This window comes from Trueperaceae bacterium (assembly GCA_023954415.1).
Lineage (GTDB): Bacteria > Deinococcota > Deinococci > Deinococcales > Trueperaceae > JAAYYF01.
Window position 1 is genome coordinate 288,358 of sequence record JAMLIB010000002.1, and the last position, 98,438, is coordinate 386,795.

Here is a 98,438-nt window from a genome sequence, read left to right on the forward strand (position 1 = left end):
TGTGGATTACGCGGCGCGCCTTCTGCCCCTCGACGTACAGCTCGACGTGCGCGCCGTCCTTGCCGAGCCGCACGTGTGCCTCGTTCACGCGCCCGAAGAGGTTGTGGGCGTTCGCGAGCACGTCCTGGTACGCGCCGGTCAGGAAGACGCCGAGGTAGTAGGGCTGGCCTTGCACGAAGTCGTGGACCGGCAGCGTGGAGCGCACGTCGCGCAGGTCGATGAAGCGCTCGATCTTGCCGTCCGAGTCGCAGCTGATGTCCACCAGCGTAGCGTTGCGCGTGGGCCGCTCGGCGAGGCGCTGCAGCGGCACGATCGGGAAGAGCGTCTTGATGGCCCAATGGTCCGGCAGGCTCTGGAACAAGGAGAAGTTGACGACGTACTTGTCGGCGAGCATCTGCGGGAGGAGCTCGAACTCCTCCGGTACGTAGTCGAGGCCGGCGACCACCTTGGCGACGCGCTCCAGGAGGCGGTTGTAGAGCTGCTCGAAGTGGGCCCGCTCCAGGAGGCTGAGGTAGCCGAGGTCGAAGAGGCTGTGCATGGTCTCCTTGTTGGAGACGGCCTCGTTGAAGACCTCGCGGTAGGTCTTGACGGTCACGGCCTTGTCGAGCTCCTGCATGTCGCGCAGGAGGGCGTGGACCTCGCCCGTGAGCGGCGGCAGGTCGACGCCCGTCCGGGTCGGCCCGATGGCGTCGACGACCGGCACGATCACGACGGAGTGGTGGGCCGTCAACGCCCTCCCGGACTCCGTGACGATGACCGGGTGCGCCACCTCCCACTCCTGGCACGACTCCATGATGGTGTAGACCACCGTGTCGGCGTACTCGCGCAGGCCGTAGTTCGCCGAGGTGTAGTAGGTCGTCTTCGACCCGTCGTAGTCCACCGCCAGGCCGCCGCCGACGTCGAGGTACTTGACCCCGACGCCCATCTCGGCGAGCTCCACGTAGGCCTGGGCGGCCTCGCGCACGGCCGCGCGGATGCGCCTGATATCGGTCAGCTGGCTGCCCACATGGCAGTGCAGGAGCACGAGGCGGTGGCCGAGGCCCTCCGCCTGCACGCGCTGCGCCACGGTGATGAGCTCGGAGGCGGTGAGGCCGAACTTGGCGTCGTCGCCGCCGGACGCCTCCCACTGACCGCTGCCGCGCGCGTGCAGCTTGAAGCGCACGCCGAGCAGCGGCTCGACGCCGACCTCCTTGCTGATGCGCAGGACGCGCTCCAGCTCACCCGCCTTCTCAAGCGTGATGATGACGTTGCGCCCGAGCTTGCGGCCCCAGAGGGCCAGGCGGATGAAGTCGTCGTCCTTGAAGCCGTTGCAGCAGATGAGCGCGTCGTCGTGCGTCTCGTGCGCGAGGCACAGGGCTAGCTCCGCCTTGCTCCCCGCTTCGAGGCCCGTGCGGTACTTGGCGCCGTACGACGCGATGGTCTCGACGACGACCCTGCGCTGGTTGACCTTGATCGGGAAGACGCCCTGGTAACGGTTCTGATACCCGGCCTCCGCTATGGCCGCGGCGAACGCTTCGTTGATGCGGTCCATGCGGTCCTCGAGGATGTCCGGGAAGCGCAGCACGATGGGCAGAGCGTGACCTTCCGCGAGGAGCCCATCCACGATCTTGGTGAGTGGGACCGCAGGCGAACCCTTCACCGACACCGTGAGCTCGCCCCGTTTCGAGACCCCGAAGAACCCGCTCGACCACGCCTTGATGCTGTAGAGCTCGTCGGCGTCCGTGATGCTGAAACCTGGGTCGAGGGTGGGTCTGCTCACTTCTGGTCCTCCACTTGGCGGGTGCTCAGCCGTGCTGCTTTGGGCTACTCGGTCGGGGCGCGGCGCGGCCTGGCGCGCGGTTCGTTCAGGGCGCCCATACCGCCGGCGGGGCGGGCGCCTTGTCGAACGGATTACGCTAGCACTTCCCTGGGAAAGGTTGGGGCACGCAGGGCGGACCACCTAGCGCTGCAGGAGCGCCCTTGCTCCGCACGCATGCTCACCACTATTGATAATTGCACCGGGAGGATTATCAGTAGTGATGATTACGAAGGTGATGGACGATCCCAGCAAGGCTCTCGCGGAGGCGGTGCTCACCCCGGGGTTGCCCGGGCTCCGCGGCGGAGACAACGATGTCGGACCTTAAGGTCCGCGACGATCGGATGGACCATGCCGATCGCCTCGAGGATGTCTTCTAGACGCAAGAGCCGGTTCGGCGGCAAGGCTCGCTGGCCGAGATCGAGCCGCATCGACTTACACATCTATGTGATAGCACACCAATGTGCAAGCACGCAGATGTGTAATATAAGGCGTGGAGCACGAACCGCCTCGCCTGATCGACCGCCGGCGCGAACTGGCTCTGCTCGCCGAACTCCTTCAGCGGCCCGGCCCGAGCTTGGTCCTGGTCACGGGCCGTAGGCGGGTCGGGAAGACGTTCCTACTGGCCAACGCCTGGCCCTCCGAAGCTACGTTCCTGTTCACAGCCACGGAGACCACTCCAGACCAGAACCGCCGCCAGCTGATCCTCGATCTCGCAGCCTGGACCGGTTCAGATCTCCGCCCGGAGGACTACCCGACGTGGCGGTCGGTATCGGACCTGCTGTGGAGGGTTCGCGAGCGTCGGCCTCTGGCCATCGTGCTCGACGAGTTCCAGTACCTTGCGGATGGCCCACGGGGCTTGGCCGAGGTGACCTCGGCCATCAACGCGACGTTGGAACGGCATGCCGTCGATCGACCCTTCGTCCTCGTCTTGAGCGGCTCCGCCGTGTCGACCATGGAAGGGCTCGCCAGTGGCGGGGCGCCCTTGTACGGCCGCCTCGCCATGCACCTGCGCCTAGAGCCCCTGTCTGCTTTCGATGCCGCCGAGTTCGTACCCGGCTGGACCCTACGAGACAAAGCGACCGGCTACGGCATCCTCGGAGGGACCCCCGCCTATTGGGCCGCGATGGACCCGAAGGAGGGTCCAGCCGAGAACGTGGCCCACCTACTTTTGGCACGCGAAGGCACCCTACGCCTCCAGCTCGACACGCTCCTGGCCCAAGAACGGGGTCTGCGTGACACATCGGCCTACAACGCCATAGTGAGGGCCGTAGCCGGCGGAGCTACCACCCGGCCTCGGATCGCGGATGCCAGCGGCCTGAGAGCCGATACTTCGCTTCTGCGGCGCCTGGGTCAGCTGGAGGAGATCGGGCTCCTCCGCACCGTCGAGGTCATCGAAACGCCCGCCAACGCCCCCACTCGTTACCGCTTGGCCGACCCCGCGCTGCGTTTCTTCCACGTGTTCGTCTCGCCGTACACCTCGCTGCTAGAGCGCTCCGACCCCCACCAGGTCTACGCCCAAGTAGTGGCACCCCGCCTCGACACGTTCATGGGCTTGGCCTTCGAGGACCTCGTCGCTCCAACGTACGAGCGGCTACGCGACCCGCGAGGGCTTCCCCTCGTCGAGCGCTGGTCCAGATGGGAAGGCCGCGACCGCAGCGGCCGGTCGCTTGAAGTCGACGTCGTCGCTCCCCTCGTCGACAAGCGCGTGATGACCGGGGCCGTCAAGTACTCTCGGACCCCGATAGGACCCTCCGTCTTCTACGATCACCTCGCTGCGCTCCAGCGCGCCGCAGACGCAGGCTTGAAGTGGGCGCACCAAGCCATGAACGACGGGCCGTTGATCTTCATGTCGGCCACCGGGTTCACCGAACGCTTCGCCGCCGCAGCCAACGCTTACAAGGCGCCCGTCTTGGCCTGGTCGCTGCAAGAGGTCTACTCGGCGGTGTAGCAGGAAAGCCCTCTATCGAGGACCGTACCGCCCGACAGCGACCAAGTCGACCTTACATACAAGGCTGCAAACAGTTAGAGATCAGCCGCTTCGTCCACGATCTGGCGTAGGCGTGGCACCGAGGCCGGCAGGTTGCGAATAGCGGTCTCCCAGACGGTTTGCGCTTCGATACCGTCGTCCGCCGCCAACCCCGTCGCACCACGCCACCTACTAGCCTTGAGCATGCTCGCCGAGCACCGACCGGTGGTGGCCAAGACCGCCATCGAGCAGGCGCCAGTGATCGAGTTGGAGGGCCTCTCCAAGAGGTACGGCAGCGTCTCGGTCCTCAACGCCTTGAGCATGCGCGTGCCGGCAGGAGGGTACTTCGCGCTCGGCGGCGCCTCTGGTGCGGGCAAGACCACGCTACTCGGCATCCTCGGCCTGCTCGAGACCCCGACCGCGGGCGAGTACCGGTTCCACGGTGAGCCCACAAGCACGTTGAGCGACCGCCAGCTTTCGGAGCTGCGTAACCGCGCCTTCGGCTTCGTCTTCCAGCAGTTCTCGCTCGTCCCCAGCCTGAGCGCGTGGCAGAACGTTGCCCGACCCCTGACCTTCGCCGGCGTGCCGCGTCGCGAACATAGACGGCGAGCGCTGGAGTTGCTCGACCGTCTGGGGCTTGCCGCGCGGGCCGAGCACAAGCCCTCGCAGCTATCCGGCGGCGAGCAACAGCGTGTCGCCATAGCCCGCGCACTCATCAACGACCCCGAGGTCATCCTCGCCGACGAGCCGACGGGCAACCTGCCAAAAGAGCTGTGGGGTCAGGTCCTCGACATGCTCGAGACCGGCTGGAGGAACGGCAAGACCGTGATCGTGGTAACCCACGAACCCGCGGTGGCGGCAAGAGCGCAGCGAATAGTGCGGCTACGTGACGGTCGGCTCGAACGCGAGCGCGGCGAGGCAGTCAGCCCGCCCGTACGCTAGCGGACGATCTGATCCGGCCGAGCGAGAGCTAGGTCTCAACATAGAACCTAACGTGTGTGTCAGCACATGCATGTGCAGGCTAGGTCCTGGCGCACACCGCACCCACAGCTCGTGGACCGGCGAACGTGGGTTGGCCGATATCGCCTCCGCGACCGGCGCTAGCTGGAGGTCGACGTGGTCGCGCCACTCGTCGACGAACGGGTCGTGACTGGCGCCGGTCTCGACGTGGTCGCGCGAGGACGTTCACTCGGCGGATCAGACTCCGCCTCGCAGGATCAAAGCATGACGCGCTCTCCTGGTAATGCAAATGCATTACGCTGGGCTCGAAAGGGAGGCCCCGATGCCCCGCCAGAACTCTGCCGAAGTCTTGGTCGACGAATCGACGCTCACGAGCCGCGGGCAGACGACCATCCCCGCCCCCATCCGCAAGGCGCTCCGGCTCGGTCCCGCCGACAAGCTCCGTTTCTCTCTCAGGGCCGACAACACGGTCGTCCTGAGCCGCAGCCCCGAGGCCACCAGCCTCGACCCGGTGATCGGAGCGTTCCTAGATTTCATCGAGCGAGACGCCAGCGCCCGACCGGAACGTATCGGCATGATTCCAGATGATCTCATGGCAAGGGCTCGCGACCTCACAGCGGGAGTCGACGTGGACTTGGGCGCTCCGCTCGACCCCGAAGATGAATGAGCCGGGCCGCGGTCGAGCCGCTAGTAGTGGCGGGCTGGCGACTCTACGCTCATGACCTATTCCTCCGTCAGCTCGAGGACCTAGTAGAGGCGGTGGAAGCGGAGCGGTCACGCGACCCCGAGGGGTACGTGAGGAAGGGCTCGACGAAGCGGCTCGCTGCCATCGTCAAGCTCGCGTTCGAGGTCATACCCCAGGACCCTACTCGACCTGAATACCGTCTAGGCAGCACGCTAGGGCTCAGGCCCAAGCACTGGTTCCGCGCCAAGTTCTTCCAGCAATACCGGCTCTTCTTCCGCTTCAGCGTGCAGGAGAGAGCGATAGTGTTCGTCTGGGTCAACGACGAGGGAACCAAACGCTCTTACGACTCGAGAGCCTACGCCTACCGTACGTTCCGGAAGAGGCTCAAGAGCGGCAACCCACCTGACGACTGGGACGAACTCGTTCGCAACGTAGAGCAGAACACCGAGCGCTTCCGCAGAGCAGCAGGAGGGCGCTGACCGGAGGCCGGCTCCTTGCCCGGTCATCCGCCCGAACCCGCACGTAGCCAACAAAGCGTCCCCCGACCAGCGCGCACCGTCGCTCCGGCCTAAACTGGCACAAGCATGTCCACGACCCCGTACCCCACCCCAGCCTCGCTGGGCTACCGCATGCCCCCGGAGTGGGCACCCCACGCCGCCACCTGGACGTCATGGCCGTTCGACGACGTCCTCTGGGTCGGCCAACTGGAAGGCGTGCGGCGCGAGTTCGCCGACCTCGTCGCCACCATCGCGCGCTTCGAACCCGTGAACCTCAACGTGCGCGACGACGAGGCGGAGAAGGACGCAAGGGCGCGCATCGAGCAGGCCGCGGCCGCGCTCCACGGCGAGCAGGCCGGATCCGTCCTCGCCAACGTCCGCTACCACCGCCTGCCCCTCAACGACGTGTGGTTCAGGGACAACGGGCCGCTCTTCGTGCGGCGCGCCCAGGCCGCCGCGAGCACCGGCTCGAGCACCGCGGGAACGACCGGAAGCGCCGCCGCGGGAGCCGGCCACGTCGCCATGACCGACTGGTCCTTCAACGCCTGGGGCAAGAAGTACGCCCCCTGGTCGGACGACGACCGCGCGCCCGCCACGCTCGCCGCGCGCCTCGGCATGCGCCGGTTCGTCGCGCCCGCCGTCATGGAGGGCGGCTCTCTCGAACTGAACGGCCACGGCGTGTGCCTCACGACGCGCTCGTGCCTCCTGGAGCCGAACCGGAACCCGGACCTCGGCCCCGCGGACCTGGAGCTGCTGCTCCGCGACTACCTCGGCATCACGCAGCTCGTGTGGTTGGAGGAGGGCCTCGAGGGGGACCATACGGACGGCCACATCGACACGATCGTGCGCTTCACGGACGACGGCACGATTGTGTGCGCCGTCGAGCCGCGCGCGGACGACCCCAACCACGCCACGATGGCGCGCAACCTGGAGCAGCTCCGGAGCCTGCGCACGCCGGCAGGCGCGCCGTACCGGGTCGTCGAGCTCCCCCTCCCGCTCAAGCGCATGGAGCTGGAGGGCGAGCGCCTTCCGCCCACCTACGCCAACTTCTACGTCGGCAACGGCTTCGTCGTCGTGCCGCAGTACGGCGACGCGAACGACGAGCAGGCCCTGGCGATCCTGCGGCCGCTCTTCCCCGGCCGCGAGGTCATCGGCCTCAGCGCCGTCAGCCTCATAACGGGCGGCGGCGCCTTCCACTGCGTCACGCAGCAACAGCCCCTAGGAGAGGTCGAACGTGCCTGAGCCCAAGAAGAGCCCCGAGCTGGTCCGCCTCGCCGTCGTCCAGATGAGCTGCTCGCACGTTCTGGAGGAGAACCTGGCCAAGGCGGAGGCGTTCGTGCGCGAGGCGGCGGCCCTGGGCGCCGACGTCATCCTCCTGCAAGAGCTCTTCGAGAACCTCTACTTCCCGCAGCTCGAGCGCGAGGAGCTGTTCGCGCTGGCGCACCCCATGAAGGGACACCCGTTCATCGAACGCTTCGCGAAGCTCGCCGGTGAGCTCGGCGTGGTGCTGCCCGTCTCCTTCTTCGAGCAGGCCGGGCAGGCCTACTTCAACAGCCTGGCGATGGTGGACGCGAACGGCGCGGTGCTGGGCCACTACCGCAAGAGCCACATCCCCGACGGCCCCGGCTACGAGGAGAAGTACTACTTCAACCCCGGCGACAGCGGCTTCAAGACGTGGCGCACGCGCTTCGGCAACATCGGCGTCGGTATCTGCTGGGACCAGTGGTTCCCGGAGGCCGCGCGCATCATGGCGCTCAAGGGCGCCGACCTGCTCCTCTACCCCACCGCCATCGGCAGCGAGCCCGACGAAGCGGGCGGGCTGGACACGCGCGACCTGTGGCGCCGCGCCATGCTCGGGCACGCCGTCAGCAACGTGGCTTACGTGGCCGCCGCGAACCGCGTGGGGCGCGAGGGCAGCGCGACGTTCTACGGCTCGTCGTTCATCTCGGACTACGCGGGCGAGCTGCTCGCGGACGCCGACCGGACCTCGGAGACGATCCTCACCGCCGACCTCGACCTGGCGGCGGCGCGCACGCGCCGCGCGGGCTGGGGCTTCTTCCGCGACCGGCGGCCGGAGCTCTACCGGGCGTTGCTCACGCTCGACGGGGAGGAGTAGCCGTAGGCGGCCCACCGCCGTTCCGGGTGCCAAGCCAGGCGCCCTACTGAGCTCCTCTACCGCCTGGGTGGAGAGTTCCTGGTTGAAAAAGGATCGCTCGCGCCTTGTTAGCGACCCTGGTTCTCGTCCTGCTGCCTACGCTCAACCAGGGGGAGCGGGCGGTACATCCGTCGCGAAAGGGTCGACCATGAGGACGCCATCCATCTCTGCGCCCGATGCCATGTCTTGTGTCAGGAGGGCCGGTATCTGATTGAGCCTCGCCACAGCCCACATCTGGGCATCGAAGAACGAGAGCTTGTGCCGACTCACGCCCCGTAGGGCCTCGGCGACGATGGCAGGCGTAACCGGGAAGACGTAGAAAGCGCGCGCCAGCGACTGAACGTGCTCCAGGGCATCATCAGGGTGCCAACGTGGCGTCAGGCGACCGAGGCAGACCCGAGCGACCTCGGTGAGTGCCTGGGTCGAGAGGGCGCCTGCACCCGTAGCGATCAGGTAGTCGAGCCAAGCCACGGCTCGCGCGCGCTCGTGAGGTCTCGACCCGTCCAAGGCGTACACGAGGACGTTGGTATCTATCAGGTAATCGGGTACACGCTTAGCGGTCACCATGTCCCGCCATTTGCTCCAAACGCTGGTCGTAAAGCTCGTCCCGAGAGAAGGGCGCGTCCAGTCTGGACGTACGGCTAGACCACGTGACTCGCAACCTGGCTATGGCTTCCTCGCGCCCAGGCATCGAAACCGCAGCGACCCGTCCCCCGAGCGCCGCGTCCAACGCGCGCCTGACCAACTCCGCCTCCGATACGCCCAAGGCATCCGCCCGGTTCTTCAGGGCGACGTCCTGCGCTTCCGTCAGGTAGAGCTGCTTCCTGACCATATACATCATTATACATCACAGCGACCGGGGGCAGCGATCGGGTCGCCATATGCCCCGGCGCCCTAGTCCAAATCCACGAACCTGACCCCCGCCGGCGCCGCGCCGCCCGCGTACATGGCGCGCACGACCTCGGCGTGATCGGCCACCACCTTGTCGCGCCGGATGCTCAGCTTCGGCGTCACGGAGCCGTCCGCCATCGTCAGCTCCTTCAGCACGGCCGCCGCGCGCTTCACGCTCGACCAGTCGGGCATGCCAGCGTTCGCGCGCCGGACAGCCTCGCGTAACGCGGCCGCCACGTCGGCCTGCTCGAGCACGCTCTGGGTAACGGGGCCGTAACGCTGCGCCAGCACCTCGCGATCGAGGAACAGGAGGGCCGCGCAGAACTTCTCGCCGGGACCGACGACGATGGCCGTGGCGACCAGGGGGTCGGCCTCCAGGCGCTCGGTGATGGGGTCGGGCATGACGTACTTGCCCGTGGAGAGCTTGAAGAGGTTCTTGAGGCGGCCCGTGATGGCGAGGTAACCGTCATCGTCAAGCTTTCCGAGGTCGCCCGTGTGGAACCAGCCGTCTGCGTCGATGACCTTGGCCGTCTCGTCCGGCCTGGCGAAGTAGCCGAGCATGACGTGCGGGCCGCGCGTGAGGATCTCGTCCTCGTCGCTGATGCCGATCTCGACGCCCGGTATGGCCTCGCCGACCGTGCCGGCGCGGTTGCGGCCCGACCGGTTGAAGCAGATGACGGGGCTCGTCTCCGTCAGGCCGTAGCCCTGCAGCACGTCTATGCCCGCGGCGCCGAGGCGGTTGACGAGCTCGCCGCGCAGCGCCGCCCCGCCGACGATGATCGTCTTGAGCCGCCCACCGAGGGCGGCGCGCCACTTCGAGTAGACGAGCCTGTCGAGCAGGGCCCGCTCGGCGGCGGCCAGCCCCCCGGAAGGCTTGCTCACGTCGAAGGCGTCTGCGAAGGCCAACGCCCGTGCGTAGAGCACCTTCTTGACGCCCGTGAGCGTGGTCCCGACGGCCTCGATGCGCTCCCACGACTTCTCGAGGACACGCGGCACGGCCGCCATGAACGTGGGGCGCACCTCTTGAAGGTCCTCGCGCACCGAGTCCGTCGTGCCGAAGTAGACGGTGGAACCGAACCACATGTTCGCGTACATGAGGGTGCGCGCGAAGATGTGCGTGAGCGGCAGGAAGGAGAGCACGGTCTCCTGGGCGCCCGAGAGGAACGTGGGCAGGTCCGTGAGGGAGGCGATGGCGTTGCTCGAGAGGTTCTCGTGGCTGAGCATCACGCCCTTCGGCGAGCCCGTCGTGCCGGACGTGTAGATGATCGTGGCCACGTCGCTCGCCTGCTGGCCGGCGGCGAACGTCCGGATCAGGTCTGGGCGCCGCTCCAGCTCGCGTTCGCCCCTGGCGATGATGGCCGCGTAATCCGTGACGAGCGGGCCGCCCTCCTCGGGCCAGCCGGCACCGCCCGCCACTGAGGGTGCGCCCTCCGTGGCGGGCGCACCCTCAGTTGGCGCGCGCCCGCCGACCGCCGAAGCGTCGCCACCCCCAGGCACCGGCGCGTTCCCGCGCGGCGAGCCGGCGGCCGGCGCCAGCAGCTTCACCCCTGCGAGGCCGCGCGTCGCCTCGAGCATCCGCGCGAGCAGCGCCTCGTCAGAGGCCAGCACGGCCGCGCAGCCGCTCTCGCTCAGGATGAAACGCATGGCGTCCGGCGTATGCGTCAGGTAGATGGGCACGTCGACGAGGCCGGCTATCAGGCAGGCCATGTCGGCGAGCACGAAGCTCATGTCCGAGTGCGTGAAGAGGGCGACGCGGTCGCCGCGCTCCAGCCCCATGGAACGCAGGCCGGCCGCCATGGCCTCCGCCTTGCGCTTGAGCTCGCCGTTCGAGAGCGTCGTCCAGGGAGCCCCGGGGCCGCCGGGCTTACCGGGCACCGCCGACGGCCGGTCGTTGAACGCGCGCCCGTTCGGCCTCTCGGAGACCGCCTCCGCGAGCAGCGCCGGCAGCGTGCGGCCAAGCTCCAGGCGCCCGGGTCCCGACGTCCATCGCGCCGTTCTCACGACCATCTCGACCCTCCTAACGGCTCACGAGCGACGTCGGCCCAGGTGGTCGCCTCCCACGCTCACGTGCGGAGGGCCGCGCTTCGGCGCTACCTACGCCTTCTGAGCGCCTCCCGCCTGCGCCGCGCGCGACGCCTTCTCGGCGAAGTCTCTCGCGAACAGCTTGATCTCGCTCGCCAAGCCGGCGTCGTTCGTTGCCTTGCGGTAAGTATCCGCCATGGAGAGGAAGGTCTGGAAGAAGAAATCGTTCATGTCGTCGACCGACATCTCCTTGACCCAGAGGTCGATGCGCAGCGCGTTGCGCTGAACGCCGTCCCACAACGACAAGATCATGGCCCCGGCGTCGTGCTGGCCCGGCTCCGGGGAGTCGTCGGCCTGCCAGCGGATGGCCTCGATGCCACTGTCATCCATGTCTACGGCCAGGCGGATGTGGGAAGACTTCGACATGCCCGCATGGTAACTGCAGCGCGGCGCGGCGCACGGTATCTTCGAGGGCGAGCCGGCACCGGCGCGACGGCATGAAGCGCAGGGTGGTTCGCACCGCAGGGTGGCGGTAGCCGCTTGCGGTGACTACCGCCCACGGTCGCCGCCCACCATGGAGGGAACCTCATGAAGGGACTCATACTCGCAGCCGGCCTCGGCACCCGCCTGCGCCCGATAACCAGCCTCAAACCGAAGCCGACGATTGCGGTGGCCAACAAGCCGCTCATCCACCACGCCGTCGACAACCTGGTCGAGGCCGGCGTGCGCGAGATCGGCGTCGTGGTCAGCTACCTCACGCTCAACTCCATCAAGGAGACGCTGGAGGGCTACCCCGGCGTGCGCTTCGAGTACATCATGCAGAACCCCCCGCAGGGCCTGGCGCACGCCGTCAAGGTCTCGCGCGAGTTCCTCGGCGACGAGTCGTTCGTCATGTACCTCTCCGACAACCTCTTCGAGCACGGCATCACGGAGTTCGTGAACCGCTTCAGGCCGGGCGAGAGCAACGCCGTCATGGCGCTCGTGCCCGTGACCCGCGAGGCGGCCAAGTCGCTCGGCGTCGCCGTGGTGGACGGGGAGCGCATCACGAAGCTCGTCGAGAAGCCGGCCGACCCGCCGAGCACCCTGGCCGTGGCCGGCGTCTACGTCTTCGACTCGCGCATCCACGCCATGATCGAGGGGCTGGCGCCGGGCGCCAAGGGCGAGTACCAGATCACCGACGCCATCCAGCGCCTCATCGAGGCGGGCGACGAGGTCGTGCCCGTCACCGTCCGCGGCTGGTGGAAGGACACGGGCCAGGCGGACGACATCCTCGACGCCAACCGGCTGCTGCTCACGCGCCTCAAGCGCGACGTGCAGGGCGAGACGGAGAACGCCACCCTCATCGGCGAGGTGGTCATCGGCGCCGGCGCGGTGGTGAAGGACACGACGGTGTTCGGCCCCGTCATCATCGGCGCCGGCGCGCACGTCGAGCGCGCCTACGTCGGGCCGTTCACGGCGATCGGCGACGGCTGCACCGTGCGCAACGCTGAGCTCGAGTACTCGGTGGTGGGCAACCGCACCGTGATAGACGGCGTGAAGCCACGCATCCAGGCCAGCCTCATCGGCGAGGACGTGACCATCACGGGCCACGACTCGCGGCCGGCCACGCACCGCATGGTCGTGGGCGACGAGAGCCGGATCGCGCTGCACGAGTAGCGGCGCCGACGGCCTGAAGCCGGGCGGCGGGTCACGCCAAGCATGAGGCGGGTCCCAGCTAACGAGTCGGCGTCAGCAGTAGCCCGCCCCTCCCGGGCACGACCCACGCCCCTTCCCCCTGCTCCACCACTGCGCCGGTGAGCGCGTCCCGGCACCGCCCCACGGGCAGCGCCCCGGACGGCACCGCCGTCGCCCCATCACCCACGTTGACGACCGCCCACACGGGCGGCTCGCCCTCCAGGCGGCGCTCGACCACCACGAGGCCATCCGCGGGCGCGCTGACCGCCGTGGCGCCCCGCCGCAGGGCGGCGAGCTCGCGACGCGCGCTCGTCAGGGCGCGGACGTAGCCGAGCAGCTCGGCGTCCCACCTACCGCCGTCGTCCCACGGCATACCCGCCCGGCAGCCCGGGTCGTGCCCGCCGCGCAAGCCGAGCTCGTCGCCGTAGTAGATGCACGGCGCGCCCGGCCAACTGAACTGGAGCAGCAGCGCGAGCCGCACGGCGCCGGCGTCGCCCCGCAACGACGTCGCCAACCGCGGCGTGTCGTGCGAGCCGAGCAGGTTGAGCTGCGAGCGCACGGCCGCCGCCGGGTAGGCGGCCAGCAGGCGCGCGGCCGTCTCCGCGAACGCGGCCGCCGACAGGCGCTGGACGCCGTTGAGGCCGCTCCGCGCCAGCTCGTCGTGAGCGAGGTCGCGCCCGACGAGCCCGAAGATCGCGCGCGTGAGTTGGTAGTTCATCACGCCGTCGAAGATGTCGCCCTTCAGCCAGCGCCCGGCCTCGTCCCAGATCTCCCCGACCAGGTAGGCCTCGGGGTTCACGGCCCGGCAGCGCGCGCGGAACGCGCGCCAGAAGTCGTCGTCGTCGATCTCGTTGGGCACGTCGAGGCGCCAGCCGTCCGCCCCGGCCGCCAGCCACTTCTCCGCGACCTGGTAGATGAACTCGCGCACGGCGGGCGTGGACGTGTTGAACTTCGGCAGCGCGGCCAGGCCCCACCAGGCGTCGTAGCCGAGCTGCCCGCCCCCGTAGGCGTTCAAGGGGAAGTGGCGCACGTGGAACCAGTCGAGGTACGCGCTGCTCGGGCCGTTCTCCATGATGTCGTGGAACTGCAGGAAGCCGCGGCTGGCGTGGTTGAACACGCCGTCGAGCACCACGCGCATGCCGCGCCGGTGGCAGGCGGCCACCAGCTCGTCCAAGGCGGCGTTGCCGCCCAGCATGGGGTCGACCTGATGGAAGTCCTGCGTGTGGTAGCGGTGGTTCGAGCCAGAGGCGAAGATCGGGTTGAGGTAGAGGGCCGTTACGCCGAGGTCGTGCAGGTAGTCGAGCTTCTCGACCACGCCGAGGAGGTCGCCGCCCTTGTAACCGTGCAGTGTGGGCGGGGCATCCCACTCCTCGAGGTTGCTCGGCTTGTGAACTCGTGGGCTACGTGCGAAGCGGTCGGGGAAGATCTGGTAGAAGACGGCGTCTTGCACCCACGCCGGCCAGGTGTCGCTTGCAGACATGGCGGGAATGCTAACCCGCTGGCCTTCCGGGGTTACGCTCCGCTAGTGATCCTGCCCCGGCGCCCCCTCTCCTGGCGCGTCTTCCTCCTCCGCCTGCTGCAACTCAACGTCGGCCTCGTGATCTACGGCCTGTCCGTCGCGCTCATGGTCAGCGCCGGCATCGGGCTGGGGCCGTGGGACGTCTTCCACCAGGGCATCTCGCGGCTGACGCCGCTGAGCATGGGTCAGGCGATGATCCTCGCGGGGCTGGCGGTCCTCGTCTACTCCGTCATCGGTCCGAAGGTGAGGATCGGCATCGCGACCGTGCTGAACATGGTCCTGATCGGCGTGTGGTGCGACGTCTTCCTGGCCGTCCCCGGCTTCCCCCACGGCACGAGCTACCTGCTCGGCGTGCTGCTGTTCTGCGTGGGCATGGTGCTCTGCGGCGTGGCCACGGGGCTCTACATCACCGCCGGCCTCGGCGCCGGCCCCCGGGACGGCTTCGTGCTCGGCGTCGCGAAAGTGACGGGCGCCAAGGTGCGGACCGTGCGTACCGTCACCGAGATAGCGGTGTTCGCGCTCGGCTGGCTGATGGGGGGCACCGTCGGGTTGGGCACGGCGCTCTTCGCGCTGACGGCCGGCCCGCTGATGCAGTTCTTCCTGCGCGTCTTCCGGTTCTCCGGGCGCGCCCACGCGGCTCTCGAGGCGCGCCTCAAACCAGGCACCCTAGCCGGTGCCGGCGCCGGCGCGCGGTTCGAGAAGGGTTAGCGGTCACACGTCAGCCACCAGCCGGGTCAGGCGCTAGACCCGAAGCCGACGCCGGCCGTGGGTGACGGAGTCGGCGTGGGCAGGGTGCTGTTCGCCCTGCCTCAAGCGAACGGGTCTTCCACCCACGGGTACTTGTGCAAGTCGGCGCGTTCGAGCGGGATGTCGGTCATGCGGGGCGCGATCGCGCCGGGGCCGCCCATGTAGATGATCTCGCTCGCGATGGGGGCGAAGGCGCCGTAGAAGTGCTGCGTCGACTTGACGACTATCAAGCGCTTGGCGAGCACGTCGATGCCCATGCCCGTGAACACGTCGGGGCTGAAGACCTGCCCGCGCCGGTCGCTCACCACGACGTCAACGCCGCCCATGCGCAAAGCGGCGGCGGCGCCGCACGGCACCCACAGGGGTCCCGCCTCCTGCGGCCAGTTCTGCACGAGGTCGGGGTTCACGTTCCGCACTTCGGCTTCGACCTCGAGCGTCGGTCCCGAGGTCGCCCCGAGCTTGCCGCCGAGCCTGACCCGTATGCGAGCGCCGACGCCGGCGGCGCCGGCCTGTGCAACGACCTCGGGGTCGTAGATCATGCCGAGGGCAGCGTCCGTGGTGCCGCGCTCGAGGAGCGCGGCGAGCGCGTAGGTGGAGTCGCCTGGGGCGCCCCCACCCGGGTTATCGGCCTGATCGGCCACGACGACGGGCCCCTGGTGCGCTGCCAACGCCTTGTCGAGGGCCGCGTCCAGCGTGAGCGGGTCGAGCGTGACCTCGCGGCGCAGGGCGTGGAACCGCAGACCCCACTCGCGCGCGGCGCGCTCCGCCGCCGCCATGTCGCCGTCGGTCACGGCGAGCATCTTGCAGCCCATGTCGGGCACGTCGCCCCACGGGAAGCCGTGGGCCAGCGATAACGAAAGCACCTCGCCACGCGCCTCCGCGGCCGTCATGGCGTCGACGAAGGCGCGCATGGGCTGAGTCGTGGTCGGGTAGATGCCGATCATGCGGCAATCGAAGAGGGCCATCGTCGGGGTCACCTCGCCGGCCGCCGCCTTGGAGATGAGCCTGAACAGGTCGGCGCCCCGTTCCGCCAGGTCCGTGTGCGGGTACTCCTTGTAGGCCACCAACACGTCGGCCAACTCGAGCATCGCGTCGCTGAAGTGGCAGTGCAGGTCGAACGAGACGCCGATGGGGACCGCGGGGCCGACGACCTCGCGCACGCGCGTTACGAGGTCGACCTCACAGTTGTCGCACCCTTCCGCCACCATCGCACCGTGCAGGGGGAGGAAGACCATGTCCACGGGCAGTTCCTCACGCAACCGCTCCAGGAGTTCGTCACGCAGGCCCTCGTAGGCCGCCCGCGTCACGACGCCCGACGGCTGGGCGAACGCCTGCAGGCCGAACACGAACTCCCAGCCGCGCTCCAGGGTCAGGCGCCTGATCTCCTCCAGGCCGGGCTCCTCCTGGAAGCCCGTTGCCTCGTACTCCGCGCGCCGCACGACCGTGAAGTCCTCCAGGCGCGTCGGCAGGGGCACGAACGTGTTCGTCTCTGTCGACACGGTGCCCGCGAAGACCCGCACGTTGCGCCCGCGCGGCGGCCAGCTCATGCCACGCGCTCCAGCACCCTGAACCCGAAGGTCACGGCGCCGTAGCCCGTGGGGCCGGCATCGATGAACTCCATGAGGCTATCCTGCCCGTTGGCATCGACCACGAGTGAGTCTTCCGCCACCGACCGCGTCGGCAGCATCTGTTTGCCGACCACGACCTCCGGGCCGCCGTCTGCGCCGCGCCTGACGGTGACGTCCACGTCCTCACCACTCACGTACCGACCGACGAGGCGAGCGAGTTGCTGCTCGCTCAGCGGTACCGTGGCGAACTCTTGACGCCGCGTCTCGGCGCTCAAGCCCGCGCCGAGGTTGGCGCCCGTCCAGGCCATCTCGCTCACGGGGCCACCCGTGATGTTGGAGAGAAGCGCGCTGACGACATCGCCCCCTTGGAAGACGGTCAACCAGGCCCCGACCCCCTTGATGTTGCCGCCGTGCTCCACGACCTTGTGACCGTGGTAGTCGGGTTGGACCATCATGCCGTAACCGTAGTGGCGCCCCGGCCAGGTGCGCGCGTGTGGCGCGGTCATGGCCTCTAGCGACGCCGGGGAGAGCACGTCCGGGCGCTTGCCGAGGTAGACCTCCGCGTAACGCGCCAGGTCGCGCGTCGTGGACTTGAGGAACCCCGCGCTCGTCATGGCCGGCGCCTCCCACCAGCCCGGCGTCGGCTCCACGCGCTCGAAGCCGCCGATGTACGAGTAGAGCTCGGTGCTGTCCCCGAGCGCCGCCAACTCGCTCGGATCGAAGACGCTGCGGGTCATGCCGAGTGGCTCGAGCACGTGGCGCCGCACGTACTCCTCGTAGTCCTCTCCCGAGGCGAGCTCCACGATGCGTCCGAGCATGGCGAAGCCGTCGTTGCTGTAACTGAACAGCGTGCCGGGCGCCCGCAGGAGGCGCGGCGCGTCTGCGGCGAGGGCGCTGATGAGCTCGTCATATGTGTCGAGCGGCACCGCGTACTTCTCCGGCTTCATCTCGAGCAGCTCAAGGGATGCGTCGGCGAGCACGCTCCGGGCGAGCGCGCCGTTGAGGTAAGGGAGGGGTGGCAGGCCGCTCGTGTTCGTGAGCAGGTGGTGCAACGTGATGCGCGTGAGGTCGTGGTTGCTCGAACTCGCCAGCGCGGGAAGGTAGTCGGCGGCGGGGTCGGTCACGCGCAGGTCGCCCCGATCGACGAGTTGCATGATGGCTAGCGCCGTGAACGACTTGGTGAGCGAGCCGATCCCGAAGATGGTGTCCGGCGTGACCGGACGTAACGCCTCGCGGTCGGCGTAGCCGACGCCCTCGTCGAACAGGGTCTCGCCACCGCGCTTGACCAGTGCCGCCACGCCAGGGATGCGGCGCTCGCGCGTCGTGCGCTCGAGATAAGCCTTGTATGCGTCTAACACGTTGCTTCTCCGTTCTCAGCCGATCCGCGGATCGAGGACTTCCCTGATGGTCTCGCCGAGCAGTCCGATGGCGAGCACCGCCAGCGTGATCGTGGCCCCAGGTACGGTGGCGAGCCACCAGGCGCGGCGCATGTAGTTGCGCGCGTCGTTGAGCATGGCGCCCCACTCGGCTATGCCGGGCGGCGCCCCGAGTCCGAGGAAGCTGAGGCCGGCAGCCGCCAGGATGGCGGTGGCGACCCCCAGCGACGCCACGACGATCACGGGCTGGACCACGTTCGGCAGCACGTGCCTGAAGAGCAGGCGCGCGGAGTTCGTGCCCAGCGCGCGGCTGGCCTCCACGAACTCGAGTTCCCGGACCGCCAGGGTGGCGCCGCGTGCCAACCTCGTGTAGACGGGCACGCTCGCGAAACCGAGCGCGATCATGACGTTGAAGATACCGGGACCAAGCATGGTGATCACGATGAGCGCGAGCAGGATGTCGGGGAACGCCAGCAGGACGTCCATGACGCGCATGATCACGTTGTCGACGGTGCCCCGGAGGTAGCCCGCCAAGATACCGAGCACCGACCCCACGCCCGCCCCGATGCCGACTACGACCAACCCGACCGACAACGAGATCCTGGCCCCGTGTATGAGCCGGCTGAGGATGTCGCGGCCGAGGTTGTCCGTCCCCAACCAATAACCAGGGGAGCCGGGCGGTAGGTAGCGCGGTCCGTCCATGGACTCGGGCGGGTAGGGCGCGAGCTGAGGCGCGAAGACGGCGGCGATGACGAGGGGGAGCAGCACGAGCACGCCGAACACGAAGCCCGGCTTGCGCAGCAGGCGGAGCATGAGTCGCCGGCGCCTCTGCTTGCGCTCGCTTTCGGTGGTCGAGGCAGGACGGGTGGTCATCAGGACACGTAACGGATCCGCGGGTTGATGAAGGTGTAGAGGAGGTCGACGGTGAAGTTGACGAGGACGTAGATCGCGGCGACGATCAGGGCCACGCCCTGCACGAGCGGGTAGTCGCGGCTCGAGACTCCCTGGACGAGCAGCCGGCCGAGGCCGGGCAGCGCGAAGACCGTCTCGATCACCACCGCACCGGCCAACAGCCCGCCCACCTGCAGCCCGATGATGGTGAGGACCGGGATGAACGCGTTCTTGAACGCGTGGGCGATCAGCACGCGCCTCGGCCACAGGCCCTTGGCGCGGGCCGTGCGGATGTAATCCGTGTGCAGCACGTCGAGCATGCTGGACCGCGTGAGACGGGCCAGGACGGCCGCCGACCCGGTACCGAGCGCGATGGCCGGGAGCACGTAGTACTGCACCCCGCCCACACCGGCCACGGGCAACCACCCGAGGTTGACGGAGAACGTGAGGATGAGCATGAGTCCGACCCAGAACCCGGGCATGCTGACACCGAGCATGGCGAGGCTCATGACGACGAAGTCGAAGGTCCCGCCGAAGCGCGCCGCGGAGATGACACCGGCGGGTATCCCGATGAGCAACGCCACGAGCATGGCGCCCACCATGAGCCCGAACGTGATGGGGAAGCGGCTCGCGACCTCGGTTGTGACGGGCCGCTTCGTGAAGTAGGAGGTGCCGAGGTCGCCCCTGGCGAGCCTAGCGACGAACTGTCCGAACTGCGTCAGGAGCGGCTCGTCCAAGCCGAGGTCGGCGCGCAGGCGCTCGTACGCCTGGGCAGACACTGGCCGGTTGCCGAGCAGCACGCGCGCTGGGTCACCCGGTGTCAGGTGCAGCATGCTGAACACCAGCACCGCCGTGCCCATCAGCACTGCGATGAGCGAGACGAGACGTTGCAGGAAGAAGCGCGCCATCTGGCCTTGCGGCGGCCGGCGAAGAGCAACCGCTGGCCTCGGGGCTCTGCTCCCGAGGCCAGCGGCCGCGTCAGCCGGCTGCTAGCGGGCGATCCAGACTTCTTGCAGCAACGGCGCGCCGATGGCCGTGAAACGCAGCCCCTCGACCCGCTTGTTGGCCGCGCTGAACGTCTCCTGCACGTACACGGGCGCGAGGTAGGCGTTCTCGTTCATTAGCCGCTGGATGTCGTGGAAGACGAGCATGCGCTCCGAGTCGACGAGGGTGGTGCGGCTGGCGTCAAGCAGGCGGTCGAGTTCGGGGTCGTTCACGGCGCCCAGGTTCAGACCGTTGGGGTGCTGAGAGGAGTGGGCGAGGAAGTAGAGCACGTCAGCGTCGTCGTAGGTCCAGCTGAGCGGCGCGATCTGGTAGTCGCCCTCGATGATCATGGGCATCTGCAGCGAGCGCTCGTAGCTCTCGACGGTGGCGTCGACGCCTATCGCCTTGAGCTGGTTCTGGAGCAGTTCAGAGGCCAACACCATTTGAGACACGGTGTACGCGACGATCCGGATGGTGAGTGGTTGGCCGTCCTTGGCGCGCACCCCGTTAGGCCCCATGGTCCAGCCGGCGGCGTCGAGCAGTGCGCCGGCGGCTTCGCGATCGAAGTCGTAGTCGGTGGCCGCGCTGTCCGGGTCGTACCCGGGGATGGAGGGCGGCAGGACGCCGGTGGCAGGGATGCCGTGCCCATCGACTACCCGGTCGATGAAGAACTGCTTGTCGATGGCGTGGTTGAACGCCTGCCGCACCCGGATGTCGGCCATGATGGGATCGCGCAGGTTGAAGATGAACTCGAGCCCGATGCCACTGCTGAGGCTGGAGTAGACGTTGAAGCTGGGGTTGTCCTGGAACAGCGCCAGGTCGACGGCCGGCACGTCAGCGTAATCGACTTCGCCCGCTTCCAGCGCCGCGACGAGGGTGCCCTGCTCTGGCAAGTACCGGAACTCGATCTCATCGGGGTAGGGGGCGCCTTGGTTCTTGAGGTAGTAGGGGGCCCAAGCGAAGTCCGGGTTCCGTTCCAGGGTGATGGAGTAGCCCGCCACCCACTCCTTGAAGCGGTAGGGCCCGACGCCAACGGGCGCGCGCCCGTAGTCGGCGCCCGCTTCCTCGACGGCGCGCCGTGAGAGCGGCTGGAGGTAACCGGAGTTGCTCAGGTTGCGCAAGAACACCGCGCTGGGTTCCTTGAGGTGGACGACGAGCGTGTAGTCGTCGGGCGCCTCGACGCTCTCCACCCCGGCCAGCATGTCGCCGGAGACGGTCGCCTCGGTGGCGGGGTCGAGGGCGCGCTCGTACGTGTACTTGAAGTCGGCCGCCGTCAACGGGTCGCCGTTATGGAACTTGACGCCGGGGTGGATCTTGAACGTGAACGTCAGGCCGTCTGCCGACTGCTCCACGGAGTCCGCCAGGCCCGGGCCCAGGGCGAGGGTGTCAGGGTCGATCGTCATGAGGCTGCCGCCTACGAGTGACAGCACCTCGTCGGCGGCGGACTCGCCGGTCTTCTGCGGATCGAGGATCGAGGGGGCGGCGCTGCGGCCGACGACGAAGCGCCCGCCGTACTCCTGTGCGAACGCCACACCCACGAGGGCGGCTGCCAGAGCCAGCACCACGGCGAGCCGGAACGCCGTGACGACCGACCTCGACCGACCAGTACTACGTGAAGCCTGCATGCACTCCTCCTTACGAGAACAGCCTTGCTCGATGCTTGGCGACTTTCGGGTTCCTCGACGCCCGCCAACCGTTGCAAGGGTTATTGCCGCAATGATAAACTCTGAGAAGAACTTTGCCAAGCCGCCTAGGGCCGTTCCGCCTTCACGCTCTAGGCGTGCGGCCCGAACCGCTGGCCGCCGCGAGCGATGGGATCCCAGGCCTTGACCGTCATCGACCAGATCCGTGAGCACTACCCGGCCCTCAGCCCCACCGAGCAACGGATCGCGAGACATTACCTGCAGCACGGTAGGGTGATGGTCTTCGCCAGCGCCAGCCAGGTGGCCAGGCGCCTCGGGATCTCGACCTCCACCATAGTGCGCTTCGCGCAACAGCTCGGCTACTCTGGTTACGTCGAGCTGCAAGAGCGCATGCAATCCGAGTACGACGCGGCCCGCCGCCTCGTCAGCGTGAAGGTGGCGCGCGAGGACCTGATCGAACACGTCGTCAGGCAGGACGCCGAGAACATCGCGAGCGTCTTGCGTAACGAGGAAGCCTTGATCAGCGCCGGCATCGCCCTGGCGAACGCGCCGCGCGTGTGGGTCACGGGGAGCCGCTCCAGCGGCGACCTGGCCAGCATCGCGTGGCGCCTCCTCAACATGGTGCGGCCGAACGTCACACTGTTGGACCCGAACGCCGCCGACGTGGCCGACCGCATCATGGACTTAGAGCCAGAAGACGTCCTGCTGGTGTTCAGCATGAGCCGCTACGCCCAGGAGATGGTGCAGCTCGTCGAACTCGCGCCCCCTAGGGCCGGCACGGTCCTGGTGACCGACGAACACGTCTCGCCCCTGCTGCCGTTCGCGGATTGGCCGATCAGCGTGGCCACGCAGCCTGCCGCCATGTTCCGGTCCCTCACGGCCGTCATGACGGCGCTCCAGGCGCTCGTGGCCGCTACGGCCCGCGAGATCGGGGATGAGCAAGTCGACGCCCGCCTCGCGAAGGCGGAGGAGTTCTGGGCGCGGTTCGGGACCTTCTCGTCTCACTTGGGTCGTCGGTAGCCAACACCACTGAGGAGGAAGTAGTGACCAACATGGGCTTGTCACCGCTGCGCGGCCTGGCCGCGCTTCGCGACGTGAAGACCAGGCGTTTCTCGAGCTTCGACGTGACCGGCGGCAACGATGACCGCCTGCACATCCAACCCGGCGAGACCGTGACGATCGCGGAGACCGCGGGGGCGGGCATCGTCACGCACCTGTGGGTGACCATCAGCTGCCAGAGCCCCAACTACCTCCGCAAGATCGTCCTGCGCGCGTACTGGGACGGCGAGGAGCATCCCAGCATCGAATGCCCCATCGGCGATCTCTTCGGCATGGGCCACGGGCAGACCCGCAACTTCGCTAGCTTGCCCCTGCAGATGAGCCCGCAGGACGGCAAGGCCTTCAACTGCTACTTTCCCATGCCGTTCGCGAACGGCATGCGCTTCACCATCACCAGCGAGTGCGAGCACCAGGTGCTCTTCTACTACTACCTGGACTTCGAGGTCCATGCGGCCCTCCAACCCCAGCTGGGGCGCTTCCACGCCCAGTGGCGGCGCGCCATCCCGAACGGGGAGGACCCGAGCGGCATGAGCAGCGAGGAGTTCCTGTTCATGGGGAAGAACTCGGACCCCGCCAAGAACTACACGATCCTCGAGGCCGCCGGGCACGGCCATTACGTGGGGTGCCTGCTGTCCGTCTACTCGCTGAGGCGCTCGCGCGAGTGGGACTGGTACGGCGAGGGCGACGACATGATCTTCGTCGACGGCGAGCCCGGCCTCATCGCCCCGAAGTTCGCCGGCATGGAGCCGGACGCGTTCGACCCGGGCCCCATGCTCGCCGCCAAGCCCGAGTCCGCGCCGGGCGCCAACGACCAGTGGCCACCCACGCTGCACGGCACCGGCACGGAGGACTACTTCAACACCGCCTGGTGCCCGACGGAGGAGTACGCGGCGCCGTACCACGGCATCATCGCTGCAGGGGGACCCAACTGGACGGACCCCGTGACCCTGTACCGCTTCCACATCGAGGACCCGGTCGTGTTCAAGCGCAACATCCGCGTCAGCATCGAGCACGGCCACAAGAACCGGCGCAGCGACGAGCTCTCGAGCGTGGCCTTCTGGTACCAGGCCGAGCCCCACCTGCCGTTCCCGGCCTTCCCCGCCGCCGCCGACCGCCTTCCCGCGTTCCGCCGACCGTTCGAGCAAAGATGAGGCGGGGGCGATGACGCCCGGCCACGGCAACCCGAGCGGCCGGATCCGCGAGGTGCACCTCGTCGCCAGCGGCGACCTGAGGTTGGCCGCGAACCAAGCGGGCTGGCCCGCGCAGCAGGCGCTCGAAGAGGCCCTGGGGCGGGCGCTAGCCGCCGAGGGCGTGACCGTCGTGCGCGCCCACGCGTTCGATCCGGACGAGGGCCACGGCTTCATCAGCAGCCAACGCATGGGCATGGACGTGTTCCAGCACGTGCCCACCGGTGCCGCCGTCGTCGTGGCGGAGGCCGTGTGGCAGTACAGCCACCACGTGTTAGCCGGCCTGCGCGCCCACCGCGGCCCCATACTCACGGTCGCCAACTGGAGCGGCACCTGGCCCGGGCTCGTGGGACTCCTCAACCTGAACGGTTCCCTCACGAAAGCCGGCGTGCCCTACAGCAGCCTGTGGAGCGAACGGTTCGAGGACGCGGCCTTCTTACGCGGCCTGCGTGAATGGCTGGACACGGGCCGCGTCACGCACGACGAGAGCCACGTGCGCCCGCTGAACGCCGCCGCCCTCCCTCCGCAGGCCGTCGAGCTTGGCCGGCAGGTGGCGGCCGACCTGAAGGCACGCATGGTCATCATCGGCGTCTTCGACGAAGGCTGCATGGGCATGTACAACGCCATCATCGACGACGAGTACCTGAACCCGCTCGGGATCTACAAGGAGCGCCTGTCACAGTCGGCGCTGGTGGCGGCCATGCGGGGCGTGCCGGAAGCCGAGGCACGCGCTGCGCTCACCTGGTTGCGGGGTCGCGGCATGCGCTTCGACTTCGGCAGCGACCCGACCACCGACTTGACCGAGGAGCAGGTCCTCGAGCAACTCAAGATGTACGTCGCGGTGGTGCGCATGGCGCACGCCTTCGGCCTGGACGCCGTGGGCATCCAGTACCAGCAGGGCCTCAAGGACATGGTGGCCGCGAGCGACCTCGTGGAGGGGCTGCTCAACAACGTCGACCGGCCACCCGTAAGGCACGCCGCGACGGGCGAGGAGCTCTACGCCGGCCAAGCCCTCCCCCACTTCAACGAGGTCGACGAGGGCGCCGCCGTCGACGCGCTCGTCACCAACCGCGTGTGGCGTCGGCTCGGCTTCGACGAGGCCAACACGCTCCACGACCTCCGTTGGGGCGAACGCTTCGCGGCCGACGACCTTGACGCGTTCGTGTGGGTCCTCGAGATCTCCGGCGCCGTCCCGGCCTCGCACTTGAGGGGCGGTTACGGCGGCGCCACCGGGCTGCGCCAGCCGGCCGTCTTCTTCCCACGAGGCGGCAGCACGCTCTCCGGCGTGGGCAAGGCCGGTGAGCTCGTCTGGAGCCGCGTCTACCTCATGGGTGGCCGGCTACACGTCGACCTGGGCCGCGGCCGTGGCGTAGACCTGCCTGACGCCGAGACCGAACGCAGGCGCGCGGCCACGAACCCCGAGTGGCCCATCCTCCACGCCGTACTCGACGGCGTGACGCGCGACCAGATGATGGCGCGCCACCGAGCGAACCACCTCCAGGTGGCGTACGCCCCGACCGCGAACGACGCCGACCTGGCCTTGGCGGCCAAGGCCGCCGCGTTCGACGAGCTGGGCCTCGCCGTCCACCTCTGCGGGCAGGTGGGTGTCGACTGATGGCCGAAGTCCTCCTCGGCATCGACGTGGGCACCTACTCCTCCAAGGGGGTGCTCACCGACCTGAACGGCGCCGTCCTGAAGAGCCACGTGGTGGAGCACGGGGTGTCGTTCCCCCAGCCGGGCTGGGCGGAACAGGACGCGGACGCCGTCTGGTGGCACGACACGCGCGTCATCTGCCGGGAGCTGCTGAACGGCGCCCCCTACGCCGGCGCCGACGTGGCGGGCGTGGCGGTCAGCGCCATCGGGCCATGCCTCCTGCCGCTCGACCGCGACGGTGCCCCGCTCCGCCCCGGGATCCTCTACGGCGTCGACACGCGCGCCAGCGACGAGATCGAGCTGCTGAACCGGGAACTGGGAGCGGAGCAGATCTTCGAGTTCTCCGGCATGGCGCTCACGAGTCAGGCCATCGGGCCGAAGATCCGGTGGTTGCAGCGGCGCGAACCCACCGTGTGGCAGCGCACGAAGCGTCTCACGACCGCCAGCAGCTACCTCGTGTCCAGGCTCACGGGCGAGCACGTCATGGACCGTCACACGGCCAGCCACTACATGCCGCTCATGGACATCGCGGCACTCGAGTGGTCGGAGCGCTACGCCGCGGCAGTGGCGCCCCTGGAACTGCTGCCGCGCCTGGGCTGGAGCGACGAACTCGCGGGCCTCGTCACGCGCGCGGCCGCCGCCGAGACCGGCCTGAAGGCGGGCACGCCCGTGGCGGTCGGCGCCGTCGACGCGCTCGCGGAGGCCGTCAGCGTCGGTGCCACCCAACCAGGCGACCTGATGATCATGTACGGCTCGACGACGTTCTTCATCCTGGTGCTGCCCACACCGGTGCCGGACCCGCGGACTTGGACCACCGCCGGCGCCTTCGCAGGCCAGTACGCCCTGGCGGCCGGCATGGCCACCACCGGTTCGTTGACGCACTGGTTCCGCGACCAACTGGCCCGAGACCTGCCGCCGGAAGAGGCGTTCGAACGCCTCTTCCAAGGTGTGGGCAGCGTGCCGGTCGGAAGCGGCGGCCTGGTGCTGCTGCCCTACTTCAGCGGCGAGCGCACTCCCCTGAACGACCCGCTGGCCCGCGGCGTCATCGCGGGCCTCGACCTCACCCACACCCGCGAGCACCTGTTCAGGGCCCTACTCGAAGGCGTCGCCTACGGTGTCAGGCACAACCTCGAGACCTTCGCCGCGCTCGGCGCAACGCCCAAGCGCATCGTGGCGGTGGGCGGCGGGGCCCGCGGGAGCACCTGGCTGCAGATCGTGTCCGACGTGAGCGGGCAGACGCAGCTCGTGCCCGAAGTGACGCTCGGGGCGAGCTACGGCGACGCGTTCCTGGCAGGCCTCGCGGCGGGCGTCCTGAAGCGCGCCGATCTCTCGGGCTGGGTCAGGATCAAGGACCAGGTGCGCCCCGTGCCGGAGGACTCGGAGCGCTACGAACCGTATTACCGGGACTTCCTGAGGCTGTACGCGGGGACGGCCCCGGTGGTTCACGCCCTGGCGAGCCGGCAGCGGGACCGGACTACTCCGGCCTGAGGAGCGGGAACAGGATCACGTCCCGGATACTGGGCACGTCGGCCAGTAACATGGCCAACCGGTCGATACCGAGGCCCAGGCCCCCGGTCGGTGGCATGCCGTACTCGAGCGCCGTCAGGAAGTCCTCGTCGAGCATCTGCGCTTCCTCGTCGCCGGCGTCGCGCAGCGCCTGCTGGCGCTCGAAGCGCTCCCGCTGGTCGAGCGGGTCGTTCAGCTCGCTGAAGGCGTTGCCGAGCTCCATGCCGACGGCCACCGGCTCGAAGCGCTCGACCAGGCCCGGGCGGCTGCGGTGGCGCTTGGCCAACGGGCTGATGGCCTCCGGGTGGTCCATGACGAACACGGGTCCGACCAGGTTGGGCTCTACGTAGATGTCGTAGAGCTTGTCGAAGAGCTGGTTCAGGGGGCGCTGCGCCAGCGGCAGCTCGCCCGCCGCGGCGCCGGGGTGCTTCTCGGCGGTCCATGCCCGCAGGCGCGCCTCGTCGAGCGGGTCGAAGTCGAACCCGGCGCGCTTGGCGAGCTCGCCGGTGTAGTCGACGCGCGGCCACGGCGGCGTGAAGTCCAGGACCGTGCCCTGGTAGGTGAGCTTCGTGGTGCCGAGCAGCTCGCGCACGAGCCCGGAGTACATGGTCTCGACGAGCGCGAGGATGTCGAGGTAGTCCTTGCCCGCCCAGTACAGCTCGAGCATCGTGTACTCGGGGTTGTGCTTGTAGCTGATCCCCTCGTTGCGGAAGTTGCGGCCGATCTCGTAGACGGCGTCGAAGCCGCCCACGATCAGGCGCTTCAGGTAGAGCTCGAGCGAGATGCGCAGGTGGAAGTCGTAGTCGAGCGCGTTGTGGTGGGTGACGAACGGGCGCGCCTCCGCGCCGCCAGGCACGGCCTGCAGCACGGGCGTCTCGACCTCGAGGAAGCCGAGGTCGTCGAGGTAGCGGCGGATGTAGCTCGTCGCCTTGCCGCGCAGCTCGAAGGCGCGCTTCACCTCGGGGTTGACCATGAGGTCGAGGTAGCGCTGGCGGTACCGGGCTTCCTTCTCCGTGAGGCCGTGGTGCTTGTCAGGCAGCGGCCGCAGACTCTTGACCAGGGGCCTGAACGCGTCGGCGTCGACCGTAAGCTCGCCCGTCTTGGTGGCGTACAGCGTGCCGCCCACCTCGAGCCAGTCGCCCAGGTCGACCTTCTTGAGCGCGTTGTACGCCTCCAGCTTGTCCTTCTGGAAGGAGGCCTGGATGCGCCCGCCGGAGCCGTCCTGCAGCGCGGCGAAGGTGAGCTTGCCGAGCATGCGCAGGAGCATGACGCGGCCGGCAACGACGACGCGCTCGTCGCCGAGCCTCTCGCCCGGCTCTGGGGCCGGGTGCAGCTCGTGCAGGCGCGCGGCCGTGTGCGTAGCCGCATAGCCGTACGGGTACGCCTCGAAGCCGCGCTCCGCGAGCGCCTCGAGGTTGCGCAGGCGCTGGTCGCGCTGCTCGTTGAGCGAGCGCTGCTCCGGCCGCCTGTCTGGGTTATCGCTCATCGCGCTCGCCGCTTCAGCTGATGGACTCGATGTGGTACTCGTCGGTGCCGGCCTGCGTGGCGACCTTGAACTTCTCGCCCTTCGACCGGCCCATGAGGGCCTTGCCGAGGGGGGAGGCGTCGGAGACCTTGGGCACGTCTCCCTCCAGGACCCCCGCCTCGACCGGGGAGACGACCTGGACCTTGAACGTCTCGCCGGACTTGACCTGGGTGAGCGTCACGACGCTCCCGTAGTCGACGTGGCCGCGGCCCTTCGTCTCGATGACCTCGGCGCTCTTGAGTTGCTGCTCGAGCTCGTCGATGCGCAGCTCGATGCGCACCTTCTCCGCCTTGGCGTCCTCCAGGCCCGTGTCGTCGTAGTCGTCGGACGACCCGGTCAGCTCCTGCAGGATCTTCGTGGCGTCTTCCAAACGGGCGTACTCTTGCTCCAGCGTGGCCTTGAGGCGCTCGTAGCCCTCAGGCGTGATGCGAACTCTCGCCATGTGGTTCTCCTTCAAACGCTCACTTCGTGAGTTGAACTAGGGACCGTTAGCAAGCGGCTTGCCCTGCGACGAGGACAAGCCGTCATGCTCCCAACTGTCTTTCCAGTCTACCCCACCACGATGAGAACGGGCGATCGTGGCTCACCGCTCCCCGACGCGCTCCCGGACGCCGCACACCACCGGCGCCGGCGTGGCAGCCGGACGCTGGCCGTGCCCGCACGGCGGCCGGACGCTGGCCGCGAACGCACGGCGGCCACCTCCTTTCACCTTGCACACTCCCCGGCTGCTTAAACTTGGCTCATGTCGTTGCGCAGCATCGTCCTGGTCGGCTTGGCGCTCGTCGCGCTCACCCTCCACGGCCGGGCCGCCGCGCCCGACTCTTCCATCACCATCGCCCCGCTGGAGCCGTACCAAGAGCTGTACGCGGCGCGGGCCATGGGCGACGCCGCTGCGCTCGAGCGGTTGGCCTTCGGGGGCGACCGCTACTCCGCCTACTTGGCCGCAGTCGAGCTCTCCGCCTGGCCGCAACTGAGCGCCGGCCTGCGCCTCAGGGCCCTGGAGCGCGTGCTCGAGCTCCGTATGCCCGACTCCCTGCTGCGCGCCGAGAAGCTGCGCCTGGACCTCATGCACGGCGAACTGGCCGAGGCGGCCGGCGAGACGGCGGTCGCGGTGGCCGCCTACCGCGAGGTGCTCCCCGACCCGACCGCGCTCGCGGCGTTCCTACGCCTGGAGCAGGACCCGTACGCGCGAGCCAACGGCCTCCTCGCGGCGGGGAGGAACGAGGAGGCCCTCCAGGCGCTGGACGGGCTCGCCGCCCCATCCATCGAGGCCCCGGCCCTGCGTGCGCTGGGCCGCTACGAGGAGGCGCTGGCCGCCTACGACGCGTGGCTCGCCGCCGACCCCGGCAACGCCACGGCCGCCCTCGGCCGAGCGTGGTGCCTCTACTACCTGAGGCGCGACGACGCGGCAACCGCGGCCTTCGCCGCCCTCGGCCAGGCGGGCGACTACGGCCTCGGCCTCCTCGCCAACCGGGCGGGGCGCACGGACGCCGCCGTCGACTACCTGCGCGCCACCGGTAGAGCCGACTACATCTGGCTGGCCACCGACTACCTCGAGACGCAGGGGCGTTACGCCGACGCCATCCCCATCTACCTGGAGCTCGCGCGGGGCGGCAGCGCGTACGCCGACGACGCCGCCTATCGTGCCTACGTGCTCGCCCAGCGGCTCGGCGACGCCGGGGCCGAACGCGCCGCGCTCGACCTGATCCCGCTCGGGAGCTTCTTCGCGCTCAAGCTCGGCGGCCTGCCGGCCGCACCCGACCCGACGTCCGCCCCGGTGGGCGAGTACACGCGCGCCGCCATCCTGGGCACGGCGTCCGAGCTGGCCGCGCCCACGCTCACCCTGGCCTCCTACCTCGTCGGCTCGGGCGACAAGCCTTCCGCCGTGGGCGAGCTCCTCTTCGGGCTGCGCGACGCGGAGGCGGCCGGCGACGTCTACGCCGTGCTCCAGCTCAGCGAGGCGTTGCAGGGGCTGGACGAGTACCGCCAGAGCGTCCGCGCCGCCCGCGCGCTCCTGGGAGCCGGCATCGACGACCTGCGGGTATGGCGCCTCGCCTACCCGCCCGCCTGGCCGGCCACCGTGAGGGCCGCCGCGCTCGACAACGACCTCGAGCCCGCGCTCATCTGGGCGGTCATGCGCCAGGAGTCCGCGTTCAGCCCCGTGGCCGTCTCGCGCTCCAACGCGCAGGGGCTCATGCAGGTCGTGCCCACCACCTGGGACTGGCTAGCCGAGCTGCGCAAGGAGCAGCCCGGCGACCCCTTCGACGTGGTCTCCAGCATCGAGTACGGCGCCACCTACCTCCGTTGGCTGCTCAACTACTTCTCCGGCGACGAGGAGCTCGTGATCGCCAGCTACAACGGCGGCCAGGGCTACGTCCGCCGCACCCTCGAGGGCGACGTCATCAAGGGCGACCGCGACGACTTCTACCGCCTCATGGACCGCAGCGAGACGCGCGAGTACCTGCAGATAGTGTCGGAGAACCTGGCCGTCTACCGCGTCCTCTACCCCGGACTGGGCGCGGACGGCGCCGACTGGGCCTCGCTGCTGGCCGACCGGGGCGAGTAGGCTTCACCCGGCGCCAAGCGGTCCGAAGCGACGGGCCCGCCTGCGGCGCGGCGACGCGAGCGGGCCCAGTCACGGTGCGGCAGAGCGGACTGCGAACATACCTGCCGCTGAGCAGAGCTAGGCAGCGGGCCTACCCTTTGCGCAGCAGAGCGAAGCCCCGAGCCACGACGTCGTGCACCCACCGGTCGTCGGGCTTCCGCCCCTCCAGCAGCACCGCCAGCTCGTCGGCCGCCAACCAGCGGCCCTCGCTATGCTTGTCCGGCTCCAGGCGCGGCCTGAGCAGGTCGCCCGTGGCCGTGACGAGGAAGTCGACCTCGCTGCGCGCCACCCCGCCGGCCTCCCAGTCGAGGACCTCGACCACCGGCCCGACCTCGTCGAGGGTCCAGCCCGTCTCCTCGCGCAGTTCCCGGGCGAGCGCCCCCAGGACGCTCTCGCGGGCCTCGGCATGCCCACCCACCAGGTCCCAGCACCCCGGGAAGACGGCGCGCGTGAGGCTGCGGCGCTGCACGTAGATGCGGCCGGCGCCGTCCGTGACGAGCGCGCCCACGACCACGCGCCTGCCGTCGGCGCCCGCCGTGGCGGCGAACAGGTCGAGGGCCTCGGGGGAGGCGGGGGAGCCTATCTCGAGCCGGCTGGAACCTCGACCTGCCATCGAACCGAGCTTAAACCGCTAGCGGGGCCGACGGTCCTAGGCCGCGGTCACGAAGCGGCGGGCGGTCGGGCGAGTCCTTCGCGAAGGCCCACCCGAACGCCCGCCGCCGTAGGCTCAGCTATCGCCGCGCCGGCTCAGGCCGCGGTCTGGGCCTGATCGACGAGCTGAACGGAGAAGCTGAACTTGACGTCCTCGCTCACGAGGAGGCCGCCCGTCTCGAGGGCCTGGTTCCAGGTGAGGCCGAACTCGGCGCGGTTGATCTTGCCCGTGCCCTCGGCCGCCGTGCGCTGGTTGCCCCAGGGGTCCTTCATGAAGCCGGTGGCCTCGGTGTGAAACACGGCCGGCTTGGTGATGCCGCGGATGGTGAGGTCGCCATGCACCTCGAGGTCGTCGCCCTTACGCTCGATGGCGGTCGAGCGGAACGTGATGGTGGGGTAGCTCGCCACGTCGAAGAAGTCGGGGCTCCTGAGGTGGTTGTCGCGGCCCTCCACGCCCGTGGTGATGCTCGCGGCGTCGATGTCCACCTCGATGGAGGTAGGGATGCCGGCGGCGTCGGCCGTGGCCTTGACGTCGAACTTCGTGAAGCGACCGCGCACCGTGGCGAGGCCCATGTGACGAACGGAGAACTCGATGCCGCTGTGGGTGGTGTCTAGCGCTAGGCTCATGTGAAGCTCCTTAACGAGGTCGCATCATCACATGTAGCACTCCAGAATGTCAAGCGCAATAACATCCCAAGCACTCCAGGTGCTAACATGCCCCTCATGAGCTCGGAGGCCGGCGTCTGGTGCCCCGTCTACAGCTCCATCGAGCTGTTCCAGGAGAAGTGGGTCCTGCACATCGTACGGGCGCTGCTCCGGGGCCCGCACGGCTTCAACGAGCTGAGCCGCGCCGTGGGTGGGGCCAACACGACCACCCTGTCCCAGCGCCTGGAGCACCTGGAGCGCCTCGGGATCGTCGACAAGACGGTCGAGTCGACCATGCCCCCACGCACCCGCTACGAGCTGACCGAGTCGGGGCGCGAACTCGAAGGGATCATCGCCGCCATCGACGCCTGGGCGCGCTCCCACATGCGCCGCTGCCAGGAGCACGACGCGAGCGGAGCCCCACGCCAACCGTACGAGGCCGATGCGCAGAGCCCGGTCCCCGGCCCGGACGAGCCGGCGGCTCCGGGCGAGGCCCGCGCTCCCGCCGAGCGCGGCGCCTAGGCAAGGCCGCTGCCGGCGCCCGCGATGCTCGAGCTCGTTCGACTCACCAAGCGTTACGGCCGCACCGCGGCGGTGGACGGCCTCGACCTCGTCGCCAGGCCGGGCGAGGTGCTGGCGCTGCTCGGCCCGAACGGCGCCGGCAAGACCACGGCCATCCGGTGCGTGACCGGCCTCATCAGGCCGAGCGGCGGCCGGATCCTCATCGGCGGCCACGACGTTGAGCGCGAGCCGATCGCCGCCAAGACCCTCACGGGCTTCGTGCCCGATCGGGCCTGGTTCTACCCCAAGGTGACCGCCCGCGAGCTCCTGCGCTACTTGGCGAGCGTGCGCGGCCTGAGCGTGGCCGAGAGCCACATGGACGCCCTGCTCGCCCGTTTCCGCCTCACCCGCAGCGCGGACAGCCTCACCGAGACGTTCAGCCACGGTATGCGCCAACGCCTGGCGTTCTGCGCGGCCCTGATCGGCAGGCCGAGGCTCTTCATCGCGGACGAGCCCATGGTCGGGCTCGACGTCCAGGGCCACCGCGACGTGAGGCTCCTCTTCCGCGAACTGGCGGCCGACGGCCTCGCCGTGATCCTCACCACCCACACGCTGGCGGTGGCCGAGGAGGTCGCGGACAGGATCGCGGTCATAGACCGCGGCAAGCTCGTGGCCCTCGGGACGCTCACCGAGCTCCGGTCCATGCTGAATCGCTCCGAGGAGACGTCGCTCGAGGAGCTCTTCCTCCTCCTGACCGAGCCGGAGGCCGTTGGCCTGGAAACGTCGGACGCGCTAGCACCGGTCCCGTACGCTCCCGATGCGAAGGCCGACGCCGGCTCGGACGGGCACGGGGGCCCCGATGGGCACGGCGGCGCGGCTAGCGACGCATGACGCTCTTGCGCCTGCGCGCGCTCGGCGCATTGCGCTCCCTCGCCGCGCGCCCCGCCTGGCTGGTGGTCGGCTCCGGGCTACTGCTCGGCCTCGGCTACGCGATCTTCCGCGGCGTGGCGGCCGGGGTGCGGTGGCTCTACGCCTACCCGCTCGTCGATCGCCTGGCGCCCGTAGTCCTGCAGCGCAGCCTCGAGGGGCTCTTCCTGATGCTGATGGCGGCCGTCCTCTTCAGCGTGCTCGTCGCCAGCATCGGCATCCTCTACGGGAGCGCCGACCTCGAGCTGCTCCTCGCCCAACCGACCGGCCGCGCCCGCGTGTTCGGCATGAAGGTAGTGGAGTTGTTCGTGAACGCCGCCGGCCTCCCGCTGCTCTTCACCCTGCCCGTGCTGGCCGGGATCGGCGTGGCGCTGGGCGCCCGCCCCCTCTACTACCTGGTGGGCGCCCTCGCCGCCTCGGCCCTGTACGCGCTGCCGGTAGCGGTCGGGGCCCTGCTGGCGCTCGTATTGGTGCGCGTCGCGCCCGCCGGACGCGTGCGCGAGGTGGCCACGGCCGCCAGCGTCAGTGTGGCGGCGGTCGCGCTCCTCGGCCTACGCGCGCTGCGCCCGGAACAGCTCTTCCGCCTCGGCGACCAGGACACGGACGCCTTCGAGCGCTTCCTGACGTCCTTCGCCCGCCTCGATGCCGGCTGGCTGCCGCCGGCCTGGGCGGCCAACGCGAGCTGGGCGGCCCTGGACGGCCGCCTGCACGCGGGGCTGCTCGTCCTCCTCGCCACGGGCGCGGCCGGCCTCGGCCTGGCCGGCCTCCTGGCGCACGTGGCCTTCGCGCGGGGCTGGGTGAGGAGCCTCGACGCCGCCCCGGTAGCTGCGCCGCGGCGCCGGTCGACCGCCCCCCGGTGGGAGCGCGCCCTCGTGGGGCGCCTCGGGGTGACGGGCGCCATCATCGCCAAGGACGCGCGCGTGTTCATGCGCGACGTCCAGCAGTGGAGCCAACTCATCGTCCTGGCCGCGCTGGCGGGGGTGTACTTCGTGAGCCTCGCGGCCATCCCCGTGCCGACGCAGCAGTTCCGCGACGGCCTCGGGGCCATGAACATCGCGTTCGTCGGCTTCATCGTTGCCGGCATCGGGCTGCGCGTCGCCTACCCGAGCGTCTCCTTCGACGACGGCGCGTTCTGGCTCTCGCAAGTGCAGCCCATCCGCAAGCGCACCGTCGTGCTGGCCAAGTTCCTCTTCACCCTGCCGCTCATGCTCGCGCTGGCGCTCGGGCTCGGGATCACCGCCGGCAAGGTGCTCGATGCCAGCCCAGTGCTGGCCTTCGGCGCCCCGCTGGCGGCCGGTTTGAGCGCCTTGGCGATCACGGCACTCGCCGTCGGCCTCGGCGCCGCCAACGCGCGCTTCGAGTTCACCAGCCCGAACGAGCTCGTCATGACGCCCGGTGCGTTCGCCTACATGGCGCTCGCCCTCGCGTACACGGCGGTCGTGACGGCGCTTCTGGCACGGCCGGCCTGGCTCGTGATAAGCGGCGGGGGTAGGGCGGCCTACTGGTCGACCGCCGAGGGTCTGGGCGTGATCGCGGTCCTCTCGGCCCTCACGGTCGGGACGGCAGCCGCGGCCTTGGCCTTCGGCGTAAGGCAGCTCGCGCGGACGGAAGCCGGTCTGCCCGGGGGCTGAGCCAGGCGGCGACTCCTTCGGCACCGATCCCGCGTCATGACGATGCGGCCGGCGGGTCCCCGTGCCAGGCCTTCGGCGACTTGCCGGCCCGGCGCCCCTAGTGCTGGAGACGTAGGGAGGTCCCATGCGACCAACGACCGTGATCGGCATAGTCCTCATCCTGCTCGGCATAGTCGGTTTCGCCATCAAGAGCATCACCTACACGAAGGACACCACGAAGCTCGATGTCGGCCCGCTCGAGGTGACGGCCTCGGAGAAGCGCACGGTGGACATCCCGGACATCGCCGCGGGAGTCGCCGTGGTGGCCGGCGTGGTCCTCGTGTTCGCCGGCAGGTCGGGCAAAAAGCCGGGCTGAACGGCCGCACGACCTGGCCCGCTCGCCGTCCGCCGCAGCCCAGCGGTCGTCGGTGAGCAGCCGAAGCAACGACGAACGTGGCAACGACGAACGAAGCCCGCACCGCACCGGCCTAGCCGGGTAACGGAGCGGGCTTGTCTTGGAGCGGGAGACGGGATTCGAACCCGCGACATCTACCTTGGCAAGGTAGTGCTCTACCAGCTGAGCTACTCCCGCGCGCGTCGCACGCCGGCCGCGTGGCCAGCGTATACGGAGCGGTCTGAGGCACGAGACCTCAGACCGACTCCTTGAAAAATAACCTCCTCGCACTGACCTACTCTTGCAGGGGGCTTCCCCCCAACTACCATCGGCGCTGGCGTGCTTAACTTCCGAGTTCGGAATGGGTTCGGGTGGGTCCACGCCGCCAAGAGCACGAAGAGGAAAGATAGGGACAGGCTATAGAAGGCAAGATCAGGTGTCCGATCTCGGAATGAGTCCGAGAAATGGTCAAGTCCTCGACCGATTAGTACTGGTCAGCTAAACACGTTGCCGCGCTTACACTCCCAGCCTATCAACCCGGTGGTCTTCCGGGGGTCTTACTCCCTTACGGGATGGGAAAGCTCATCTTGGAGTCGGCTTCGCGCTTAGATGCTTTCAGCGCTTATCCGTTCCGCACGTAGCTACTTAGCATGTGCCGTTGGTACGACAGCTAAGACACTAGAGGTGCGTCCACTCCGGTCCTCTCGTACTAGGAGCAGCTCTCCTCAACTTTCCTACGCCCACAGCGGATAGAGACCGAACTGTCTCACGACGTTCTGAACCCAGCTCGCGTGCCATTTTAACCGGCGAACAGCCGGACCCTTGGGACCTTCTCCAGCCCCAGGATATGACGAGCCGACATCGAGGTGCCAAACACCGCCGCCGATGTGAACTCTCGGGCGGTATCAGCCTGTTATCCCCGGGGTAACTTTTATCCGTTGATCGATGGCCCTTCCACAAGGTACCACCGGTTCACTAGGGCCGACTTTCGTCCCTGCTCGACATGTACGTCTCGCAGTCAAGCTCCCTTATACCCTTGCGCTCTACGCACGATTTCCGACCGTGCTGAGGGAACCTTTGCGCGCCTCCGTTACGATTTAGGAGGCGACCGCCCCAGTCAAACTACCCACCTAACGCTGTTCCCCACCCGGATAACGGGTGCAGGTTAGACGATCGAACCGATCAGGGTGGTATTTCACCGATGACTCCACCGAGTCTAGCGACCCGGCTTCACAGTCTCCCACCTATGCTACACAGAACAGTCCAAGCGTCAGCATCAAGCTGTAGTAAAGCTCCACGGGGTCTTTTCGTCCTGCTGCGGGTAGGCCGCATCTATACAGCCAATTCAATTTCACCGAGTCCCTGGTTGAGACAGCGCTCCAGTCGTTACACCATTCGTGCAGGTCAGAACTTACCTGACAAGGAATTTCGCTCGGAATTCTCCCCTTCCCGTTTCCGGGAGGGCCGGACTCTATCTTGATCGTCCCTTAGTTCATCCCATCGGCGATACGCTTGATCTCTTCGATGCCTTCCGCGGTGAGATGCGCACCCTCTTCCATGGCGAGGAGGACTCGCCGAAACTTCAGGAAGTCGACGTTCTTCATCGACTTGAGCCTGTGTTTCATGAAGAACGGGCAGATCACGTCGACCAGGCACTTCCTATCGCGAACACGATAAGCCAGCCGGTCACCGTTGTTCCTGCGCACCACGCCGCAGCCGAAGTACGCCTTCAAGGCGTGCAACAGCTGAGCATCTCGCTCGTGCTGAACCACCGTGAACTCCGGGAGCACTTGCACTCCCAGCGTCATCTCGTCGTGCTTGGCTATCCCGACGTGGAAACAGCCTTCGCCGTCGACGAAGCCGGCGATCCATTGAGCTTCGAGCTTCACGTATACCTCCGGGGCCGGACGACCCCAAACGTATAGTCTCTGAGGGTTCTTGGCGTGATCAACACGACCAAGCCTTCCCTGCGGATTGTCCCCATGTCCAGTGGATTGTTACTGCAGCCTTTATGCTGCGAGTACCGCGTGGCTGTTGTGAGGAGTTTCCCGCATATAGTTTGGTTTTACTAAAGCTAGCGTAATGTTAACCTTAGGACCGTTATAGTTACGGCCGCCGTTCACTGGGGCTTCAGTTCGGCGCTTGCACGCCTCCCGTTGACCTTCCAGCACCGGGCAGGTGTCACACCCTATACATCCCCGATGAGGGTTAGCAGAGTGCTGTGATTGTGGTAAACAGTCGCTAGAGCCAGTTCACTGCGCCCACCTCAGGCGATCCTAATGGACAACCTTACACGTGGGGCCCCTTCTCCCGAAGTTACGGGGCAAATTTGCAGAGTTCCTTAACCAGGGTTCTCTCGCGCGCCTTAGTGCTCTTACACTCGCCTACCTGTGTCGGTTTTGGTACGGGCGCCATCGCTTCAACGTTTAGAGGGTTTTCTTGGCACCGTGGATTCAACCAGTTATCAGTCCCGTAGGACCTTCCCGACGTACGTCATCTACGCGGAGGGCGGATTTGCCTATCCCTCCAGACTTCGCACGCCGCCGGGCATAGCCATAGCTCCGGTTGGCCTATCCTAATGCGTCACCCCATCACTCCACGACGGCGGGGCAGGAATGTTGACCTGCTGTCCATCGACTACGCCTTTCGGCCTCGCCTTAGGTCCCGCCTAACCCTGAGAGGACGACCCTTGCTCAGGAACCCTTAGGCTTTCGGCGGAAGGGATTCTCACCCTTCTTATCGTTACTAATTCCTGCATTCGCACTTCCGATACCTCCACGGCTCCTTACGGTACCGCTTCAACGGCTTACGGAACGCTCCCCTACCCAGCACAGCTTAGCTGCACTGACGCAGTTTCGGTGCATGGCTTAGCCCCGATCATCTTCGGCGCAGAGATACTCGACTAGTGAGCTATTACGCACTCTTTAAAGGAATGGCTGCTTCTAAGCCAACCTCCTAGCTGTCTTAGCGTCTCCACATCCTTTACCACTTAGCCATGACTTGGGGACCTTAACTGGCGTTCTGGGTTGTTTCCCTCTTGTCTGCGAAAGTTAGCTCACGCAGACTGACTCCCGGGGTATGAACCGACGGCCTTCAGAGTTTGACAGGGTTTGGTAAGCTGGTGAGCCCCCTAGCCCAATCAGTGCTTTACAACCATCGGTGAACCCCCGAGGCTAGTCCTAAAACTATTTCGGGGAGAACCAGCTATCTCCGGATTCGGTTAGCTTTTCACTCCTAACCACAGCTCATCCCAAGAGTTTTAAACCTCAACGGGTTCGGTCCTCCACTTCCTTTTACGGAAGCTTCAACCTGGCCATGGCTAGCTCATCCGGTTTCGGGTCTACTGATAGCGCCTGAACGCCCTGTTCAGACTCGCTTTCGCTGCGCCTCCGCCTATCGGCTTAAACTCGGCACTACCAGTAAGTCGCAGGATCATGCTTCAAGAGGCACGCCACCACCCGTTCGCACCCGAAGATGCGCATAGGGCTGTGACTGCTTGTAAGCACACGGTTTCAGGGACTATTTCACTCCCCTCACGGGGTTCTTTTCACCTTTCCCTCACGGTACTTGTTCGCTATCGGTCAGTCGGAATATTTAGCCTTACGGGGTGGTCCCCGTAGATTCACGCGAGGTTCCACGTGACTCGCGCTACTCAGGTGCCGGCTAGGCTTCCGCGCATTTCGCGTACGGGGCTATCACCCGCTATGGCGCGCCTTTCCAGTGCGCTTCCGCTATACGCTCGAGTCCATGTTGCCGGTCCTACAACCCCGGCTCCCGTAGGAGTCGGTTTAGGCTATTCCCTTTTCGCTCGCCGCTACTGGGGGAATCGAGGTTTCTTTCTTCTCCTCCAGGTACTTAGATGTTTCAGTTCCCTGGGTTCCCTCCACATGACCTATGTATTCAGTCATGGGTAGTGGGGGTTCGCCCCACTGGGTTGCCCCATTCGGAAATCCTCGGATCTACGCTTGCTTCCAGCTTCCCGAGGCTTATCGCAGGTAGCCACGTCCTTCATCGGTTCGACTGCCAAGGCATCCACCGTGTGCCCTTAGTAACTTGACCCATTTCTTTCATTGATGTGTATGAGCAGACACGCGATTCAAGTTTTCGAAAAAACCCGATTCGCGGCCCGGTACGTTTTCGCGTTCCTGACGGAACTACGAGCCCGTCCGAGCCCTGATGTCTTGCCTTCTATTCGCCTGTCAATGTTCTCGCCGGTCTTTCGAGCGGCAAAAGTTAGAGTACATCTTCGTGGCGGGGCGTGTCAAGCACCCCCACCTAGATCCCGAGCGCGGACCCGGTCCCACCCCTTGCGACGACCGGCTGAGCGACCGGCGAGACGGCTCCCGTACGGGACTTCCGCAAGGTTCCTCCAGAAGGGTGATCGACGGCGCGGCGCGCCTCCCGAGCTCGTCGGGCCCCGCCTTCAGCCGACCATGAGGACCTGCGCCGCGACGCGCTTCCCGGGCCTGGGCCAGCGCCGCGAGCACGGCGGCGCGCCGAACCCCTGCGACGCGCCGCCCTCAGGATCGGACGGCGACGCTCATCGCTGGGCCGACAGCTCTCGTAAGCGCTTACAGTCGCGCAGGTAGACACTGCGCGCATGGAGTGAGGCCAGTCCAGTTAGTGATGTACGTCTGCTGTTGACAGGCGCTCCGCGCCCCTCTATCCTCTCCCCCAAGATAGAACGTAAGCGCTTACGGCTAGGCATCGCGCGGCCGCACGAGTCCGCCCGCAGCCGTGACGAAGCAGCGGGCACGCGAAGCACGGGAGCTCCAACGTGAACGAACGCGCCACCATCCAGCAGGTCGCAGAGCACGCCGGCGTGAGCATCGGGACGGTCTCGCGGGTGCTGAACAGCCGCGCCGGCGTGAGCCAGACGACGCGCGAGCGCGTGCGCGCCAGCATCAAGGAGCTCGCCTTCCGCCCCGACCATGTGGCGCGGGCGCTCAGCAAGGCCCCGCTGCGCATCGGGCTCAGCCTCGCCGGCGGCACGCGCCGGCTGACCCCCTTCTTCATGCTCTTCCTCGAACACCTGATCGCGCGGCTGCAGCAGGACGGCTACCGCTTCGAGGAGGTGCCGGCGGGGCGCGACGGGCTGCCGGCATGGCTGCCCAACGGCGTCATCCTGCACGGCGCCCACGAGGACGACCCCCGCCTCGCGTACTTGCGCGACCAGGGCGTGCCCTTCGTCCTGGTCGGTCGTGCCACCGGGGTGAGGTGGGTGGCGCCGGACGACCACGACGGCGGGCTGCAAGCCACGCGCCACCTCCTCGCCCTCGGCCACCGCGAGGTCCTCCACCTAGGCGGCCTGATGGGTCACCAGGCCTTCCAGGACCGCTACGGCGGCTACCTCGAAGCCCTGCGGGAAGCTGGCGTCGCCCCGCGGCGCGACTGGCTCCTTGACGGCGGCTTCACCACGCTCGGCGGCTACCGGGCCGTGCGCCGCGCCTTCGAGAACGGCTGCGGCTGCACGGCCGTGTTCGCCGCCTCCGACGAGATGGCCCTCGGCGCCATCGCGGCCCTCGAGGACCTCGGGTTGGCCGTGCCCCTAGACGTCTCGGTCGTCGGCTTCGACGACCTGCCGGAGGTGGCGGACGCCCTCAGGGTCCCGGAAGGGCTCACGACCGTCCGCCAGGACATCGCCCACATCACCGCCACCGCCGTCACCCTCCTGGAAGAGGGCCTGCACGGCGCGTCTATCAGGAGCGAGACGGTTCCCGTGCAGCTCATGGCCCGCGGGACGACGGCGCGGAGGAGGGGGTGAACGGCTGGAGATGAGCGGCGGTAGACGCGAAGGCCGCCGAACAGCATCCACGGTCAACGGTAGGCGGACGTCGCAGGCCACGGGCCGCGACTCCGACAAGCAACGCCAAGGAGGCAAAGATGAGACGACTCTTCACGGCTGCGATAGCGGCGCTGCTCGTCACCATCGGCACGGCGAGCGCTCAGACCATCGTGCGGGTGCAGGGCTACGGCGGACAGGATCCGGCCATAGTCCAGCGCCTCATCGACGAGGTCATCGGCGACGATCTCGCCGCCCAGGGCATAACGATCAACTACGAGCCCATCGAGACCGACTACAACACCGTCCTCGTCAACTCGCTCTCGGCCGGCACGGCCGGCGACGTGTTCTACGTGCCCGGCGAGACGGCCCCCGGCTTCATCGCCACCGGCAAGCTCCTCGCGCTCGAGGACCTCGTAGACACGAGCGCGTTCATCGACACGCTCAACGCCGTCTTCTCGAAGGACGGTCACGTGTACGGCATCGCCAAGGACTTCAACACGCTCGCCGTCTTCTACAACGAGGACCTGTTCGACGCGGCCCGCGTCGAGTACCCCAACGCCGACGACGACTGGAACACCTTCTCCGACAAGCTGGCGAGGGTCGCCGCCCTCGACCCGGGCGTGTACGGCGCCTGCATCGCGGCCGACACGGCTCGTCTCGGGGCCTTCGCGTTCGCCAACGGCTGGACGACGTTCAACGCGGACGGTAGCGCCGACATCACGTCGCCGGCGTTCGCCGAGGCGTTCGACTTCTACACCGGCCTCGTGACGAGCGGCGCCGCGGCGCAGCCCGCCGACCTCGGCGCCGGCTGGCCGGGCGACTGCCTCGCGCGCGAGCAGGCGGCCGTCGCCATCGAGGGGGCCTGGATCCTCGGCTTCCTGCGCGACAACGCCCCCAACCTGCCGTACGGCGCGACCTTCCTGCCGAAGTCGCCCACGACGGGCCGCAGCGGCAACTACCTCTACACCGTCGCCTGGGCGGTCAACGCCGACAGCAAGGTGCAAGACGCCGCCGTCAAGGTCCTCGAGGCCCTCACGAGCCCCGAGGCGCAGCAGTTCATCCTCGAGCAGGGCCTGGCCATCCCCAGCCGCAAGGCGCTGGCCGACAACCCTTACTTCGCCCAGGACTCCGCCGAGGCGCGCGCCAACCGGATCGTCTTCGAGGGCGCCTCGCACGGCGACGTGTACGGGTTCCAGTTCGGCACCATCGGCACCGACTACATGGGACCGATCAACAACGCCCTGACGGCCGTCATGACCGGCGCGTCCGGCAGCGGGGCGGCCTTGAGCCAGGCGCAGAGCGAGCTCACGGCGCTCCTGCAGCGCGCGGCGCCGTAACCCTACTACCCCTCTCCCTCCGGGGCGCCCTTCAGCGGCGCCCGGAGGGGGCCATAGCAACCCCGAGCGAGCTCACGAGGAGGCAAGCGCCATGCGAAGAAGCGGCCGCGAGCTGCTGCCCGCGCTCCTGTTCCTGCTGCCGTTCCTCGCCGTGCTGGTCGTGTTCTTCGTCTACGCCAGCGCGCGCGCCGTCTACTTCTCTTTCACGGATTACGACCTATTCAACGCCCCCAAGTGGGTGGGGCTCGAGAACTACCGGGCGCTCTTCCAGGACGACAACTTCCTGTACGCGCTGCGGAACTCCCTCGCCTTCGCGGCCGTCGTCACCACCGTCCAGACGGCCGGGGCGCTCGTCACTGCCAGCGCTCTGAACCGCCGCGTGCGCGGCATGACCTTCTTCCGGTCCGCCTTCTACATGCCGGCGGTGACGAGCAGCGTGGTCATCACCCTCATCTTCCTCTGGCTGTTCCAGCGCCTCGGCGGCATCAACTACCTCCTGACGGCCGCCGTAAGGAACGCCCCGACCATCGCGGCGTTCGTGCTGGTCGCCGTGGTCGCCCAGGCCGCGCAAGTATGGCTGGAGCGCCGTCGCTTGCGGGGCGTCGCCGACGCCGGGCCCAAACGCGCGGTCGCGGCCCTCGACCCGGCCCTCCTGGTCGTGTCGCTGCTCGTCGCGGCGTCCGCGACCGCCGGCCTGGCCCTCCTGGGCTACCTAGCCCCGCGCGGGACCGAGGCCGTCGCCATCAACTGGTTACAGACGCGGCAGGAAGTGCCGAGCGGGGCGCCGTTCTTCCTGCGCGCGCCCATGCCGCTCGTCGCCATCATGGTGCAGAACACGTTCACGACCATCCCCACCTTCATGCTGATGTTCCTGGCCGCCCTGCAGGACGTGCCCCGCTCCTACTACGAGGCCGCCGCGCTCGACGGCGCCAACCCCGCGCAGCAGTTCTTCCACATCACCATCCCGTCATTGCAGCCCGTCGTCTTCCTCGTGGTCTCGCTCGGGCTGATAGGCACCCTGCAGATGTTCGACCAGGTAGCCATCTTCGGGAGCGCCGTGCCGCTGCAGAGCGTCATCACGCTCGCCTACTTCGTCTACAACCGCATGTTCCCAGGCGCCCAACTGCCGGAGGTCGGCTTCGCGTCCGCGGCCGCCATGTTCCTCGCCGCGCTCACCCTGGTCATCGTGCTGCTCCAGCGCACGGTCCTGCGCGCGGAGGGCGACAGATGAGCGTGTCGGCCGCCGCCACCCCCGCGGCCAGCCTGGCACGCGAGCGCTGGGAGGCGCGCAGGCGCTGGTCGCGCGCCGCGATCGCCTACCTCGTCATGCTCCTGTTCTCCCTCGTGTTCCTGGGACCGCTGCTCTTCGCGGCGCTGTCGAGCGTGAAGACCGACCCGCTCGCCTACCCGCCGAAGCTGCTCGGCCCGCAGCTCTCCCCGGCCAACTGGGCCGCCGCGGCGAGCCTCGGCAGGCAGGGAGCCGGCGCGCCGCTCTGGGGCGGTTTCGCGCCCGGCGCCTCCGTCGCCTTCGAGCTCACCTACTTCGTGCCCGACGGACTGACCGCCGAGGCCCCGAGCGTGAGCGTGCCGCGCAGGCGCCCGGGCGGCGGCCTCGGCGCCGTGCAGCGGATAACCTACGCGGCCGACTTCGCGGAGGTCGGCGAGGTCGTCGAGGTGGCGCGCCGCCAAGCGGACGGCGGCGAGCTCGTCACCTACCACGTGCAGGTCGGTTACCCGGGCGAGGGTCCGACCGTAGACCGGCTCCCGCTCGACGTGCAGTCACCCTCGCGCGAGCAGCGCTTCGTGAGCGCCACCCTCCCGCCGACGCGGCTCGAGCGCCTCGGCCTCGTGGCGTCGTACGACAGCATCACGCCCGGCGCGCTCGGCTACCTGCTCGGCAACTACCGGCGCGTGTTCACGGAGGCGCGCAGCGTGACGACGGGCAGGAGCCTCTTCCTGCGCTGGACGGCGAACACGTTCGTGTACGCCTTCTTCAGGGTGATCGTCACCCTCGCCATCGCCACGACGGCCGGCTACGCGCTCGCGCGCCTGCGCTTCCCCGGCCGCGGCCTCGTGTTCCTGTTGGTACTGTTCGCGCAGATGGTGCCGACGCAGGTCCTGTTCGTCAGTAACTACCTAGTCCTACGCGACGGCATCTGGGGGCTGTCGTCGCTATGGGGCCAGTCGACGCTGCTCAACGGCCTGCCCGGCCTCCTGTTCGTCACCGCGCTCAACGCCGGGCCCGTCTTCATCATGAAGCAGTTCTTCGAGGCGCTGCCGCGCGAGGTCGAGGAGTCGGCCATGATCGACAGCGCCGGCTACTGGTCGCGCTTCGCGCGCGTGGTGCTGCCAATGGCACGCCCGGCGCTCGGGGCGCTCGTCATCCTCTCGTTCCAGGCGGCGTGGAACGACTTCTTCTGGCCCCTCGTCATCCTCACGACGCCGGAGGACGTCAAGACGCTCCCGATCGGCCTGCTCACGTTCCGCAACGTCTACGGCAACTCCGGCGACTGGGGGCTCATCCTCGCCGGCGCCATCCTCAGCGCCCTGCCGGTCATCGTCCTGTTCGTCGTGTTCCAGCGCTACTTCATGGAGGGCGTCTCGTACGGAGGTGGCAAGGAGTGACCCTCACCGAGATAGCGCCCGGCGGGTTCGGCCGGAACCTCGTGCTGAAGGAGAACTACACGTTCCTCGTCGCCAACGAGGCCGCCGCGGTCCTGGGAGGCGAGCACGGCCTGTACAGCCGCGACACGCGCTACCTGTCGCGCTACGCGTGGAGCGTCGGCTGGCCAGAGGCGGGCGATGACCGCGAGGCGCAGCTCCTGCTAGAGCACTCCCCCCGGCCTGACCGCTGCGCTCAGCACGTGGCCGTGATGGCCGGCCCCACGCAGGTCGTGGCCATCGCGCGCCGGCTCGACATCGCCACGGCGGCCATGCGGGACGCCGTCACGGTGACGAACACGTCGTTGGCGCGGCAGACCGTGACGCTGACCCTGGCCTTCGAGACCGACTTCGCGGACCTCTTCCAGGCGCGCGGTTGGCACGAGCAGCCGGTCCGGTTCGCGGGTGGGACCGTCTGCCGCGCTCCCGGAGCGGCCTCCGTGCGCTTCGACCATGTGGCGAGCGACGGGCTCGAGCAGGGCCTCACGCTGACGTTCACGCCGGCGCCGAGCGAGGTGACCGCCTCGGCCGCCACGTACACGCTCGAGTTGCGTCCGGGTGAGAGCGTGAGCCTGACGGTCGACGCGCTTCTTCGCGACCCGTTGGAGGCGGCCGCACAGGGAGCCGGCGTCGGCGCGGCAACGGCGCCACGCCAGACGCGCGACCCGAGCCCGCCGGCGACCTCGCGCCACGTCATCGCGTACGAGAGCTGGCTCGAGTCGTTCGGACCGTTGCTGGAAGGAGGGCCGCACGCCGCGGTGCTGCGCCGCGCCGCCCTAGACCTGAGGGCCCTCCTACTCTTCTCCGAGCACGGCCCCATCGTCGCCGCCGGCATCCCCTGGTTCGTCACGGCCTTCGGCCGCGACTCCATCCTCACCGCCCTGATGCTCCTCGACCGCCGCCCGGACATGGCGCGCGGCACCCTGCGCTACCTCGCCTCCCTCCAGGGCCGGGGGTACGACGCGGCCCGCTCCGAGGCGCCCGGCAAGATCCTGCACGAGGTCAGGCAGGGCGAGCTCGCGCGCACGGGCAAGGTGCCGTTCGGTCGCTACTACGGCAGCATCGACGCGACCCTGCTCTTCATGGTGCTGCTGCACGAGACGTACCGCCGCGACGGCGACCTTGGCCTCCTACGCGAGCTCCGCCCCAACCTGGAGGCCGCGCTCGGCTGGCTGGCAACCGACGCCGACCCCGACGGCGACGGCTTCGTGGAGTTCGCGTGCGCCCAGGGCGGCAACGGCTTGAGCGTCCAGTCGTGGAAGGACTCGCACGACGCGCTGAGCCACGCCGACGGCACCTTGGCGAAGGGGGCCGTGGCCGTGGCCGAGGTCCAGGGGTACGCCTACGCCGCGCTGCTGGCCGCCGCCGGGTGCTTGGGCGATCTCGGGGAGGCGACGGAGGCCGCGCGGCTCGCCAGGCGCGCGGACGAGTTGAAGGCGCGCTTCCACGAAACGTTCTGGCTGCCCGACCTAGGGACCTACGCACTGGCCCTCGACGGCGACAAGCGCCCGCTCGAGGTCCTCTCTTCCGACGCGGGCCAGCTCCTATGGACGGGGATCGTGCCGGAGGCGTTCGCGCCGACCCTCGCGGCCACCCTCATGTCGGACAGGCTCTTCTCCGGCTGGGGCATCCGCACGCTCGGCACGCGCGAGGCGCGCTACAACCCCCTGAGCTACCACAACGGCTCGGTGTGGCCGCACGACACCGCGCTCATCGCCGCCGGCCTGCGGCGCTACGGCTTCACCGAGCAAGCCTCCACGTTGCGCGACGCGCTCTTCGACCTGGCCGCCAGCCAGCCCGACCTGCGCCCACCGGAGCTCGTGGCCGGTTACGAGCGCACGGACTCGCCGCCGGTGCCCTACCCGGTGGCGTGCAGGCCGCAGGCGTGGTCCTCGGCGGCGCTCGCCTACCTGGCCGACTGGGCCTGAGCGAGGCGCCGCGGGCCCTGCCGCCGGGCGACACGGGGTTAGCATGACCCCATGACGATCGACCTGAACGCCGACCTGGGCGAGGGCTTCGGCGTCTGGCTCGGCCCGGGCGACGACGCGAGCCTGTTGCGCCACGTCTCCTCCGCGAACGTGGCCTGCGGGTTCCACGCCGGCGATCCGACGATCATGCGCGAGACGGTCGCGCTGTGCGCGGCGGCCGGGGTGGCGGTCGGCGCGCATCCGTCGTACCCGGACCTGCGGGGCTTCGGCCGCGTGCCGCTCATGCTGCCCCCCGAACGCGTCATCGACGACGTCCTCTACCAGGTGGGCGCCCTCATGGGGATCGCGGCCGCCCAGGGGGTCGCCGTGCGGCACGTCAAGCCGCATGGCGCCCTCTACGAGGCGGTGGCGGTCGACCCGGGCCTCGCGCGGGCCCTGGCTGCCGAGGTCGCGCGGTTGGGCGAGGGGCTGCGCCTGGTGGTGCCCGCCTCCTCGCCGGCCGCCGCCGCGCTCGCCACCGCCGGCCACGCGCACCTCCGCGAGGGCTTCGCCGACCGCGCCTACCTCGAGAGCGGGCTGCTCGTGCCGCGGCGGCGCAGCGGGGCCGTCATCACCGAGGCCGGGGCGGCGGCCGACCAGGCCCTAGCCCTGGCCGAGGGCCGCGAGCTCGCCACCAGCGACGGCACGACCATCGCGCTCTCGGTCGACACGATCTGCGTGCACTCGGACACGCCGGGCGCCGTCGCCATAGCGGCCGCGGTGCGCGAGCGCCTCGCGGGCGCGCGCTTCACCGTCGCCGCACCGGCCTGAGCGGCACGTAACGTGCGCGTAGAGACCGCCGGACCGTGGGCTCGCTACCTGGTCCTTGGCGGACCGCCCTCCCCGGAGCTCTCCAGGCGCATCGGCGCCGTGGCGGAGGCTTTGCGCGCCGCGCTGCCTCGTGGTGCGTTCGACGTCGTGCCCGGCTACCTCGACATCCTCGTCGAGGGTCGCGCCGTGCTCGCGCCCGAGCGCCTCCTGGCGCTGGCCGAGGCGATCGAGGTAACCGGCGGGGCCTCGGACGGGGGCGCCTACCAGCCGCGCACCTTCGAGGTCCCGGTGGCGTACGGGGCGGGAGCGGACGCGGCGACCCTGACGGAGCGGCTCGGCCTGGCCTGGCCCGACATCGCCGGGCTGCACGCCGCCGGGAAGTACACCGTGGCGTACGTAGGCTTCACTCCGGGCTTCCCGTACCTGCACGGGCTCGACCCCCGCCTCCAGACCCCGAGACGCGACCGACCACGGCCGGACGTGCCCGCCGGCGCGGTGGCCATGGCGGGCGCTCAGGCGGGCATCTACCCGGAGGCGGGGCCGGGCGGCTGGTGGGTACTCGGCACCACGAGCTTCCCGCTCTTCATGCCCGACCGACCGGAACCGACGGTGCTGCGAGCCGGCGACGAGCTGCGCTTCGTGCCGCAGGCCAGCGGGGGCGGCGGCCAGGCTCGCGGCAGAGCACCGATCGACGCCGACGTGGGCTACCACGCCCCGCCCGGCACCCCGACGTTCGGCTCGCTAGGAGCCCCGGCCGAGCATGCGGCCGCCGAGCCCCTCGTCTCGGTGCTGGAAGTATGGCCCGAGTCGGCCTCCCTCCAGGGCAGGCCGCGCGTCGGCGTCGGCCGGCACGGCCTGGCCGAGGCGGGCGCGCTCGACCAGCGCCTCCTGCTGGCACTGCACCTCGCCGTGGGCGCGCCGCTCGACGGGGCGAGCATCGAGCTCCCCGTGCCCCACGCGGCGCTGCGTGCCGAGGCGTCGACGGTGGCTGCGTTCGGCGGGGCGGCGACCGCCAGCCTGAGGGGCGAGGAGCTGACGCCCGGGGTGCCGTTCGAGTGGCGCGCCGGGGACGTGCTGGCCTTGCGGCCTGCCCCGGCGGGTCCGCGCCGGCGGGCCGGCGTGCCCATCCTCAGCTTCGCGGGGGGCCTGGCACCGCTAGACGGCCATGCCGGGCACCCCCTGTTGGCCGCCGGCGGGAGCACGGACGTGCGCGGGCACGTGGGCGGTTTCGGGCGGTGGCTACGCGCCGGCGACGTCATGGCGCGCGGCGCCGGGCGCGCGTGGTCGCCGGGAGCCGGTACTGCTCGGCGAACGGCTGATGCCGGCACCACCACGCCCACGTGGCCCCCGGTTCGACCCGTCAGGAAGGCGGCAGGCGGGGCCCTCGGTCACTACCCTAGCGAGCTCCACCTCCGCCTGTACCCGGGCGCGCGCACCGGCGGCTTCGCCCACCTCTTGAGCAGGACCTTCGTCGTCAGCGAGCGCAGCCGGATGGGCGTTCGCCTCGAGCCGCGGGGCGAGCGCGACACCCGAGGCGTGCCGGTGACGGGCGCCGAGACGTCGAGGGGTATGCCCCTCGGAGCCGTTCAACTCCCCCCGGACGGACGGCCGCTCGTCTTGCTCGCGGACCGCGGTCGCACGGGCGGCTACCCGGTCGTCGGGGTGGTCGCCAGGGTCGACCTAGCTGGGCTCGCCCAGGCTCGGCCCGGGACCGTCGTGACCTTCCACGCTCCCGGTGAACACGGCTCCTGAGCCGCCGTCCTCGGGGAACGCCGCCGCCTCGGCACCGTCACTCCCGGCAGGCCGCACGGAAGCGCCCACGCCGTGCCACTTGCGCCCGAACGCGGTCGGGATCGACTCCGTGTGCAAGTGCGAGCCGATCAGGTACACGTGGTCGCCCGCCCTGAACACCGTGCTGCCGCGCGGCGTGACCATCTGCTTGCCCCGCAGCACCGCGGCTATCACGACCTCGGGCGGCAACGAGAGCTCGTCTATGCGCTTGCCGATTGCCCGGTTGTCCTCGCCGAGGTACACGTCGACGACGGCGGCGCCCTCCGGGGCGTCGCCGCCGAGCTCGAGCCGCAGCCGCGCGGGGGGCGGCTCCTCCTTGGAGAGTCCGAGCGCCTTCGCCAAGGGCGAGATGGTGAAGCCTTGCAGCAACGTCCCGACGATCACGACGACGAACACGACGTTGAAGATGACGTCGGCGCCGGGCACGCGCTCGAGGAGCGGCACCATGGCGAGGATGATGGGCACGGCGCCCTTGAGGCCGGCCCAGGTGATCAGGGCCTGCTCGCGGAGCGTGAAGACCATCCGGCCGCGCGAGACGAGGCGCACGAGCCATAGCGAGATGCCGACGGCCAGCGGCCGAGCGATGAGCATGCACGCCGCGGTGATGAGCAGGGCCACGCCGAGGATGGCCGGCAGCTGCTCCGGGTCGACGAGCAGGCCCATCAGGAGGAACATGACGAGCTGCGCCCCCCAAGCCGCGCCGTCCATGAAGTTGATGATGGCGAGCCTGTGCGAGAGGCGGTTGTGGCTCAGGATGAGCCCCACCAGGTAGATGGCGAGGTAACCGTTGCCGTGCAGCAGCCCGGTGAGCGCGAACGCGAGGAGCGCGCCCGACAGCGCCAGCATCGGGTACAGGCCGATGTTGCCGAGCGCGGCCTTGTTGATCACCTGCTTCAGGAGCCAGCCGAACACGAGCCCTAGCACGGCCCCGATCGCGAGCTCGAGGACGATGTCGCCAGCCAGCACGAGGTAGTTGACGGCCCCCTCGCGCGTGACGGCCTCGGCCAACGAGTACGTGAGGAGCACGGCCGCCGGGTCGTTCGTGCCGGACTCGGTCTCCAACGTGCCGCGCAGCCGCTTCGGGATCCCGCGCCCCTTGAGCATCGAGAAGGTGGCGGCAGCGTCCGTGCTCGACACGACGGCGCCGAGCAGCATGCTGGTCAGGAGGTCGAGGCTGGTGAGGGCGTAAGCGCTCAGGCCGACGAACAGCATGGTGAGCACGGTCCCGACCGTCGCCAGGGCGGAGGCGGGCACTATGGCCGCCCTGAACAACGTCATGCGCGTGTCCAGACCGCCGTAGAAGAGGATGAGGGCCAGGGCGACGGTCCCGACGTGGTAGCTCAACTCGATGTCGTTGAACTGGATCCCGAGGGGGCCGCTGGAGCCGGCGAACATGCCGATGCCGACGAACAAGACGAGCGCGGGCACCCCGAAGCGGTGCGCCAGTCGCGTGCTGAGGATAGCGACGACCGTGAGGGTCGCGGCAACCGCCATGGCCAGTTCCACGCGACACATGCTAAACCCGCTCCGGCCAGGCGCTGGGCGAGGAGCGCGGGTCGACCGTAGCCAGCGTGCCGGCCCGGCTGCGCCGGCGCGAGTGAGACGCCCCCTTCCCGCCCTAGGCCCTAGACTTAGGCCATGAAGTCCGTGGCCCTCATCGCGCACGACCAGAAGAAGGCGGAACTCGCCGAGTTCGTGGCGGAGCACGCCGAGACCATCGGACGCTTCCCACTGATCGCAACCGGCACGACGGGCACGGTCCTGATGGAGCGCACCGGCCTCGCCATCGAACGCCTCGCCTCGGGTCCGCTCGGCGGCGACCTCCAGGTCGGCGCTCGCATCGCCCAGGACGAGGTCCTCGCCGTCATCTTCTTCCGCGACCCGCTCACGGCCCAGCCGCACGAGCCGGACATCTCCGCCCTGCTGCGCATCTGCGACGTGCACCGCGTGGCCCTGGCGACGAACTCGGCTACGGCCGAGGCGGTGGCCGCCTGGTTGGCCGACCTCCTGGCGGACGAGGAGCTGCTAGCCTCGTACGCGCGCGGCGCTCCCGCCGCGGACGGAGCGACGCGGCCATGAACAAGGAGCTCATCGAACGCTTCCTCAAGGAGATGCGCGACAAGCATTCCCAGCAGATCGACGCCGTCGCCTTGCCGGACGGCACGGCCGAGTTCATAGCGGACGTCGTGGCCGCCCACGACAACGACACGATCGAGTTCATGGTCAAGCTCTCGTACCTCATGGGCTTGCAGACGGGCTTCGCAGCCGCCGTGTCCGGCGCCTCCGGCCCCGGCCCAGAACCCGGGCGCGGGCCGCTGCAGGCGTGATGCCCGAGGCGATCGGCAGCGTGACGGGCGGGTCGACCATCGACCTCGGACCGAACCAAGACCCTGGAAGAGAGGCGTGAGCATGGGACCCGACCGTGAAGAGTTCCTGAGCAACTTCGAGTTCGTCTTCTCCGAGTTCTTCGAGGGGCCACCGGCCGGCGCGGGCGGCACCGTGGCGCTCGACCGCGACGGGAGCTGGCGCCGCACCTTGGAGCGGCTGACGGCCGCCGAGGCGTCCCGCCCGGCCTTCCCGGGCGCGACGACCGTGGTGGCGCACGTCGTCCACGCGACCTACTACCTCACGAACTCGGTCCGCTACATCGTGCCTGACGGCGACAAGACGACCCCCGGCGACTGGTCGGGCAGCTGGGCGACGAGCGTCGTGACGGAGAGCGAGTGGCAAGCGCGCATCGCGGCCCTGTTCGCGGCGTACGAGGAGATCAAGGCCACGGCCAGGGGCCTCGCCGACTGGAGCGGCGATAGCACGGGTCTGGCGTTCGCCGTGCTCGCCCACAGCGCGTACCACCTCGGCGCCGTCAGGCAGCTCGTGAAGGCGTTGCAGGCCTCACAGGCCGGCTAGAAGAACGCGGGGCGACTCCCCTCAGCCGGCGACACCTTCCCCGACGAGCTCCACCTCGCATACGATCTCGGCCTTCAGGCTCAGGCCCACGGAGCAGTACTTGTCCGTGGCGAGCTGCACGAAGCGCTCGGCCGTGGCCAGGTCGAGGCCGGGCACGTCGAGCACGTGCTTGGCGACGATGCGCTCGAACGGCGCAGGCACAGCGTCGGGGCGCTCGCCCACCATCTCTATGCGGTACTCGTTGATGGGCAGCTTGCGCTTGCCGAGCATGACGACGACGTCCATGGCGGCACAGGCGGCCGTGGCGTTGAGCAGGAGCTGCATGGGGCTCATGCCCGTCCTGGCATGCTTCTCGTTGTCGATCATCACGCGCTGGCCTTCCGGCGTCTCGCCGACGAAGCGCAGGCCTACGAGGTGGTGGACGGTGCTGGTCAGGGTCTTCGGCATGCCCTAGTATCGGGCGCGCGGGCGCGCAGCGCCAGGTTCCTCGCGACGGGAGGCGGAGATGCGCCCCTCGGGCCGCCGGGCTCCCTGAGCGCTACACTCGCTTCACGATGAGCGCGACGGACGTGCCCGCAACCAAGGCGACCCTGCGCGACTGGGCGCGCGCGACGCGCGCCGAGCTCATGCGCAGCTGCGGCGCCGAGAGGAGCGCCGCCGCGGTGGCCCTCGTGAGGTCCGCCGCCGCCTACCGTGGCGCCGGAACCGTGGCCTGTTACCGCGCTTTCGGCTCCGAACTCGACCTGACAGCGCTGGCAGGCGACTCGGGCAAGCGCTTCGTCTGGCCGCGCACGCACGGCGGACCCCCACCGCGCCTCACCATGCGGCTGGCGGACCCCGCGAACGAGGCCGCGTGGGAACGCCACCGCTTCGGTCAGCCCGAACCCGCGGCCGGCACGCCGGAGGTCGACCCGCGCGGCATCGACGTGGTCCTGGTGCCGGGCCTCGCGTTCGACGTCCGCGGTTACCGCCTCGGCTACGGCAAGGGCTATTACGACCGCCTGTTACCGCTGTTGCGGCCCGACGCCGCTGTCGTCGGCGTGACGCTGGAAGCGCTCGTCGTGCCCGAGCTCCCGCATGAGGAGCACGACTTCAGGATGGGCTACTTGGTCACGGAGAGCGCTTGGCGCGAGGTCGCGGCCTAGACCGAGGCTACGGTCTCGACCGCGGCCTCGACGACCTCGGCCCAGCTCGGGTAGCGCCGGGGCTGGCTGCCGATGGCGAGCGCCGACGCGTTCACGGCCGGCGCCAGGGCCTCCGCCCAGCTCATGCCACGCGCGAGGCCGGCCAGCAGCCCGGCGTTGAAGGTGTCGCCGGCCCCGACCGTGTCCTGCACGCACACGATGGGCGCCGGGTGGACCACGTAGCCATCGGCCCCGGCCAACAGCGCGCCGGCGGCCCCGCACTTCATCACGACGCGTTCCGCGCCGAGCTCGAGCAGCGCCGCGGCAGCGGCCTCGGCGACGTCATCGACGGCGGCGCCTTCGCGCTCGCCGGTAACGCCGACGGCCTCCTCGCGGTTGGGCAGGAAGGCGCTGACGTGCGGCAGCAGGGCCGCCACCTCGGCGCGCACGGCGGGGGTCCAGCCCTCGTCCGGCCAACCCGTGTCGATCATGGTGAGCATGCCGCGCTGGCGGGCACCGCGTAGTAGGCTCGGGGCCTTCGCGCGCAACTCCGGCAAGAGGAAGTAGCCGCAGAGCAGGAGGAGGTCACCCGGCCTCGCCGCGTCGAGCGCCGCCGCGATCCGTTCCTCCGGCAAGGTCACGAGGTGGCCGAGGTAGGAGACGAAGGTCCGCTGCCCGTCCGGATGCGTGAGGCCGACCGTGAGCGCCGTCGGGTGCGGCACGCGCGTCAGGCGTGCCGCACCCGACATGGCGCCCTCGAGCCAACCCCCCAGGAAGTCCTCTCCGACGTGGGCGATGACGTCCGAGTCCACGCCCTCACGCACCCCCATGGCGGCCAGTGCCAGCCCGGTGTTGCCGGCGGCCCCGCCGACGCGCCACTCGTAGCGGTCGATCACGACCTCGCTGCCCGGCACCGGCCACGGCGCCACGTCGCCCATGAGCACGTCCACGTTGGCGTTGCCGACGACCACGATGCGCGGCGAGCCGGGGCCGCGCCCAGACCCCCACGCGCCGGCGCCTGAAGCGTGGCTCAACCCTTTACCCCCGTGAGCACGACTCCCTCGATGATCTGGCGCTGGAAGATGAAGAAGACCAGCAGGACGGGGATGATGGCGAGGGCCGCCGCCGCCATGATCAGGTTCCACTCGGTGCCCGCCTCGCCGGAGAAGAACGCGACGCCGACCGGGATCGTGCGCATGGACGGCGACTTGGCCACGATGAGGGGCCACAGGTAGGCGTTCCAGTTCCCGACGAAGTTGAAGATGCCGAGGGCGGCGAGCCCCGGACCGACGAGCGGCAGGCCGACCCGCCAGAAGAGCCCGAACTCGCTCACGCCGTCCACGCGGCCCGCGTCGAACAGGTCGCGGGGCAACGACTCGAAGAACTGGCGCATGAGGAACACGCCGAACGCCGGGATGAGGCCAGGGAACGCGATGCCCCAGAACGTGTTGACCCAGCCGTACTCGGTGGACATGACGTACCAGGGGATCACGAGCATCTCCGTCGGGATCATCAGGGTGCTCAAGATCAGGATGAAGATGAGGTTGCGCCCCGGGAAGCGCAAGCGCGTGAGCGTGTAGCCGACCAGCGAGGCGAAGAAGAGCACCGACACGGTCGAGATGCCGGCGACGATGAGGCTGTTGAGGAACCAACGCGGGAACTGCGTCCTCAGGAGCACGTCCTGGAAGTTGACGAGCGTCCAGACCTGCGGCCAGAAGTTGAAGCGGAAGATCTCCTTGAGCGGCTTGAACGCCGACAGGACCATCCACAGGAAGGGGAACGCCATGACGACGCTGCCGACGGCCAGGAGGACGTAGGCGGCCAAGCGGCCGAAGTCGAAGCGGAAGCGGCGGCGGCCGTTCTGAGCGCGTTGAGCCTGGGAGGCCATCAGTACTCGACCTTCCTTTGGGTGACCTTGAGCTGGACGAGGGTGATGACGAGGATGATGGCGAACAGGAGGACCGTGACGGCGGCCGCGTAGCCGATACGGAACTTCTGGAAGGCCTGCTCGTACATGTAGAGGGCGATCGTCAGGGTGCTACCGAGGGGCCCGCCCTGGTCGGTGAAGTTGATGTTCTGCACCTGGTCGAACATCTGCAGCGTCGAGATGGTCGAGATGATCAGCGAGAAGACGATGACCGGGTTGAGCAGTGGGAAGGTGATGTGCCAGAACCGCTGCCAGCCGTTGGCGCCGTCGATGGCGGCGGCCTCCTGCATCGGTCGTGGGATGCCCTGGAGCCCTGCCAAGAAGATGACGACCTGGAAGCCGAGCTGCTGCCAGATGACGACGGCCGCCACCGCGATGAGCGCCTGCTTCGGGCTCGTGAGGAACGGCTGCGGGTCGATGGCCAGCCACGGCAGCCCGAGGTTGGTGACGAAGTCGCTCCAGTCGGACAGGAACTTGTTGAAGATGCCGAAGTTGACAGAATACATCCAGCCCCACACCCACGCGACCGCTGCGGCCGGGGTGACGTAGGGGGCGAAGTAGATGGCGCGAAAGAGTCCCTTGAACCACGTGATGGAGTTGAGCAGGACGGCGCTGAACATGCCGATGCCGACCTGCCCGAAGACCACGAGGAGGAAGTAGTAGAGCATGTTCCTCAGGGCCTTGAAGAGATCGCCCTTGGCGGCGAAGTTGGCGTACATCTCGCGGTAGTACTGCAGACCGATGAAGGTCCGCTGCTCCGGGTCGACGTGCCAGGTGAAGAACGAGAGCTTCAGAGATTGGACGGCCGGCCACAACCTGAAGAACAGGAAGAAAGCCAGTGGGACGAGCAGGAACGCGTAAGCCCAGAGCGCCTCTCGCCTGGCGAGCGAGAGCCTCCGGCGACGCGGCGCCCCGTATGAACTCCTCATGGCTCCTCCTTAAGCCGGTTCTACCGCTGGTCTTGCGGCCTTCATGAAGATAGCTGTTGGCACGAGTGTACAGGTCGGACGAGTGCACGCCGACCTCGAGCGGCCTCGAGCGGCGCGCTCGCGGGCGGGTCTGGTCTACCGGGAGTCGGTAGACCAGACCCGCGTCGGTCTCTTAGCGGTTGGCGTCGAGCAGGAGCTGCTCTTCGGCGGCGGCGGCCTTGAGGGCGTCCGCCGGCGAGGTGCCCTGGAGGACGACCTCGTTGATGGCGTCGACCATGGTGTCGCGCTGGCCGGTCTCGTCGACGAACACGGTCGCGTGAGCGTAGTCGAGTGCGCGCACGAACGGGCCGTAGACGGGGTCGGCGGCGAGGGCCGGGTCGGAGATGAGGCTACGGCTGGCGGGCAGCTCGCCCACGACGTCGAGCCACAGCTTCATGGCGTCGTCGCTCGTGACGAACTGGAGGAACTTGGCGGCGGCCTCGAGCTTGGCCGGGTCCTTGGCGGCGTTCGGCGTGATGGCGTTCATGAAGAACGAGCCGAAGTTCGACTGGATGCCGTTCTCGGCGCGCACGGGCAACTCGGCGACACCCCAGTTGAAGGAGACCTTCTGGACGTCGCCGATGGCGAAGGAGCCGTCGACGATCATGGCGATGTTCTCGAGCTGGCGGAAGCCGTCGCGGTAGCCGTTGTTGCCGGGCACGAACTCGGGCACGGTGAAGCCGTACTTCGTCACCCAATCGGTGTAGAAGGTGAGGGCGTCGATGCCGGCCTGGTCGGCGTACGTGACGGTGCTGTAGTCGTCGGAGTACGGCGCGCCGCCGAACTGACGGACGAGGACCTCGCGCACGAGGTGGTGGTCCTGGCCGGTCGGCGCGAAGCCGTAGCCGACCTGGACGAAGCGGTTGCCCTGCTTGACCGTGAGGGCCTGGGCCATCTCGATGAACTCTTCCCAGGTGGCGGGCGGCGCGTCGTAGCCGGCCGCGGCGAGCATGTCGGCGTTGTAGAAGAGCGCGAGGCTACGGACGGCGGTAGGCAGGCCGTACCACGTGCCGTCGACCTTGGCGGCCTGGACGAGCGGGGCGAAGTTCTCATCGAGCTCGGCCGCGTCGAAGTACTGCTCGGGCAGCGGGATGACGTAGCCGGCGCGCTGCCAGGTCGGGAGCCAGCCGTAGAAGAGCTGGGCCACGTCGGCGCCCTGGCCGGCGGGGAGGGAGGCGGCGACCTGCTGCTGGTAGCCGTCGTACGGGAAGGTCTCCTGCACGACCTTGATGTCGGGGTTGGCGGCTTCGAACTGGGCGATGAGCTGGTTCATCGCATCGACGCGGGTGGCGTAGTCGTACTGCCAGTAGGTGATGGTGGTCTGGGCAGCACCGATGCTGACCCCCACCATCACGGCCAATAGGATTAGGAAACGCTTCATGCTTCGACAAGCTCCTTTCCGGTTCCGCGCAGTCGCGCTGTGGCGAGGGCGAGCGCCTCGGACCGTTCCCGCAGGGCCAGACGGTCGGCTGCGAGCCGTTCCGTCGCCCGAGCGAGCGCTTTCGTCATGACCTCTGGCGCCGGCATACCGTAGCCGGCGCGGCGCCGCACGAACCCGCTCGGGTCCACTGCGGCGGCGAGCGCCTCGGCGGAGACCGGCGGTCCGCCGGCTGCCTCCACGTCGGCGGGGGCGGCCGAGGTCAGGAGCCGCCCTTCCGCGCTGAAACGCCTCACCAAGGTGGCGACCACCTTGTGGGCGTGGGGGAAGGTGAGTCCGTGGTCGCGCGCGAGCACGTCCGCCAGCTCAGTAGCGGTCGTGTCGGTGCGCAATGCGGCCTCGGCGAGCTTGCGCTCGTCGAAGTCGCCCTGCTCGAGGCAGGCGGCGAGCAGCGTGAGCGCGCCGACGAGCTGGCGGTGCTGCACGCCGAGGGCGCCCTGGATGTCGGGACCGAAGTCGTTGAGGTCCGTGAAGGGGATGTTGTGATGCGAGTAGGTGACCATGCCGGCCGCGCCCAACACCCGCGATAGGCGGGTGCGGGCATGCTCGAGGGAGACGGGGTTGCGTTTCTGAGGCATGATCGATGACCCTTGGACCAGACTATCGTCCAGGCGGTACCAACCGGATGCTGCCCAGGACAAGAGATCGTTAACGAACCTGCCGAGCCCGAGCGCGACGGACTGCGCCACGCTCACGATGTCGAACTCCCAGTCGGCGGAGGCGACGGCGTCGTAAGTGTTCGCCACCGGCGCGTCGAAACCGAGGCTCGCGGCCGTGAACTCGCGCTCGAGCGGATGGCTGCTGCCGGCGAGGGCGGCGGCCCCGAGCGGGCACGTGTTCATGCGCGCGTAGGCCTCGATCACGCGCCGCGAGTCGCGGGCGAGCTGGTCCTCGACCGCGCCGAGGTAGTGAGCCACCGTGGTGGGCTGCCCCGGCTGGTGGTGCGTCTGGGCGATCAGGACGGTGCCGACGTGCCGGGCGGCCTTCTCGATGATGAGGCCCCGGAGCGCGACGAGTCGCTCGCCCGTGTCCAGGAGCGAGTCCCTGCCGGCCATCTTGTAGACGGTCATGTCGAGGTCGTTGCGGCTCAGGCCGACGCGGATGAGGCCGACGGCCTCGCCGATCTCACCCTCGAGTCGGCGTTGGAGCGCGAAGTAGTAGTCGGGTACGTCGTCGCCCTGCTCGGGGGCCGGCAGGGCGTGCTGCGCCACCAGGGCGGCGCGCACCTCGGCCCCCGCGGCCTGCTGCGCGGGCCCCGAGTAGGCGGGCAGGCGCAGGACGGTGTCGAGGTGAGCCGTCATGGCGTCGATGAAGTGGTGCGAGAGGTGCGCGGCGGCGTGCCGGAAGTCCGGCTCCAGCACCTGCTTGCGGTAGGCGGGGTGCCAGCTCATGAGGCCGCTCCTGCCTGCCGCTCGGTGAGGCCCAGGAGGCGGGCGGCGTTACCCCCGAAGATGAGCTCCACTTCCGCCTCGCTGACGCCGAGCGTGTAGCACGCGCGCAGCTGGTCGAGCAGGTAGCGCTCGGAGAAGCCGCGCGGGAAGAGGCTCGAGTCGGAGCCGAAGACGATCCGCTCGGCCCCGACCGTCTCGAGCGCCTTGCGGTAGAGGTCCTCGAGCGTGAGCGGGTAGGGCATCCAGCGCATCCACTGGTTGGAGCCGGACGTGTCTATGTAGACGTTAGGCAGGCTCCAGCACAGCGCGAGGAGGTCGTCGAAGTAGCCGGCGCCGAAGTGCGGGACGACGAACGGGATCTCCGGGAAGTCGCGGGCGACCTCGAAGAGCGATAAGGGGCTCATGCGCGGGTGCTGCACGATGCCGCCGCCCCTGCCGAGGAAGCCGAAGTGGATGAGGGCCGGCAGGCGCTTCTCGGCCAGGAACTCCCAGACGCCGCGCAGCTCGGGCGCCTCGAAGGGGTACTCCGTGCGGGGCCCCAGGAGCTTGTAGCCGCGCAGGCCCAGCTCGTCGACGGCGCGCCTGAGCTCGGCGTCCGCCCCCGGCCGGAGGGCATGGTGGGCGAACCCGATGAACTTGTCCGGGTGGCGCGCCACGATGCCCGCGAGGCGATCGTTGGTGTTGGCGCTCACGAAGACGACCTTGTGAAGGCCGTAGCGCTCGACCTCGCCGACCCAGCGCGCCAGGTAGGCGTCTACCTCGGCGTCCGTCCGCGCCGCCGGCTCGGTCGGCTCCGTGTTCCACTCGCGCGCCATGCGCTCGCCGCGCTCACGCGCGTACGCCTGGAGCAACGGGTGCTGCTGCTTGGGGTCGGGCGGCAGGCCGAGGGTGTTGGCTACGGGGAAGTGGACGTGCATGTCTATGACGCGCAGATGGCGGTAGCTCATATCTGGCTCCCAACGTGCTGCTCGAGGCTGGCGACCTCGGCCTTGAGGCGCTCCAGGGCCAGCTGCCCGAGGCCGTGCAACGCGGCTATCGGACCGAGCGAGCCCGCCCTTATCGAGGTCGCCAGCGGCAACGACCACCGGCGCGCCAGCTCCTCCGCCAGGCGCCCCCCCGGGTCCGCGGCCCACGCGACGACGACCAGCTCGGGGTCGAAGACGCAGGCTAGGTTATGCAGCACGAGCCGCACGCCGGCCGCGAGGCGCTCGAAGGCGTCCGCGCGCTCGGGAGCAGCGAGGTCGAGGGAGCCGTCCACGACTACGTCGGCGACGATGCTGAGCAGGTGCCGTTCCAGGGGGCCAGGCGCGCCGAGGTCGAGGCCCTCCTCCGGCAGGCCGGGCAGGAGGCTGTAGCCGACCTCGCCCGCGGCCCGGTGCGAGCCCCGGTAGAGCTGGCCGCCGAGCACGATGCCGGCGCCGACGCCGCCCGTGATGGTCAGGTAGACGACGTCCTTGTATCCTTCGCCGACGCCCTGATGCAGCTCGCCGATGGCGAGCGCGTTCACGTCGTTCTCGAGGAGCACGCGCAGCCCGCTGGCGCGGCGGAGGAGGTCGCCCGCGTCGAACTCGTGCCAGCCGAGGCTGGGGGCGAGGCGCACGCTCGAGCCGTCCCGACCGATGACGCCAGGGATGGCGACGGCCAGCCATGCGTACGGCGTGCCGGTCGCGGCACCTTCCGCGACCGTGGCGCGAAGCCAGGCCGTGAGCCCGCCCTCGAGACCCGGCGCCAGGCGCGGGCCGGGCTCCAGTTCGAAGAGGCCGCCGGTCAGGTCGATACGCGCGGCACGTAAGCGGCTGCCGGAGAGGTCTACCGCCAGGACGTTGCGCGCCGAGGGCACGAGGCGCAAGAGCCGGGCCGGGCGCCCGCCGCCGGACGGGCCGACCGCGCCCTCGTCCACGAGCCCTAGCGCCACGAGCTCCTGGCCGATGGTGGTGACGGTGGGGACGCTGAGGCGGGTCGCTCGGGAGAGCTCGGAGCGCGAGGCCACCTTGCGCGACAGGAGCGCTTCGAGCACGGCGAGGCGGTTGTGCTCGCGCACCGTATCGTGTTGGACGCTCCTCAGTTCCACCCCGCCTCCTGACAGCAGGTTTTGCAAAGTCCTTACGTAAGCAGGTTATGGCCGCGAACGTCGCTAGTCAAGCCCGGGTCGTGGGCGGCGGGTACACAGCGGCCGCCGCGGCCGCGCCTCCGGCACCGGCGCCACCGACTCGCGCGGCGGCTCGGTGGTCCCCCATCCTCACGCGGCCGCCCCTTGCGGCTAGAGCTTGGACCTGCCGCGGCCGCGCCGCGAGCCGCCAGCCCTACCGCCATGCGAGCCGGCCGGAGCATGACGCCCGCCGCGGAGCAGGTCGCGCGTGCGCCAGGCGCGCGGCTCCGCCACCCGCCGCACGAAGAGCCAGGCGAGCATGCGCCCGACCCCCGTCACCACGAACAGGCTGTGGTAGCCCGACCAGGCCGGCAGCCAACCCGGGGCCGAGAAGCTCTGGAGCAACCCGAGGAGTGGACCGGCGAGGGCGCCGCCCGCGAAGCCGGCCACCCCCTGCACGAGCGAGTACATGGCGATGAACGTCACGCGCCTCGAGCGCGGCGCGGCGCCGAGCGCCAGGCTGAAGACGGAGGGGCCGATCGCGCCCCACGCGATGGCGTCGAAGAAGCCGGAGAGCCAGATGTACGTCAGGTCGCCCGTCAGGCCCGCGAGTATCCAGGTCGTCGGTAGGAGTGCGCCGGCCAGGAACGTTCCGACGGCGAGCACCGGTTTGTTCCCGATGCGGTCGGCCACCCGCCCCCACTGCATCGTGGCCAGCAGCGCGGTCACGGCGTTGATCGTGCTCCAGTACGCGATCTGCGTGAACGTCATGTGCAGGTCCTCGAGCCAGTACGGCACGACGAACGGCCCACCGAGCATCACGACGAACTGCCAGTAGATCGCGAACGTCAGGAAGCGGCGGAAGTTCTTGTCCGCGAGGGGCACGCGGAAGAGTTCGCCGAGTCCGACCTTGCGTTGCTCGGTCGGCGGGTCGTAGTGGAAGAGGAGGAGCGCGACGGCGACGAGCGAGGCGACGATCGCCACGCCGAGCACGAGCTGGAACGAGAGCGGGGCGGCCACCCTGTCGAGGAACGCGCCGGCGGCCAGGTTGGCGGCCATGCCGACCACCCCTAGGACGCCGGCGCGCATGCCGAAGTAGCTGCCGCGCCGCGCCTCCGGGACGACGTCGCCCATCCACGCCGTCCACACCGTCGCCGTGGCCGCCTGGAACGTCATGGCGAAGAAGACGAGGGCGACGAGCAGCACGGGGCGGGCGGCGTCCGGGACCGCCAGGGCGGGCAGGAGCGCCCCGATGATCCAACTGGCCCTGCCGATGGCGGCCAGGGTCGCCACGACGACCTTGCGCCTGCCCATCACCTCCGCCACCCATGCCCCGAACGGGCTCGCCACCTGCGCGAGCAGCGGCATGCTGCTCGCCAGGGCTATCTGCGTCGGCGTGGCGCCAAGGTGCAGCAGGTAGCCGACGAGGACGCTGCCCGTCGTCCAGTTGAGCAGGATCTGCGTGAGGCTGCCTTCGACGACGGAGAGGCGCATGGTGCGCCTGACGAGCATGCCGGTGCGCTCGTCAGGCGCACCCGAGTGCGCGAGGGCCGCGGCGCCGTCCGGGAGCGCGCCCGCCCCGTCGGCCGCTAGCGCGGTCGGTGAAGCCGGGTCGGGTTGTGATGATGATGTCGGGTCAGGCGGAGACACGGTGGCCTTCTGCTCATCACACTCTAGGCTCACGGGGTGGGCTTCGACAGCAGCGTCTTCCGCTCCCCCTAAGGCATCACTCTACGCTCGCCGGGGGGGGGGCGGCGGCCGCGCTAGTGGCCTCCTCGCCCCCGAGGCAGCCTGCGCGCGCCCGGCAACCCGGCGCTCGCGAGGCGCAGGACCGCTAGGCCGGCAGCTCCACACCGCCGATGAACACGGCCTTCTGCTCCAGGTACTCCTGGATGCCCTCCGAGCCCGTCTCGCGCCCGATGCCGCTCCCCTTGACCCCGCCGAAGGGCGCCTCGGGGCTGACGGGCATCCAGTCGTTCACGCCGACCATGCCGAACTCGAGCCGCTCGGCCATGGCGATGGCCGTGTTGAGGTCGGCGGTGAAGACGTAGGCGGCCAGCCCGTACTCCGTGGCGTTCGCCAACGCGAGGACCTCCGGGGCGCTCCTGAACGTCGTGATGGGGAGCACGGGCCCGAAGATCTCCTCCTCGTACAGGCGGCTGCCCGGCGCCACGCCGGTGACGACCGTGGGCGCGTAGAAGTAGCCCGGACGCCCCAACCGCGCCCCGCCGAGCGCCACGTTCGCGCCGGAGGCCGCGGCCGCGGCGACGAGCTCCTCCACCCTGCCGAGCTGCCTGGCGTTGATGAGCGGCCCGACCTGCACGCCGTCCTCGAGCCCGTGCCCGACCTTGAGCGCGCGCATGGCGTCGACTACGCGCGCCGTGAACTCGTCCGCCACGCTCTCGTGCACGAAGTAGCGCTGGGGCGCGATGCAGACCTGCCCCGCGTTCCGGGCCTTGAAGCGCGCGGCGAGGGCCGCCAGGCGGCCGAGGTCGGCCACGTCGGGGAACACGATGACGGGGGCGTTGCCGCCCAGCTCGAGGGCGAGGCGCGTCAGGGTGCGCGAGGCCCCGTCCATCAGGAGCCTGCCGACGCGCGGGCTGCCCGTGAACGCGATCTTGCGCACGCGCGGGTCGTCGAGGAACGCCTGGCCCATCGCCTCCGGGTCGCCGTTGACCACGTTCACAACGCCGTCAGGCGCCCCACCCGCCTGCAACGCCTGGGCGAGGAGCATGGCCGAGCGCGGCGTGAACTCGGACGGCCGCCCGACCACCGTGTTGCCCGCAGCCAGCGCCGCCGCCCAGGTCCGCACGATGTTGTAGACGGGGAAGTTCCAGGCGGTGATGGTCGCGACGACGCCGAGGGGTTGCGGGAGGACGCTGATGCGCCGGCCGGCCACCCTGGCCGGCACGGTGCGGCCGTAGGCCCGGATGCCCTCGCCGGCGAACCACGTGAGGTAGCCGGTCGCCGACAGCCACTCGCCGCGCGCGTCGCCGATGGGCTTGCCCGACTCCTCGGTCGTGATGAGCGCGAGGTCGTCAACGTTCGCCCTGACCCAGGCGGCGGCGCGCTCGAGGACCTCCGCGCGCTCGTACGCCGTCTTCGCGGCCCAGTCAGGGTACGCGGCAGCGGCAGCGGCGATGGCGGCGTTCGCGTCGGTCGCGTCTCCGAAGGGCACGCGCTGCACGACGCGCTCACTGCCCGGGTCGATGAGGTCCCACAACCCACCGGAAGCGGCGTCGACCCACTCACCCCCGATGAGCTGCTTGAGCGGGAAACGGTCGGTTGTCACTGCGTTCGGCACTCTCCCCTCCTGGCGCGGCGCTATGCGCGGCCGCGGCCCTTCGCGGCCGTCACGGGCCTCGACGGCTCACCGGCGCGTGCGCGCGCCGGGGCTACGGCTAGGCGACCGGCTCCGCCGCGGGCGCGTGGAGCGCCGCCGCCGCGGCGACGGCCTCCTTCAGGACTGCGAGGCCCTCGTCCACCTCAGCGTCCGTCATGTTGAGCGGCGGCAGCAGGCGGATGCAGTTCGAGTAGAGCCCCGCCCGGATGACGATGAGGCCGCGCTTCAGCGCCTGCTTCGTGACGTCGAGCACGAGCTCAGGGAACGGCTCCTTGGTGGCGCGGTCCCTCACGAACTCCATGGCGAGCATCGGGCCGAGGCCGCGCACCTCGCCTACCGCCGGCTGCTCGGCGGCGATCCGCTCGAGGCCGGCGCGCAGCCGCTCGCCCACCTGGACGGCGCGCGCGAGGAACGCCTCGCTGCCGAGCATGGCGAGGGCCTCCAAGGCCGCCACGCAGGCGAGCGGGTTGCCCGAGTACGTGCCGCCGAGGCCGCCCGGGTGCGGGGCGTCCATCATCTCCGCGCGGCCGACGACGGCGGAGAGCGGCATGCCCGCCGCTAGCGACTTGGCCGTCGTGACGAGGTCGGGCACGACGCCGGAGTGCTCGACGGCCCAGAGCTTGCCCGTGCGGGCCAGGCCGGACTGCACCTCGTCGGCGACGAGCACGACGCCGTGGCGGTCGGCGATCTCGCGCAGCCTGCGCAGGAAGCGCGCCGGGACGGGCAGGAAGCCGGCCTCGCCCTGCACGGGCTCGATGACGAAGGCGGCGATGGCGCCCGGGTCCACCTGCGCAACCATCGCCTTGTCGAGGGCCGCGATGGCCATGTCGAGGAACGCGTCCTCGCTCATGCCGGCGGGCCGGCGGTAGAGGTCCGGGAACGGCAGGCGGTAGATCTCGGGCGCGAACGGCCCGAAACCTTTCTTGAAGAGGGCGTACTTGCTCGTCATGCCGAGCGTGAGGTTCGTGCGCCCGTGGTAGGCGCCCTCGAACACGACGACGGCCTGCCGGCCCGTGTAGGCGCGCGCCACGTTGACGGCCGTCTCCAGCGCCTCCGCGCCGCTGTTCATGAGCACGGCCTTCTTCGGGAAGTCGCCGGGGGCCAGCTCGCAGAGGGTCTCGAGGACGCGCACGTACGGCTCGTAGGTGCCGACGATGGCGCAGAGGTGGATGAGCCGCTCGGCCTGGTCCTGCAGAGCGCTCACGACGCCCTCGGGCGTGTGACCGACGGCGAGGACGCCGATGCCGCCGGCGAAGTCGAGGAGCCGGTTGCCGTCGGCGTCGACCACGTACGGGCCGTGGCCGCCGACCACGGCGAGGTCGGTCAGGCGCGAGGCGCCGCGCGCGCCGGCGGCGTCACGGCGGGCCGCGATGGCGAGGCTCCTCGGGCCGGGAACGGGAGTGACGAGCTTGATACCGCTCATCAGCGCTCCCCCCTGCCTCCCGAGGAGACCGCCCCGGCGACGGCACTCGCTCCGCGCTGCTCGGCCGCGGCCGGTGCGGCGTTGGCCGCGAGCGCCCGGCGGAACACGGCGAGCGCCGCGTCTATCTCCGCCTCGCCGACGACGAGGGGCGGGATCCAGCGCACGACCTGGTCGTTCACGCCGCACGTGAGGAGCAGGAGGTTCTCCGCGAGGCACACCTGCTGGACGCGCTTCGCGACTCCGGCCTCGCCGGCGAACTCGACGCCGATCATCAGGCCGAGCCCGCGCACGTCACCGATGACGGGGTACTGCCGCTGCAGCTCGCGCAGACCGGCGATGAGCCGCTCGCCCATGCGGGCGGCGTTGCCTGGCAGGTCCTCGGCTATGAGGGCGTCGATCGTGGCGCGCGCCGCGGCCAGCGGCACTGTGCTGCCTCCCCCGTACGTGCCGCCGTGGGTGCCCTTCTCCCACTTGGCGGTCAGCTCCGGGCGAGCCGCGATGCCGGAGATGGGGAGGCCGCTCCCGAGGCCCTTGGCCAGGATCACGACGTCCGGCAGCACTCCGTGGTGCTCGTAGGCGAAGAACTTGCCCGTGCGCCCGAAGCCCGTCTGCACCTCGTCGAACACGAGCACGATGCCGTGCTCGTCGGCCAGCCGCCGCAACCCTTCGAGGAAGCGCTTGGGGGCCGGCACGTAGCCGCCCTCGCCGAGCACGGGCTCGATGATGAACGCGGCCGTCTCGTCCGGCGCCGTCTGGCTCTTGAGAGTGAGCTCGAGCTCGCGCAGGCAGAAGTCGACGGTCGTGTCGTCGTCCCAGCCGTAACGGTAGGCGTACGGGAAGGGCGCGACCACGACGCCGGCCGGCAGGGGCTGGTAGCGGTGGCGGTAGACGGTCTTGGAGGTCGTGAGGGCCATGGCCTGCCCGGTGCGTCCGTGGAAGCTCCCCTGGAACACGACGACGTTGGGCCTGAGCGTGGCGTGGCGTGCGAGCTTGACGGCGGCCTCGACGGCCTCCGCCCCGCTGTTGCTGAAGAAGAACGAGCCGAGCTCGGGGTGGACCACCGTGGCGAGCGCGTCCGCGAGGCGCCCCAACGCGGGGCTGAGGACGATGTTTACCTGGGCGAAGAGGAGCTCGGCGGCCTGCTGCTGGATGGCCTCCACCACGCGCGGGTGGGCGTGGCCGGTGTTGGCGACGCCGATGCCGGAGGTGAAGTCGAGGTAGGCCGTGCCCGCCTCATCGAAGAGGTACGCCCCCTCGCCACGCACTGGGCGCAGCTGCGTGAGGCGCGACCAGACGGGCGCTAGGTGCGACCCCGTCGGGCTGGCGTTGGCGGGTTCTGGTGCCATGTCGACTCCTTTGCGACGTGCGGCCTGCCGGTACAGCTCGCTTGGCTAGGTCTATTGCTCTCGATGATACGGCGGCGCTCGCGAGGCGCGTGAGCCGGATCAGACGGGGCGCGCGACCCCCGCGGCGACCCCGGCGGCCGCCTCCCTGGCGGCGAGGACCTCGGCTGCGGCGCGCTCACCGCTAAGGAGTGCGCCGTGGACCGTGGCGGCGCGCGCTTCGGGCGCCGTCGCCTCGCCGGCCCAGAAGAGGGGCGGCGTCGGGGCCGCGAGGAGCTCGCGGGCGCCGTGATGGCCGGGCCTGACGTGCGAGTACCCGCCGCGCGCGAACGGGTCGGAGGACCAGTCGACGACGAAAGCGTCCTGCGCGCGCAGGCCCGGCCTGCCCAGCTCGCGCCGCAGGGCCTCGAGGCCGCGCTCGAGGGCGTCGTCCTCGCCGAGCCGCATGAGCTCCACGGCGCCGTCGCCCGTCACGAACGCCGTCCAGACGACCGCCTCCGTGGTCGGGTGGCCGGCGGACGGCGACCACCACATGGGCGGGTTGCCCGCGGCGTACACGGCCGTTATCTCTTCGGGGGTGACCGGCTCGGCGAAGCGGTAGACGAGCTTGACGACCGGGCCCATGCCGAGGCCGGCGAGCGCCCGCTCCTTGGACTCGGGGAGCGGCGGGTCGAACTCGACGCTCCCGGCCTGCAGCACGCCGACCGGGAGCGTGACGATGGCCATGCGCGAGCGGTAGACGTGCCCCTCGTTGTCGTGGACGACGACCCGGCCAGGGCCCCACTCGATAAGCGTGACCACGGTGCCCGTGTAGAACTCGGGCCCGAGCGCCATGGCCTCGACGACAGCCCCGTAACCCTCGAGGATGCGGTGGTCCTCCGTGCCGTCCAGGCCGAGCGCGGCGAGCCCTTCGAGGGTGGCGGTGGCGTCGAGGAGGCGCAGGCTCTCGCCCGCGGCGTTGGCGTAGGCGCGCCTGACGTAGTCGAGCCGCACGTCGTCGAAGCCGAGGCGGCGCAAGTAGGCGTCGAACGACTCGTGCCTGCGGGGCGGCAAGGGCGGCAGGCGCCACGAACGCGTGATCTCGAGGGCAGGGTCCTCGGCGCGCGCCTGGCGCATGGTGAGGCGCCGGCCGTCCGCGAGCCGCACCCAGGAGTCGTCCAGCTTCTCCCAGCGGACCGTCTCGAGGCCAAGGCGCTCGACGAGGCGCCACGTGGCCGCGCGCTCCCCGTGGATGAACTCGGCGCCCAGCTCGAGGGGGAAGCCCGCGAAGCGCCGGTCAGTGTGCATGCGTCCGCCGAGGCGCTCGCGTCCTTCGAGGACCTTGACCTCGAGGTCGGAGCCCCGCTCGAGCAGGGTCCGGGCGGCGGCGAGGCCGGCGGCGCCGGCGCCGATGACGAGTACGTCGTAAACGTCGACGTCGTGCTCGCTCGGGAGGTCGTTGTGGGGCGCCTTGCGCCCGCTATGACTCATGGTCGGTCCCTACGTCAGCTGGCTGGTTCCTGGAGTGCCCGCGGTTCGCGGCGGACCGACGCGCGCAGCTTGGCAACGCCCGGGCCTCCCGCCGGCCTCGGCGTGCGCTTGGGCTCGTGCACGAGGAGGACGGCCGTGTTGCCCGCGCGCCACTCGGGGTAGTAGCCCTCGATGATGGCGCGGCCCTCGAGCCCCTGGTGGAGCTGCATCGTCACCGTGGGGTCCTCGAGATCGCCCGCGAGCACGCGCTGGCCGTACTCCTTGGGTGTGAACGTCTCGCGGTAGCGGTCGTAGCCCATGAGCATGCCGCCCGCGTACCAGCCGCTCAGGCCGAGCCGCTCGACGAGGGCGAGCCTGGCCTTGTAGATGGCGGTGGCGACGCCCCTGCGCTGGTAGTCGGGGTGGACGGCGATCTCGACTCCGTACAGCCACTCCCCTTCGGGGTCGTGGTTGCGAAGGCCGAAGGAACCGATGACGTCGTACCAGGGGAGCGCCGGCTCGTCGGGCGTGCGAGCCGTGCGCATGGTGGTCGCCATGCCGATTACCTTCTCCGTGCCGTCCTCGTAGGTGGTCGCCACGAACTGCCCTTCCGGGAACCGTTCGAGCTGCTCGGCGACCGCCTCGGGGTTGATGCAGTGGACGTAGCGGTCCGTTGGGTAGCCGTTGGCAAGCCTGACGACATCGTAGACGCCAAGGCCATGCCGTAACTGCGTACTGGCTACGGTGAACTCTAGTACTTCTTTGCCTCTCATAACGTCGCTTCAACAACGCCTGTTGAGGTATGTGAGCCCGTAAAAGGGGGAAACTGAAACGGTTAGGGAAGGGTTATTACGGTCCCTGACCGGAAGAGCTTCTCCACAACCTTTACGCGAGAGCGTTCGCCTCCCGAGACCATCTCCTGATGGCTCATTCGGTCTCACTCACACTTTAGGGTTGTCTTGAAGTATCTCACGCTCCTTCTTGCCCGTTTGACGGGAGTGTAGCACGCGCTCCAGGACCCCCAGCGTGACGCGACTCACAGATGCCGTGCAGCACGCGACTTCGCCGGGCTTGACAAAGGCGCGGTTCGAGCGTATAGGGACCGGCGACCACCCATAGGGCATCTGCGGTTGGTACTCTGGCGGCATGCAGGTCTCCCGCGAGGACGCGAAGCTCGTGACAGCCGGACTCAGGACGCCGCCGACGGGCCTCGACCTCGCCCTCGAGATCCTGGCGGCCCTCACCGTGGCGGTGGCGATCGCGTTCCTCGCCGTGGCGTGGTCGGGTCTGCCGGAGCGCGTGCCTACCCACTTCGACGCGTCGGGCGCGCCCGACGCCTTCGGGTCGCGCTGGTCCCTCTGGGGGCTGGCGGGGGTCATGGTGGCGCTGTACGCCGTTCTCTACGCCATGAAGTTCGCGCCGCCGCGGCTCTGGAACCTGCCGTTCACGGTCACGTCCGCCAACGCGCAGGCCGTCGGTAGCCTGCTCGCACGCTTCAGCCGGGTCATGAACCTCGCCTGCACCGCCCTCTTCGGCGCGTTGCTCGTCGGCAGCGTACGGGTCGCGCTCGGGCAGGCAGGTGGGCTGCCCGTCTGGACCACCCTGGTCGGCGTCCTCCTGCTGTTCGGCGCGCTGGCCTGGGTCCTCATCACGCTGTCGCGGCTGGGCCGGGGCGGGGCGGCGAGCAAGCCGGCCGCGCGGCATCACGGGTCGCGGTAACCGATCACGGCCAGGGTGCAGGGCTCGCCCTCCTGCTCGACCTCGTCAGCGAACTCCGCGAGCAGCGCCGTGAGCCTGTTCATGAGCTTGGCGTACCTGCGCGGGGACAGGCGGATGCGGAGCGTCTGCAACGCGGGCTGATAGGCCGTCACTACCAGTCGGTCCCCACCATGGAAAAGGTATAGCAGAGACCTAGGAAAAGGTACAGTAGAAACCCAGGAAAAGGTATAGTAGCTCATGTCGGCCTACCTTCCCCGCCTACAGGACGCCGTTCTCCTGGATCTCCTTCAAGGGCTGCCCGCAGTGGCGATCGACGGCGCCAAGGGGGTCGGGAAGACCTCCACGGCCGAACGGGTAGCCGGCACGGTGCTCCAAGTCGATAGGCCCGAGGTAGCAGAGTCGCTGAGGAACGACCCGGGGTTGATCCGCCGCCTTAAACCTCCGGTCCTGCTCGACGAGTGGCAGTACGTCCCGCAACTGTGGAACAGCGTCAGGCGTTCGGTGGACGAAGACTACCGTCCCGGCCAGTTCCTGCTTGCCGGCAGCGCCTCGCCGCGGGACGAGGATCGGCTGCACTCAGGGGCGGGCCGCATCGTACGCCTGCGCATGCGGCCGCTATCCATCGAGGAACGCGGGCTGGACGAACCTTCCGTGCGCTTGGCGGACCTGCTTACCGGAACGGCATCCGAGGCTTCGAGAAACACGGACGTAGGGTTCGGCCGCTACCTCCACGAGATCACCGCCTCGGGCTTCCCGGCCATACGGCAGCTACCGGACCGGTATCGCGACGCCCAACTCGACAGCTACGTCGCGAACGTAGTCGAGCACGACTTCCCCGAGCAAGGGTTGAGAGTGCGCCGGCCACAGACGCTGTTCGCCTGGTTGAAGGCCTACGCGGCCGCGACGGCCGGCACCGCCTCTTACACGACCATCCTCGACGCGGCAACGTCGGGGGGGAGCGACAAACCGACCAAGGTGACGACGGGGGCGTGGCGAGACATGCTCAGCAGGCTCTGGCTCCTCGATCCCGTGGAGGCCTGGCTGCCCGGCGACAACGCGTTCGGCCGCCTCTCGGCCGCCCCGAAACACTTCCTGGCGGACCCGGCGCTGGCCGCCCGCCTGCTGAACATAACGAGCGCGCGACTCGAGACCGGGGCCGTCGACCACGTCATCGGTCCCCAGGGCGGCACCGTGGCCGGACGGCTGTTCGAAGCCTTGGTGGCACAGAGCCTCCAGGTCTACGCCTCCGTGAACGAGGCGCGCCTCTACCACTTCCGCAGCGAGGCCGGGCACCGCGAGATCGACTTCATCGTGGAGCGCGGCAACATCGTGGTAGCGGTCGAGGTCAAACTCTCACCGTCGGTGAGCGACGACGATGTTCGCCATCTCCACTGGCTGGGCGAGAGAGTAGGGCCCGCCTTGGCGGCCAAGGTCGTGGTCAACACCGGCCCGACGTCCTACCGTCGGCGTGACGGCGTATGGGTCGTGCCGGCGGCCCTGCTCGGCGCCTGACCCGCTCTCGAAGCCAGACCCCTGCGGTATGCTCACGCTCGATGCTCGCAGCGGAATACGGACGAGCGCGACGCGCCGAGCGCCGCCCAGGCGGCGGACTAGCGTGACGCGCGGCAAGGTCAGGGGCGACCGGGCCCGCGCCGTAGGCATGGCGCTGCCCGCCACGTTCTGGCTCGTGGTCTTCTTCCTGCTGCCGCTCGTGTTCGTCGCCTTCTCCTCGTTCATGTCGCGCGGGCCGGGCGGGCAGCCCGTGTCGCCGGCCACCCTCGCCCAGTACGAGCGCACGTTCACGGTGTTCGGGCCCGTGCTGTGGCGCTCCGTCGGCGTCGCGCTCTTCGCCACCGTCATCAGCCTCGTGCTCGGCTACCCGCTCGCGTTCTTCATCAGCCGGCGGCGCTCGCCCGCCACGCGCATGTTCCTGCTCTTCCTCGTCATGCTGCCGTTCTGGACGAACTTCCTCGTGCGCACCTACGCGCTCATCACGATCATGCAGCGCGACGGCCTCCTCAACGGCCTCTTCCAGAGCCTCGGCGTCATCAGCGCGCCCCTGCAGATGCTCTTCACGCCGGCGGCCGTCATGGTCGGCCTCGTGTACGGCTACCTGCCGTTCATGATCCTGCCCATCTACGCGTCCGTCGAGGCGCTCGACCGGCGCTACGTCGAGGCGGCCAACGACCTGGGCGCCAACGACTGGACGGCGTTCTGGCGCATCATCTTCCCCCTCACCCTGCCCGGCGTCATCGCCGGCTCCATCCTCGTGTTCATCCCGGCCATCGGCGCGTACGTTACGCCCGACCTCATGGGCGGCACCCGCGGCCTCATGATCGGCAACCTCATCCAGGGGCAGTTCGGCGGGCGCGGTAACGTGCCGCTCGGCAGCGCCATCTCGATGGTGCTCCTCGCCATGGTGTTCATCAGCGTCCTCGTCTACACGCGCTGGGGGCAGCGGGAGGAATGACGATCCAGCCGCAGTCGAGCCCGGACCCGAAGGCGGTCGCCCGCAAGGTGCGGCGCGACCTGGCCGTGCGCCGCACGGGCCGCTTCGGCATGTGGCTGAGCCCGTTCGTCGTCTACCTGTTCCTCTGGGTGCCGATCGTCGTGCTCGTGGTGTTCTCCTTCAACGACGGCAACTCCGTGAGCGTCTGGCGCGGCTTCACGACCCGCTGGTACGAGAACATCTTCCACGGCACCATCTCGGCCGGCACTGAGGCGGCGCGCTTCCAGACGGAGCTCCTCCTCAAGGCCCTGCGCAACTCGCTCCTCGTGGCGACCGTGGCGACGCTCATCAGCAGCGCCTTGGGCACGATGCTCTCCCTCGCGCTGGCGCGCGGGCGGTTCTGGGGCCGCAAGACGCTCGACACGCTCTTCTACCTGCCCGTGGTCATCCCGGACATAACGCAAGGCATCGCGCTGGCCGTCTTCTTCAACATCGTCTTCGAGACCGTGCAGCGGCTGTTCGGCGTGCGCCTCGTGTCGGGCTTCGGGACCATCGTGATCGCGCATGTGGCCTTCAACGTCAGCTACGTCGCCATCGTGGTGCGCGCGCGGCTGGCGGGCATGGACCCGCGCCTGGAGGAGGCGGGCCGCGACCTCGGGGCCAACCACTGGCAGACGTTCTGGCGCATCACCTTCCCCAACCTGCTGCCGGGCGTCATGGCCGGCGCGCTCCTCGCCTTCACGCTCTCGCTCGACGACTTCGTCATCACGTTCTTCAACTCCGGAGTCGGCACGACGACCCTGCCCCTGTTCGTCTACGGCATGCTCAAGCAGCGCGTGCCGCCGGAGATCAACGCCATCTCGACCCTGATGATCCTCGCTTCGATAATCCTCGTCGGCGGCTCGCTCCTCCTGCAGCAGCGCGGCAACCGCGACAAGGGGTGACCGGCGCATGAAGCTCGTCTCCGCCGTGGAGGCGGCCCAGGTCGTCCGCTCGGGCGACCGCGTGTTCATCCATAGCGTCGCGGCGGCGCCGCAGGCGCTGATCGGGGCGCTGACGGCGCGCGCGGGCGAGCTGCGGGACGTCGAGATCGTCCAGCTCCACACGGAGGGGCCGGCCCCCTACGCGGCGCCAGAGATGGCGGCCTCGTTCAGGGTCAACGCCCTCTTCGTCGGCAAGAACGTGCGCGACGCCGTCGCTCGCGGCCAGGGCGACTACGTGCCCGTCTTCCTGAGCGAGGTGCCCGCCCTCTTCCGCACGCGCGCCATGCCGCTCGACGTGGCGCTCATCAGCGTCTCGCCGCCCGACAAGCACGGCTTCTGCTCGCTCGGCGTCTCGGTCGACGCCTCGCGCGCCGCCGCCCAGTCGGCGCGCACGGTCGTCGCCCAGATCAACGCCGCCATGCCGCGCAGCCACGGCGACGGCCTCATCCACGTGAGCGACATCGACCTGGCCGTCGAGCACACCGTGCCCATCTTCGAGGTGAGCCAGGCGAAGGCGGGCGAGCTAGAGCGCACCATCGGCAGCTTCGTGGCGAGCCTCGTCGAGGACGGCGCGACGCTCCAGCTAGGCATCGGCGCCATCCCCGAGGCCGTGCTCGCGGCCCTCACCGACCACCGCGACCTCGGCGTGCACACGGAGATGTTCTCGGACGGGATCGTCGACCTCGTCGAGCGCGGCGTCGTCACGGGCGCGCACAAGCGCAACCACCCGGGGAAGGTCGTGGCGAGCTTCGTCATGGGCTCGCGCAGGCTCTACGACTTCATCGACGACAACCCGTCCGTGCTCCTGCTCGACGTGGCCTACACGAACGACACGGCCGTCATCCGCCGCAACCCGAAGGTGACGGCCGTCAACTCCGCCCTCGAGATCGACCTGACCGGCCAGGTCTGCGCCGACTCGCTCGGCACGTTCCAGTACTCGGGCGTGGGCGGCCAGATGGACTTCATCCGCGGCGCCTCCCTGTCCGAGCGCGGCAAACCGATCATCGCGCTGCCGTCCGCCACCTCGCGCGGGGAGAGCCGGATCGTGCCGTACCTGAAACCCGGCGCCGGGGTGGTGACGACGCGGGCGCACGTCGACTACGTCGTCACGGAGCACGGGGCGGCCTCGCTCCACGGCAAGAACCTGCGGCAGCGGGCTCGGGCGCTCATCGGCATCGCCCACCCGGCGCACCGCGAGGCGCTCGAGCGGGCGGCTTGGGAGCGGTTCGGGCGGTTCTAGGCGCCAGGCGGCACTTCTGATCTCTCGTGTCCGTTAGCGCCAGGCGCTTCGTCATGACTCGGCCGCCTCGAGCCCCGTCGGCAGGCCTCCTTCGCATAGCATCAACACGTCCTCGGCCCCGCCAAGCGCCGCCACGACGGGCTTGACTGGTGATACATGCACCGCCGGATAGTCCACCTCTCCGGCATCGGCGTCGACGATGTAGGCCAACTGCTCGCCGTCCAGCGAGAAACGTGCCTCTACCCCCGGCTTGTTCCCTCGGGCATCCTGACGGTGCCACCCTCCACGGAGGTGCACGGCGATGAGACCGTGAAGCACGTGTCCATCGCCGTCCCGCAGCCGCTGGTAGCACAGCCCCGCCGGGATGCCTCCGGCGCGCAATAGTGCGACCAGAAGGTGCGATTTCGCGTAGCAGAGGCCCACCCGCTCACTCAGCACCTGGGAAGCCGTGAGCGTCACCCGGGGGTCGCGGGCATCCCACGAATGCGCCACCTCGTCTCGTACCCACGCGAAGGCCGCGCCGGCGAACGCCTCGTCTTCCTGGTTCGAAGAGCGAAGCGCCGCCGCAAGGGCGACGACGTCGGGGTGCGTCGACTCGACTATCGAGTCGGCCCCGAGGTACGCCTCCGGCAAGCCAGCGATCAGCAGCGTCATCGCTACTTCTTACCACCGACCTCCGCTCGTGTGGCATCCGCCACTCGCTTGTCCGACGTTTTCCGGCCGGCATGTCCCGGTACGAGGCCACGGCCCATACGACCCCATGATCATGACCCTCCACGAAGCGTATCCATCACCTCCGCCAGAATCGGCAGCGACGGCTGCGCGCCCGGGCGCGTGGCTGCCAGGGCGCCAGCGGCGCTGGCGAACCTCACGGCAACCGCTAGCGGGTGCTCGCCGGCACCTTCCACCACGTGCGCCGAACCTGACGAAGCGCTGAACGGTGCCGAACCGTCCCTCCCAACCCCGATGCCGAACCTCGCTCTCGCACTACCGACCTGCGCCAACCAGTAAGCCAGCGCCCCCGCGAAGGCATCGCCGGCCGCCGTCGTGTCGACCGGGTTCACCTCGAACGCTGGCACCCGACCGTGCAGCGCGCCTCCCGGCCAACCCTCCGACTCCGCGTCGGTCCTCCCGAAAGCACTCACATCGCGATCTCCGCGTGCGTCCACGGACTCCGCCCGGCACGCCCACACGGCCCCGTCGGCCCCGAGCGTGACGACCGCGCAAGGCACGAAGCGGCACAGGGCCACGGCCCACTCCTCGGGCGTCTTCCCTTCGGCAACAGCCCCCAGCTGGATCACCGCCTCGTGCTCGTTCACGAGCAGCAGGCCGACGTCCGCCAGCTGGCTCGGCTCGAGGCGCCTGGCGGGCGCGAGGTTGAGCATGACGAGCGCACCGGCGCGCCGACCCGCGGCCGCGGCCGCCAGGACGACCTCGAGCGGGATCTCCAGCTGCAGCATGAGCACCGACGCGGTAGCGAGCGCCCCGGTCCTCAGGTCGACCACGTCAAGGTCGTGGTTCGCGCCGGGCGAGACGACGATGCTGTTCTGCCCGCGCTCGTCGACCTGGATGAACGCCACGCCGCTCGGCCGGGCGCTCCGCCCGAGAGCGGCGATGTCGACGCCGTCGTGCTGGAGGGCCGCGGCGAGCTGGGTGCCGAACGCGTCCGCGCCGACGCGCCCCACGAACCGCACGTTGCCGCCGAGCCGCGCGGCCGCGACGGCCTGGTTGGCGCCCTTGCCGCCCGGGTGCGTGGCGTAGTCGGAGCCTAGCAGCGTCTCGCCCGGCCGCGGGTGGCGCGCCACGCGCACCACCAGGTCCATGTTCACGCTGCCGACGACCGCGATGGCGCGACCTGCCCGGCCCTCGGTCATGCGCCTCTCGACCTCTCCTCCGCTCGGGCAGTCGCGGGCTGTCCGACGGACTCCCTGGCGACATGCTTGGCGGCCGTCGAGCCGCGTACCACGAGCTCGACGGGCAGTACGACCTGCCGAGCCGCACGCGCGCGGTCCGCCATCCGCTCGACGAGGAGGCGCACGGCGGCGGCCCCGATCGCGCCAAGCGGTTGGCGCACGGTCGTGAGTTGCGGGCTCACCAGCCTCGCCAGCAGGACGTCGTCGAAGCCGACCACGGAGACGTCGCGCGGCACCCTCACCCCGTCGCGTTCGAGCGTGCGGATGACGGCGACGGCGACGGCGTCGTTGGCGCACGCCACCGCGTCGAACCCGCCGCCGCGCAGGCGCCTGACGACCGCACCGGGCAGCTCGGGTCCGAAGCCGCTCTGCGCCTCCCACACGGGCGTGAGCGGGTCCCACTCGGTGAGGAACCCCCGGCGGCGCGCCCGCGAGCTCGTGACGCCCGAAGCCCCGTGAAGCAGGGCAACGCGGCGCGCGCCCAGCGCCTTGAGGTGAGCGGCGACGAGCGTGCCGCCCGAGACGTGGTCCGAGAAGACGGCGTCACGGTCGGCGACCGGCTGGTCGACCGTCACCAGCGGGACGTCCGGGAGGGGCAGCTCGCGGCGCGCGCCGGGGCCGGTGCGTCCCACCGTGCGCATGAGCCGGGCGCCGCCCTGGTCGTGTGCCGGTACCCAGACGATCCCGTCGACGCGTAGCGCCACTAGCCGGCCCAGCGCCGTCGGCTCCAGGAGCAGGTCGTTCCCCGTGTCGTGGACCATCACCAAGAAGCCTGCGGCGCGCGCCGCGGCCTCGACGGCGTGGAGCATCGCCGCGACGAAGGGGTTGGTCAGATCGGGCAGCGCTACCCCGATCACTCCCGTCCGACCCGTGCGCAACGCGCTCGCCTGTCCGTTGGGAACGTAGCCGAGCGCCTCGGCGGCGGCCCTGACGCGGGCGCCGACCGCAGGCGTGACCCGCTTCGTGCCCCGCAGCACATGCGAGACCGTGGCGACGGAAACGCCTGCAGCTTCGGCAACGTCTCGCATACTGGCCATCCAGGAGCCTCCTCGGCCTAGGTCAGGGCTTAAGGTTAAACGTTTTACCGACGTCGATCACAGTGTAAGTGCGTTGCATCCGCCGGTCAAGGACATGAATAGTGCCCGTCGAGCACCAAGCTAGGCAACATAGCTAAGGACGATCCTTATCACGCATCAGTCACGCAACTGCTCGGAGGAGAACTTGACCAAGAGCTCCGCCTGTCGCATAGCCACCTTCTGCTGGTCTCGACTCAAATGGGTCATCCCGTACTGAGCCGGATCTTTGATATCGATCGAACGCCTGCGCGCCTTCGCCGCTTCCTTTCGCCCATCGGCTATCTCCTCCAGGAGCGCCGCGGCTTCAAGGAACTTCTGTGCCGCCTGGAACCTGGACCGAGCGTCAGCCTCACCACAGGGCTGAGAACGGGTAGTCATAGCCGTCATCCCTCGGCGGCTGCGAAGAGTCGATGAACGTCGATACCCACCAGGGTTATCGCGTCACGCTCCAGGTTCTCGACTATGGGCGGACGTTCGCGTTTGAGGCGGTGAACATCGCCAAGGGAGACCTCCGCGATTCCAGCACGGTTTCCGGTCCACCTCAACACCGCGGCGCTCAACACGTCGACATCGCTCCGCCACCCGGGCGCCTCGGCGTCCAGTCCCGGCGGCCGAACCAGGAAGACGTCGATGTCACCATCCGTACCGCCATCGCCACGGGAAGCAGAGCCGAAGAGGCTCGCATGACACGGCTGGACGCCCCACTCCTCCAAAGCCGAGGTGAGGCGCCTAGCAAGCGTGCGTCGCATGCCAAGGAGAGCTAACACCGGCTCCGCGGCCAAGTGGTCACGGTTCAACGTGTATAGGAGAGCCGCTCCGGCACCTGCGACTTGCATATCCACTAGCCCATGCTCAACCAATCGCTTGAGCGCCCTCGCGACGCTCGAACACGAGGTACCGCTGCGTCACGCGCATGCCGGAACGCAGGTAGAGCTCCGGGGCGCCGGTGGTCGAGTCGGCGTCGACGGTGAGGCCCACCCGGCGCTTGCCGAGCGCGTGACACGCCCCGAACGCGTCGGCGAGCAGAGCGGCACCGAGGCCGCGCCTGCGCCAAGCGGGCACGACCCGCAAGCTCTGCACCAGGCCGGCGGCGCTCGTCCGCGGCGCGCGCGTGATGCTCATCCCCACGATCTCGCCGTCAGCCAAGGCCAGGCGCATCTCGCCGCGCAGGCGCCCTACGCTGGCCGACCACTGCTCGAAGGTGTTGCCCGGCCGGTTCCACATGCCGACGGAGCCGAGCTCGAAGGCCTCGTACGCGGCGGGCTCGTCCGGGCTGCCCGCGTAGTCGCGCACGCTGACCCCGTCCGGCCACTCCGGCGGCGGCGGGGGCGCGGCGAGTTCGGTCTCCATACGGTAGATGGTCCGCACGTTCGCGTAACCGCGCGCCGCGAGGCTCGCCGCCAACCGCACGTCGGCGATCGGCAGGTAGTTGCGAACGGTCACGGGGCCGCCGCCGGAGAGGCGCAGCGCCCGCGCCTCGGCGGCGCCCGCCAGGTAGGCGCTCAGCTCCTCGGCGTCCCGCGCGTCCGGGGCCACGAAGGCGTAGGTGAGGAGGAGCTCGGCGCGGCTCGGCACCGTGTCCAGCAGCGCCACGGCTTCGCCGCCCGGACCGCGCACCAGCACGGCGTTCGCCTCCAGGTCGGCCCCAGCCCAGTCGCCCTCCAGCGTCTCGGTGGAGGTGTTGGCGACCCCTTCGTGCGCCAGCTCGTACGCGGCCACGAGCGCGGCCGCCTCGGCGGCCTCGGCGAGGCGCGGGGGCGCGGCGACGTAGCCCGCCGGGGGCCCGGCCACCGGATGTTCGTTCGGCATAGCGGTCTACTCCTGGAAAGCGGCGAGACGCGGGCACGCGCGCCGGCTGATGCGCATGTGACGCGGGCCTGCGCCCTACGCGCACGTGCGCGTGGGGCGGCCTACTCCCCGAACGCGGGGAAGTGCAGATCCGGGTTGAACCAGACGATGAAGCTCGCCCAGTCGTCCGTGTAGTCGTCCTCGATGTAGCCGTGGATGAGGCCGTAGACCTCGAAGCCGTTGGCGAGCTGGAAGGTGAGGGTCGGGTCGGTGATCTCGCCGGCCACTACCTTCTCGACGTACTCGGCGACGGTGAGCCGGTCGCGGTAGCGCGGGTAGCCCGGGAGCTGTCCGCCCGCCACTATCCCTTTGCGCCCGAGCCGCCTGACGAGCGCCTTGCGGGCGTCGTACAGGCCGCGGCCGAGGCCGGCGCCGCGGTAATCGGGGTGCACGCTGATGTCGGCCCCGTAGTACCAAGCGCCGTCCGGGTCGTGGTTGGCGTAGGTGCCGCCGGCGATGATGTCGTGGAACACGTGCTCGGGGCGCTGCACGTCGAAGTCGACGAGGAAGCCGGAGCCGAGGCCAACGACCGCCTCCTCCGCGAGCGGGGTGCCGTCGGGAGCGTCCGCCGCCAGCGCCACGAACTCCCCTTCCGGGAACCGCTCCTGGTGCTCGAGGAAGTTCTCGCGGGTCATCAGCTCCTGAGCGCCGAGGTTGGGGAAGCACACGCGCTGCAACTCCTCGAGCGCGGCCGCGTGGGCCGGCGCGGCCTGCACGATGCGCACGCGCGGCTTGCGCCGCTGACCGGCTCGACCCTCCGCCACGCTCACGCCGGCGTCGCCTCGAAGGCGAAGCGGTCGTAGGCCCCCTCGCTCGGCAGGCCTTTCACGGCCCACAGCTCGCGCGTGCGCGGCCGCGTGACCACGCCGCCGCACGTGCCAACGAACTTGGGCGCCGAGCCCCGGTAGCATATGGTGCCCGTGTGCCGCGTGACGGCCTTGAGGTCGTCCACCGTCAGGTCGTCGCGATCGAGGAGCCGCTCGGCGTCCGCAAGGCGCGCCTCGGAGCTGGCCTGGGAGGCCGGGTCGCGGGGGCGCTCGACCGCCTTGGTGTTCGCGCCAAGGTTGTGGTTCGTGTGCGCCACGGCCCGCCCGTCGAGGCGCGTGACGTGGCTCGCCGTCGGCATCGCCTCGACGTTGGCGCCGGCCCCGCTGGCGTCGAGCACGAGGTAGTTGTGCCCGCCAGCGAGCGGCGCCCTGGCCAGAGCCGCGAGCGCCCCCTCGAGGTCCTCGGCCTTGAGCATCTCGCGCACGACGAACGGCCACGTGACGCCCGGACGTCCGTCGGCGCCCATGAGGTTGTTGATGCCCACCGAGAGGCCGGCCTCGTTCATGCCGATCATCGCCAGCGCCCCGGCGGTCGTGAACGCGAGGAAGTCGGGGGCGTCCTTCGGACGGCCCCGCAGGAGCACGACGTGCTCCGTCGAGTCCTCGTGCATGTCCCAGGTCTGGCCGAAGGCCGCCGCGCCGTCGGCCATGCGCGCGCCCGGCACGAGGAAGGCCGTGCAGTCGTCGACGGCCGCCGTCTCGAGGCCCGCGCCGCCGCCGGCCGCCACCGTGTCGATGAAGTCCGTGAAGCCGCCGACCACGACCAGCTCGGCGAGCGAGAGGTCGGTAGCCCGCGCCATGCCTTCCAGCTCGGTCACGAGGTCGGGGGCGTAAGCGCCGTGCGCCTCGAGGCAGGCGTCAGCCAGGGCTAGGACGGCGCGCCTGCTCAGCTCGCGGCCGGTCCACGCCGCGCCGCCTGCGAGCGCCACGCGCTCCGTGGCGTACGTGCGGATGGCCGCGCGGAACGCCTTGCCGTGGGTCAGCCCGAAGTCGAAGGGCGACCCCTTCAGGTCTAGGGTAGGAACCGACATGGTGAGCACATCATAGGCCCGCGCGCCGTCCGGCACCTCGCCGGCCGCGCGCCGACCGCCCTCAGGCGAGCACCGAGCCGTGCTCGGTCGCCCAGCTCAGGCGCACGGGGGTCCCCTCCGCGAGCATGCCGCTGAAGCCGTGCTGCTGGTTCTGAACGCGCGCCACGACGGTGACGCCGCCGGCCACCTCGACCTGGTAGCGGGCGTCCGTGCCCAGGTACGTGGCGCCGATGACCCTACCGGGCAGCGCCGACTGGCCCGGCAACAGGTCGGGCGGAGCGTCGGTCGCGACGTTCTCGACCGCGAGCTTCTCCGGTCGCAGCGCTAGCGCCACGCCGTTGCCGACGACGAGGTCCGGGTCGCGCACCGCTCCGGTGAGGACGGTGCCGTCGGCCAGCCGCACGCGGCCCTCGGAGCCGGACTTCGCCTCCAGCACGCCGGGCAGGAAGTTCGTCTCGCCGATGAAGTCCGCGACGAAGCGTCCGGACGGACGCTCGTAGATGTCCTCCGGTCGGCCGACCTGCAGCACCTCGCCCATGTTCATGACCGCGATGCGGTCCGCCATGGTGAGCGCCTCCTCCTGGTCGTGGGTGACGAATACGAACGTGATGCCGACCTGCTGCTGCAAGCGCTTGAGCTCGAACTGCATGGCGCGCCGCAGCTTGAGGTCGAGGGCGCCAAGGGGCTCGTCGAGCAGGAGGACGCTCGGGCGGTTGACGAGGGCGCGCGCCAACGCGACCCGCTGGCGCTGGCCGCCGGAGAGCTGGAGGGGTTTGCGCCGCTCCACGTTGGGGAGCCGCACCATCTCGAGGGCCTCGCCGGCCCGCGCGCGGGCCTCGGCCGCTGGCACGCGCGCCATGCGCATGCCGAACATGACGTTCTGGATGACGGTCATGTGGGGGAAGAGGGCGTAGTCCTGGAACACCGTGTTGACCGGCCGGTGGAACGAGGGGATGCCGCGCATGGACCGGCCGCTCAGGAGCAACTCGCCAGAGTCGGGGTCCTCGAAGCCGGCTATGACGCGCAGCGTAGTGGTCTTGCCACAGCCGGACGGGCCGAGCATGGCGAAGAACTCGCCCTCGCGGATCTCGAGGTCGATGTCGTTCACGGCCCGCACGGCGGACTTGGTCCGAGGGTCGATGAACTCCTTGACCAGGTTGCGGATCTCTACAGCTGGCGCCGGCGTCATGGTTTGGCGCACATCCTAACCGAAGGCGGGAGCGCCGAGCGAGCAGACGAAAGGGCCGCGGATCTCGCGGTCCGCGGCCCTTCCCTACGCAGCCGGCGAACGCCCTACTAGCGCCCGACGAAGATCTTGACCATGTCCCAGGCGTCGTTGAGGAGCGGCTCGCGGGCCTCGGACTGCTCGGCGAAGAAGAGACGCGCCTTCGTCTCGTCGCTCGGGTAGATGGCCGGGTCCTCGGCGAGCTCCTCGTCGATGAGGCCGTCGTCGAGGGCGGCCAGGTTCGGGGTCCCGAAGGCCGTGTAGTTAGAGATGTCGGCGCCGACCTGCGGCCAGAGGATGTAGTCGATGAACGCCTCGGCGAGGGCTTTGTTCGGAGCGCCCTTGGGGATGGCGAGGCTGTCGACCCAGAAGTTCGTGCCCTCCTCCGGGATGACGTAGGCGTAGGTGTCGCACCCGCACTCGTCCATGACCTGGAAGATGTCGCCGGAGTACTCGACCACGATGTCGGCCTCGCCGCGCGCGAGGATCTCCTGGCCATCGTCCTGGGCGATGTAGATGACGTTGCGGCCGTTGTCGATCAGGAACTGCGCGGCCTCGTCGATGTCGGCGGCGCTCTCGCTGTTGGGGTCCTTGCCGACCATCAGCAGGCCCATGCCGAGCATCGCGGTGGTGTCCTGCAGCCAGGCTACCGGGCCGTCGTAAGCGAACATGTCTGCCCACGAGGCGATCTCGCCGACCTTGTCGACGTTGTAGCCGATGCCGACGGTGCCCCACTGGTACGGGACCGTGTACTCGTTGCCCGGGTCGAACGGCAGGTTCATGAACGTGGCGTCCAGGTTGCCGAGGTTCGTGAGCTTGCCGTGGTCGATCTTCTCGAGGAGCCCTTCCCTGATCATGGTCGGGACGTTGGCGTTGGTCGGCACCACGATGTCGTAGCCGGGGTTCCCTTGGCGCAGGCGCACGACCATGTCCTCGTCGGAGCCGTACGTGTCGTAGATGACGCGCACGCCGCAGGCGGCCTCGAAGTTCGAGATGGTGTCGTCGGCCACGTACGTGGCCCAGTTGTAGACGCTCAGGGTCTGGCCCGCGAAGCCGTCCGGGCAGGTCCAGTCCGTCTGAGCGGCGGCGGCCGAGACGACGACGGCCACTAGGCAGGCAGCGATGGTTCTACGCATCTGTCCTCCGACTTGCAAGCGCCGCGTGTGCGCGGCTCGAATGGACGGCAGGCGCTGGCCACGACTGCTTCGAGACCCCTGCCGCCGCGTGCGTAGGGGGCAGGTTAGCACCTGCGGCAGCGGCTCGTCGTGCGGCGCCGGGCGCTCCGTCAGCGGCCCGAGGAGTTGACGACCTTGTCGAGGATCGGGTCGGACAGCACGCGCCTCAGCACGTTGATGAAGTGCGCGTCGGAGCCCACGAAGTAGCGCGTCCGCATCCGCCGCTCCGAGAGGGCGCGGTACACGGCGCGCGCAACCGCCTCCGGCCGCGTGCCGTGCTTGGCGGCGAAGTTGGCGCCGGCCGCGAGGTCCTTGACGAGCTCGCCGTAGTACTCGCGCGCCTTGGGGCCCATCTCGTCCATGCGGACGAGGCCCTCCTCCAACGACTTCTCCCAGATGGGGGTGGCGATGCGCCCCGGCTCGACGACCGACACCTTGACCTTGTGCGGGGCCAGCTCGCGTCTGAACGCGTCTGCGACGGCCTCGAGGGCGAACTTGGAGGCGGCGTAAGCGCCTAGGAGCCTGGAGGACACGAGACCGGAGACGGAGCCGACGAACACCAGCCGCCCCGGCCGCTCCCGCACGAGCGGGAGGAACGCCTGGGCGACGGCGACCTGGCCGACCACGTTGACCTCGAGCTGCCGCCTCAGGTCGTCGAGGCGCAGGAACTCCATGGGACCGGCTGTGGCGATCCCCGCGTTGTTGACGAGCCCGTGGAAGTGCCCGCCGTCGAGCTCCGCGTTCACGCGCTCGGCGGCCGCCGCGACCTGGCCTTCGTCAGTGACGTCGAGGAAGAGGAGCCGCAAGTCGTCGGACGTGCCGAAGCGCGCTTCCGCCTCGACGCGCAGGGAGTCGCCGTCCTCGCCGCGGCGCACGCCCGCGTACACCGTGAACCCCCGCTCGAGCAGGTAGGCCACCACCGCACGGCCGATGCCAGTAGATGCACCGGTGACGGCCACCACACGCCTGTGGCCGGAGTGACCGCCTTCTCCCACGCCACGTATCCTAACTGCTCCGGCTTGTGACGAGAACGGGCTTCCGGGTCCGTGGCGCCGGGTCTTTCCCGGCACTGCTTTCCGAAGAGCGGCACGTATGCCACGAGACTCGGAAGCTCCCCAGCGGTCTCGAAGGGCTCGAGCTCGGGGCCTCGCCTTCTCAGCCGACCGCGCCCTGTATATCCGCCGTGGGCGCTTAGGTGAGGAACCTCATCGGTCACGGGCGTCGGCCCGCTAGGCCGTGCCTCGAACCCCTACCGCTTCGACTTGAAGCGTAGCGGCCGGCGGTCGGCTCCCGCCAGGGACCAAAGTCCTGCGCATGGCCGCGTGCCGCGTCGTAGCAAGCCACCGCGCGGCACGCACGGCGTGTTCGCCCCTGTGCTGCACCCGACCCACGGCGGCGCCCTGCCGCCTCGGCTGCTACCCTTCCTGCCAGCTCCTGAACAGCTCCCGCATCCGGTCGGGCACGCGCACCGGCCCGTTCGTCGCGTAATCGAACGTGACGGCGACCGCCTCGACCTCGGCAGCGACCGCAGTGGCGACCGCAGTGGCGACCGCGGCTGCCCCCTCGGGAGCGGCTGCGGTCGCGACCGCAGCCCCCGCCCCGCCCCCGGCGAGCACGACCTGCCGCATGGTGATGCTGGTGTTGCCGACGCGCTCCACCCACGTCTCGACACTCACGCGCTCCCCCAACCGCACCTGGCGGCGGTAATCGAGCGCGAGGCGCGCGAGGATGAAACCGCCCGGCTCTATGCCGAGCGCGCGCATGAACTCGACGCGCCCCAGCTCGGCGTAAGTGGCGTAGACCGCGTTGTTGATGTGCCCCAGGGCGTCCGTGTCGGCGAACCGGACCTGGATCTCCGTGCGGTGGCGCTTCACGCGCCTCCCTTCCCGCCGCGTGGCGGGGCAGCGCGGCGGGCGGCCTTAGGGTCCCGAGCGCGCTCCGCGCCGGCACGCGACCGCGCGGCCGACACGGTCGGCCGCGCCGCGCCCGGCGCCGGCTGGCACGTCGGGCAGTGCGTCGTGCCCCGCTGCCCGACGACGGAGCGCTCCATCTCCGTCCCGCAGCGGGGGCACGCCTCGCCGGCGCGGCCGTAGGCGAGGAGCTGACGCGCGTACTCGCCCGTCCCGCCACGCACGGTGCGGTAGTCGGACAGCGTCGTGCCCTGGGCGGCGACGGCCGCAGCCAGCACCTCACGGATGGCGGCGTGCAAGGCGGCGACCTGGTCCTCGCCCAGCCAGGCGGCCGACGTGAGGGGGTGGATGCCGGCGCGCCACAACGCCTCGTCGGCGTAGATGTTGCCGACGCCGGCCACGGGCCGCTGGCTCAGGAGGTACGCCTTGACGGGCATGGTGGAGCGCGCGCAGGCGGCCGCCAGGCCGGTGTGGGTGAAGTCGTCGCCGAGCGGTTCGGGGCCGAGGGCCGCGAGCGTTGGCAAGGTCGGGTAGCGACCGGCGTCGACGACGAGGAAGCGTCCGAAGCGGCGCGGGTCGATGAAGAAGAGCGTGCCGGGGTCGCCGCCCGAGAGCTCGACCTTGACGCGCAGGTGGGTGGACGCGCGCAGGTCCGGCGCGTGGTCGGCTATCACGCCCGTCATGCCGAGGTGCGCCACGAGCTCCAGACCGCCGCTCAAGGGCATGAGGAGGAACTTGCCGCGCCGCCCGACGCCCTCGATGAGCCTGCCTGCGAGGCGCTCCAGGCCGGCGTACTTGGGCCCCGCCGGCGCTAGCAGGTCTACTGAGCGGACTTCGCGCCCAGTTAGCCACGGCGCCAACTCGCGCCGCACGGTCTCGACCTCAGGTAGTTCTGGGATAACCGATCCTCCCCTCGTACAGGGCGCGGCCGACGATCGCTCCCTGGAGCCCGAGGCGCTCGTACACGTCCAGGTCGGCGTCCGTGCCCACCCCGCCGCCCGCCATGAGCGTGCCGGGGAACGCGTCGCGCATGCGCGCCACCGGCTCCTCGTCCACGCCGCGCATGGTGCCATCGCGGGAGATGTCCGTGTAGATGACGTGCGTAACGCCACGAGCGACCATCCGGCCGGCGAGTTGGACGGCGTCGAGCTCCGTCGTCTCCGCCCAACCGCGCACGGCGACGCGGCCGCCGCGCGCGTCTATCGAGACGCATACGCGCTCCGGGCCGAACTCCTCGAGCAGGGCGCTCACCACGTCCGGGTCGGTGATGGCGACGGTGCCGAGCACCACACGGTCGAGCACCGCGAGCCACTCGCGCCCGGCTGCGACGCTCCTGACCCCGCCGCCCAGCTCGACCTTGGCGCCGACCCCTGCGGCGAGGCGGGCGACCGCCTGCGCGTTCTGGCCGCTGCCGATGGTGGCGTCGAGGTCGACCACGTGCAGCCAGGTCGCGCCGAGGGCGTCCCACTTCCGGGCGGCCTCGAGCGGATCGGCGAAGTAGACGGTCTCGCGCCCGGGGTCGCCCTCGAAGAGCCGCACCGCGCGGCCTTGCTGGATGTCTATGCAGGGAACGACGAGGAACATGTCGGCTATGGAGCATACCCGGTGCGCGTCGGCGGGCCGGGTCTCCTGCGACTGGTCGCGCTAACCCGCCACCGCGGGCAACACGACGCCGAGGACAGCCCCCTCGCCAGGCACGCCGTTGCTGGCGGCCGTCACGGTGCCGCCGTGCAGCGTAGTTATCGCCTTGACGATGGCGAGCCCCAGCCCGCTGCCCCTGCGCGTGTCCTGCCTATGCCCCTGCACGAAGCGCTCGAACACGACGTCGAGCTCGTCCTGTCGGATGCCGGGGCCTTGGTCGGAGACGCTCAGCCTAACGGTCCCGCCCTCCCGAGCGACGCGCACCGTCACGACGCCGCCTTCGGGGCTGACGGCGATGGCGTTGTCGAGCAGGTTCATGACTACCTGCTGGAGCCGGGCCGGGTCGGCTCGCACGGTGGCCGGCTCGACGTCGGCGACGAGCTCGACGCCGTGCTTGGCCGCCACGGGGCGCAGCATCGCCATCACGTCCTTGGCGAGGTCGCCGGCGTCGAGGTCCTGCGGCTCGAGCTGGAGGTGGTGGCTCTCGGCCAGGGAGAGCGTCCTCAGGTCCTGGACGAGCCGCGTGAGCAGCGCGACGTGGTTCTGCAGGACGGCCAGCTCCTCCTTGGAGGCCGGTACTATGCCGTCGCCCATGGCCTCCAGCCGGAGCTGCATGGCCGCGAGGGGGTTGCGCAGCTCGTGGGCGGTGTCGGCCAGCATGGCCTGGCGGCCGCCCTCGTAGCGCTCCAGGGCCTCGGCCAGGCTGTTGAAGTCCGTCGCCAGTTCCCGCGCCTCCTCCGGCCACCTGCCGGACGGCTCCGCGATCCTCACGCTCCAGTCGCCGGTGGCGAGCTTCTTGACGGTGCCGGACACGGCCTCGATGGGCCTCACGAGGCTGCGCGACAGCCAGAGCGCCAGGAGCCCGGCCACTCCGACGGCCAAGAGCAGCCCGACCACGACGGCCTCGTTGCGCGCTCGCCGCTGCTGGGCGAGGAAGTCGAAGAGCCGACGGCTCTCCTCCTGGAAGAAGTTGGGGTCGTCGGGACCCGCGGGCTCGCCGTACGCGGGGGGCGGGTGCGGCGGGCCCATCTCCTTCTGGACCCTGCCCTTGAAGTCGTCGGGCAAGCTCGCGAGCGTGCGCCAGTCGGCCACGCGCTGCGCGAGCGGGACGATGGCGATGGCCAGGGCGACGACGACGAGCATGGCCAGCGCCGTCCGCCAGACGAGCCTGTTCATCCGCCGTCGGCCCCCAGGCTGTAACCGACCCCGCGGACGGTCCGGATCGGCTCGCCAGCGCCGGCCTCGCGGAGCTTCCTGCGCAAGTGCGTGAGGTGGATGTCGACGGCGCGTTCGAGCGCGTCGCTCTCCGGCATGGCGTTCTCGATGAGTTCGGCGCGCGAGATCACCCTGTCCGGGGTGGCGGCCAGGTGCTCGAGGAGGCGGTACTCGGTCGGCGTCAGGTCCACAGCGGCGCCGGCCACGCTCACGCGATGCGAGTAGGAGTCGATCTCGAGCGTCCCGACGTGGATCGCCGACCGGCCCTCCGTCGAGTAGGCACGTCGCATGAGCGCCGCCACCCGGCTGAGGAGGCGCCTGGCGCTGACGGGCTTCACGAGGTAGTCGTCGCCGCCGAGGTGCAGGCCGGCGATCTCGTCGGCCTCCTCCGCCCTGGCGGTGAGGATCAGCACGGGGGTCGTGGCCTTCTCCCGGATGCGCCGCAACACCTCTAGGCCGTCGAGCAGGGGCAGCCCGAGGTCGAGGATGAGGAGGTCGGGCCGCCACCGGTCGTGGTAGTCGAGGGCGCGCAGGCCGTCGCGGGCCTTCTCCGTGCTGCAACCCGCCTGACGCAGGTACAGCTCGATGATGTCGGCGAGGCTCTCCTCGTCCTCGACGATCAGCACGCGCCGTCCTGCGAGCGCCTTGGTGTCTGCCAGAGCTTGTGACATCGTGCGTGAAGCATAGCGTCACCATGTTCAGGTTCCGTTTCGCCCCGGGCCACGTTCTCGCGGCGAAGGGCCTCAAACGCAACCGAAACAGTCGTTGCCTAGCCTTCGGGCATGAGAGCAGACCAGACAGAGAGGCTGGGCGCGGCGGTGGACGCCTTCCCGAGGATCGGTCTCCACGAGCTGCGCGGAGCCAGCCTGATGAGCCGCGTCGACCAGAAGTTCGTCGTCCATCTGGCGGACCTGATAGCCGTCCTCGAGGGCGCGCGCGGCGCGTACCGCGCCGTCTCCCTCGAGGGCGAGGTATGGCAGCCCTACTCGACGCGCTACTTCGACACGCCCGGCTTCGGGCTCCTGCGCGCCCATCACCGTGGCAGGACGCCGCGAGCGAAGGTCCGTAGCCGCGTCTACCTCAGCAGCGGCCTCTCGTTCCTCGAGGTCAAGAACCGCCTCAACGACGGCCGCACGGTCAAGCGCCGCGTCCAGACGAGCGATCCCTCGCGGGCGCCGGCCGCGGACGAGCTCTCCGGGCTCCTGCTCGCCGACCTCGCCCTGGACGCCGCCCCGAGCGACCTGCTCGGCGACACGGCCGGCGGCGCGCTCGGCGACCGGCCCTTGGAGACCAAGCTCCTCAACGGCTACAGGCGCCTCACCCTGGTGCACCAGGCGCGCCCGGAGCGCGTGACGATCGACACCGACCTCACGTTCGCCTCAGGCGCAGCGAGCCTCGCGCTGGTGGGCACGGCGATCATCGAGGTCAAGCAGGCGCGGCTGGACAACCGGTCGGAGTTCCTCCGGGCCGTGCGCGCCCAACGGGTGCGGCCGCGGGGCTTCAGCAAGTACTGCGTCTTCGCGAGCCTGCTCGACCCGTCGCTGCCACGGAACCGTCTGCTGCCGACCATCCGGGCCGTGACGCCCTGGGTAGTGGAGGCCTGAGCCGTGGTGTCCCCTGACCTGACGAACTTCGTCCTCGGCGCGCTCCTCAACCTCGCGTTCGCGATCCTGATCGCGCGCTTCGTCTACTACCCCGGCCGCGGCAACCGGGAGTACGTCTTCGCCTTCCTCGGCTCCAACGTCACCGTCTACTTCGTGATGAGCCTCCTGACGCGCCTCGAGATCGGGGTCGGCGTCGGTTTCGGCCTCTTCGCGCTCTTCTCCATCCTGCGCTACCGGACGGACGAGCTCCCGATCCGCGAGATGACCTACCTCTTCGTCCTCATGGCGCTCCCGGTGTTCAACTCGGTCCTGGCCACGCAGGGGGCGTACTGGCAGCTCGGGCTGTCGAACGGCTTCCTGGTGGCGGTCCTCTTCGTGCTCGAGAAGGAGTGGGGCTTCCGGTTCGCCGAGACCCACACCGTCCGGTACGACAACGCGGCCCTCTGCTCGCCCCTGAGGCGCCAGGACCTCCTCGACGACCTCCGGGCGCGCACGGGCCTCCCCGTCCACGGCGTGACCGTCAAGCAGGTCGACCTGCTGCACGACTCCGCCCTCCTACAAGTCCACTACTACGCTCCCCAGGCTCACGCTCCGGGGAACGACCTCGCCCGGCACGGCCGGGGACAAGGAGACGACCACCATGCGTAAGCGCGCCATCTCGCTTCTCATCGCCGTAGCCTTCACGCTCCTCATAGGCCCCTGGGGCGCCGCGTTCGCCCAGGAACAGGCCCAGACGGGCGACCCGACGACGGGTCAGCCGCCCCAGGGCTGGCCGCCGGCGGGCGGAGCGCCGGCGGACTTCCCGAACGGCTTCCCCGGCGGCTTCCCGGAGGATCTCCCCGATGGCTTCCCACCCGACTTCCCTGCCGACTTCCCGGCCGACTTCCCTGGCGGGATGCCGCCCTTCGGCGACGCGCAGGCCCAGGGCCAGTTCGGCGGGCCCCGGGGCGGCATGCCGGGCGGTCGGGGCGGCGGCGGCTTCGGACCCGACCAGCAGGAGTACGAGCTCGTCGACGAGTTCGACGAGGACGGTGACGGCGTTCTCGACGCCACGGAGCGCGCGGCCGCCCTCGCCTCGATCGGGAGGACCGTGCGCACGAACGTGGCGGGCACCCCGGGTCCGTCGCTCACGGCCGACGACGTGACGACGTACCCAGAGACGGACGCCCTCTACGACCCCACGGCGATCCGCACGATCTTCGTCGAACTAGACGAGGAGAACTGGGAGGCGGAGCTCGAGGCCTTCTACAACACGGACGTGCACCTGATCGGAACGGTGCAGGTCGACGGCGTCACCTACGCGGACGTCGGGGTGCGGTTCCGCGGGAACTCGTCCTTCAGCATGGTGGCGGCCGGCCTGAAGCGACCCCTACGCCTCAAGCTGGACCTGCTCGTCGACGGCCAGGACCTGCTCGGTTACCGCTCCCTCAACCTCATCAACGGAGCCAACGACCCCAGCTCGCTCCGCACCGTCGTCTACTCCATGATCGCGCAGGACTACATCGCGGTCCCCAAGGTCGGGCTCGTGCGGCTGGTCGTCAACGGCGAGAGCTGGGGCATCTATCAGGACCAGCAGCACTACAACAAGGACTTCCTCGCCGACTACTTCGACGACACGGGCGGCGTGCGCTGGAAGGTGTCCGGCAGCCCGAACGGGCAGGGCGGCATGCTCTACCTCGGCGACGACCCCGACACGTACCGCTCCATCTACGAGATCGACAACAAGGACACGGACGCGAGCTGGGCGGCCCTGATCGACCTGTTCCGCACGCTCAACGATACGCCGACGGAGGACCTCGTCGCGGCGCTCGATCCCATCCTCGACATCGACGGCGTCCTACGCTTCTTCGCCCTCGAGGTCGCGCTCTCGAACTCCGACGCTTTCTACAGCCGGGCGAGCGACTACTACATCTACCTGGACGAGAGCGGCAAGTTCCACGTCATGCCGCACGACTTCAACGAGGCGCTAGGGGCCGGGGAGCGCGGGCCGGGCGGCCGAGGCGGCTCTGGCTCCGCGACGACGATCGACCCGCTCGTCAACGCGAACGACGCGACCAAGCCTCTGCGCACGCGCCTGCTCGAGGTGCCCGAGCTCCGCGAGCGCTACCTGGCGTACGTCCGCGATATCGCGGAGAAGTGGCTCGACTGGGACACGCTCGGCCCGATCGTGACCGAGCTGCACGAGAGCATCGACGCCGACTTCGCCACCGACACGCGCGCGCTGTTCACCTACGAGCAGTTCCAGGCCTCCGTCGAGGGCCTGAAGAACTACGTCGAGGCCAGGCAGGCGTACCTGCTGTCCGTTCTGCCGGAGTAGCCCCCTCATGTCCTAGACTGCATCTCGACTATCAGGCAGTCCGCTAGCCGGCCGAAGTCGTGGCCGGCTAGCCCATTGGAGGCATAGGGCATGAGCGAGGAGAACGGACCGCAGGCCGCGACCGCGGCGGTGTGGGGCGGCGAGGAAGGCGTGCGCATCGCCGGTGCCACGCAGGTCCCGGTGGTGCATAGCGTCGCGTTCGGTTACGACGACCTCGACCATTGGCGCGACGTGGCGCTCGGCAGGGCCGATGGCCACATCTACAGCCGCAACACGAACCCTACGGTGCGGGCCTTCGAGGAGAAGATCCGCCTCCTGGAAGGGGCGGAGGCCGCCACGAGCTTCTCCACCGGCATGGCGGCGATCAGCGCCACCCTCTTCGCGCTGCTGGCGCCGGGCGAACGCGTCGTGTCCGTCAAGGACACGTACGGCGGCACCAACCGGCTGTTCCTCGACTACCTGCCGCGCTTCGGCATCGAGGTCGCCCTCTGCGAGACGGACGACCAGGCCGGCATCGTCGCGGCCATCGACGCCGGCTGCAAGCTCGTCTACCTCGAGACCCCCACGAACCCGACGTGCAAGATCCTCGACATCGAGCTGCTGGCGCGCCACGCCAAGGCCCAGGGCGCCACGGTGGTGGTGGACAACACGTTCGCCACGCCCATCAACCAGAGCCCGCTGGCGCTGGGAGCCGACCTCGTCGTCCACAGCGCGACCAAGTACCTGGGCGGCCACGCCGACGCCCTGGGCGGAGCGCTCTGCGGCGCCGCCGGGCTCGTCGCCAAGGTGTTCGCCTACCGCGAGGTCAACGGCGCAGCGTTGCACGCGGACGCCGCCTACCTGCTGCTGCGCGGCATGAAGACGCTCGCGCTGCGCGTGGAGCGCCAGAGCGCCAACGCCATGGCCGTGGCGCGCTTCCTCGACGCGCACCCGCGCGTCGAGCGCGTCTTCTATCCCGGCCTGCCGAGCCACCCCAACCATGCGGTCGCCGCGCGCCAGATGCGCGCCTTCGGCGGCATGCTGTCCTTCCAGCTCGTGGGCGGCTTCGAGGCCGTCAAGGCCTTCCTGCCGCGGCTCCGGTTCGCGCACCGCGCCGCCAACCTCGGCGCCGTCGAGACCACCGTCGCCCCGCCGCGGACGGGCAGCCACGTGGAGCTGACGGAGCAGGAGCGCGCCGCCATGGGCATCCCGGAGGCGCTCGTCAGGTACTCGGCCGGCATCGAGGACGTGCGCGACCTCATCGCCGACCTCGAGCAGGCGCTCGCGGCCGCGAGCTGACGGACCGGCGCGGCGCGAGGCCCATGGCGGCGCGCCGCCATCGCCGCGACCGGGCGCGCCGCGCTGCTTGACACGCCCCCGGCCGGGCCTATACTTTCAAGGGATGCAGTCTAGCGGTTCGGCCACGCTCAACCTGTCTTCACTCTTGCAGCACTCGCCGGGCGCACCGCTCGACGTCGGCGGCGAAGGGCTCTTCACGCCCGCGCACGAGCTGCTCGAGGCGGACGGGTTGAGGCTCAAAGGACCGCTGAAGTGGCGCCTGACGGTGATCAACGCTGGGGGCGACGACGACTTCGTGCTGGAGGGCTCCGTCGAGGGGACCGTCGTCATGGAGTGCCGCCGCTGCCTGATCGACGTCGACACGCCGGTGAAGACGTCCTTCGTCTACCCCATGGCCTACCGGCCGTCCGACCTGCCGCTCATGCTCGACGAGGACGGTGAGGAGGGCGACGACGAGCTGCTGGTCTTCGGCGACCCGCAAGTCGACTTCAGCGCGTTCCTCACGGAGCTGGTGGCCATCGAGCTGCCCATAACTGCGCTCTGCCGGCCCGACTGCCTCGGCCTGAGCGAGGAAGGCGTCAACCTCAACGAGCACCCGGAGCTGGCGCCGCAGCCCAAGCACGTCAAGCAGGTCGACGAATCGCCGTTCGCCGCCCTCAAGGACATCGACATCTCCGCCTGAACCGCGTCCAAGCGGTTCGAGCCGCTAGACCCGAGCGTTCCTCGCCGCATTAGGCGAGCGCCACCAAGAAGGAGCAGTACCAGATGGCCAAGCACCCAGTACCCAAGAAGCGCACCTCGCGCTCCAGCCGCGATGCCCGCCGCGCGCACCATGCGCTCACGGCGCCGACCCTCGTGGCCTGCCCCCAGTGCAAGACGATGAAGCCTCCGCACGTCGTCTGCCCCGAGTGCGGCAGCTACGACGGCCGCCAGGTGGTCGCGGAAGCTTGAGGCATTACAGGCCGCTGGCACGACGGCTGGCGGCCGGTAACTTCAGCGGCGGCCGTGCGCGGCCGCGTCAGGAGGACGGCCACGGCCGTCCTTTCGCTTTCCGGCCGGCGCCGCTGGAGAACCAGCGCGCGGCCCTTACGGAACATGGGTAGGGCGTGAACGAGACCAGACCGCGTGCCGGCGTGACGGCCCTCGGCGCGTACGCGCCGTCCAAGGTCGTCACGAACTTCGACCTAGAGAAGATCATGGACACGTCCGACGAGTGGATCACCACCCGCACGGGCATCAAGCGCAGGCACGTGGCGGCCGACGAGGAGTTCACGTCCGACCTCGCCTTCCGGGCCGTCGAGAACCTGGTGGCGCGCCACGGCGACGACGCCCTGACCGGCGTCGACATGGTCATCGTCGCCACGAACACGCCCGACGCCCTCTTCCCGGCCACGGCCGCCCTCGTCCAGGAGAAGTTCCGGCTCAGGGCCGGCGCTTTCGACCTCCTCGCGGCCTGCCCCGGCTGGCTGTACGCGGTCGGCATCGGCAAGAGCCTCGTCGAGTCGGGGCAGTGCAAGCGCGTCCTCGCCATCGGCGCCGAAGCGTTGACCAAGATCGTCGACTGGAACGACCGCTCGACGGCCGTGCTGTTCGGCGACGGCGGCGGCGCAGCGATCGTCGAGGCCGTGCCGGAGCCGTACGGGGTGAAGGGCGTCGTGCTCGGCGCCGACGGCGGCGGGGCCGACCACCTGCACAAGCGCTCGGTCGGCGCCTGCCTGCCAAGCGGCGCCAGGCTCTCCGACTCGCTTTACATGAACGGCCGCGAGGTCTACAAGTTCGCCGTCCGGGTCATGAACACCGCCACCCTCGAGGCGGTCGAGAAGGCCGGGCTAACGGTCGACGACATCTCGCTCTTCGTCCCGCACCAGGCGAACCTGCGCATCATCGAGGCGGCCCGCGAACGCCTGAGCCTGCCCAAGGAGCGCGTCGTCGTAACGGTCGACGAGTACGGCAACAACTCCACCGCCAGCATCCCCCTCGCCCTGGCCAACGCGCTCGACACGGGCAGGATCGCCGTCGGCGACAACCTGCTCCTCGTCTCGTTCGGCGCCGGCCTCACCTGGGCGTCGGCCGTCCTCACCTGGGGCCCCGCATGAGCGACGCGCACGTCGTCGCCGCCATCTTCCCCGGCCAGGGCTCGCAGGCCGTCGGCATGGCGCACGAGCTCTACGCCGCCTCCCCTGCGGCCAAGCGCGTGCTGGACGAGGCGGAGGCCGCCCTGCCAGGGCTCATGGCGCTCATGTGGGAAGGCCCTGCCGATGAGTTGCAGCTCACCGCCAACCAGCAGCCGGCCCTCGTGGCCGCCGGCGCCGCGGCGTTCGCCGCCTACTTGGAAGCGGGGGGCGCCGCCCCGCGCCTCGCGGCCGGCCACTCGCTAGGCGAGTACACGGCGCACGTCGCGGCCGGCACGCTGAGCGTGGCCGACGCCGTGCGCATCGTGCGCAAGCGCGGGCAGTACATGCAAGACGCCGTGCCGGCGGGCGCCGGCGCCATGGCGGCCGTCCTGAAGCTCGACGAGGGCGTCATCCGCGAGGTCCTCGCCGAGGTCGCCGCCGGCGGTCCGGCCGACCTCGTGGCGGTGGCCAACCTCAACGCCCCGGGCCAGACGGTCATCTCCGGCACCGCAGAGGGCGTGGCGAAGGCGTCGGACGCGCTCAAGGCCAAGGGCGGCCGCGCGATCCCCCTCAAGGTCAGCGCGCCCTTCCACTCGCCGCTCATGGCGCCCGCCGCCGCCCGCCTCGCTACGGACCTGGCCGCCGTCGCCTTCCTAGAGCCCGGCGTGAGCATCGTGTGCAACGTGACGGCCGAGCCGCTCCAAGGGGCGGCACAGGCGGCGCGGCTCCTGACGGAGCAGGTGACGGCGCCCGTGCGCTGGGTGGAGTGCGTCCGGAAGCTCGACGCGCTCGGCGCGACCCGCTACGTCGAGTTCGGCTCCGGCAGCGTGCTCGTCGGCCTGCTCGGGCGCATCCTGCCCGGCGCCAGCGGCGTGGCGGTCACGGACCCGGCGAGCCTCGCCGCCGCACTGGCCTAGCCGAGCGCGCGCAGGAGCCCGGGGCGACCTCGGCCGCCCAGGTAGCCGAGCGCGCCGTCGGCCGTCTTCCTGTAACGTCATCTTCCAAGGAGGTCTCGTGGACCAAGAACGCAAGCGCGTCGCGCTCGTCACCGGCTCGAGCCGTGGGCTCGGCAAGGCCATCGCCGAGACGCTCGGTCGCCGCGGCTACGCCGTGGCCGTGCATTACGTCAGCTCGTCCGGCCCCGCCGAGGCCGTCGCCGACGCGATCAGGGCCATGGGCTCCGAGGCCGAGGCGTTCGGGGCGGACGTCTCCGACGCCGCGCAGTGCCAGGACCTGATCAAGCGCGTCACGGAGCGTTTCGGGGCCCTCGACGTGCTCGTCAACAACGCCGGCGTGACGCGCGACACCCTCGCCCTGCGCATGAAGGACGACGACTGGCGGAGCGTGATAGACACGAACCTCTCCTCGGCCTTCTACCTGGCGCGGGGGGCGCTGCGCGGCATGCTGCGCGCCGGTTACGGGCGGGTCGTGAACGTCTCCTCGGTCGTGGGCCTGCGCGGCAACGTCGGACAGGCGAACTACGTGGCGGCCAAGGCCGGCCTCATAGGGCTCACCAAGGC

At 69.7% G+C, this 98,438-nt stretch carries 87 protein-coding genes, 1 tRNA gene and 2 rRNA genes (1 of these 90 running past the window's edge); 42 read left to right on the forward strand and 48 right to left on the reverse strand.

Annotated features, from left to right (window positions below; all coding sequences use genetic code 11):
* Positions 1-1,759 carry the 5' portion of a biosynthetic arginine decarboxylase gene (speA, locus tag M9914_03715; protein ID MCO5173277.1) on the reverse strand. Its footprint begins 155 nt before the window's first position, so 1,759 of the gene's 1,914 nt are visible here — the first part of the coding sequence; it begins with the start codon at positions 1,757-1,759; the stop codon falls past the left edge of the window.
* A 529-nt stretch (positions 1,760-2,288) separates the two neighbouring features.
* Between speA and M9914_03720 the strand changes: the two genes are divergently transcribed.
* The 6 genes from M9914_03720 (at position 2,289) to aguB (ending at position 8,022) form a co-directional block, all read left to right on the forward strand.
* Positions 2,289-3,746, forward strand: a complete 1,458-nt coding sequence (locus M9914_03720) for an ATP-binding protein (protein ID MCO5173278.1) — start codon at positions 2,289-2,291, stop codon at positions 3,744-3,746.
* A 222-nt stretch (positions 3,747-3,968) separates the two neighbouring features.
* The gene (locus tag M9914_03725; protein ID MCO5173279.1) at positions 3,969-4,706 is read left to right on the forward strand and encodes an ABC transporter ATP-binding protein; all 738 of its coding nucleotides are present in this window, start codon (positions 3,969-3,971) and stop codon (positions 4,704-4,706) included.
* A gap of 340 nt (positions 4,707-5,046) precedes the next feature.
* On the forward strand, positions 5,047-5,391 hold the full coding sequence (locus M9914_03730; protein ID MCO5173280.1) for a type II toxin-antitoxin system PrlF family antitoxin: 345 nt from the start codon (positions 5,047-5,049) through the stop codon (positions 5,389-5,391).
* A complete protein-coding gene (locus M9914_03735; protein ID MCO5173281.1) occupies positions 5,388-5,888 on the forward strand; it encodes a type II toxin-antitoxin system YhaV family toxin in 501 nt (166 codons plus the stop codon). Before M9914_03730 ends, M9914_03735 begins: the two co-directional genes overlap by 4 nt.
* Before the next feature lie 105 nt (positions 5,889-5,993).
* The gene (locus tag M9914_03740; protein ID MCO5173282.1) at positions 5,994-7,148 is read left to right on the forward strand and encodes an agmatine deiminase family protein; all 1,155 of its coding nucleotides are present in this window, start codon (positions 5,994-5,996) and stop codon (positions 7,146-7,148) included.
* Positions 7,141-8,022 carry an N-carbamoylputrescine amidase gene (gene aguB, locus M9914_03745; protein ID MCO5173283.1) on the forward strand — a complete coding sequence of 294 codons (882 nt, stop codon included), beginning with the start codon at positions 7,141-7,143 and terminating at the stop codon, positions 8,020-8,022. The genes M9914_03740 and aguB overlap by 8 nt, the downstream gene beginning before the upstream one ends.
* 141 nt (positions 8,023-8,163) lie before the next feature.
* Here the strand turns inward: aguB and M9914_03750 are convergent, their stop codons facing one another.
* From M9914_03750 to M9914_03760, 3 genes are all read right to left on the reverse strand, one after another.
* Positions 8,164-8,628, reverse strand: a complete 465-nt coding sequence (locus tag M9914_03750) for a PIN domain-containing protein (GenBank protein ID MCO5173284.1) — start codon at positions 8,626-8,628, stop codon at positions 8,164-8,166.
* A 327-nt stretch (positions 8,629-8,955) separates the two neighbouring features.
* Positions 8,956-10,959, reverse strand: coding sequence for an AMP-dependent synthetase/ligase (locus tag M9914_03755; protein MCO5173285.1), 2,004 nt, complete (start codon positions 10,957-10,959; stop codon positions 8,956-8,958).
* A gap of 87 nt (positions 10,960-11,046) precedes the next feature.
* Positions 11,047-11,400 carry a hypothetical protein gene (locus tag M9914_03760; protein MCO5173286.1) on the reverse strand — a complete coding sequence of 118 codons (354 nt, stop codon included), beginning with the start codon at positions 11,398-11,400 and terminating at the stop codon, positions 11,047-11,049.
* A gap of 162 nt (positions 11,401-11,562) precedes the next feature.
* Here M9914_03760 and M9914_03765 point away from each other — a divergent pair, with 162 nt between their 5' ends.
* Positions 11,563-12,630: a glucose-1-phosphate thymidylyltransferase gene (locus tag M9914_03765; GenBank protein ID MCO5173287.1), complete on the forward strand. Its 1,068-nt coding sequence runs from the start codon at positions 11,563-11,565 to the stop codon at positions 12,628-12,630.
* 58 nt (positions 12,631-12,688) lie between these two features.
* Here M9914_03765 and M9914_03770 read toward each other — a convergent pair whose 3' ends face one another.
* A complete protein-coding gene (locus M9914_03770) occupies positions 12,689-14,128 on the reverse strand; it encodes an alpha-amylase family glycosyl hydrolase (GenBank protein ID MCO5173288.1) in 1,440 nt (479 codons plus the stop codon).
* 45 nt (positions 14,129-14,173) lie between these two features.
* Here M9914_03770 and M9914_03775 point away from each other — a divergent pair, with 45 nt between their 5' ends.
* Positions 14,174-14,875 (forward strand): hypothetical protein, encoded by a 702-nt coding sequence (locus tag M9914_03775; protein MCO5173289.1) that lies wholly within the window; start codon positions 14,174-14,176, stop codon positions 14,873-14,875.
* A 101-nt stretch (positions 14,876-14,976) separates the two neighbouring features.
* On the opposite strand, the gene M9914_03780 is transcribed toward M9914_03775, so the two are convergent.
* The 5 genes from M9914_03780 to M9914_03800 all read right to left on the reverse strand — a co-directional run bounded on the left by M9914_03780 (position 14,977) and on the right by M9914_03800 (position 21,358).
* Positions 14,977-16,461 (reverse strand): M81 family metallopeptidase, encoded by a 1,485-nt coding sequence (locus M9914_03780; GenBank protein MCO5173290.1) that lies wholly within the window; start codon positions 16,459-16,461, stop codon positions 14,977-14,979.
* A complete protein-coding gene (locus tag M9914_03785; protein ID MCO5173291.1) occupies positions 16,458-17,840 on the reverse strand; it encodes a beta-lactamase family protein in 1,383 nt (460 codons plus the stop codon). Before M9914_03785 ends, M9914_03780 begins: the two co-directional genes overlap by 4 nt.
* Before the next feature lie 15 nt (positions 17,841-17,855).
* A complete protein-coding gene (locus M9914_03790) occupies positions 17,856-18,731 on the reverse strand; it encodes an ABC transporter permease (protein ID MCO5173292.1) in 876 nt (291 codons plus the stop codon).
* Positions 18,731-19,657, reverse strand: coding sequence for an ABC transporter permease (locus M9914_03795; protein ID MCO5173293.1), 927 nt, complete (start codon positions 19,655-19,657; stop codon positions 18,731-18,733). Before M9914_03795 ends, M9914_03790 begins: the two co-directional genes overlap by 1 nt.
* A gap of 81 nt (positions 19,658-19,738) precedes the next feature.
* Entirely contained in the window at positions 19,739-21,358 is a 1,620-nt protein-coding gene (locus M9914_03800; protein MCO5173294.1) for an ABC transporter substrate-binding protein, read from the reverse strand.
* Between the two features lie 201 nt (positions 21,359-21,559).
* Here M9914_03800 and M9914_03805 point away from each other — a divergent pair, with 201 nt between their 5' ends.
* Genes M9914_03805 through M9914_03820 form a run of 4 tightly spaced genes read left to right on the forward strand, consistent with a single transcriptional unit; the run spans position 21,560 to position 26,763 of the window.
* Complete coding sequence (locus M9914_03805) at positions 21,560-22,396, forward strand: MurR/RpiR family transcriptional regulator (GenBank protein ID MCO5173295.1); 837 nt, start codon at positions 21,560-21,562, stop codon at positions 22,394-22,396.
* Between the two features lie 32 nt (positions 22,397-22,428).
* A complete protein-coding gene (locus M9914_03810; GenBank protein MCO5173296.1) occupies positions 22,429-23,586 on the forward strand; it encodes a DUF2961 domain-containing protein in 1,158 nt (385 codons plus the stop codon).
* 10 nt (positions 23,587-23,596) lie between these two features.
* Positions 23,597-25,237, forward strand: coding sequence for a fucose isomerase (locus M9914_03815; GenBank protein ID MCO5173297.1), 1,641 nt, complete (start codon positions 23,597-23,599; stop codon positions 25,235-25,237).
* Positions 25,237-26,763 carry an FGGY-family carbohydrate kinase gene (locus tag M9914_03820; GenBank protein ID MCO5173298.1) on the forward strand — a complete coding sequence of 509 codons (1,527 nt, stop codon included), beginning with the start codon at positions 25,237-25,239 and terminating at the stop codon, positions 26,761-26,763. Before M9914_03815 ends, M9914_03820 begins: the two co-directional genes overlap by 1 nt.
* Here the strand turns inward: M9914_03820 and lysS are convergent.
* Together lysS and M9914_03830 are read right to left on the reverse strand one after the other, a co-directional pair.
* On the reverse strand, positions 26,750-28,267 hold the full coding sequence (gene lysS, locus M9914_03825; GenBank protein MCO5173299.1) for a lysine--tRNA ligase: 1,518 nt from the start codon (positions 28,265-28,267) through the stop codon (positions 26,750-26,752). The genes M9914_03820 and lysS overlap by 14 nt on opposite strands.
* A 13-nt stretch (positions 28,268-28,280) precedes the next feature.
* Positions 28,281-28,748: a GreA/GreB family elongation factor gene (locus M9914_03830; protein MCO5173300.1), complete on the reverse strand. Its 468-nt coding sequence runs from the start codon at positions 28,746-28,748 to the stop codon at positions 28,281-28,283.
* Positions 28,749-29,048: 300 nt separating this feature from the next.
* On the opposite strand from M9914_03830, the gene M9914_03835 reads away from it, so the two are divergent.
* Positions 29,049-30,872, forward strand: coding sequence for a transglycosylase SLT domain-containing protein (locus M9914_03835; GenBank protein MCO5173301.1), 1,824 nt, complete (start codon positions 29,049-29,051; stop codon positions 30,870-30,872).
* Between the two features lie 130 nt (positions 30,873-31,002).
* Here M9914_03835 and M9914_03840 read toward each other — a convergent pair whose 3' ends face one another.
* Positions 31,003-31,524 carry an NUDIX domain-containing protein gene (locus M9914_03840; protein ID MCO5173302.1) on the reverse strand — a complete coding sequence of 174 codons (522 nt, stop codon included), beginning with the start codon at positions 31,522-31,524 and terminating at the stop codon, positions 31,003-31,005.
* 134 nt (positions 31,525-31,658) lie between these two features.
* Positions 31,659-32,189: a YceI family protein gene (locus tag M9914_03845; GenBank protein MCO5173303.1), complete on the reverse strand. Its 531-nt coding sequence runs from the start codon at positions 32,187-32,189 to the stop codon at positions 31,659-31,661.
* A 96-nt stretch (positions 32,190-32,285) separates the two neighbouring features.
* Between M9914_03845 and M9914_03850 the strand changes: the two genes are divergently transcribed.
* The 4 genes from M9914_03850 to M9914_03865 all read left to right on the forward strand — a co-directional run bounded on the left by M9914_03850 (position 32,286) and on the right by M9914_03865 (position 35,621).
* Positions 32,286-32,729, forward strand: a complete 444-nt coding sequence (locus M9914_03850) for a helix-turn-helix transcriptional regulator (GenBank protein ID MCO5173304.1) — start codon at positions 32,286-32,288, stop codon at positions 32,727-32,729.
* A 24-nt stretch (positions 32,730-32,753) separates the two neighbouring features.
* The gene (locus M9914_03855; protein MCO5173305.1) at positions 32,754-33,599 is read left to right on the forward strand and encodes an ABC transporter ATP-binding protein; all 846 of its coding nucleotides are present in this window, start codon (positions 32,754-32,756) and stop codon (positions 33,597-33,599) included.
* Positions 33,596-35,266: a hypothetical protein gene (locus M9914_03860; GenBank protein ID MCO5173306.1), complete on the forward strand. Its 1,671-nt coding sequence runs from the start codon at positions 33,596-33,598 to the stop codon at positions 35,264-35,266. Before M9914_03855 ends, M9914_03860 begins: the two co-directional genes overlap by 4 nt.
* Positions 35,267-35,390: 124 nt before the next feature.
* On the forward strand, positions 35,391-35,621 hold the full coding sequence (locus M9914_03865; protein MCO5173307.1) for a hypothetical protein: 231 nt from the start codon (positions 35,391-35,393) through the stop codon (positions 35,619-35,621).
* Positions 35,622-35,761: 140 nt separating this feature from the next.
* Here the strand turns inward: M9914_03865 and M9914_03870 are convergent.
* The 3 genes from M9914_03870 to M9914_03880 all read right to left on the reverse strand — a co-directional run bounded on the left by M9914_03870 (position 35,762) and on the right by M9914_03880 (position 39,698).
* A tRNA-Gly gene (locus M9914_03870) sits at positions 35,762-35,837 on the reverse strand.
* A gap of 84 nt (positions 35,838-35,921) precedes the next feature.
* Positions 35,922-36,038, reverse strand: a 5S ribosomal RNA gene (gene rrf, locus M9914_03875).
* Positions 36,039-36,103: 65 nt separating this feature from the next.
* Positions 36,104-39,698, reverse strand: a 23S ribosomal RNA gene (locus M9914_03880).
* Positions 39,699-40,416: 718 nt separating this feature from the next.
* Here M9914_03880 and M9914_03885 point away from each other — a divergent pair.
* From M9914_03885 to M9914_03915, 7 genes are all read left to right on the forward strand, one after another.
* Entirely contained in the window at positions 40,417-41,403 is a 987-nt protein-coding gene (locus tag M9914_03885) for a LacI family transcriptional regulator (GenBank protein ID MCO5173308.1), read from the forward strand.
* 119 nt (positions 41,404-41,522) lie between these two features.
* On the forward strand, positions 41,523-42,761 hold the full coding sequence (locus M9914_03890) for an extracellular solute-binding protein (protein MCO5173309.1): 1,239 nt from the start codon (positions 41,523-41,525) through the stop codon (positions 42,759-42,761).
* A gap of 91 nt (positions 42,762-42,852) precedes the next feature.
* Positions 42,853-43,992: a sugar ABC transporter permease gene (locus tag M9914_03895; protein MCO5173310.1), complete on the forward strand. Its 1,140-nt coding sequence runs from the start codon at positions 42,853-42,855 to the stop codon at positions 43,990-43,992.
* The gene (locus M9914_03900) at positions 43,989-45,386 is read left to right on the forward strand and encodes a carbohydrate ABC transporter permease (GenBank protein ID MCO5173311.1); all 1,398 of its coding nucleotides are present in this window, start codon (positions 43,989-43,991) and stop codon (positions 45,384-45,386) included. The genes M9914_03895 and M9914_03900 overlap by 4 nt, the downstream gene beginning before the upstream one ends.
* On the forward strand, positions 45,383-47,350 hold the full coding sequence (locus M9914_03905) for an amylo-alpha-1,6-glucosidase (GenBank protein MCO5173312.1): 1,968 nt from the start codon (positions 45,383-45,385) through the stop codon (positions 47,348-47,350). Before M9914_03900 ends, M9914_03905 begins: the two co-directional genes overlap by 4 nt.
* 51 nt (positions 47,351-47,401) lie before the next feature.
* Complete coding sequence (locus M9914_03910) at positions 47,402-48,160, forward strand: 5-oxoprolinase subunit PxpA (protein ID MCO5173313.1); 759 nt, start codon at positions 47,402-47,404, stop codon at positions 48,158-48,160.
* 12 nt (positions 48,161-48,172) lie between these two features.
* Positions 48,173-49,912 (forward strand): urea amidolyase family protein, encoded by a 1,740-nt coding sequence (locus M9914_03915; GenBank protein MCO5173314.1) that lies wholly within the window; start codon positions 48,173-48,175, stop codon positions 49,910-49,912.
* On the opposite strand, the gene M9914_03920 is transcribed toward M9914_03915, so the two are convergent.
* On the reverse strand, positions 49,841-51,457 hold the full coding sequence (locus tag M9914_03920; protein ID MCO5173315.1) for a potassium/proton antiporter: 1,617 nt from the start codon (positions 51,455-51,457) through the stop codon (positions 49,841-49,843). The two genes, M9914_03915 and M9914_03920, sit on opposite strands and share 72 nt — an antisense overlap.
* A gap of 132 nt (positions 51,458-51,589) precedes the next feature.
* Here M9914_03920 and M9914_03925 point away from each other — a divergent pair, with 132 nt between their 5' ends.
* The 3 genes from M9914_03925 (at position 51,590) to M9914_03935 (ending at position 52,858) form a co-directional block, all read left to right on the forward strand.
* Positions 51,590-52,030 carry a methylglyoxal synthase gene (locus tag M9914_03925; protein MCO5173316.1) on the forward strand — a complete coding sequence of 147 codons (441 nt, stop codon included), beginning with the start codon at positions 51,590-51,592 and terminating at the stop codon, positions 52,028-52,030.
* Positions 52,027-52,278: a hypothetical protein gene (locus M9914_03930; protein MCO5173317.1), complete on the forward strand. Its 252-nt coding sequence runs from the start codon at positions 52,027-52,029 to the stop codon at positions 52,276-52,278. The genes M9914_03925 and M9914_03930 overlap by 4 nt, the downstream gene beginning before the upstream one ends.
* An 82-nt stretch (positions 52,279-52,360) precedes the next feature.
* A complete protein-coding gene (locus M9914_03935) occupies positions 52,361-52,858 on the forward strand; it encodes a hypothetical protein (GenBank protein ID MCO5173318.1) in 498 nt (165 codons plus the stop codon).
* A 21-nt stretch (positions 52,859-52,879) separates the two neighbouring features.
* Here M9914_03935 and M9914_03940 read toward each other — a convergent pair whose 3' ends face one another.
* Positions 52,880-53,305, reverse strand: a complete 426-nt coding sequence (locus M9914_03940) for an OsmC family protein (protein ID MCO5173319.1) — start codon at positions 53,303-53,305, stop codon at positions 52,880-52,882.
* Between the two features lie 107 nt (positions 53,306-53,412).
* On the opposite strand from M9914_03940, the gene M9914_03945 reads away from it, so the two are divergent.
* Positions 53,413-54,003, forward strand: a complete 591-nt coding sequence (locus M9914_03945) for a 5-formyltetrahydrofolate cyclo-ligase (protein ID MCO5173320.1) — start codon at positions 53,413-53,415, stop codon at positions 54,001-54,003.
* Here the strand turns inward: M9914_03945 and M9914_03950 are convergent.
* The 13 genes from M9914_03950 to M9914_04010 all read right to left on the reverse strand — a co-directional run bounded on the left by M9914_03950 (position 54,000) and on the right by M9914_04010 (position 70,126).
* Positions 54,000-55,016, reverse strand: coding sequence for a carbohydrate kinase family protein (locus M9914_03950; GenBank protein MCO5173321.1), 1,017 nt, complete (start codon positions 55,014-55,016; stop codon positions 54,000-54,002). The genes M9914_03945 and M9914_03950 overlap by 4 nt on opposite strands.
* Entirely contained in the window at positions 55,013-55,870 is an 858-nt protein-coding gene (locus M9914_03955; protein ID MCO5173322.1) for a carbohydrate ABC transporter permease, read from the reverse strand. Before M9914_03955 ends, M9914_03950 begins: the two co-directional genes overlap by 4 nt.
* Positions 55,870-56,838 (reverse strand): sugar ABC transporter permease, encoded by a 969-nt coding sequence (locus tag M9914_03960; protein ID MCO5173323.1) that lies wholly within the window; start codon positions 56,836-56,838, stop codon positions 55,870-55,872. The genes M9914_03955 and M9914_03960 overlap by 1 nt, the downstream gene beginning before the upstream one ends.
* A 172-nt stretch (positions 56,839-57,010) precedes the next feature.
* Positions 57,011-58,258, reverse strand: coding sequence for an extracellular solute-binding protein (locus M9914_03965; GenBank protein ID MCO5173324.1), 1,248 nt, complete (start codon positions 58,256-58,258; stop codon positions 57,011-57,013).
* Positions 58,255-59,706 (reverse strand): lyase family protein, encoded by a 1,452-nt coding sequence (locus M9914_03970; GenBank protein ID MCO5173325.1) that lies wholly within the window; start codon positions 59,704-59,706, stop codon positions 58,255-58,257. Before M9914_03970 ends, M9914_03965 begins: the two co-directional genes overlap by 4 nt.
* Entirely contained in the window at positions 59,703-60,653 is a 951-nt protein-coding gene (locus M9914_03975) for an amidohydrolase family protein (GenBank protein ID MCO5173326.1), read from the reverse strand. Before M9914_03975 ends, M9914_03970 begins: the two co-directional genes overlap by 4 nt.
* Complete coding sequence (locus M9914_03980) at positions 60,650-61,777, reverse strand: ROK family protein (protein MCO5173327.1); 1,128 nt, start codon at positions 61,775-61,777, stop codon at positions 60,650-60,652. Before M9914_03980 ends, M9914_03975 begins: the two co-directional genes overlap by 4 nt.
* Before the next feature lie 189 nt (positions 61,778-61,966).
* Positions 61,967-63,307, reverse strand: a complete 1,341-nt coding sequence (locus tag M9914_03985) for an MFS transporter (GenBank protein ID MCO5173328.1) — start codon at positions 63,305-63,307, stop codon at positions 61,967-61,969.
* Positions 63,308-63,629: 322 nt separating this feature from the next.
* The gene (locus M9914_03990; protein ID MCO5173329.1) at positions 63,630-65,087 is read right to left on the reverse strand and encodes an NAD-dependent succinate-semialdehyde dehydrogenase; all 1,458 of its coding nucleotides are present in this window, start codon (positions 65,085-65,087) and stop codon (positions 63,630-63,632) included.
* Between the two features lie 109 nt (positions 65,088-65,196).
* Positions 65,197-66,561, reverse strand: a complete 1,365-nt coding sequence (locus M9914_03995) for an aspartate aminotransferase family protein (protein ID MCO5173330.1) — start codon at positions 66,559-66,561, stop codon at positions 65,197-65,199.
* A complete protein-coding gene (locus M9914_04000; GenBank protein ID MCO5173331.1) occupies positions 66,561-67,907 on the reverse strand; it encodes an aminotransferase class III-fold pyridoxal phosphate-dependent enzyme in 1,347 nt (448 codons plus the stop codon). Before M9914_04000 ends, M9914_03995 begins: the two co-directional genes overlap by 1 nt.
* 99 nt (positions 67,908-68,006) lie before the next feature.
* Positions 68,007-69,374, reverse strand: coding sequence for an FAD-dependent oxidoreductase (locus tag M9914_04005; protein MCO5173332.1), 1,368 nt, complete (start codon positions 69,372-69,374; stop codon positions 68,007-68,009).
* 14 nt (positions 69,375-69,388) lie between these two features.
* Positions 69,389-70,126, reverse strand: a complete 738-nt coding sequence (locus M9914_04010) for a GNAT family N-acetyltransferase (protein ID MCO5173333.1) — start codon at positions 70,124-70,126, stop codon at positions 69,389-69,391.
* Positions 70,127-70,499: 373 nt separating this feature from the next.
* Between M9914_04010 and M9914_04015 the strand changes: the two genes are divergently transcribed.
* Positions 70,500-71,072, forward strand: a complete 573-nt coding sequence (locus tag M9914_04015) for a DUF1648 domain-containing protein (protein ID MCO5173334.1) — start codon at positions 70,500-70,502, stop codon at positions 71,070-71,072.
* On the opposite strand, the gene M9914_04020 is transcribed toward M9914_04015, so the two are convergent.
* Entirely contained in the window at positions 71,057-71,224 is a 168-nt protein-coding gene (locus M9914_04020; GenBank protein MCO5173335.1) for a hypothetical protein, read from the reverse strand. The two genes, M9914_04015 and M9914_04020, sit on opposite strands and share 16 nt — an antisense overlap.
* Before the next feature lie 85 nt (positions 71,225-71,309).
* On the opposite strand from M9914_04020, the gene M9914_04025 reads away from it, so the two are divergent.
* The 4 genes from M9914_04025 to M9914_04040 all read left to right on the forward strand — a co-directional run bounded on the left by M9914_04025 (position 71,310) and on the right by M9914_04040 (position 75,744).
* Entirely contained in the window at positions 71,310-72,584 is a 1,275-nt protein-coding gene (locus tag M9914_04025; GenBank protein MCO5173336.1) for a DUF4143 domain-containing protein, read from the forward strand.
* Positions 72,585-72,687: 103 nt separating this feature from the next.
* Positions 72,688-73,542 (forward strand): ABC transporter permease, encoded by an 855-nt coding sequence (locus M9914_04030; GenBank protein ID MCO5173337.1) that lies wholly within the window; start codon positions 72,688-72,690, stop codon positions 73,540-73,542.
* Complete coding sequence (locus M9914_04035) at positions 73,539-74,465, forward strand: ABC transporter permease (GenBank protein ID MCO5173338.1); 927 nt, start codon at positions 73,539-73,541, stop codon at positions 74,463-74,465. Before M9914_04030 ends, M9914_04035 begins: the two co-directional genes overlap by 4 nt.
* Positions 74,466-74,472: 7 nt before the next feature.
* A complete protein-coding gene (locus tag M9914_04040; protein ID MCO5173339.1) occupies positions 74,473-75,744 on the forward strand; it encodes a hypothetical protein in 1,272 nt (423 codons plus the stop codon).
* Between the two features lie 51 nt (positions 75,745-75,795).
* On the opposite strand, the gene M9914_04045 is transcribed toward M9914_04040, so the two are convergent.
* The 15 genes from M9914_04045 to M9914_04115 all read right to left on the reverse strand — a co-directional run bounded on the left by M9914_04045 (position 75,796) and on the right by M9914_04115 (position 90,276).
* Positions 75,796-76,398: a transglutaminase family protein gene (locus tag M9914_04045; GenBank protein ID MCO5173340.1), complete on the reverse strand. Its 603-nt coding sequence runs from the start codon at positions 76,396-76,398 to the stop codon at positions 75,796-75,798.
* 110 nt (positions 76,399-76,508) lie between these two features.
* Positions 76,509-77,618, reverse strand: coding sequence for a ribokinase (locus tag M9914_04050; GenBank protein ID MCO5173341.1), 1,110 nt, complete (start codon positions 77,616-77,618; stop codon positions 76,509-76,511).
* Positions 77,615-78,685 carry a LacI family transcriptional regulator gene (locus tag M9914_04055; protein ID MCO5173342.1) on the reverse strand — a complete coding sequence of 357 codons (1,071 nt, stop codon included), beginning with the start codon at positions 78,683-78,685 and terminating at the stop codon, positions 77,615-77,617. Before M9914_04055 ends, M9914_04050 begins: the two co-directional genes overlap by 4 nt.
* Before the next feature lie 431 nt (positions 78,686-79,116).
* Positions 79,117-79,530 carry a hypothetical protein gene (locus tag M9914_04060; GenBank protein MCO5173343.1) on the reverse strand — a complete coding sequence of 138 codons (414 nt, stop codon included), beginning with the start codon at positions 79,528-79,530 and terminating at the stop codon, positions 79,117-79,119.
* Between the two features lie 55 nt (positions 79,531-79,585).
* On the reverse strand, positions 79,586-80,542 hold the full coding sequence (locus M9914_04065; protein ID MCO5173344.1) for a GNAT family N-acetyltransferase: 957 nt from the start codon (positions 80,540-80,542) through the stop codon (positions 79,586-79,588).
* 101 nt (positions 80,543-80,643) lie between these two features.
* On the reverse strand, positions 80,644-81,351 hold the full coding sequence (locus tag M9914_04070) for a GNAT family N-acetyltransferase (protein MCO5173345.1): 708 nt from the start codon (positions 81,349-81,351) through the stop codon (positions 80,644-80,646).
* Positions 81,348-82,439, reverse strand: a complete 1,092-nt coding sequence (locus M9914_04075) for a C45 family peptidase (GenBank protein ID MCO5173346.1) — start codon at positions 82,437-82,439, stop codon at positions 81,348-81,350. The genes M9914_04070 and M9914_04075 overlap by 4 nt, the downstream gene beginning before the upstream one ends.
* 61 nt (positions 82,440-82,500) lie before the next feature.
* Positions 82,501-83,628 carry an ABC transporter ATP-binding protein gene (locus M9914_04080; GenBank protein MCO5173347.1) on the reverse strand — a complete coding sequence of 376 codons (1,128 nt, stop codon included), beginning with the start codon at positions 83,626-83,628 and terminating at the stop codon, positions 82,501-82,503.
* A gap of 107 nt (positions 83,629-83,735) precedes the next feature.
* Positions 83,736-84,800 carry a spermidine/putrescine ABC transporter substrate-binding protein gene (locus tag M9914_04085; GenBank protein ID MCO5173348.1) on the reverse strand — a complete coding sequence of 355 codons (1,065 nt, stop codon included), beginning with the start codon at positions 84,798-84,800 and terminating at the stop codon, positions 83,736-83,738.
* Between the two features lie 149 nt (positions 84,801-84,949).
* Positions 84,950-85,834, reverse strand: a complete 885-nt coding sequence (locus M9914_04090) for an SDR family oxidoreductase (protein ID MCO5173349.1) — start codon at positions 85,832-85,834, stop codon at positions 84,950-84,952.
* A 420-nt stretch (positions 85,835-86,254) separates the two neighbouring features.
* Positions 86,255-86,713 carry an acyl-CoA thioesterase gene (locus tag M9914_04095; GenBank protein ID MCO5173350.1) on the reverse strand — a complete coding sequence of 153 codons (459 nt, stop codon included), beginning with the start codon at positions 86,711-86,713 and terminating at the stop codon, positions 86,255-86,257.
* Positions 86,710-87,621, reverse strand: a complete 912-nt coding sequence (gene mutM / locus M9914_04100; GenBank protein ID MCO5173351.1) for a bifunctional DNA-formamidopyrimidine glycosylase/DNA-(apurinic or apyrimidinic site) lyase — start codon at positions 87,619-87,621, stop codon at positions 86,710-86,712. Before mutM ends, M9914_04095 begins: the two co-directional genes overlap by 4 nt.
* A gap of 10 nt (positions 87,622-87,631) precedes the next feature.
* Positions 87,632-88,333 (reverse strand): 1-(5-phosphoribosyl)-5-[(5-phosphoribosylamino)methylideneamino]imidazole-4-carboxamide isomerase, encoded by a 702-nt coding sequence (gene hisA, locus M9914_04105; GenBank protein ID MCO5173352.1) that lies wholly within the window; start codon positions 88,331-88,333, stop codon positions 87,632-87,634.
* 60 nt (positions 88,334-88,393) lie between these two features.
* A complete protein-coding gene (locus M9914_04110; GenBank protein MCO5173353.1) occupies positions 88,394-89,566 on the reverse strand; it encodes a HAMP domain-containing histidine kinase in 1,173 nt (390 codons plus the stop codon).
* Positions 89,563-90,276 (reverse strand): response regulator transcription factor, encoded by a 714-nt coding sequence (locus M9914_04115; protein MCO5173354.1) that lies wholly within the window; start codon positions 90,274-90,276, stop codon positions 89,563-89,565. The genes M9914_04110 and M9914_04115 overlap by 4 nt, the downstream gene beginning before the upstream one ends.
* A gap of 111 nt (positions 90,277-90,387) precedes the next feature.
* Here M9914_04115 and M9914_04120 point away from each other — a divergent pair, with 111 nt between their 5' ends.
* The 9 genes from M9914_04120 to M9914_04160 all read left to right on the forward strand — a co-directional run.
* A complete protein-coding gene (locus M9914_04120; GenBank protein ID MCO5173355.1) occupies positions 90,388-91,209 on the forward strand; it encodes a polyphosphate polymerase domain-containing protein in 822 nt (273 codons plus the stop codon).
* 6 nt (positions 91,210-91,215) lie between these two features.
* Positions 91,216-91,857 (forward strand): DUF4956 domain-containing protein, encoded by a 642-nt coding sequence (locus M9914_04125; GenBank protein ID MCO5173356.1) that lies wholly within the window; start codon positions 91,216-91,218, stop codon positions 91,855-91,857.
* The gene (locus tag M9914_04130) at positions 91,850-93,526 is read left to right on the forward strand and encodes a CotH kinase family protein (GenBank protein MCO5173357.1); all 1,677 of its coding nucleotides are present in this window, start codon (positions 91,850-91,852) and stop codon (positions 93,524-93,526) included. The genes M9914_04125 and M9914_04130 overlap by 8 nt, the downstream gene beginning before the upstream one ends.
* A 90-nt stretch (positions 93,527-93,616) precedes the next feature.
* The gene (locus tag M9914_04135; GenBank protein ID MCO5173358.1) at positions 93,617-94,804 is read left to right on the forward strand and encodes a cystathionine gamma-synthase family protein; all 1,188 of its coding nucleotides are present in this window, start codon (positions 93,617-93,619) and stop codon (positions 94,802-94,804) included.
* A 103-nt stretch (positions 94,805-94,907) separates the two neighbouring features.
* Positions 94,908-95,486, forward strand: coding sequence for a YceD family protein (locus M9914_04140; GenBank protein ID MCO5173359.1), 579 nt, complete (start codon positions 94,908-94,910; stop codon positions 95,484-95,486).
* A gap of 83 nt (positions 95,487-95,569) precedes the next feature.
* Positions 95,570-95,755 carry a 50S ribosomal protein L32 gene (rpmF, locus tag M9914_04145; protein MCO5173360.1) on the forward strand — a complete coding sequence of 62 codons (186 nt, stop codon included), beginning with the start codon at positions 95,570-95,572 and terminating at the stop codon, positions 95,753-95,755.
* A gap of 155 nt (positions 95,756-95,910) precedes the next feature.
* Positions 95,911-96,900, forward strand: coding sequence for a ketoacyl-ACP synthase III (locus M9914_04150; protein ID MCO5173361.1), 990 nt, complete (start codon positions 95,911-95,913; stop codon positions 96,898-96,900).
* Positions 96,897-97,835 carry an ACP S-malonyltransferase gene (gene fabD / locus M9914_04155; GenBank protein ID MCO5173362.1) on the forward strand — a complete coding sequence of 313 codons (939 nt, stop codon included), beginning with the start codon at positions 96,897-96,899 and terminating at the stop codon, positions 97,833-97,835. Before M9914_04150 ends, fabD begins: the two co-directional genes overlap by 4 nt.
* A 97-nt stretch (positions 97,836-97,932) precedes the next feature.
* Positions 97,933-98,438, forward strand: a 506-nt coding sequence (locus M9914_04160) for an SDR family NAD(P)-dependent oxidoreductase (protein ID MCO5173363.1), incomplete at its 3' end; no start/stop codon positions are given.

Coding starts and splice junctions, on each gene's coding strand:
- M9914_04055 (MCO5173342.1), bottom strand. CDS start 78,685: ATGCGAGACGTTGCCGAAGCTGCAGGCGTTTCCGTCGCCACGGTCTCG.
- M9914_04045 (MCO5173340.1), bottom strand. CDS start 76,398: ATGACGCTGCTGATCGCTGGCTTGCCGGAGGCGTACCTCGGGGCCGAC.
- M9914_03810 (MCO5173296.1), top strand. CDS start 22,429: ATGGGCTTGTCACCGCTGCGCGGCCTGGCCGCGCTTCGCGACGTGAAG.
- M9914_04050 (MCO5173341.1), bottom strand. CDS start 77,618: ATGACCGAGGGCCGGGCAGGTCGCGCCATCGCGGTCGTCGGCAGCGTG.
- M9914_04005 (MCO5173332.1), bottom strand. CDS start 69,374: ATGAGTCATAGCGGGCGCAAGGCGCCCCACAACGACCTCCCGAGCGAG.
- M9914_04035 (MCO5173338.1), top strand. CDS start 73,539: ATGACGATCCAGCCGCAGTCGAGCCCGGACCCGAAGGCGGTCGCCCGC.
- M9914_03890 (MCO5173309.1), top strand. CDS start 41,523: ATGAGACGACTCTTCACGGCTGCGATAGCGGCGCTGCTCGTCACCATC.
- rpmF (MCO5173360.1), top strand. CDS start 95,570: ATGGCCAAGCACCCAGTACCCAAGAAGCGCACCTCGCGCTCCAGCCGC.
- M9914_03855 (MCO5173305.1), top strand. CDS start 32,754: ATGCTCGAGCTCGTTCGACTCACCAAGCGTTACGGCCGCACCGCGGCG.
- lysS (MCO5173299.1), bottom strand. CDS start 28,267: ATGAGCGATAACCCAGACAGGCGGCCGGAGCAGCGCTCGCTCAACGAG.
- M9914_04040 (MCO5173339.1), top strand. CDS start 74,473: ATGAAGCTCGTCTCCGCCGTGGAGGCGGCCCAGGTCGTCCGCTCGGGC.
- M9914_03865 (MCO5173307.1), top strand. CDS start 35,391: ATGCGACCAACGACCGTGATCGGCATAGTCCTCATCCTGCTCGGCATA.
- M9914_03735 (MCO5173281.1), top strand. CDS start 5,388: ATGAGCCGGGCCGCGGTCGAGCCGCTAGTAGTGGCGGGCTGGCGACTC.
- M9914_03835 (MCO5173301.1), top strand. CDS start 29,049: ATGTCGTTGCGCAGCATCGTCCTGGTCGGCTTGGCGCTCGTCGCGCTC.
- M9914_04025 (MCO5173336.1), top strand. CDS start 71,310: ATGTCGGCCTACCTTCCCCGCCTACAGGACGCCGTTCTCCTGGATCTC.
- M9914_03995 (MCO5173330.1), bottom strand. CDS start 66,561: ATGAGCGGTATCAAGCTCGTCACTCCCGTTCCCGGCCCGAGGAGCCTC.
- M9914_04135 (MCO5173358.1), top strand. CDS start 93,617: ATGAGCGAGGAGAACGGACCGCAGGCCGCGACCGCGGCGGTGTGGGGC.
- M9914_03730 (MCO5173280.1), top strand. CDS start 5,047: ATGCCCCGCCAGAACTCTGCCGAAGTCTTGGTCGACGAATCGACGCTC.
- M9914_03985 (MCO5173328.1), bottom strand. CDS start 63,307: ATGCTCGTCAGGCGCACCATGCGCCTCTCCGTCGTCGAAGGCAGCCTC.
- M9914_03840 (MCO5173302.1), bottom strand. CDS start 31,524: ATGGCAGGTCGAGGTTCCAGCCGGCTCGAGATAGGCTCCCCCGCCTCC.
- M9914_04115 (MCO5173354.1), bottom strand. CDS start 90,276: ATGTCACAAGCTCTGGCAGACACCAAGGCGCTCGCAGGACGGCGCGTG.
- M9914_03795 (MCO5173293.1), bottom strand. CDS start 19,657: ATGGCGCGCTTCTTCCTGCAACGTCTCGTCTCGCTCATCGCAGTGCTG.
- M9914_04130 (MCO5173357.1), top strand. CDS start 91,850: ATGCGTAAGCGCGCCATCTCGCTTCTCATCGCCGTAGCCTTCACGCTC.
- M9914_03765 (MCO5173287.1), top strand. CDS start 11,563: ATGAAGGGACTCATACTCGCAGCCGGCCTCGGCACCCGCCTGCGCCCG.
- M9914_03790 (MCO5173292.1), bottom strand. CDS start 18,731: ATGACCACCCGTCCTGCCTCGACCACCGAAAGCGAGCGCAAGCAGAGG.
- M9914_04015 (MCO5173334.1), top strand. CDS start 70,500: ATGCAGGTCTCCCGCGAGGACGCGAAGCTCGTGACAGCCGGACTCAGG.
- M9914_03925 (MCO5173316.1), top strand. CDS start 51,590: ATGAAGTCCGTGGCCCTCATCGCGCACGACCAGAAGAAGGCGGAACTC.
- M9914_03975 (MCO5173326.1), bottom strand. CDS start 60,653: ATGAGCTACCGCCATCTGCGCGTCATAGACATGCACGTCCACTTCCCC.
- M9914_04120 (MCO5173355.1), top strand. CDS start 90,388: ATGAGAGCAGACCAGACAGAGAGGCTGGGCGCGGCGGTGGACGCCTTC.
- M9914_04080 (MCO5173347.1), bottom strand. CDS start 83,628: ATGACGCCGGCGCCAGCTGTAGAGATCCGCAACCTGGTCAAGGAGTTC.
- M9914_03895 (MCO5173310.1), top strand. CDS start 42,853: ATGCGAAGAAGCGGCCGCGAGCTGCTGCCCGCGCTCCTGTTCCTGCTG.
- M9914_03740 (MCO5173282.1), top strand. CDS start 5,994: ATGTCCACGACCCCGTACCCCACCCCAGCCTCGCTGGGCTACCGCATG.
- M9914_03970 (MCO5173325.1), bottom strand. CDS start 59,706: ATGAGCTGGCACCCCGCCTACCGCAAGCAGGTGCTGGAGCCGGACTTC.
- M9914_04110 (MCO5173353.1), bottom strand. CDS start 89,566: ATGAACAGGCTCGTCTGGCGGACGGCGCTGGCCATGCTCGTCGTCGTC.
- M9914_03860 (MCO5173306.1), top strand. CDS start 33,596: ATGACGCTCTTGCGCCTGCGCGCGCTCGGCGCATTGCGCTCCCTCGCC.
- M9914_03910 (MCO5173313.1), top strand. CDS start 47,402: ATGACGATCGACCTGAACGCCGACCTGGGCGAGGGCTTCGGCGTCTGG.
- M9914_03755 (MCO5173285.1), bottom strand. CDS start 10,959: ATGGTCGTGAGAACGGCGCGATGGACGTCGGGACCCGGGCGCCTGGAG.
- M9914_03800 (MCO5173294.1), bottom strand. CDS start 21,358: ATGCAGGCTTCACGTAGTACTGGTCGGTCGAGGTCGGTCGTCACGGCG.
- hisA (MCO5173352.1), bottom strand. CDS start 88,333: ATGTTCCTCGTCGTTCCCTGCATAGACATCCAGCAAGGCCGCGCGGTG.
- M9914_03965 (MCO5173324.1), bottom strand. CDS start 58,258: ATGAAGCGTTTCCTAATCCTATTGGCCGTGATGGTGGGGGTCAGCATC.
- M9914_03815 (MCO5173297.1), top strand. CDS start 23,597: ATGACGCCCGGCCACGGCAACCCGAGCGGCCGGATCCGCGAGGTGCAC.
- M9914_04000 (MCO5173331.1), bottom strand. CDS start 67,907: ATGGCACCAGAACCCGCCAACGCCAGCCCGACGGGGTCGCACCTAGCG.
- M9914_03960 (MCO5173323.1), bottom strand. CDS start 56,838: ATGAGGAGTTCATACGGGGCGCCGCGTCGCCGGAGGCTCTCGCTCGCC.
- M9914_04085 (MCO5173348.1), bottom strand. CDS start 84,800: ATGCGTAGAACCATCGCTGCCTGCCTAGTGGCCGTCGTCGTCTCGGCC.
- M9914_04075 (MCO5173346.1), bottom strand. CDS start 82,439: ATGTCGGTTCCTACCCTAGACCTGAAGGGGTCGCCCTTCGACTTCGGG.
- M9914_04065 (MCO5173344.1), bottom strand. CDS start 80,542: ATGCCGAACGAACATCCGGTGGCCGGGCCCCCGGCGGGCTACGTCGCC.
- M9914_04140 (MCO5173359.1), top strand. CDS start 94,908: ATGCAGTCTAGCGGTTCGGCCACGCTCAACCTGTCTTCACTCTTGCAG.
- M9914_03850 (MCO5173304.1), top strand. CDS start 32,286: ATGAGCTCGGAGGCCGGCGTCTGGTGCCCCGTCTACAGCTCCATCGAG.
- M9914_03770 (MCO5173288.1), bottom strand. CDS start 14,128: ATGTCTGCAAGCGACACCTGGCCGGCGTGGGTGCAAGACGCCGTCTTC.
- M9914_03820 (MCO5173298.1), top strand. CDS start 25,237: ATGGCCGAAGTCCTCCTCGGCATCGACGTGGGCACCTACTCCTCCAAG.
- M9914_03900 (MCO5173311.1), top strand. CDS start 43,989: ATGAGCGTGTCGGCCGCCGCCACCCCCGCGGCCAGCCTGGCACGCGAG.
- M9914_03940 (MCO5173319.1), bottom strand. CDS start 53,305: ATGCCGAAGACCCTGACCAGCACCGTCCACCACCTCGTAGGCCTGCGC.
- M9914_03845 (MCO5173303.1), bottom strand. CDS start 32,189: ATGAGCCTAGCGCTAGACACCACCCACAGCGGCATCGAGTTCTCCGTT.
- M9914_03760 (MCO5173286.1), bottom strand. CDS start 11,400: ATGTCGAAGTCTTCCCACATCCGCCTGGCCGTAGACATGGATGACAGT.
- M9914_03945 (MCO5173320.1), top strand. CDS start 53,413: ATGAGCGCGACGGACGTGCCCGCAACCAAGGCGACCCTGCGCGACTGG.
- M9914_03955 (MCO5173322.1), bottom strand. CDS start 55,870: ATGGCCTCCCAGGCTCAACGCGCTCAGAACGGCCGCCGCCGCTTCCGC.
- M9914_03935 (MCO5173318.1), top strand. CDS start 52,361: ATGGGACCCGACCGTGAAGAGTTCCTGAGCAACTTCGAGTTCGTCTTC.
- M9914_03750 (MCO5173284.1), bottom strand. CDS start 8,628: ATGGTGACCGCTAAGCGTGTACCCGATTACCTGATAGATACCAACGTC.
- M9914_03725 (MCO5173279.1), top strand. CDS start 3,969: ATGCTCGCCGAGCACCGACCGGTGGTGGCCAAGACCGCCATCGAGCAG.
- M9914_03780 (MCO5173290.1), bottom strand. CDS start 16,461: ATGAGCTGGCCGCCGCGCGGGCGCAACGTGCGGGTCTTCGCGGGCACC.
- M9914_03830 (MCO5173300.1), bottom strand. CDS start 28,748: ATGGCGAGAGTTCGCATCACGCCTGAGGGCTACGAGCGCCTCAAGGCC.
- fabD (MCO5173362.1), top strand. CDS start 96,897: ATGAGCGACGCGCACGTCGTCGCCGCCATCTTCCCCGGCCAGGGCTCG.
- M9914_03930 (MCO5173317.1), top strand. CDS start 52,027: ATGAACAAGGAGCTCATCGAACGCTTCCTCAAGGAGATGCGCGACAAG.
- M9914_04010 (MCO5173333.1), bottom strand. CDS start 70,126: ATGAGAGGCAAAGAAGTACTAGAGTTCACCGTAGCCAGTACGCAGTTA.